The sequence below is a fragment of the Streptomyces sp. NBC_01224 genome, assembly GCF_036002945.1.
Taxonomy (GTDB): Bacteria; Actinomycetota; Actinomycetes; order Streptomycetales; family Streptomycetaceae; genus Streptomyces.
Genome location: NZ_CP108529.1, coordinates 5,937,523 through 6,052,452, shown reverse-complemented (window position 1 = coordinate 6,052,452; position 114,930 = coordinate 5,937,523). Strand labels below are relative to the sequence as shown.

The 114,930-nt window shown below is 70.3% G+C and carries 94 protein-coding genes, 1 tRNA gene and 6 pseudogenes (1 of these 101 only partly in view); 52 read left to right on the top strand and 49 right to left on the bottom strand.

The features are described from left to right. Positions 1–223: 223 nt before the first annotated feature. Positions 224–628 (top strand): ATP-binding protein, encoded by a 405-nt coding sequence (locus tag OG609_RS27195; RefSeq protein ID WP_327275224.1) that lies wholly within the window; start codon positions 224–226, stop codon positions 626–628. Then, positions 625–981, top strand: a complete 357-nt coding sequence (locus OG609_RS27190; protein WP_327275223.1) for a hypothetical protein — start codon at positions 625–627, stop codon at positions 979–981. Before OG609_RS27195 ends, OG609_RS27190 begins: the two co-directional genes overlap by 4 nt. On the opposite strand, the gene OG609_RS27185 is transcribed toward OG609_RS27190, so the two are convergent. Beyond that, on the bottom strand, positions 926–1,837 hold the full coding sequence (locus OG609_RS27185) for a hypothetical protein (RefSeq protein ID WP_327275222.1): 912 nt from the start codon (positions 1,835–1,837) through the stop codon (positions 926–928). The genes OG609_RS27190 and OG609_RS27185 overlap by 56 nt on opposite strands. Positions 1,838–1,981: 144 nt before the next feature. Further along, complete coding sequence (locus OG609_RS27180; RefSeq protein WP_327275221.1) at positions 1,982–2,959, bottom strand: winged helix-turn-helix domain-containing protein; 978 nt, start codon at positions 2,957–2,959, stop codon at positions 1,982–1,984. A 74-nt stretch (positions 2,960–3,033) separates the two neighbouring features. On the opposite strand from OG609_RS27180, the gene OG609_RS27175 reads away from it, so the two are divergent. Together OG609_RS27175 and OG609_RS27170 are read left to right on the top strand one after the other, a co-directional pair. Next, on the top strand, positions 3,034–4,269 hold the full coding sequence (locus OG609_RS27175) for an MFS transporter (protein WP_327275220.1): 1,236 nt from the start codon (positions 3,034–3,036) through the stop codon (positions 4,267–4,269). Between the two features lie 177 nt (positions 4,270–4,446). Further along, positions 4,447–5,373, top strand: a complete 927-nt coding sequence (locus tag OG609_RS27170) for an NADP-dependent oxidoreductase (protein WP_327275219.1) — start codon at positions 4,447–4,449, stop codon at positions 5,371–5,373. Positions 5,374–5,431: 58 nt separating this feature from the next. On the opposite strand, the gene OG609_RS27165 is transcribed toward OG609_RS27170, so the two are convergent. Then, positions 5,432–5,896, bottom strand: a complete 465-nt coding sequence (locus OG609_RS27165) for a GNAT family N-acetyltransferase (protein ID WP_327275218.1) — start codon at positions 5,894–5,896, stop codon at positions 5,432–5,434. Positions 5,897–5,972: 76 nt separating this feature from the next. Here OG609_RS27165 and OG609_RS27160 point away from each other — a divergent pair, with 76 nt between their 5' ends. Beyond that, complete coding sequence (locus tag OG609_RS27160; protein WP_327275217.1) at positions 5,973–6,506, top strand: DUF4240 domain-containing protein; 534 nt, start codon at positions 5,973–5,975, stop codon at positions 6,504–6,506. A gap of 54 nt (positions 6,507–6,560) precedes the next feature. Here OG609_RS27160 and OG609_RS27155 read toward each other — a convergent pair whose 3' ends face one another. Beyond that, the gene (locus tag OG609_RS27155) at positions 6,561–7,211 is read right to left on the bottom strand and encodes a mycothiol-dependent nitroreductase Rv2466c family protein (protein WP_327275216.1); all 651 of its coding nucleotides are present in this window, start codon (positions 7,209–7,211) and stop codon (positions 6,561–6,563) included. Between the two features lie 131 nt (positions 7,212–7,342). Between OG609_RS27155 and pepN (OG609_RS27150) the strand changes: the two genes are divergently transcribed. From pepN (OG609_RS27150) to OG609_RS27135, 4 genes are all read left to right on the top strand, one after another. Continuing rightward, the gene (gene pepN, locus OG609_RS27150; protein WP_327275215.1) at positions 7,343–9,949 is read left to right on the top strand and encodes an aminopeptidase N; all 2,607 of its coding nucleotides are present in this window, start codon (positions 7,343–7,345) and stop codon (positions 9,947–9,949) included. A 347-nt stretch (positions 9,950–10,296) separates the two neighbouring features. Next, a complete protein-coding gene (locus tag OG609_RS27145) occupies positions 10,297–11,367 on the top strand; it encodes a hypothetical protein (protein ID WP_327275214.1) in 1,071 nt (356 codons plus the stop codon). A gap of 179 nt (positions 11,368–11,546) precedes the next feature. Beyond that, entirely contained in the window at positions 11,547–14,846 is a 3,300-nt protein-coding gene (locus tag OG609_RS27140; protein ID WP_327275213.1) for a S8 family serine peptidase, read from the top strand. A 209-nt stretch (positions 14,847–15,055) separates the two neighbouring features. Further along, positions 15,056–16,084 (top strand): aspartate-semialdehyde dehydrogenase, encoded by a 1,029-nt coding sequence (locus tag OG609_RS27135; RefSeq protein WP_327275212.1) that lies wholly within the window; start codon positions 15,056–15,058, stop codon positions 16,082–16,084. Between the two features lie 66 nt (positions 16,085–16,150). Here the strand turns inward: OG609_RS27135 and OG609_RS27130 are convergent, their stop codons facing one another. Together OG609_RS27130 and OG609_RS27125 are read right to left on the bottom strand one after the other, a co-directional pair. Next, positions 16,151–16,498 (bottom strand): type II toxin-antitoxin system PemK/MazF family toxin, encoded by a 348-nt coding sequence (locus OG609_RS27130; protein ID WP_114244521.1) that lies wholly within the window; start codon positions 16,496–16,498, stop codon positions 16,151–16,153. Then, complete coding sequence (locus tag OG609_RS27125; RefSeq protein ID WP_266361474.1) at positions 16,491–16,715, bottom strand: ribbon-helix-helix domain-containing protein; 225 nt, start codon at positions 16,713–16,715, stop codon at positions 16,491–16,493. Before OG609_RS27125 ends, OG609_RS27130 begins: the two co-directional genes overlap by 8 nt. A gap of 99 nt (positions 16,716–16,814) precedes the next feature. On the opposite strand from OG609_RS27125, the gene pepN (OG609_RS27120) reads away from it, so the two are divergent. Beyond that, complete coding sequence (pepN, locus tag OG609_RS27120; RefSeq protein WP_327275211.1) at positions 16,815–19,391, top strand: aminopeptidase N; 2,577 nt, start codon at positions 16,815–16,817, stop codon at positions 19,389–19,391. Positions 19,392–19,655: 264 nt separating this feature from the next. Here the strand turns inward: pepN (OG609_RS27120) and alc are convergent, their stop codons facing one another. The 5 genes from alc to OG609_RS27095 form a co-directional block, all read right to left on the bottom strand. Continuing rightward, complete coding sequence (alc, locus tag OG609_RS27115; RefSeq protein WP_327275210.1) at positions 19,656–20,795, bottom strand: allantoicase; 1,140 nt, start codon at positions 20,793–20,795, stop codon at positions 19,656–19,658. A 55-nt stretch (positions 20,796–20,850) separates the two neighbouring features. Further along, the gene (locus OG609_RS27110; RefSeq protein WP_327275209.1) at positions 20,851–21,774 is read right to left on the bottom strand and encodes a LysR family transcriptional regulator; all 924 of its coding nucleotides are present in this window, start codon (positions 21,772–21,774) and stop codon (positions 20,851–20,853) included. Positions 21,775–21,877: 103 nt separating this feature from the next. Beyond that, a complete protein-coding gene (locus tag OG609_RS27105; RefSeq protein ID WP_327275208.1) occupies positions 21,878–22,108 on the bottom strand; it encodes a hypothetical protein in 231 nt (76 codons plus the stop codon). Between the two features lie 56 nt (positions 22,109–22,164). Beyond that, entirely contained in the window at positions 22,165–24,435 is a 2,271-nt protein-coding gene (gene malQ / locus OG609_RS27100; RefSeq protein WP_327275207.1) for a 4-alpha-glucanotransferase, read from the bottom strand. Continuing rightward, positions 24,436–24,708, bottom strand: a complete 273-nt coding sequence (locus tag OG609_RS27095) for a hypothetical protein (RefSeq protein WP_327275206.1) — start codon at positions 24,706–24,708, stop codon at positions 24,436–24,438. It lies immediately after the preceding gene. Between the two features lie 311 nt (positions 24,709–25,019). On the opposite strand from OG609_RS27095, the gene OG609_RS27090 reads away from it, so the two are divergent. Further along, complete coding sequence (locus OG609_RS27090) at positions 25,020–28,058, top strand: beta-N-acetylglucosaminidase domain-containing protein (protein WP_327275205.1); 3,039 nt, start codon at positions 25,020–25,022, stop codon at positions 28,056–28,058. Between the two features lie 74 nt (positions 28,059–28,132). Here the strand turns inward: OG609_RS27090 and OG609_RS27085 are convergent, their stop codons facing one another. Continuing rightward, positions 28,133–28,669 (bottom strand): HNH endonuclease, encoded by a 537-nt coding sequence (locus tag OG609_RS27085; RefSeq protein WP_018552807.1) that lies wholly within the window; start codon positions 28,667–28,669, stop codon positions 28,133–28,135. 329 nt (positions 28,670–28,998) lie between these two features. Here OG609_RS27085 and OG609_RS27080 point away from each other — a divergent pair, with 329 nt between their 5' ends. From OG609_RS27080 to OG609_RS27035, 10 genes are all read left to right on the top strand, one after another. Next, positions 28,999–30,066, top strand: coding sequence for a mechanosensitive ion channel family protein (locus OG609_RS27080; RefSeq protein ID WP_327275204.1), 1,068 nt, complete (start codon positions 28,999–29,001; stop codon positions 30,064–30,066). A 274-nt stretch (positions 30,067–30,340) separates the two neighbouring features. Continuing rightward, entirely contained in the window at positions 30,341–31,564 is a 1,224-nt protein-coding gene (locus OG609_RS27075) for an ROK family transcriptional regulator (protein ID WP_327275203.1), read from the top strand. Positions 31,565–31,630: 66 nt separating this feature from the next. Continuing rightward, entirely contained in the window at positions 31,631–32,968 is a 1,338-nt protein-coding gene (locus OG609_RS27070; RefSeq protein ID WP_327275202.1) for an ABC transporter substrate-binding protein, read from the top strand. A gap of 79 nt (positions 32,969–33,047) precedes the next feature. Next, entirely contained in the window at positions 33,048–33,929 is an 882-nt protein-coding gene (locus OG609_RS27065; protein ID WP_327278201.1) for a carbohydrate ABC transporter permease, read from the top strand. A 1-nt stretch (position 33,930) separates the two neighbouring features. Then, on the top strand, positions 33,931–34,833 hold the full coding sequence (locus tag OG609_RS27060) for a carbohydrate ABC transporter permease (RefSeq protein ID WP_327275201.1): 903 nt from the start codon (positions 33,931–33,933) through the stop codon (positions 34,831–34,833). A 2-nt stretch (positions 34,834–34,835) separates the two neighbouring features. After that, positions 34,836–36,101 carry a 6-phospho-beta-glucosidase gene (locus OG609_RS27055; protein ID WP_327275200.1) on the top strand — a complete coding sequence of 422 codons (1,266 nt, stop codon included), beginning with the start codon at positions 34,836–34,838 and terminating at the stop codon, positions 36,099–36,101. Next, positions 36,092–37,066 carry an N-acetylglucosamine kinase gene (locus OG609_RS27050; RefSeq protein ID WP_327275199.1) on the top strand — a complete coding sequence of 325 codons (975 nt, stop codon included), beginning with the start codon at positions 36,092–36,094 and terminating at the stop codon, positions 37,064–37,066. Before OG609_RS27055 ends, OG609_RS27050 begins: the two co-directional genes overlap by 10 nt. A 315-nt stretch (positions 37,067–37,381) precedes the next feature. After that, the gene (locus OG609_RS27045; RefSeq protein ID WP_442818010.1) at positions 37,382–38,773 is read left to right on the top strand and encodes a hypothetical protein; all 1,392 of its coding nucleotides are present in this window, start codon (positions 37,382–37,384) and stop codon (positions 38,771–38,773) included. A gap of 242 nt (positions 38,774–39,015) precedes the next feature. Then, entirely contained in the window at positions 39,016–39,990 is a 975-nt protein-coding gene (locus tag OG609_RS27040; protein ID WP_327275198.1) for a glutamate ABC transporter substrate-binding protein, read from the top strand. A 104-nt stretch (positions 39,991–40,094) separates the two neighbouring features. Continuing rightward, positions 40,095–41,420 (top strand): hypothetical protein, encoded by a 1,326-nt coding sequence (locus OG609_RS27035; protein WP_327275197.1) that lies wholly within the window; start codon positions 40,095–40,097, stop codon positions 41,418–41,420. A 99-nt stretch (positions 41,421–41,519) separates the two neighbouring features. Here the strand turns inward: OG609_RS27035 and OG609_RS46285 are convergent, their stop codons facing one another. Beyond that, positions 41,520–41,813, bottom strand: a complete 294-nt coding sequence (locus OG609_RS46285) for a hypothetical protein (protein WP_442818009.1) — start codon at positions 41,811–41,813, stop codon at positions 41,520–41,522. Between OG609_RS46285 and OG609_RS27030 the strand changes: the two genes are divergently transcribed. From OG609_RS27030 to OG609_RS27015, 4 genes are all read left to right on the top strand, one after another. Further along, a complete protein-coding gene (locus OG609_RS27030) occupies positions 41,785–44,268 on the top strand; it encodes a tetratricopeptide repeat protein (RefSeq protein WP_442818008.1) in 2,484 nt (827 codons plus the stop codon). The two genes, OG609_RS46285 and OG609_RS27030, sit on opposite strands and share 29 nt — an antisense overlap. Beyond that, positions 44,265–45,557: a protein phosphatase 2C domain-containing protein gene (locus OG609_RS27025; RefSeq protein WP_327275195.1), complete on the top strand. Its 1,293-nt coding sequence runs from the start codon at positions 44,265–44,267 to the stop codon at positions 45,555–45,557. The genes OG609_RS27030 and OG609_RS27025 overlap by 4 nt, the downstream gene beginning before the upstream one ends. Before the next feature lie 152 nt (positions 45,558–45,709). Further along, positions 45,710–47,068, top strand: coding sequence for a vWA domain-containing protein (locus OG609_RS27020; RefSeq protein WP_327275194.1), 1,359 nt, complete (start codon positions 45,710–45,712; stop codon positions 47,066–47,068). Between the two features lie 111 nt (positions 47,069–47,179). Further along, positions 47,180–48,370: an FHA domain-containing protein gene (locus OG609_RS27015; RefSeq protein WP_327275193.1), complete on the top strand. Its 1,191-nt coding sequence runs from the start codon at positions 47,180–47,182 to the stop codon at positions 48,368–48,370. A 7-nt stretch (positions 48,371–48,377) separates the two neighbouring features. Here OG609_RS27015 and OG609_RS27010 read toward each other — a convergent pair whose 3' ends face one another. Then, positions 48,378–49,361, bottom strand: coding sequence for a methyltransferase domain-containing protein (locus tag OG609_RS27010; protein ID WP_327275192.1), 984 nt, complete (start codon positions 49,359–49,361; stop codon positions 48,378–48,380). 132 nt (positions 49,362–49,493) lie between these two features. Between OG609_RS27010 and OG609_RS27005 the strand changes: the two genes are divergently transcribed. The 6 genes from OG609_RS27005 (at position 49,494) to OG609_RS26980 (ending at position 60,021) form a co-directional block, all read left to right on the top strand. Then, positions 49,494–49,898 carry a globin gene (locus tag OG609_RS27005; RefSeq protein ID WP_327275191.1) on the top strand — a complete coding sequence of 135 codons (405 nt, stop codon included), beginning with the start codon at positions 49,494–49,496 and terminating at the stop codon, positions 49,896–49,898. A 171-nt stretch (positions 49,899–50,069) separates the two neighbouring features. Then, entirely contained in the window at positions 50,070–53,396 is a 3,327-nt protein-coding gene (locus tag OG609_RS27000; protein ID WP_327275190.1) for an ABC transporter permease, read from the top strand. A 1-nt stretch (position 53,397) separates the two neighbouring features. Further along, positions 53,398–56,205, top strand: a complete 2,808-nt coding sequence (locus OG609_RS26995; protein ID WP_327275189.1) for an FtsX-like permease family protein — start codon at positions 53,398–53,400, stop codon at positions 56,203–56,205. Beyond that, positions 56,202–57,164: an ATP-binding cassette domain-containing protein gene (locus tag OG609_RS26990; protein WP_327275188.1), complete on the top strand. Its 963-nt coding sequence runs from the start codon at positions 56,202–56,204 to the stop codon at positions 57,162–57,164. Before OG609_RS26995 ends, OG609_RS26990 begins: the two co-directional genes overlap by 4 nt. Before the next feature lie 113 nt (positions 57,165–57,277). After that, positions 57,278–58,828: an alpha/beta hydrolase gene (locus tag OG609_RS26985; protein WP_327275187.1), complete on the top strand. Its 1,551-nt coding sequence runs from the start codon at positions 57,278–57,280 to the stop codon at positions 58,826–58,828. Continuing rightward, the gene (locus OG609_RS26980; RefSeq protein WP_327275186.1) at positions 58,825–60,021 is read left to right on the top strand and encodes a serine hydrolase domain-containing protein; all 1,197 of its coding nucleotides are present in this window, start codon (positions 58,825–58,827) and stop codon (positions 60,019–60,021) included. The genes OG609_RS26985 and OG609_RS26980 overlap by 4 nt, the downstream gene beginning before the upstream one ends. A gap of 88 nt (positions 60,022–60,109) precedes the next feature. Here the strand turns inward: OG609_RS26980 and OG609_RS26975 are convergent, their stop codons facing one another. The 4 genes from OG609_RS26975 to OG609_RS26960 form a co-directional block, all read right to left on the bottom strand. Next, complete coding sequence (locus OG609_RS26975; RefSeq protein ID WP_327275185.1) at positions 60,110–60,799, bottom strand: hypothetical protein; 690 nt, start codon at positions 60,797–60,799, stop codon at positions 60,110–60,112. Beyond that, entirely contained in the window at positions 60,796–61,218 is a 423-nt protein-coding gene (locus tag OG609_RS26970; protein WP_266361441.1) for an acyl-CoA thioesterase, read from the bottom strand. Before OG609_RS26970 ends, OG609_RS26975 begins: the two co-directional genes overlap by 4 nt. Positions 61,219–61,223: 5 nt before the next feature. Next, positions 61,224–62,888: an energy-dependent translational throttle protein EttA gene (gene ettA / locus OG609_RS26965; protein WP_327275184.1), complete on the bottom strand. Its 1,665-nt coding sequence runs from the start codon at positions 62,886–62,888 to the stop codon at positions 61,224–61,226. Between the two features lie 244 nt (positions 62,889–63,132). After that, on the bottom strand, positions 63,133–63,888 hold the full coding sequence (locus OG609_RS26960) for a GntR family transcriptional regulator (protein WP_327275183.1): 756 nt from the start codon (positions 63,886–63,888) through the stop codon (positions 63,133–63,135). Between the two features lie 82 nt (positions 63,889–63,970). Here OG609_RS26960 and OG609_RS26955 point away from each other — a divergent pair, with 82 nt between their 5' ends. Together OG609_RS26955 and OG609_RS26950 are read left to right on the top strand one after the other, a co-directional pair. Then, positions 63,971–64,249, top strand: a complete 279-nt coding sequence (locus OG609_RS26955; protein ID WP_327275182.1) for a hypothetical protein — start codon at positions 63,971–63,973, stop codon at positions 64,247–64,249. Positions 64,250–64,575: 326 nt separating this feature from the next. Further along, positions 64,576–65,130: a GntR family transcriptional regulator gene (locus tag OG609_RS26950; protein ID WP_442818083.1), complete on the top strand. Its 555-nt coding sequence runs from the start codon at positions 64,576–64,578 to the stop codon at positions 65,128–65,130. 443 nt (positions 65,131–65,573) lie between these two features. On the opposite strand, the gene OG609_RS26945 is transcribed toward OG609_RS26950, so the two are convergent. Together OG609_RS26945 and OG609_RS26940 are read right to left on the bottom strand one after the other, a co-directional pair. Then, positions 65,574–65,933, bottom strand: a complete 360-nt coding sequence (locus OG609_RS26945; protein ID WP_327275181.1) for an Imm32 family immunity protein — start codon at positions 65,931–65,933, stop codon at positions 65,574–65,576. Positions 65,934–66,169: 236 nt separating this feature from the next. Further along, positions 66,170–68,554 carry a hypothetical protein gene (locus OG609_RS26940; RefSeq protein ID WP_327275180.1) on the bottom strand — a complete coding sequence of 795 codons (2,385 nt, stop codon included), beginning with the start codon at positions 68,552–68,554 and terminating at the stop codon, positions 66,170–66,172. 436 nt (positions 68,555–68,990) lie between these two features. Here OG609_RS26940 and OG609_RS26935 point away from each other — a divergent pair, with 436 nt between their 5' ends. Next, complete coding sequence (locus tag OG609_RS26935; protein ID WP_327275179.1) at positions 68,991–69,191, top strand: hypothetical protein; 201 nt, start codon at positions 68,991–68,993, stop codon at positions 69,189–69,191. 446 nt (positions 69,192–69,637) lie between these two features. On the opposite strand, the pseudogene OG609_RS26930 reads toward OG609_RS26935, so the two are convergent. Next, a pseudogene (locus OG609_RS26930) lies at positions 69,638–69,838 on the bottom strand (IS982 family transposase); the annotation flags it as partial. 70 nt (positions 69,839–69,908) lie between these two features. Between OG609_RS26930 and OG609_RS26925 the strand changes: the two are divergent. Further along, positions 69,909–70,298 carry a hypothetical protein gene (locus OG609_RS26925; protein WP_327275178.1) on the top strand — a complete coding sequence of 130 codons (390 nt, stop codon included), beginning with the start codon at positions 69,909–69,911 and terminating at the stop codon, positions 70,296–70,298. A gap of 202 nt (positions 70,299–70,500) precedes the next feature. After that, positions 70,501–71,625: pseudogene (locus tag OG609_RS26920) on the top strand (IS630 family transposase). 153 nt (positions 71,626–71,778) lie between these two features. Here OG609_RS26920 and OG609_RS26915 read toward each other — a convergent pair. The 5 genes and pseudogenes from OG609_RS26915 to OG609_RS26895 all read right to left on the bottom strand — a co-directional run bounded on the left by OG609_RS26915 (position 71,779) and on the right by OG609_RS26895 (position 78,854). Then, positions 71,779–72,156, bottom strand: coding sequence for a nuclear transport factor 2 family protein (locus OG609_RS26915; protein WP_327275177.1), 378 nt, complete (start codon positions 72,154–72,156; stop codon positions 71,779–71,781). Between the two features lie 625 nt (positions 72,157–72,781). Continuing rightward, positions 72,782–74,224: a Cys-Gln thioester bond-forming surface protein gene (locus OG609_RS26910; protein WP_327275176.1), complete on the bottom strand. Its 1,443-nt coding sequence runs from the start codon at positions 74,222–74,224 to the stop codon at positions 72,782–72,784. A 546-nt stretch (positions 74,225–74,770) separates the two neighbouring features. Next, positions 74,771–75,142, bottom strand: a pseudogene (locus OG609_RS46280) (single-stranded DNA-binding protein); the annotation flags it as partial. Between the two features lie 101 nt (positions 75,143–75,243). Beyond that, positions 75,244–77,220 (bottom strand): GTPase, encoded by a 1,977-nt coding sequence (locus OG609_RS26900; RefSeq protein ID WP_327275174.1) that lies wholly within the window; start codon positions 77,218–77,220, stop codon positions 75,244–75,246. Then, the gene (locus OG609_RS26895; protein ID WP_327278199.1) at positions 77,217–78,854 is read right to left on the bottom strand and encodes an ATP-binding protein; all 1,638 of its coding nucleotides are present in this window, start codon (positions 78,852–78,854) and stop codon (positions 77,217–77,219) included. The genes OG609_RS26900 and OG609_RS26895 overlap by 4 nt, the downstream gene beginning before the upstream one ends. A gap of 324 nt (positions 78,855–79,178) precedes the next feature. On the opposite strand from OG609_RS26895, the gene OG609_RS26890 reads away from it, so the two are divergent. After that, positions 79,179–79,251, top strand: a tRNA-Arg gene (locus OG609_RS26890). A gap of 297 nt (positions 79,252–79,548) precedes the next feature. Here the strand turns inward: OG609_RS26890 and OG609_RS26885 are convergent. Further along, on the bottom strand, positions 79,549–80,481 hold the full coding sequence (locus OG609_RS26885; protein WP_327278198.1) for an ion transporter: 933 nt from the start codon (positions 80,479–80,481) through the stop codon (positions 79,549–79,551). Positions 80,482–80,649: 168 nt separating this feature from the next. Here OG609_RS26885 and OG609_RS26880 point away from each other — a divergent pair, with 168 nt between their 5' ends. Beyond that, positions 80,650–80,874, top strand: a complete 225-nt coding sequence (locus OG609_RS26880; RefSeq protein WP_327275173.1) for a twin-arginine translocase TatA/TatE family subunit — start codon at positions 80,650–80,652, stop codon at positions 80,872–80,874. A gap of 125 nt (positions 80,875–80,999) precedes the next feature. Then, a complete protein-coding gene (locus OG609_RS26875) occupies positions 81,000–81,176 on the top strand; it encodes a hypothetical protein (RefSeq protein WP_327275172.1) in 177 nt (58 codons plus the stop codon). A 149-nt stretch (positions 81,177–81,325) separates the two neighbouring features. Here OG609_RS26875 and tatA read toward each other — a convergent pair whose 3' ends face one another. Further along, positions 81,326–81,607, bottom strand: a complete 282-nt coding sequence (gene tatA / locus OG609_RS26870; RefSeq protein ID WP_327275171.1) for a Sec-independent protein translocase subunit TatA — start codon at positions 81,605–81,607, stop codon at positions 81,326–81,328. A gap of 120 nt (positions 81,608–81,727) precedes the next feature. Here tatA and OG609_RS26865 point away from each other — a divergent pair, with 120 nt between their 5' ends. Then, complete coding sequence (locus OG609_RS26865; RefSeq protein ID WP_327275170.1) at positions 81,728–81,973, top strand: hypothetical protein; 246 nt, start codon at positions 81,728–81,730, stop codon at positions 81,971–81,973. Positions 81,974–82,044: 71 nt separating this feature from the next. On the opposite strand, the gene mgtA is transcribed toward OG609_RS26865, so the two are convergent. The 3 genes and pseudogenes from mgtA to OG609_RS26850 form a co-directional block, all read right to left on the bottom strand. Next, positions 82,045–84,642: a magnesium-translocating P-type ATPase gene (gene mgtA / locus OG609_RS26860; RefSeq protein ID WP_327275169.1), complete on the bottom strand. Its 2,598-nt coding sequence runs from the start codon at positions 84,640–84,642 to the stop codon at positions 82,045–82,047. A gap of 31 nt (positions 84,643–84,673) precedes the next feature. Further along, complete coding sequence (locus OG609_RS26855; protein ID WP_327275168.1) at positions 84,674–85,036, bottom strand: ArsR/SmtB family transcription factor; 363 nt, start codon at positions 85,034–85,036, stop codon at positions 84,674–84,676. Between the two features lie 700 nt (positions 85,037–85,736). Further along, a pseudogene (locus OG609_RS26850) lies at positions 85,737–86,297 on the bottom strand (TerD family protein); the annotation flags it as partial. A 251-nt stretch (positions 86,298–86,548) separates the two neighbouring features. Between OG609_RS26850 and OG609_RS26845 the strand changes: the two are divergent. Next, positions 86,549–86,815 carry a GlsB/YeaQ/YmgE family stress response membrane protein gene (locus OG609_RS26845; RefSeq protein ID WP_327275167.1) on the top strand — a complete coding sequence of 89 codons (267 nt, stop codon included), beginning with the start codon at positions 86,549–86,551 and terminating at the stop codon, positions 86,813–86,815. 33 nt (positions 86,816–86,848) lie between these two features. Here the strand turns inward: OG609_RS26845 and OG609_RS26840 are convergent. After that, positions 86,849–87,073 (bottom strand): annotated as a pseudogene (locus OG609_RS26840) (TerD family protein); the annotation flags it as partial. 215 nt (positions 87,074–87,288) lie between these two features. Continuing rightward, positions 87,289–87,864 carry a TerD family protein gene (locus OG609_RS26835; protein WP_327275166.1) on the bottom strand — a complete coding sequence of 192 codons (576 nt, stop codon included), beginning with the start codon at positions 87,862–87,864 and terminating at the stop codon, positions 87,289–87,291. A 502-nt stretch (positions 87,865–88,366) separates the two neighbouring features. On the opposite strand from OG609_RS26835, the gene OG609_RS26830 reads away from it, so the two are divergent. Then, the gene (locus tag OG609_RS26830; protein ID WP_327275165.1) at positions 88,367–88,756 is read left to right on the top strand and encodes a BlaI/MecI/CopY family transcriptional regulator; all 390 of its coding nucleotides are present in this window, start codon (positions 88,367–88,369) and stop codon (positions 88,754–88,756) included. Positions 88,757–88,762: 6 nt separating this feature from the next. Next, positions 88,763–89,695, top strand: coding sequence for a M56 family metallopeptidase (locus tag OG609_RS26825; RefSeq protein WP_327275164.1), 933 nt, complete (start codon positions 88,763–88,765; stop codon positions 89,693–89,695). Between the two features lie 102 nt (positions 89,696–89,797). Here the strand turns inward: OG609_RS26825 and OG609_RS26820 are convergent, their stop codons facing one another. The 3 genes from OG609_RS26820 to OG609_RS26810 all read right to left on the bottom strand — a co-directional run bounded on the left by OG609_RS26820 (position 89,798) and on the right by OG609_RS26810 (position 92,093). Continuing rightward, positions 89,798–90,457, bottom strand: a complete 660-nt coding sequence (locus OG609_RS26820) for a response regulator transcription factor (RefSeq protein WP_327275163.1) — start codon at positions 90,455–90,457, stop codon at positions 89,798–89,800. Next, complete coding sequence (locus OG609_RS26815) at positions 90,430–91,719, bottom strand: sensor histidine kinase (RefSeq protein ID WP_327275162.1); 1,290 nt, start codon at positions 91,717–91,719, stop codon at positions 90,430–90,432. The genes OG609_RS26820 and OG609_RS26815 overlap by 28 nt, the downstream gene beginning before the upstream one ends. Before the next feature lie 71 nt (positions 91,720–91,790). After that, positions 91,791–92,093, bottom strand: coding sequence for an FG-GAP repeat protein (locus tag OG609_RS26810; protein ID WP_327275161.1), 303 nt, complete (start codon positions 92,091–92,093; stop codon positions 91,791–91,793). 35 nt (positions 92,094–92,128) lie between these two features. On the opposite strand from OG609_RS26810, the gene OG609_RS26805 reads away from it, so the two are divergent. Continuing rightward, positions 92,129–92,899, top strand: a complete 771-nt coding sequence (locus tag OG609_RS26805) for a nucleotidyltransferase domain-containing protein (RefSeq protein ID WP_327275160.1) — start codon at positions 92,129–92,131, stop codon at positions 92,897–92,899. A 71-nt stretch (positions 92,900–92,970) separates the two neighbouring features. Further along, positions 92,971–93,285: pseudogene (locus OG609_RS26800) on the top strand (ATP-binding cassette domain-containing protein); the annotation flags it as partial. Positions 93,286–93,409: 124 nt separating this feature from the next. Here OG609_RS26800 and OG609_RS26795 read toward each other — a convergent pair. The 4 genes from OG609_RS26795 to OG609_RS26780 all read right to left on the bottom strand — a co-directional run bounded on the left by OG609_RS26795 (position 93,410) and on the right by OG609_RS26780 (position 99,196). Beyond that, the gene (locus tag OG609_RS26795) at positions 93,410–93,859 is read right to left on the bottom strand and encodes an anthrone oxygenase family protein (RefSeq protein ID WP_327275159.1); all 450 of its coding nucleotides are present in this window, start codon (positions 93,857–93,859) and stop codon (positions 93,410–93,412) included. 76 nt (positions 93,860–93,935) lie between these two features. Then, positions 93,936–95,531 carry a vWA domain-containing protein gene (locus tag OG609_RS26790; RefSeq protein WP_327275158.1) on the bottom strand — a complete coding sequence of 532 codons (1,596 nt, stop codon included), beginning with the start codon at positions 95,529–95,531 and terminating at the stop codon, positions 93,936–93,938. 132 nt (positions 95,532–95,663) lie between these two features. Then, positions 95,664–96,539: an ABC transporter permease gene (locus OG609_RS26785; RefSeq protein WP_327275157.1), complete on the bottom strand. Its 876-nt coding sequence runs from the start codon at positions 96,537–96,539 to the stop codon at positions 95,664–95,666. Beyond that, positions 96,536–99,196: an alpha/beta fold hydrolase gene (locus OG609_RS26780; RefSeq protein ID WP_327275156.1), complete on the bottom strand. Its 2,661-nt coding sequence runs from the start codon at positions 99,194–99,196 to the stop codon at positions 96,536–96,538. The genes OG609_RS26785 and OG609_RS26780 overlap by 4 nt, the downstream gene beginning before the upstream one ends. 189 nt (positions 99,197–99,385) lie before the next feature. Here OG609_RS26780 and OG609_RS26775 point away from each other — a divergent pair, with 189 nt between their 5' ends. Continuing rightward, entirely contained in the window at positions 99,386–99,958 is a 573-nt protein-coding gene (locus OG609_RS26775) for a hypothetical protein (RefSeq protein WP_327275155.1), read from the top strand. A 5-nt stretch (positions 99,959–99,963) separates the two neighbouring features. Here OG609_RS26775 and OG609_RS26770 read toward each other — a convergent pair whose 3' ends face one another. Then, a complete protein-coding gene (locus OG609_RS26770) occupies positions 99,964–100,686 on the bottom strand; it encodes a DUF981 domain-containing protein (protein WP_327275154.1) in 723 nt (240 codons plus the stop codon). A 63-nt stretch (positions 100,687–100,749) separates the two neighbouring features. Then, positions 100,750–101,355, bottom strand: a complete 606-nt coding sequence (locus OG609_RS26765; protein ID WP_327275153.1) for a DUF4291 domain-containing protein — start codon at positions 101,353–101,355, stop codon at positions 100,750–100,752. A gap of 230 nt (positions 101,356–101,585) precedes the next feature. On the opposite strand from OG609_RS26765, the gene OG609_RS26760 reads away from it, so the two are divergent. The 3 genes from OG609_RS26760 to OG609_RS26750 all read left to right on the top strand — a co-directional run bounded on the left by OG609_RS26760 (position 101,586) and on the right by OG609_RS26750 (position 103,821). Further along, positions 101,586–102,314 carry a VC0807 family protein gene (locus OG609_RS26760; protein WP_327275152.1) on the top strand — a complete coding sequence of 243 codons (729 nt, stop codon included), beginning with the start codon at positions 101,586–101,588 and terminating at the stop codon, positions 102,312–102,314. A 155-nt stretch (positions 102,315–102,469) separates the two neighbouring features. Then, positions 102,470–103,402 (top strand): helix-turn-helix domain-containing protein, encoded by a 933-nt coding sequence (locus OG609_RS26755; protein WP_327275151.1) that lies wholly within the window; start codon positions 102,470–102,472, stop codon positions 103,400–103,402. Beyond that, positions 103,399–103,821 (top strand): hypothetical protein, encoded by a 423-nt coding sequence (locus OG609_RS26750; RefSeq protein ID WP_327275150.1) that lies wholly within the window; start codon positions 103,399–103,401, stop codon positions 103,819–103,821. Before OG609_RS26755 ends, OG609_RS26750 begins: the two co-directional genes overlap by 4 nt. A 275-nt stretch (positions 103,822–104,096) precedes the next feature. Here OG609_RS26750 and mmsA read toward each other — a convergent pair whose 3' ends face one another. The 5 genes from mmsA to iolC are packed head-to-tail and all read right to left on the bottom strand — an operon-like array spanning position 104,097 to position 110,306. Further along, on the bottom strand, positions 104,097–105,596 hold the full coding sequence (mmsA, locus tag OG609_RS26745) for a CoA-acylating methylmalonate-semialdehyde dehydrogenase (protein ID WP_327275149.1): 1,500 nt from the start codon (positions 105,594–105,596) through the stop codon (positions 104,097–104,099). 12 nt (positions 105,597–105,608) lie between these two features. Beyond that, entirely contained in the window at positions 105,609–107,498 is a 1,890-nt protein-coding gene (iolD, locus tag OG609_RS26740; protein ID WP_327275148.1) for a 3D-(3,5/4)-trihydroxycyclohexane-1,2-dione acylhydrolase (decyclizing), read from the bottom strand. After that, positions 107,495–108,376 carry a 5-deoxy-glucuronate isomerase gene (iolB, locus tag OG609_RS26735; RefSeq protein ID WP_327275147.1) on the bottom strand — a complete coding sequence of 294 codons (882 nt, stop codon included), beginning with the start codon at positions 108,374–108,376 and terminating at the stop codon, positions 107,495–107,497. The genes iolD and iolB overlap by 4 nt, the downstream gene beginning before the upstream one ends. Then, positions 108,373–109,308: a Cgl0159 family (beta/alpha)8-fold protein gene (locus OG609_RS26730; protein WP_327275146.1), complete on the bottom strand. Its 936-nt coding sequence runs from the start codon at positions 109,306–109,308 to the stop codon at positions 108,373–108,375. The genes iolB and OG609_RS26730 overlap by 4 nt, the downstream gene beginning before the upstream one ends. Beyond that, positions 109,305–110,306 carry a 5-dehydro-2-deoxygluconokinase gene (gene iolC / locus OG609_RS26725; RefSeq protein WP_327275145.1) on the bottom strand — a complete coding sequence of 334 codons (1,002 nt, stop codon included), beginning with the start codon at positions 110,304–110,306 and terminating at the stop codon, positions 109,305–109,307. Before iolC ends, OG609_RS26730 begins: the two co-directional genes overlap by 4 nt. A 132-nt stretch (positions 110,307–110,438) precedes the next feature. Here iolC and OG609_RS26720 point away from each other — a divergent pair, with 132 nt between their 5' ends. From OG609_RS26720 to OG609_RS26710, 3 genes are all read left to right on the top strand, one after another. Further along, positions 110,439–111,365, top strand: a complete 927-nt coding sequence (locus OG609_RS26720) for a sugar phosphate isomerase/epimerase family protein (RefSeq protein ID WP_327275144.1) — start codon at positions 110,439–110,441, stop codon at positions 111,363–111,365. 139 nt (positions 111,366–111,504) lie between these two features. Beyond that, on the top strand, positions 111,505–111,918 hold the full coding sequence (locus OG609_RS26715) for a peptidoglycan-binding domain-containing protein (RefSeq protein WP_327275143.1): 414 nt from the start codon (positions 111,505–111,507) through the stop codon (positions 111,916–111,918). Between the two features lie 243 nt (positions 111,919–112,161). Beyond that, positions 112,162–112,359 carry a helix-turn-helix transcriptional regulator gene (locus OG609_RS26710; RefSeq protein ID WP_093898674.1) on the top strand — a complete coding sequence of 66 codons (198 nt, stop codon included), beginning with the start codon at positions 112,162–112,164 and terminating at the stop codon, positions 112,357–112,359. A 51-nt stretch (positions 112,360–112,410) separates the two neighbouring features. Here OG609_RS26710 and OG609_RS26705 read toward each other — a convergent pair whose 3' ends face one another. After that, on the bottom strand, positions 112,411–113,484 hold the full coding sequence (locus OG609_RS26705) for a zinc-dependent alcohol dehydrogenase family protein (protein WP_327275142.1): 1,074 nt from the start codon (positions 113,482–113,484) through the stop codon (positions 112,411–112,413). A 112-nt stretch (positions 113,485–113,596) separates the two neighbouring features. Further along, positions 113,597–114,930 carry the 3' portion of an MMPL family transporter gene (locus OG609_RS26700; protein WP_327275141.1) on the bottom strand. Its footprint extends 916 nt past the window's final position, so the window shows 1,334 of its 2,250 coding nt (coding positions 917–2,250); its start codon lies off the right edge, out of view; it ends in the stop codon at positions 113,597–113,599.

The window sequence follows — 114,930 nt, the reverse complement described above, 5'->3', positions numbered from 1 at the left end:
ACCTGCAGGCATGTCCCCTCCTCTTACTCCATGTGACCAGTCTGCACGTCAACGGACGCTACACGCCAGGCGCTTGAGACCCTCAGCAATATGCAAATTCTCGATGTAGTTCGATTGCATAAAACAGAAGTCTCGCTCTAGCGTGGAGCGCGTCACAGCAAGTGTCCTTCTGGGCGCACTGAGTGACTGTCAATCCTGCCTGCCCACCGACCTTGGGGGACCCATGTCCGGGCGCACGCGCATCAAGAGATTCCGGGCCCGCAGGGACTCCGTCCCCGCCGCCCGACGCCACGTCGGATACGTCCTGAGCGAGTGGAGACTCGGCGGGCTCATCGACGACACCGCCCTTCTCGCAAGCGAGTTGAGCACCAACGTCATCAACCACGCCAAAGGGACCGGCGACTACTTCGAGCTGGGCTTACGCCGTCGCAACGGCACGCTCATCCTGGAGGTGTCCGACTCGTACCAGTGGCGGATGCCCGAACTCCGCAACCCCACGCTCGACGACCTCTCCGGCCGGGGCCTGGTCATCGTGGACGCGATCGCTGCGAAGTGGGGCGTACGGCCGCGCGACCCCGGCAAGACCGTCTGGGTGCATCTGGCCATCGGTCAAGCGAAGTTGACATGAGACAGCTCCTCAAGACCGTCTGGCGCTGCGAGGTCACCGTCGACGGGCTACTCGTACGGGCCGAGCACGCCGTCACCCCCACGCAGGCGCTGATCAGCTTGCGGGTCTCCGTACGGACCCTGCTCTCCGGGTTCGACGCGGAGAACCGCGACCGCACCTTCCGCTGGCTCGACCACGGCCAGTGGGAGGCCGTCATACGGCTCAAAGCCGGCGAGCCGTACGCCTACACGGCACGGGCGGGTGCCAGCGTGATCAACTGGTCCGCGCGCCCCGTGCGGGCCTTGCCCGCAGCCACGGTCACCGTGATTCCGTGTCGAGGGAATCCGCGATGTGGGACAGGACGGACCAGGTGATCGCCTTCCGGCACCGGCTCAGGCCCTTGGTTTCGATGTACAGGGTGTTGTCCCCGCCGACCCGGTAGTTCTCCCGGCGACCGTCCGCCTTGAGCTTGATGCCCTCCATGCGGCGCCGCAGGTGGGGAATGGTGATGGCGACCTGGTCGTCGTCCACGGTCAGCCGGGTGACCTCGTCCCACGGGATCTCGTCGGCGGCGCCGTTGACGTGCAGGTAGGTATCGCCGATCTCGAAGGGGTCGTACCGGACCTTGCCTCCCTCGGCGGCCAGTTCGTGCACGTCGTGCCGCACACGCGCCTCGACGACGCGGTCGATGATTTCGCCGAACATCGGCGTCAGGTTGCCCGGGGAGCGCAGGAACGTGCGCAGGAGGCCCGCGCCGACGTCGGTCAGGAAGTAGTTGCCGGACAGTTCACGGGCTCCCTGGCCGGTCGCCGTCCACAGGCGCGCGACGATCTTGTCCGAGATCGGCCGGGAGGATCCGCCGAGGTACGTGACCTCGTGGGAGAGGACGACGTCGTGGAAATCCTCCCAGCGGTGCGCCCACCGCACCTTGCGCCGGCCCCGGTAGACGATTCCGTCCTCGTGCAGGATCAGCCACGAGGCGAGGGAGTGGGTCAGCTCGTACACGCCCCAGACGAACAACAGGAGGCAGATGACGTCGAATATGAGGTGCCCGGTGCCCGGCATGGAGTCGGGTATGCCGCCGAACAGCAGGAAGGCGACGGGTGGGACGACGGTCAGGCCGAGCTTGCCCATCGTCGGGCGTTCCCGGTAGCGGGCGAGGACCGGACCCAGTTCGGCCGGATCCACCGTCCGCCGCTGTTCGCCGCTCCTCTTGTCCTGATCTGCCATGATCCCTCTCCATGACCTGATTCGACATCACATCACCTTGAAAGCAAGCGAGTTCAGCTCCCAACTGTCGCCTGCCGTGTCCCGGCTCCCATACTCCTCCCGCAGCCTAAGCCCGCCCCCAGCGGCCAAAACGCCCGCACCCCCTCAGTCGTGGCGCCGCGCCTCCACCAGCACGTCACCCACGTCCGTGCGGAAGTACAGCACCGACCGACCGGCCCTGCGGCGGTCCGCCAGGCCCGCGTCCAGAAGGACCTTGAGGTGGCGGCCCACCGAGCCCAGCCCCTGGCCGGTCAGGGCCACCAGCTGGGTGGTGCTCTTCGGGCTGGAGAGGAGAACGAGGACGGCTGCCCGAGCGGGGCCGAGCAGGCGGCCCAGGCTGTCGGGCACCTGCGCCCGCCCCGCATCGGCCAGGGCGCCCGAGCAGGGGTAGACGACCGCGTACCGCTCGGCGTCGTCGTCCCAGGACACCCAGCCCGTGCGTTGGGTGACCGGGACGAACAGCAGCCGCGCACCCGCCAGTTGCTTAGGCGGATAGTCGTGCGCGTTGATCTGGAGCCGGCTCCCGCCGAGCCACCGCATTCCCGGGCGCAGGCCGCTCAGGGCGGCGGCCCAGCCGCCCTGGCTCAGCTGTCCGGTCCGCGCGACGACGTCCGCCTCGATGATCCGGCGGCGGCGCGGCCAGTCCGGCAGCACGGTGTGCCGCCAGACCCAGTGCAGGACATCGGCGGTGCGTTGCGCCAGGTCGTCGCGGTCCAGGAGCTCCGGGAGCGGACGGCCGCCGAGCGACACCGCCAGGTCCGCTCGGGCGCGCTCGGGCGTGGTCGCCCGGACGGGGGCCAGCTCCTCCTCGAAGGACGGGGCGCCCTCACCCGTCGGCGTGGGCGTGATGAAGTCCGCGTTCCAGCTGCCGCCGAGGGCCGCCGGTACGAGACGGGCGGCGACCGGGTCGGCGGCCTGGCGTGCGCGGTAGGCCGGCAGATGGGCGTCGAGCCAGGCCCGTTCGCCGGGGTGCTCGGGCCGGCCCCTCTCCAGGGAGTTCAGGGCGGAGATGGTCTCGGCGAGCGGTGAGACGACGAACCGGCTCCCGGCCAGCGTGTCCGTGTTGATCTGCCACAGGCCCACGACGTCATGCCTCCACGTTTCGCCTCCTCGCGAAAGAGTAACGGTCGCCGTGGACGGCCACTGAGACTCCCCGCATGCGCACCTACCGGGAACTCTTCCGAACGCCGCAGTTCAGACCGCTCTTCGCAACCAGTGCCGTGCAGGTCGCCGGGTCGACGATGAGCGGGCTGGCCCTCGGCACCCTCGTCTACGCCGCGACCGAATCGCCGCTGCTCGCCGCCCTGTCCATGTTCGGCTCCTCCCTCGCCCAGGTGATCGGCGCGACCGTGCTGATGTCGGCGGCGGACCGGCTGCCGCCACGTGCCGCGATGACCGGCATGGCGCTCGCCTTCGGGCTGGCCACCGCCGTCCTCGCCGTCCCCGGGCTTCCGCTGCCGGTGGTGTTCGCGATCATCCTGATGGAGGGTGTGGTCGCCGCGGTGGGCGGCGGCGTGCGGTACGGCCTGCTCAATGAGGTGCTGCCCAAGGACGGCTATCTGCTGGGGCGTTCCGTACTGAACATGTGCGTCGGCCTGATGCAGATCGGCGGTTTCGCGCTCGGCGGGCTGCTGGTGACTGTGCTGTCCGCGCGCGGCACGCTGCTCGTCGCCGCCGCCCTGTATCTGATGGGTGCGGCCGTGGCCCGGTTCGGGCTGGCCCGCCGTCCGCCGCGCGCCGCCGGGCGGCCGTCGGTCGCGCAGACGTGGCGGACCAATGCCGTTCTGTGGTCCTCGGGCCCGCGCCGCCGGGTCTACCTCGCGCTCTGGGTGCCGAACGGGCTGATCGTCGGCTGCGAGTCGCTGTTCGTCCCGTACGCCCCCGAACACGCGGGGCTCCTCTTCGCCTTCGCCGCGCTGGGGATGCTCGTCGGGGACACGGTGGTGGGCCGGTTCGTCGCACAGCGTTGGCGGGGGCGGCTGGCCATGCCGATGCAGCTGGTCCTGGCCGCCCCGTATCTGCTCTTCGCCGCGCGACCGGCGCTGCCCATGGCGTTCGCTCTGACCGCGCTCGCCTCGGTCGGGTTCTCGGCGAGTCTGCTGTTCCAGGAGCGGCTGATGGCCCTGACCCCGGAGGAGATGACCGGTCAGGCTCTCGGACTGCACTCCTCCGGCACGCTCACCATGCAGGGCGTCGCGGCCGCGCTCGCGGGCACCATCGCCCAGCGGACCTCGCCGGGGACGGCGATGACCGTGATGGCGACGGCCTCACTCGCGGTCACCCTGGCCCTGGCCGCGGCCGGACGCCGGGCTGCGGGAGCGGTGAATGGTGTGGAGCCCCACGGGCCTTCGGAACCGGTGGACGTCACGGGTTCTGCTGGTCGACGAGCGTGACCGGCTCCTGCTGCTGTGCGGCAGGGACCCGAGGCGGGACCGCGCCCAGTGGTGGTCGTCGTCCGGGGTGAACTCGGGTGCCCCGTCGGGCCATCGCTCGGTAGTTTTGGCTGCGTCCTGGCGGAGCATCCGCGCTCCTGACCGGTCTCGGTAAAACCCAATTGGGCAAAGGAAAACATGTTAAAGACGTATCGCGCTGTGCAGTTCACGGAGTACGGCGGACCCGAGGTATTGCACGTTGTGGACCGCGAGGTGCCGCGCCCAGGTCCTGGGGAGGTGCTGGTCGAGGTCCGGGCTGCCGGGGTGAATCCGCTGGACTGGCAGCTGCGCAGCGGGGCCGTCGCGGCCATGATGCCGGTGAAGTTCCCCGCGGTGCCCGGGGGCGACGTAGCCGGTGTCGTCGCGGACGTCGGCAAGGACGTGGCCGACTTCGCTGCGGGTGACGAGGTCTTCGGTTCGATCGGCTTCGGCAGCTACGCCGAGTTCGTACTGGCCCCCGCGGCGCAGATTGCGCGAAAGCCCGGAAACGTGCCCTGGGAGATCGCGGCCGGACTGCCGGTGGCCGCCAACACGGCATACCAGGCACTCTGCGACCTCGATGTGAAGGCCGGGGAGACTCTGGTCGTGGACGGGGCCGCCGGCGGTGTCGGGTCCGTGGCCGTGCAGATCGCCAGGCATCTCGGCGCGGCTGTGATCGGTACGGCAAGCGAGCGCAACCACGCGTACCTGCGTTCGCTCGGCGCCGAGCCCGTGACCTACGGCGAGGGGCTCGCCGAGCAGGTCCGCACCATCGCGCCGAACGGCGCGGACGCGGCATTCGACGCCGCAGGAAAGGGCTCGTTGCCGGCACTCGTCGACGTGACGGGCGGGCCGGAACGCGTGGTCACCATCGCCGACCACCGGGCGGAGGAACACGGCGTGCGCTTTGTGTTCGCCGGCGCCGGTGCGATCCGTGAGCGTCTTGAGCAGGCAGCCGCGCTGGTCGTGAACGGCGAACTCACCCTGTCGGTGGCACGGACGTACTCGCTGTCCCAGGCAGCCGACGCTCACCGGGAGAGCGAAGGCGGCCACGTACGCGGCAAATTGATCATCGTGCCGGACTGACGTAGGTACGCCTGCCCCGGCAGCGCCTGATGGCCCTGTCCTGGCCACCGGCAGGGGGTCACCGCGACGTGAGGGTGAATTCCAGCAGCGGCAGTTCACGGCCCAAGATCGAGCCCGACGGGATCGCCCCGATCCGTACCGCGCCCATCGCCAGGTAGAACGGCTCCGCGTTCGGGTCGGCGTCGATGGTGAAGCGTGCGAAGCCGAGGCGGCGGGCCTCCGTCACGGTGTGCTCGAAGAGGAGCCGGCCGATACCCCGGCCCAGGGCGTCCGGGGCGACGAACATCATGCCGAGGGCGCCCTCGGGCGGGGCGCCGTCCAGGGTGGTGAAGCCCAGGACGCGGCCGTCCTCCTCGGCGACCGTGGTGCGGCGACGGTCGATGTCCGCCGGGTGCATGGTGAGTTCGTCGCGGCAGGCGGCGAGGAACGCCTCGTCGTAGCCCCAGTGGGCCTTCGATGCCAGGGCCAGCTCGGTCAGTGCCGCGGCCTCGGACCGCCGTGCCGGTCGTACGTTCGTGTCCACCCGAATCCCTTCCCTCAGCCCCCTCGGCAGCTCGCCGCACCCGAGACTGTCAGACCTCTCCGGCATGCTGCACCGCATGGACACCACGGACTTCTGGAATCTGATCGACGACGCCCGCGCACAGGTCACCGGCCCGGAGGATGCGGAGGCCGTCGTCGAGCGGGCCTCCGCGCTGCTCGCCGCCCGGCCCCGGGAGGAGATCGTCGCCGCGCAGCAGCTTCTCTGGGACCTGATGGCCGCTTCCTACCGGGCTCCGCTCTGGGCGGCGGCGTACACGATCAACGGGGGCTGTTCCGACGACGGCTTCGACTACTTCCGGGGCTGGCTGATAGCGCAGGGGCGCGAGGTGTTCGAGCAGGTCGTCGCCGATCCGGACACGCTGGCCGAACTGCCGGTGATCAGGGCCGCGGCGCCCGAGGGAGAGGAGATGGAGTGCGAGCGGACGCTCGGGATCGCCTGGGACGCGCATCGGGCTGCGACGGGTGAGGACATGCCCGACGACTCGTTCACGATCGACTATCCCGGCCTGGACCCGGAGTGGGACTTCGACTTCGACGACGCGGAGCGGGTGGCGCTGCGGCTGCCGAAGCTGGACGCGTTGTACGCGTAGGTGAGGGGTGCGGGGTCCGGACGGCGGCCGGACCCCGCACCGCATCGTGTGCGATCAGTCGAAAATGGGGCCCTGGGTCCGGGTCCGCTTGATCTCGTAGAAGCCGGGGATCGACGCCACCAGCAGCGTGCCGTCCCACAGCTTCGCCGCCTCCTCGCCCTTCGGGGCGGGGGTGACGACCGGGCCGAAGAAGGCGATCTGCTCGCCGTCCGAGCCCGGGACGGCGATGACCGGGGTGCCGACGTCCTGGCCGACCTTGTCGATGCCCTCCTTGTGGGAGGCGCGCAGCTCGGCGTCGTACGCGTCCGAGTCCGCGAAGTCCGCCAGCTCGGCCGGCAGGCCGACGTCCTGGAGCGCACCCACGATCGCCTCGCGGGTGGGACCCTCGCCCTGGTTGTGGAAGCGGGTGCCGAGCGCGGTGTAGAGCGGGCCGACGATCTCGTCGCCGTGCTTCTGCTGGGCGGCGATGACGACGCGTACCGGGCCCCAGGCCTTGTTCTCCAGGAGGTCGCGGTACTCCTCCGGCAGCTCGTCGAGCTTGTCCTCGTTGAGAACGGCAAGGCTCATCACATGCCAGCGGACCTCGACGTCACGGACCTTCTCCACCTCCAGCATCCAGCGGGAGGTCATCCAGGCCCAGGGGCAGAGGGGATCGAACCAGAAATCGGCAGGGGTCTTGCCGGTCGCCGTGCTGTTGTCAGACATATCTCTCCTCTTAAGGGCATTCGCACCTGTGCGCGAGAACGCCTCAGGGCGCACCGGCCATTCCCGCATGCCCGGCCGAGTGGCGACATGGGAGGATCAAACTATTCGAACGTGACACAAAGGAGTGTGCCGTGCCCGGTGAGAACCTGTCCCGCGACGAGGCCCGCGTGCGGGCCGAGCTGCTGAGCGTCGACGGTTACGAGGTCGCTCTCGATCTGCGTTCCGCCGTCGGTGGGCCCGAAGGGGACGGCGACGGGGCCTCCTCCGGTCCGCGGACCTTCCGCTCGGTGACCACGATCCGGTTCCGCACCGCACGGGCGGGGGCGTCGACCTTCGCGGATCTGGTGGCGCCGAGCGTGAACACGGTGACGCTGAACGGGCAGCCGCTCGACCCCGCCGTCGTCTTCGACGGGACGCGGGTGGCGCTGGAGGAGCTGCCGGAGGGCGACAACGTCCTGGTGGTCGACGCGCAGTGCGCGTACAGCCGGACAGGCGAGGGGATGCACCGGTTCGTCGACCCGGAGGACGGCGAGGTCTACCTCTACACGCAGTACGAGCCGGCCGACTCGCGGCGGGTCTTCGCGAACTTCGAGCAGCCCGACCTGAAGGCCCCCTTCCGCTTCGAGGTGACGGCGCCCGAGGGCTGGACGGTCTGGAGCAACGGCGCCGAGGAGTCGCGGGACGGCGAGGTGCGGCGGTTCGCCGAGACGAAGCCGATCTCGACGTACATCACGGCGATCGTGGCCGGTCCGTACCACTACGTCACCGACTCCTACACCCGCACGTTCGACGACGGTACGGAGCTGGAGATCCCGCTCGGCGCGCTGTGCCGCAAGGGCCTCGCCCGGCACTTCGACGCGGACGACGTCTTCCTCGTCACCAAGCAGGGCCTGGACTTCTTCCACGACAACTTCGACTACCCGTACCCGTTCGGGAAGTACGACCAGGCGTTCGTGCCCGAGTACAACCTCGGCGCGATGGAGAACCCGGGCTGTGTCACGTTCCGCGAGGAGTACATCTTCCGCGGCAAGGTGACGCAGGCGTCGTACGAGAGCCGGGCCAACGTCATCCTGCACGAGATGGCGCACATGTGGTTCGGCGACCTCGTCACCATGCAGTGGTGGGACGACCTGTGGCTGAAGGAGTCGTTCGCCGACTTCATGGGCGTCTTCGCCATGGTCGAGTCGACCCGCTTCAAGGACGGCTGGATCACCTTCGCCAACAACCGCAAGTCCTGGGCGTACCGCGCCGACCAGTTGCCGTCCACGCACCCGATCACGGCCGACATCCGTGACCTGGAGGACGCCAAGCTCAACTTCGACGGCATCACCTACGCCAAGGGCGCCTCCGTGCTGAAGCAGCTGGTGGCGTACGTGGGGCGGGACGCGTTCCTGGAGGGCGCCCGGCGCTACTTCAAGAAGCACGCCTACGGCAATACTCAGCTGGGCGATCTGCTGTCCGTCCTGGCCGAGACGTCCGGGCGGGACATGACCACCTGGTCCCGGTCGTGGCTGCAGACCGCGGGCGTCAACTCGCTGACCCCGGTGGCGACGTACGACTCGGCGGATCGGATCACGGAGCTGGCGGTTCTCCAGGAGGCGGCCGCTTCCCACCCGGAGCTGCGGCCGCACCGGGTCGCGGTCGGCCTGTACCGGCGGGCCGCCGACGGCAACCTGGTGCGGTACGCGCGCGCCGAGGTGGATGTGGCGGGACCGCGCACGGTGGTCGGGGAGCTGGCGGGAGCCGAGCGGCCCGAGCTGATCCTGGTCAACGACGACGACCTCACGTACTGCAAGGTCCGCTTCGACGAGGTGTCCCTGGCCACGCTGCGGGCGCACCTCGGTGACATGACCGATCCCCTGGCGCGGGCGCTGTGCTGGTCCGCGCTGTGGAACCTGACCCGGGACGGGCTGATGCCGGCCCGTGACTTCATCTCCCTCGTACTGTCCTTCTCCGGCCGGGAGTCCGACATCGGCGTCCTGCAGATGCTGCACGCCTGGACCCGGACCGCGCTGGTCCACTACGTCGCCCCCGGGTGGCGCGAGGAGGGCGGCCGGGCGCTGGCCGAGGGTGCGCTGCGGGAGCTGCGGATCGCCGAGCCGGGCAGCGAGCACCAGCTGGCCTGGGCGCGGTTCTTCGCGTCGGTCGCCGACTCGGACACGGACTTCCAGCTGCTGTCCGGGCTGCTCGACGGTTCGGCCCGGATCGACGGGCTGGACGTCGACCAGGAACTGCGGTGGGCGTTGCTGTCCCCGCTGGCCGCGCACGGAGGGGCCGACGAGTCGGTGATCGACGCCGAACTGGCCCGCGACGACACGGCGTCCGGGAAGAGGCACCAGGTGCGGTGCCTGGCCTCGCGGCCCTCGGCTGCGGTGAAGGCACAGGCCTGGGCGGGAGTCGTGGAGTCGGAGGCGCTGTCCAACGCGTTGGTGGAGGCGACGATCACGGGGTTCGAGCAGTCGTCGCAGCGGGAGTTGCTGGCGCCGTACGCGGAGAAGTACTTCGAGGCGATCGAGCGGGTGTGGGCCGAGCGGTCGATCCAGATCGGCGTGATCGTGGTCAAGGGTCTGTTCCCGGCGCTCCAGGACGATCCGTCGACGCTCGCGGCGACGGACGCGTGGCTGACCGCGCACGAGGACGCGGCGCCGGCGCTGCGGAGGCTGGTGCTGGAGGCCCGGGACGATCTGGCTCGGGCGTTGCGGGCGCAGGAGTGTGACGCGGCGGTGGCCGGGGTCTGACGGGTGCGCCTTGGCCGGGCGCTCCGGCTTTGTCCTCAAACGCCGGACGGGCTTGCTTCTCTGGCCCGTCCGGGGTGGGGGGCTCGTCGGGGCACCCGGCAACCCGGCAACGGTTCCGTCCTCAAGCGCCGGACAGGCTTGAAGGGGCCGCCGGCGCCGCCGTCGACAACCTGACGGTCGCGGTGCCGATCGCACCGCCCGTACTGGAGGCGGGCGTGCGATCCCCGGCGGCGGGCCAGGCCTTTTCGGTTGTCGAACATGCGCACTTCAGGGCGACGTTGTCCTGAATTGTCGACGGGCGTGTAACAGGGGTTAGCGGCAGGGCCGTGTGCGGGATACCCCGGAGCATGACCCAGAACTCCCCGCTCTCCCCCTGTCACCTCCCCGTCGCCGGTGACGCCCGTCAACGCGTGCTGTCCGCAGCACAGTTGAGGGCGCACGGCGTGTCCGCCGCGGAGGTCGCCGCACGGTGCAGGACCGGTGGGCCGTGGCAGCAGCCGCTGCCCGGCGTGTACGTCCTGCACCCGGGACCGCCCACCGGCGAGGAACGGCTGCGTTCCGCCCTGCTGTACGCGGGTCGGCCACCGGCCTCCGGCCGCCGGGGCGTACCCGCGCAGCCCGGGCCGGACACGGAGCCCGAGTACGGCGAGGCCATGGTCACGGGGCTTGCCGCGCTCGCCCTGTACGGCTTCGCGGCCGCGCCGCCGCCCGCGTCGTCGGACCGGATCGATGTACTGGTGCCGCGCATCCGGCGACTGCGCTCGGTCCGGTACGTACATCTGGTGCGGGCCTCCGAGCCGCCCCGCCCCGAGCAGGTGCACGGCTTGCCCGTGGCCCCGGTGGAGTGGGCGCTTGCCGACGCGGTCGCCGGGCTCGGGGACGCCCCGGCCGTACGACGTCTGCTCACCGAGGCGGTCCGCGGCGGGCACTGCGAGCCGGCCGCTGTCGTACGCGAGTTGAGCCGGGCCGGACTGCTGGACCGCCCCCATGTGGTGAACGCCGTCGACTCGTTGCTCGCCGAGGGCCGGGCACTGGCGGAGGGCCGACTGTACGACATGGTGCGGATGTACGGCCTGCCGGAGCCGCTCTGGAACGTGGACCTGCGGCTGCCCGGCGGCCCGCATCTGGGCGGAGTGGACGCCTACTGGCTCGAGGAGGCGGTCGCCGTGGTGCTCGACACCAGGGCGCCACGGCACAGCAGGCTCGACGACGACCGGCGCCAGGAGGATCACGACGCGCAGTGGTCCGCGTACGCCGCCAAGCGGGAACACCTGGAGCGGCTCGGCGTCACCGTCGTCCACCTCTCGCCGAAGAAGCTCCGCGAGGCGCGGGAGCAGCAGGCGGTCGTGGTGCGTACGGCGCTGATGGCGGCGGCCGACCGTGAACCGGCCGCGTATGTGATGATCCTGCCTCGTTGAGGACGGGCCACAGCGGCCACTTATTCACCGTTTCGCCCCTGATGGCGCATCAGCACCACTGGCGGAAGCCCGCCATGTCCACATCTCGCCCCCTGCAACTCTCCACAAACCCCTGTCATTTACGAAAGGGTGAGCGGTCATCCGGTACCGAATTCCGGACTCTCTCTTTCACTTCAGGGATGCTGATGACCACCGAGTCCCCCAGTTCCATACCCGGGGCGAGACGCGCGGCCCGAGTCGCGGCTGCCGCCGGCCTGGTGGCCGCGCTGGCCGCCACCGGCGCCGCCCCGGTCTTCGCCGCCGACGACCCCGCCCCCGTCAAGTCCGCCGCCAAGAGCGCCACGGCCGACAAGCTCGGCACGGCCGACGCCGATATTCTGGCCAAGGCCAAGGCCAAGGGCGAGAAGAACATCACAATGATGGTCGCCACCGCTCCCGGTGCGACCGAGCAGGTCACCAAGCAACTGGATGCCGTCAAGGGGTCCGTGCTGGGACGTGCGTACGACAAGCTCGGCTACGTAAGGGCCACCGTGCCCACCGCGTCCGCCGAGGCGACCATCAAGGCGGCCTCCAAGCTGTCGTCCGTCCACGGCATCGATCTCAAGCAGGAGATCAAGCTGGACGACCCGACGCCCACGGCCGACCGGGTCGCCGGAGCGACGACGAAGTCCACGGGCACCTACCCGGCGCCCGGCAAGAAGACGCCGGCGAAGAACCCGTACAACCCGTCCTTCGAGACGGGCGCGGTCGACTTCGTCAAGCAGCACCCGAAGGCCGACGGCCGGGGCGTGACCATCGGCATCCTGGACTCGGGTGTGGACCTCGGTCACCCGGCGCTCCAGAAGACCACCACCGGCGAGCGCAAGATCGTCGACTGGGTGACGGCCACCGACCCGGTCAGCGACGGCGACGGCACCTGGCTGCGGATGACGGCCTCGGTGACCGGCCCGACCTTCACCATCGGGGGCCGCACCTACTCGGCGCCGGCCGGCTCGTACAAGATCCAGCTCTTCTCCGAGGCCGCCACCAAGGGCGGCGACATGGCCGGAGACCTGAACCGCGACGGTGACACCACCGACGTCTGGGCCGTGCTCTACGACCCGGTCACCGGCACCACCCGCGTCGACCTGAACAACGACGCCGATTTCACGAACGACGCCGTCATGAAGCCGTACAAGGACGGCCACCAGGTCGGCTACTTCGGCACGGACAACCCGGCGACCGATGTCGTCGAGCGCATCCCGTTCGTCGTCGAGACCCGCAAGAACGTCGTGTACAACGCAGCCGGCGACAAGGCCGACTACGTCAACATCGGTGTCATCGAGTCCGAGCACGGCACCCACGTCGCGGGCATCACCTCCGCGAACGGCCTGTTCGGCGGCGAGATGAACGGTGCCGCGCCCGGCGCGAAGATCGTCTCCTCGCGTGCCTGCACCTGGTCGGGCGGCTGCACCAACATCGCGCTCACCGAGGGCATGATCGACCTCGTCGTGAACCGCGGTGTCGATGTCGTCAACATGTCGATCGGTGGCCTGCCGCCACTCAACGACGGCAACAACGCCCGCGCGGAGCTCTACAAGCGGCTCATCGACATCTACGGCGTCCAGCTGGTCATCTCGGCCGGCAACGACGGCCCGGGTGTGAACACCATCGGTGACCCCGGTCTCGCCGACCACGTCATCTCCGTCGGTGCGTCCATCTCCAAGGAGACGTGGGCCGCCAACTACGGCTCGAACGTCACCAAGAAGTACGACATGCTGCCCTTCTCCTCGCGCGGTCCGCGTGAGGACGGCGGCTTCGCGCCGATCCTGACGGCCCCGGGTGCGTCCATCAACACCACCCAGACCTGGCTGCCCGGCGGCCCGGTCAAGGAGGCGGGCTACAGCCTGCCGGCGGGCTACTCCATGCTGCAGGGCACCTCGATGGCCTCGCCGCAGGCCGCCGGTGCGACCGCGCTGCTGCTGTCGGCCGCGAAGCAGAAGCACATCGAGCTGCCGCCGGCCGATCTGCGTACGGCGCTGACCAGCACCGCCACCCACATCAAGGGTGTGCCGGCGCACGCCCAGGGCTCCGGTCTGATCGACATCGTCGGTGCCTGGAAGCAGATCGAGAAGCAGGGCGCCCCGGCGCACGAGTACTCGGTGAAGGCCCCGGTCGACACCGCGATCGACTTCGCGCTGAAGACCCCCGGCTTCGGTACCGGCCTGTACGACCGCGAGGGCGGCCTGAAGGCCGGCCAGAAGAAGTCGTACGACGTCACGATCACCCGCACCACGGGTCCGGACAAGGCCGTCAAGCACCAGCTGTCGTGGAAGAACAACGACGGCACGTTCAAGCTGACCGGTCCGGGCACGGTCTCCCTGCCGCTGGGCAAGCCCGTCACCGTCAAGGTCGAGGCGAAGCCGGGCAGCGCGGGAGTGCACAGCGCGATCCTGCAGGTGGACGACAGCAAGACCGTCGGCGTGGACCAGCAGATCCTGACCACGGTGGTCGTCTCCACGCCGCTCGTGAAGCCCGCCTACGCGTTCAAGGCGTCCGGCTCGGTGCAGCGCAACAGCACCACGTCGTACTTCCTGACCGTTCCGGAGGGCGCCAAGACCCTTGAGGTCTCGATGAGCGCGCTGCGCTCGGGCAGCCAGACCCGCTTCATCTCGATCCACCCGTACGGCGTGCAGATGGAGAACAGCTCCACGATCTTCTGCTACCCGAACTACGAGAACCCGACCAACACCTGCCGCCCCGACGTGCGCTCCTACAAGGACCCGCAGCCGGGCGTCTGGGAGATCGAGGTCGAGGCACGGCGCACGTCGCCGCTGCTGGACAACCCGTACAAGCTGGACGTCTCGCTGCTCGGCGCGACCTTCGACCCGGCGGTGCAGACCATCGCCGAGGCGAAGATCGGCACGCCCGCCCCGGTGAGCTGGAAGGCCACCAACAACGCGGGCGACCTGGAGGGCACCCTCAAGGGCGGCTCGCTGGGCTCGGCCAAGGTCGCCAAGCCGTCGATCAAGACGGGCGACGAGCAGGAGTTCGAGGTCACCATCGGTGAGGGCGTCGAGAAGCTGGACGTCGCCATCGGCGGTACGTCGGACGCCAACGCCGACCTCGACCTGTACGTCTACCGGGGCAACACCCAGGTCGGCAAGTCCACCACGGCCGGCTCCGAGGAGTCGGTCAGCCTGGTGAAGCCGGCCGCCGGTACGTACACCGTCGTGATCGACGGCTACAGCGTTCCGGCCGGGACCACCACGTACGACTACCGCGATGTGTACTACGCGCCGTCGCTCGGCACGATCAAGGTCGACGAGTCGAAGGCCGTGAACCTGGCCAACGGCGCCTCCGCCCAGATCGGTGCCGAAGTCTCGGTCGCCGGGGCGGCCCCCGAGGGCCGGCAGTTCTTCGGCGAGGTCCACCTGGTGAACAGCCACGGGACCGCGGCGGGCACCGGCAGCGTCGTGATCGAGAAGGTCACGCCGTAGCGGAGCCCGTGATCTGCGCGGTGACCGCGGTCACCGTGTGATCCGTACGACGTGGGGCGGGTGCTCAGAGGAGCTCCCGCCCCACTGCTCTGCCCGCCCGGCCGGGCGGAGGGTGTCCGCAGCGCGGACAATGGATTGGACAAGGAAGCCGTTCACATACGCATCATGGAGCGGCAACCGTGCCAGTTCGTACGTTTGAAGGAGTCCCTGTGAAGGTCGGAATCGTCGGCGCCACCGGTCAGGTCGGCACAGTCATGCGCAGGATCCTGGCCGAGCGGAAGTTCCCGGCCGACGAGCTGCGGCTGTTCGCCTCCGCGCGCTCCGCGGGCTCCACCATCGAGTGGGAGGGCCGGGAGATCACCGTCGAGGACGCCTCGACGGCCGATTACTCCGGGCTGGACATCGTGCTGTTCTCGGCCGGTGGCGCGACGTCGAAGGCGCTCGCCGAGAAGGTCGCCTCGCAGGGCGCCGTCGTGATCGACAACTCCTCCGCCTGGCGCAAGGACCCCGAGGTCCCGCTGGTCGTCTCCGAGGTCAACGCGCACGCGATCGCGAACCGGCCCAAGGGCATCATCGCCAACCCGAACTGCACCACGATGGCCGCCATGCCCGTGCTGCGCCCGTTGCACGACGAGGCCGGCCTCCAGACGCTGACCGTCGCCACCTACCAGGCGGTGTCCGGCTCCGGCATGGCCGGTGTCGCCGAGCTGCACGGCCAGGCGTCCAAGGTCGTCGCCGACGCCGACAAGCTCACCCACGACGGCGGGGCCGTCGACTTCCCCGAGCCGGGTGTCTACAAGCGTCCGATCGCCTTCAACGTGCTGCCGCTGGCCGGGTCGATCGTCGACGACGGCTCCTTCGAGACCGACGAGGAGCAGAAGCTCCGCAACGAGTCCCGCAAGATCCTGGAGATCCCGGAGCTGAAGGTGTCCGGCACCTGCGTCCGGGTGCCGGTCTTCTCCGGCCACTCGCTCCAGGTCAACGCACGTTTCGCCCGTCCGATCAGCGTCGAGCGCGCATACGAGCTGCTGAAGGACGCCCCGGGAGTCGAGATCTCCGAGATCCCCACCCCGCTGCAGGCGGCCGGCAAGGACGCCTCGTTCGTCGGCCGGATCCGGGTCGACGAGACCGTGGACAACGGCCTCGCGCTCTTCGTCTCCAACGACAACCTGCGCAAGGGCGCGGCGCTGAACGCGGTACAGATCGCGGAGCTGGTGGCGGCGGAGCTGAACGGCTGACGCCTCGCGCGCGAAAGGGCGGCCACCGGTGCTCGGTGGCCGCCCTTTCGTATGCGCTCGTGTCCGTCAGAGGGCGAGATGCCGTCGCAGGGCGGCGTCGATCTCGGCCATGCGCCGGCGGGGGACGGTACCGATCCGCTTCAGGACACGGTCCGGGGCGACCGCCCGGACCTGCTCGCACTGGACCTTCGAGTCCTTCGGCAGACGGCTCTCGTCGGCCCTGAGAAGGACCTGGAACGTGAGAACACGTGCGGTGTTCGACGTCAGAGGCACCACGGTGATCACGCCTCTGCCGTTGAGCTCGACCGACTGGTTGGCGGCGTTGTTGGAGACGATCACGGCAGGCCTGACCTTGTTGGCCTCGCTGCCCCTGGCCGGCTCCAGATCGACCAGGTGGATGTCGCCTCTACGCATCGGCGATTCCGTCTCCGACGGTACGGTCCCAGAGCGCGGCGTCCTCGCTCGCGTCCCACTCCTCGAACGCCTCCGTGTACTCCGCCTCCAGACCGGCGGCACGCAGCAGCTCGATGGCGGCATGGATCACCGCGGACCGGGAATCCGCATCGGTCTTCATGGCGTACTCGTCGACGAAGGCGACATCCTCCTGCGGCAGGCTCACACTGATCTTCATACCATCGATGCTACCCCGGTGGCACACCTATAGCCACTCCACTCGGGCATGCGACGTGGAAGGATGACCGGAAACGTCACATACCAAGGAGATGACCGCGTGCCTGGCACCAATCTGACCCGCGAAGAGGCACAGGAGCGGGCGCGCCTGCTGACCGTGGACGCGTACGAGATCGATCTCGACCTCTCCGGAGCGCAGGAGGGCGGCACCTACCGGTCCGTGACCACCGTGCGCTTCGACTCCGCCGAAGCCGGTGCGGAGACCTTCATCGACCTGGTCGCCCCGGCCGTGCACGAGGTCGAGCTGAACGGCAAGGCGCTGGATGTCGCGGCCGTGTTCCGCGACTCGCGCATCAAGCTCCCGCACCTGGTCGCGGGCTCCAACGAGCTGAAGGTCGTCGCCGACTGCTCGTACACCAACACGGGTGAGGGCCTGCACCGCTTCGTCGACCCGGTCGACCAGCAGGCGTACCTCTACACCCAGTTCGAGGTGCCCGACGCGCGCCGCGTCTTCGCGAGCTTCGAGCAGCCCGACCTCAAGGCGACGTTCCGGTTCACGGTGAAGGCGCCGCACGGCTGGACGGTCGTCTCGAACTCGCCGACGCCCGAGCCGCAGGACGACGTCTGGTCCTTCGAGCCGACGCCGCGCATCTCGACGTACATCACGGCCCTGATCGTCGGCCCGTACCACTCGGTGCACAGCAGCTACGAGAGGGACGGCCAGTCCGTACCGCTCGGCATCTACTGCCGTCCCTCGCTGGCCGAGTTCCTCGACGCGGACGCGATCTTCGACGTGACGCGGCAGGGCTTCGACTGGTTCCAGGAGAAGTTCGACTACGACTACCCGTTCGCCAAGTACGACCAGCTGTTCGTCCCGGAGTTCAACGCCGGTGCGATGGAGAACGCGGGCGCGGTCACCATCCGCGACCAGTACGTGTTCCGTTCGAAGGTGACGGACGCGGCGTACGAGCGGCGTGCGGAGACCATCCTGCACGAGCTGGCGCACATGTGGTTCGGCGACCTCGTCACCATGGAGTGGTGGAACGACCTGTGGCTGAACGAGTCGTTCGCCACGTACACCTCGGTCGCCTGCCAGGCGTACGCGCAGGGCTCGAAGTGGCCGCACTCCTGGACCACGTTCGCCAACTCCGAGAAGACCTGGGCCTACCGCCAGGACCAGCTGCCGTCCACGCACCCGATCATGGCGGACATCCGTGACCTGGACGATGTGCTGGTCAACTTCGACGGGATCACGTACGCCAAGGGCGCCTCGGTCCTGAAGCAGTTGGTGGCGTACGTCGGCATGGACGAGTTCTTCAAGGGCGTCCAGGCGTACTTCAAGGCACACGCGTTCGGCAACACCCGGCTGTCCGACCTGCTGGGCGCGCTGGAGGAGACCTCCGGCCGGGACCTGAAGACCTGGTCGAAGGCATGGCTGGAGACGGCGGGCATCAACATCCTGCGCCCTGAGGTCGCCACGGACGAGAACGGCCACGTCACGTCCTTCACGGTCCTCCAGGAGGCCCCGGCCCTCCCCGCCGGCGCGAAGGGCGAGCCGACGCTGCGGCCGCACCGCATCGCGATCGGCTGCTACGACCACGACGACTCCGGCAAGCTGGTCCGTACGAACCGGATCGAGCTGGACGTCGACGGCGCGCGCACGACCGTGCCGTTCCCGGCCGACACCGCCCGCCCCGCCGTGATCCTGCTGAACGACGACGACCTCTCGTACGCGAAGGTCCGTCTCGACGAGGAGTCGCTGCGCGTCGTCACCGAACACCTCGGCGACTTCACCGAGTCCCTCCCCCGCGCCCTGTGCTGGGCCTCCGCCTGGGACATGACCCGCGACGGCGAGCTGGCGACCCGGGACTACCTCTCCCTGGTGCTCTCCAGCATCGGCAAGGAGTCGGACATCGGTGTCGTCCAATCGCTGCACCGTCAGGTGAAGCTGGCGCTGGACCTGTACGCGGCGCCGGAGTGGCGTGAGGCCGGGCTGACGCAGTGGACCGAGGCCACGCTGGCGCACCTGCGCGCGGCGGAGCCGGGCAGCGACCACCAGCTGGCCTGGGCCCGCGCCTTCGCGGCGACGGCCCGCACCCCGCAGCAGACGGACCTGCTGCAGTCGCTGCTCGACGGCAAGGAGACGGTCGAGGGCCTGGCCGTCGACACGGAGCTGCGCTGGGCGTTCGTCGAGCGGCTCGCCGCCACCGGCCTGCTCGAAGAGGACGAGATCGCCGCCGAGTACGAGCGCGACAAGACGGCGGCGGGCGAGCGCCACGCGGCGACCGCCCGCGCGGCCCGCCCCACCGAGGAGGCGAAGGCGGAGGCGTGGGCCTCGGTCGTCGAGTCCGACAAGCTGCCGAACTCCCTCCAGGAGGCGGTCATCGCCGGCTTCGTCCAGACCGACCAGCGCGAACTGCTGGCCCCGTACACGGAGAAGTTCTTCGCAGCGGTCAAGGGCGTCTGGGAGTCGCGCAGCCACGAGATGGCGCAGCAGGTCGCCGTCGGCCTCTACCCGGCCGTCCAGGTCTCGCAGGCCACGCTGGACACCACGGACGCCTGGCTGTCCTCGGCGGAGCCGAACGCGGCCCTGCGCCGTCTGATGTCCGAGTCGCGTTCGGGTGTGGAGCGCGCGCTGAAGGCCCAGGCCGCGGACGCGGCGGCGGCCACGGCGTAACGGCTGAACGGTTAAGCAGTGAGGGGCGCCTCCCGCGATTGCGGGGGCGCCCCTTCCTCTCTCCCACCCGGCTGTCGGATCACAGCCGGAACGTCTTGCCGCCCGAGTCGACCACGGCCTGGATTTCCGCGCCCACAGTCGCGCAGGCATTGGACCGGGGGGCCGTTGGCCCTGGAGACCGCCCGTCGGGCGGGCGCCGTCGCGCAGCCGTCCGACGGGCGGGAGCAAAGGTGGTTACGGGAGGAAGGAGTCACGGGATGGGGATCATGCGCCCGACTCCTCGTAGCGCCGGGCCAGTTCGGCCGCACCCGACTCCGTCAGGCTGCCGTGCAGGCGCATGCGGGCGACTCCGCCGTCCGGGAAGGCGTCGAGACGGACGTGGGTGACGATCGCCAGGTCGCGGAGGGGGAAGCGGTGGAGGGCATCGGGCTGGAGCCTGGTGCGGGGGATGATCTCGAACCATTCGCCCGTCTCACCGTTGCGGCCCTGGAGGGCGATCCAGCCGGCCGCATTGCCCTTGAGGTAGGCCGTGTCGATCTCGACCGCGCGGACCGCGCCCTGGGCGGGGAGGCGGAAACGGACCCAGTCGTTCGTGTCGCGGACGCGGCGGCGGCGGTTCTCCCAGCCGTCGTCCATCCTGCGGGAGGTGCCGGGCAGGATGATCTGGGTCGGCGAGGAGTAGAAGCGGTCGGAGGCGTCCTCGTAACTGCCGCCGTTCAGCACCGAGATCAGGTCGAACGTGCCGAGCGTCGCGAGCCAGGACGGGTCGGGGAGGACCTCGCCGTGGACGCGGAGGCGGGCGATGCCGCCGTCGGGGTGCTGACGGAGGCGTACGTGGGTGCAGCGGCGGCCGCCGGTGATCTCGAAGCCGTTGGCGGCGTGGCCGCGTACGGGGGTCGGCGGGACGATCTCCTCCCACTTCACGTCGTCGGCGAGGAGTTCGGCGGGGCCGGGTGAGCCCTCGACCGCCGTTGCCTGGATCGAGACGCGCTGCGGGTAGTTGCCGCGGAAGTGGGCCGTGTCGACGACGATGCCGCGAATGATGCCTGGGGCGCCGAGGCGGATCAGGGCCCAGTCGTGCTCCTCGGGGGCCGGGAACGGATGGGCCGCGTCCGCGCCGCGTCGGCGGCGGGTCTCCCAGCCGTCCATGATCTTGCCCTTGTGGCCGAAGTGCTCGGGGTCGAAGACCGCGCGCTCCCGGACCAGGAGGTTCTCGCGCTGGGCGAAGAACTCGTCGTTGGCGGCGATCACGCCCGCGCCGAGGCGGCGGTCAGCGAGGTCGACGAGTTCGGTGAAGGGGAGGTCGGTGGTGCGGTAGTCGGCGTACGGGTCGCCACCGCCGTACGGAGCCGCATCGTTGGCGTGGGGATCCTCGTGCCGGTTCTCATTCTGTTCGAAGGTCATGCGCCTACTGTCGCGGCGGACAACCAATTAGGTCCATCGAAAGTTTTTGCATCATCTATTCAGATGAAGTGAACGATGAGGCCGCTTCGGTGAGCGCCGCGAGGACCCTGGCCACCGCCGGACCCGTTTCGGCCCCCTGTCGTACCGCTGCCACCACATGGCGTCGCGGCTGGTCCGCTTCCAGTGCGCGCATCACCACGCCACCCCGGCTGTGCCGTTCCGCCGACGCCATGCGCGGGATCAGGGCAACCCCCATGCCCGCCTCGACCATGGCCAGGATCGCCGTCCAGCCGGAGGCGCTGTGCGCCTGCTCGGGCACGAATCCGGCGGCCTCGCACGCGGCCGTCGTGATCTGCGACCAGGGGCCGGAGCCGCCGAAGATCCAGGGGTCGCCGGAGAGATCCGCCAGACGGAGGGCGGGCGCCGCGGCGAGGCGGTGGTCCGCGGGCAGGGCCACGTCCAGCAGGTCCGCCAGCAGGGGCAGCACCACGAACCGGGGGTCGCGGGCCGTCGGGGCGTGCGCGGCCAGGGACAGGGCGAGGTCCACGTCACCGGCGGCCAGGAGTTCGTACGCCTGCGCGGCCTCCGCCTCCCGCACCCGTACGTCCGGTCCCGGGCGCTCTTCGGCACGCAACCGCTGGATCGCCGGTACGACGAGGGCGGGCACCGCCGTGGAGAACGCCGCGATCCGTACCTCGCCGGCCTCGCCGCGCAGATAGCCGGCCAGTTCGGCGTCGGCGCGCTCCAGTTGGGCGAAGACGGCCTCGGCATGGCGCAGCACGAGGTGCGCCGCGTCGGTGAGGCGGACCCGTCGGCCCTGGGCCTCCAGGAGCGGTACGCCGAGCTGTCCGGACAGGTTGGACAGCTGCTGCGAGACCGCGGACGGAGTCATCAGCAGGGCCTGTGCGGTCGCGGTGACCGTGCCCCGGTCGCGCAGGGTACGGAGGATGCGGAGCTTCTTGACGTCCCACTCGATCATGGCCGCAACCTACCCGGGGTCCGGACCGGGCATCCGGGTCCGGACATGCGTGTGCGCCGCACGGTACGGGGTACCTGCGGCGCACTCGGGAAGAGCGTGGGTGCTAGGCCTGCTTCTTGGACTTGTCGAAGATCATGACCAGGCCCGCGATGACCACGAACAGGGCGATGGGGGCCACGACGTACAGACCGATGGTCTCCATCACGCTCAGGCCCGGACCGGGGTCGTCACCGTCGTCGCGGGTGAGCGCGAGCGCGGGGGACGACATGAGCAGCATCATCAGCGTCGTTCCGGCCGCGACGGCGCCGGCGCGCATAGCGTTCTTCTTGTCCACGGTGCAAACGTAGCGAACGCCCGGGACGGGCGCGCGCCCGGGGGTGCCGTACGGGGTCACGGGCGGGATTCCGGGTGGATTTCCGGGTAAAGATCCGGGTGGAGATCCGGGTGGGTTCCCGGGCGGTCCTCACGAGGTTCGAAGACCTCCATCAGCCGGTGCAGGCGAGGTGCGGCGGCCAGCCCCTCCAGGGTGACCGGGTGGCCCTCCCCGTCGGCGACGGGCAGTCGCCAGTTGGGGTACTGGTCCCAGGTGCCGGGAAGATTCTGCGGGCGGCGGTCGCCCAGTGTGTCGGGCAGCCAGACTCCGACCATGCGGGCGGGGGTGCGCAGCAGGAAGCGGTGTACGGCGCGGACGGCGCCCTCCTCGTCGCCCTCCCCCTCGGGGAGCAGGCCGAGCCGGGCGAGATGTCCCAGCCACTCGGCGGTGTCGGTCGCGTCCGCGGTCAGCTCCTCGGCGAGGCTGCGGGTGAGCAGGCCGAGGCGGTGGCGCAGCGTCACATGGTCGCCGGTCAGCCGGGCGGCGGTGGACGGCAGATCGTGCGTGGTGACGGTGGCCAGGCAGCCCTCGCGCCACTCCTCGGGGGCCAGCGGGCGGCCGGTGCCCGCCCAGTCCCGTTCGAACCAGAGCACGGAAGTGCCGAGCACGCCGCGCCGGGCCAGTGCCTCGCGTACGCCCGGCTCGACGGTGCCGAGGTCCTCCCCCATGACGGCCGCGCCGGCCCGGTGCGCCTCCAGGACGAGGACGGCGAGCATCGCCTCGGCGTCGTGGCTGACGTAGGTGCCCTCGGTGGGCGGGCGCCCCTCGGGCACCCACCAGAGCCGGAACAGGCCCATGACGTGGTCGATGCGCAGGGCTCCCGCGTGGGCGAGGAGTCCGCGCAGCAGTCCTCGGTACGGGGCGTAGCCGGACGCGGCGAGGACATCGGGGCGCCAGGGCGGCAGGCCCCAGTCCTGGCCGCGGGCGTTGAAGGCGTCCGGGGGCGCGCCGACGGACATGCCGTGCGCGAAGGCGTCCTGCTGGGCCCAGGCATCGGCACCGCCGGGGTGCACACCGACGGCGAGGTCGTGGACGATGCCGACGGCCATTTCGGCGTCCAGGGCGGCGCGCTGGGCCACGGCGAGCTGGCTGTCGGTCAGCCAGGCGAGCCGGCAGTGGAAATCGACCCGGTCCAGCAGTGCGCGGCGGGCGCGGGCGGTCTCCTTGGAACGGGGGTCGCGGAGCGCGGCCGGCCAGGTGTGCCAGTCGGAGCCGTGCACCTCGGCGAGGGCGCACCACAGGGCGTGGTCCTCCAGGGCCTGCCCCTGCTCGGCCAGGAAGTCGCAGTACGCGGCGCGGCGGCCCGGGGTGAGGGGCACCTTCGTCACGAGTTCGAGAGCCTGGCGCTTGAGTTCCCAGACGGCGTCCCGGTCGATCAGGGCGCCCTTGTTCAGCACGGTGTCGCTGAGCGTCGCCGCGTCCTGACGCAGATCGTCGAGGGTGCCCCGGTCCGGCACGTGCCCGTACTCGGGGATGGACTCGATGTGCAGATGGACGGGGTCGGGGAAGCGCCGTGACGACGGGCGGTACGGGGACGGGTCGGTGGGGTTGCCGAGCACGGCGGCGTGGAGCGGATTCACCTGGACGAATCCGGCGCCGAGGGTCCGCCCGGACCAGGCGGCGAGGTCGGCGAGGTCCCCGAGGTCGCCCATGCCCCAGGAGCGGGCGGAGAGCAGGGAGTAGAGCTGGACGAGGAAGCCGTGGCTGCGTGCGGGCGGCTGCGGCACCCGGGGCGGGGCGACGACGAGCGTGCCGGTCGCGCTCCGGCCGCCCGGGGCGCGTACGGCCAACCGGTGCACCCCGAGCGGCGGTTCGACCCACCAGGCGGGGGTCGGGGGCACGCCCGTCGAGGTGTCACCTCCCGCACCTTCAGCCGCGCCCGTTCCACTCTCCCCGCCCGCACCCGTGCCCGCGTCGGCGGCGCCCCGTCCCGAAACGGCCGGATCCGACCGGTCGGCCGGAATGTGCATCCGCAGGGGCGGGGGCGATCCGCCGTCCCCCCCTCGATCGAGTCCGATGTCCAGCGAAGTGCCGGGTGGCAGGGCGGTCAGGGCCGGTGGCAGTGGCTCCCCGCTCCACACCACCAGCGTCGGCGGCAGCAGCCGGGACCGGGCCGAGGACTCGGCGGCGGCGAGCGATTCCCGTACCGCTTCGGGCGTGGCGGCGTCCACGCCGAGCGCGGCGAGCACGGCGATGACGGTGTCGTCGGCAACGGACACCGTGACATCGGCGGACGGGGAGTAGGAGGTGGCGACGCCGTGCAGTGCGGCGAGCCGGGACAAGCCCATTCAGACTCCTGGGAACTCCATGCCCCACGCGCCGCCGGAGGCGGCCGGCTCGCTGGTCAGCGGGGCGTTGACGGCAAGCGGGGCTTCGCTGGTCAGTGGCGTGGCGTCGGCGAGCGGCGGCTCGCTGATGAGGGGTATCGCGTCGGCGAGCGGCGGCTCGCTCGTCAGCGGACCGGGGCCGGGCCCGGCGGCCGGGACCGCACCGGGCAGCGGGACGGGACCGGGTGCCTGTTTGGAGAGGGCGGAGAGCAGAAGCTGCGCGGCAGCGGGCATGGTGGCCTCCCGGCCGTGGGGGAACAGGACACAGCGGACCTACCCAGCGGGCTCGACCGCAGACGTAGGCGTTACCACAACGACTTCAACGTGCTCTGGGTCACATTCCGTTCCCCGGGGGCCGGTTCTCCGTAAGTTGTCCGCTGTTTTCGGCCATTCGACGTCATCCTTGGCGTCGCCTGTCGACAGCCGACCACCCCTCACCCCACCCGCCACATCGGGCATTTACGGCACAACAGCCACCCGCATTGACACCCTCGCGCGCGGGTGGTGGGCTCGGAGCCCACCGGTGGGAGCGAGGGAGAAGAGCGATGCGGCTCAGGCGCAGAAAGCAGGCAACGGCCATCGCGGTCGCCGTGCTCGGCGGGCTGCTCTCCACCGGGACGCCGGCTGCCGTCGCGGCCCCTTCGGCACCCGGCTCCCCCGCTGCCACCACCTCGGACCGCACGGACGACGGCACGCTGCCTGCCGTATGGCCGCGGCCCCAGTCCATCAAGGCGTCCGGACCCTCCGTACCGCTCTTTGCCGAGGTCACCCTCGTGGTCGGCGCGCACGCGGATCCGTACGCCGTCGACGCACTCCGGCAGATCCTGCGGGACACGGGCGTGCGGACCGTCCACGAGGCGTTGCCGGGCCGCGGACCCGTCATCCGGCTCGGCGGCAACGGCGCCCAGGACGCCCTGCGCACGCTGCACGCCCCCGACCGCGGCGATCTGCCGTCCGGTGGCTACCGGATCGCGGTGGGCCGGGTCGCGGGCCGGGACACCGTCGCCATGGACGGCGTCGGCGAGGACGGCCTCTTCCACGGCGTACAGACACTGCGTCAGCTGATCCGGGACAGGAGCGTCGCCGGGGTCACCGTCAGGGACTGGCCGGGCACCGCCGTGCGCGGGACGACCGAGGGCTTCTACGGGCAGCCGTGGACCCGTGCGGAGCGGCTGGCGCAGATCGGCTTCATGGGGCATACGAAGCAGAACAGGTACCTGTACGCGGCAGGTGACGACCCGTACCGGCAGGCCCGTTGGCGCGACCCGTACCCCGCCGACCGGCGCGCCGACTTCCGGGCACTGGCCGAGCGGGCCCGCGCCGAGCATGTGACGCTCGGCTGGGCCGTCGCCCCCGGCCAGGCCATGTGCATGTCGTCGGACAACGATGTGAAGGCGCTGACGAAGAAGCTCGACGCGTTGTGGGCGCTGGGCGTGCGGGTCTTCCAGCTGCAGTTCCAGGACGTCAGCTACAGCGAGTGGCACTGCGACAGCGACGCCGACACCTTCGGCAGCGGGCCCGAGGCGGCGGCCAGGGCGCAGGCGCGGGTGGCGAGCAAGGTGGCGCAGCATCTCGCGGACCGCTATCCGAACGCGGAGCCGCTGTCGGTCATGCCGACGGAGTTCTACCAGGACGGGTCGACCGACTACCGCAGGGCGCTCGCCGAGGAGCTGGACGACCGGGTCCAGATCGCCTGGACCGGCGTCGGGGTCGTACCGAGGACCATCACGGGCGGGGAACTGGCCGGCGCCCGCGCCACGTTCCGGCATCCGCTGGTCACGATGGACAACTACCCGGTCAACGACTACGCGCAGGACCGCATCTTCCTCGGCCCGTACACCGGCCGGGACCCGGCGGTGGCGATGGGTTCCGCGGCGCTGCTCGCCAATGCCATGGAGCAGCCGTCCGCGTCCCGCATCCCGCTGTTCACCGCCGCCGACTTCGCCTGGAACCCGAAGGGATACCGGCCGCAGGAGTCCTGGCAGGCGGCGATCGACGATCTGGCGGGCGGCGACGCCCGTACCAGGGACGCGTTGCGCGCGCTGGCCGGGAACAGTGCGACGTCGGTGCTGGGCGGAGACGAATCGGCGTATCTGCAGCCGCTGCTGGCCGCGTTCTGGCAGTCCCGTACGACGACCGACGCCACGGCGCAGGCCGATGCGGCGCGCAGGCTGCGGGCGGCGTTCACCGTGATGAGGGAGGCCCCACAGCGACTGAAGGGGCCGGCCGACGGGCGCCTGGACGGCGAAGTACGGCCGTGGACGGAGCAGTTGTCCCGGTACGGCCGGGCGGGCGAGCTGGCCGTCGATCTGCTGCAGGCCCAGTCGCGCGGTGACGGCGCTGCCGCGTGGCAGGCTTCGCTGGCGCTGGAGCCGGTGCACAAGGCCGCGAAGGCGAGCGGTGCGACGGTCGGCAAGGGTGTCCTCGGCCCGTTCCTGGACCGGGTGCGCCGGGAGGCCGACGCCTGGACGGGCGCGGACCGCGACGCCGGTACGGTGACCGAGGCCCCGGGCAGCCATACGGTCCGGCTGGACCGGTCCCGCCCGGTGGAGACCGTGACGGTGATGACGGTACCCGGCAGCGGCGCGGTGGCCGGTGCGACCCTGGAGGCCCATGTGCCCGGCGAGGGCTGGCGCAGCCTCGGCCCGGTGTCGGCCACCGGCTGGACCCAGACGCCGGCCAGAGGGCTGCGGGCCGACGCGATCCGGATCAGCTGGCCCACCGGCGGTCCGTCGACACCGCCGGTCATCACGGGCACGATGCCGCCGATCGGCCCGGGAAGCCGGATGGGAAGCAGCATCGGAACCGACGCCTTGGGGAGTGCGCGGGGCCGGGCTCCGCAGGTGCGCGCGCTCGTGCCGTGGTTCGGCGACGAGCCCGCCGCCCGGCTCGATCTCCTGCGCGGCGAGACGGACGCCGAGATCGGCGGCGGGCCGCAGCGGGTCGAGGCGCGGCTGGCCGCCCGGCGCCCTGCCGAGGTGCGGGGCGCGCTCACCGCGAAGGCGCCCGAGGGCATCGAGGTGCGCGTCCCGAAGCAGACGAGGGTGCCGCGCGGTTCCCGTACCGACGTCCCCGTCGAGATCACCGTCCCGGCGGGCACCCCGGCCGGCGAGTACGAGGTGCCGATCGGCTTCGGCGAGGAGCGCAGCACGCTGACGGTCCGGGCGTACCCGCGCACCGCGGGCACCGACCTGGTGCGTACCGCCGCCGTCTCCTCGTCCGGCGACGAGACCCCGGACTTCCCTGCGACGGCCGCCTCCGACGGCGATCCGGAGACCCGCTGGTCCTCGCCGGCCGAGGACGGTGCCTGGTGGCAGGCGGAACTGCCGCAGCCGGCCCGGGTCGGCCAGGTGGTGCTGCACTGGCAGGACGCGTACGCCTCCCGCTACCGCATCCAGGTCTCCGCGGACGGCCGCAGCTGGCGCACGGCGGCGACCGTACGGGACGGCAAGGGCGGGCGCGAGTCGGTCCGGATGGACGCGAAGGACACCCGCTTCATCAGGGTGCAGGGCGATGCCCGGGCCACCGGGTTCGGCTACTCGCTCTGGTCGGTTCGGGCGTACGCCGTCGCCGCAACGGAGTAATGCCCCGGTGGTGCGCGACTGTCGTCCCCGAAGGCCCCCGTCCGGCCCCGGGGAACGACAAAGGCCCGGATCTCTCAGGCTGAGATGCCGTCGATCCGGGCCATCGCGTCGTCCGCGCCGAACGGTTGCAAGTACGGCAGCCAGCGCGGGTCGCGGTGTCCCGTGCCGATGATGCGCCAGGCGAGACCCGTCGGGGGGGCGGGCTGCTGGTGCAGCCGCCAGCCGAGCTCCGGCAGGTGCCGGTCCGCCTTGACGTGGTTGCAGCGGCGGCAGGCCGCCACCACGTTGTCCCAGGCATGCTGTCCGCCGCGGCTGCGCGGAATGACATGGTCGACGCTGGTCGCGGCGGCGCCGCAGTACATGCAGCGGCCCCCGTCCCTGGCGAACAGCGCCCTGCGGGTCAGCGGTACGGGCCCCCGGTAGGGAACCCGTACGAACCGCTTCAGGCGGACGACGCTGGGGGCCGGGACGGCCCGGGTGGCACTGTGCATGAAGGCGCCGGACTCCTCAAGACAGATGGCCTTGTTTTCGAGCACGAGGACGAGCGCGCGGCGGAGCGGTACGACGCCGAGCGGCTCGTACGACGCGTTGAGAACCAGGACATGCGGCACGGTGGATGCCTCCTTGTACGCCGGCGGCGCGTGGCTCGCGCCGGGACGATCCGATCTCAGTCTCTACTCACGCCTGGTCAAAGCGCCACCACGTGCGGGTAACGGGCCGGGAGGATTTTTCGCCGCTCCCCGCTTCCCGCACCTTCGCCGCCCGCCGGAACAGGCGCTTCTGGACCTCTGCCGCAGCGGCCGCGCCCCGATGTGCGATCGGCCACACGCCACCTGCGCGCCCCGTGTGAGACGTGCTCTCCCCCCGATCGTGGCAACGGAACACTCCCGATACCCCGTTAGTGTGGTTGGTCCGCCGTCGTCCATCTGGAGGTTCCACCGTGTTCCCGTCCGCCCTGTTGGCCGCAGCTCCGTCGCCCGGGCCCGGTGGCTCGCTGGACGAGGCCGCCGAGCAGGCCGGCAACGCCGCGGGCTGGGTGGAGGAGAACTGGTCCATCTGGCTGAGCACCGGTCTGCGCATCGTGCTCATCGCCGCGATCGCGATCGTGTTGCGCATCGCGATCCGTCGTGCTCTCACCAAGCTCATAGACCGGATGAACCGCAGCGCCCAGGCGGTGGAGGGCACCGCGCTGGGCGGGCTGCTGGTCAATGCGGAACGCCGCCGTCAGCGCTCCGAGGCGATCGGTTCCGTACTCCGGTCGGTCGCGTCGTTCCTGATCCTCGGCACGGCCGCCCTGATGATCCTGGGCGCGTTCCAGATCAATCTGGCTCCGCTGCTGGCCTCCGCCGGTGTGGCCGGTGTGGCGCTCGGTTTCGGTGCGCGCAACCTGGTCACCGACTTCCTCTCCGGTGTCTTCATGATCCTGGAGGACCAGTACGGCGTCGGCGACACCGTCGATGCGGGCGTCGCCTCCGGCGAAGTCATCGAGGTCGGCCTGCGGGTCACCAAGCTGCGCGGCGACAACGGTGAGATCTGGTACGTCCGCAACGGCGAGGTGAAGCGGATCGGCAACCTCAGCCAGGGCTGGTCCACGGCCGGCGTCGATGTGACCGTGCGCCCCACGGAGGACCTCGACAAGGTCCGTACGGTGATCACCGAGGCCGCCACGGCGATGGCCAAGGAGGACCCGTGGAACGAGCGGCTGTGGGGCCCCGTGGAGATCCTGGGCCTGGACGCCGTGCTCCTGGACTCGATGACGGTCCGGGTGACCGCGAAGACGATGCCGGGCAAGGCGCTGAGCGTGGAGCGCGAGCTGCGCTGGCGGATCAAGCAGTCCTTCGACGAGGCCGGAATCCGCATGGTCGGCGGCGTCCCGGCCCAGGGGGACGAGCCCTCGTCGGCCGACCCGACGGCCGCCATGGCCGCTCCCTCGGCGTACGCGTCGGCCACCTCGCCGCAGTCCCTGGCCACGACACCGATCACGCCGCCGCCGAACATGTCGAAGTAGGCCTCGGCCGAAGCAGGACCCGGCCGTACGAGTGAGGGGCGCCCCGCAGGCTCTGCGGGGCGCCCCTCACTCGTGAGCAAGTCGGTGTGGCCTCAACTCGGTTCTTCAATAGCCTGGTTGGGAATGCACAACCAAGGACCCACACGTTCCGGAAGCGCCCCAGGTAACGCTTTGGTTGCCACCGCGGTGCTGCCCATTGACGGCCCGGTGACGTGCGCATACCGTCCTCTCACCGAATAGGAAAGTTTCCTAACAGAGGGCAGGTGCAGTGCTCATGGCCGGAACCACACCGGGTACCCCCCGCGTTCTGCGGGCCATGAACGACCGGGCCGCCCTCGATCTGCTGCTGGAGCACGGGCCTCTCTCCCGGACCAGGATCGGGAAGCTGACGGGGCTCTCCAAGCCCACCGCGTCGCAGCTGCTGGCGCGACTGGAGGCCGCCGGGCTGGTCGTCGCCACCGGGACCGTGGCGGGGCGGCCGGGGCCCAATGCCCAGCTGTACGCGGTGAACGCGGGGGCCGCCCATGTCGCGGGGCTGGATGTGAACGCCCGCCGGATCGTCGCCGCCGTCGCCGATGTGACCGGTGAGACGGTCGGCGAGTTCGAACTGCGTACCCCGGGGCGGCGCGCCGCCTCCGTGGTGCGGCAGGTGACGGATGCGCTGGACGGGGCGGTCAAGGACGCGGGGCTCACCCGCTCCGATGTGCACCGGGTCGTCATCGGCACCCCGGGCGCCTTCGATCCCGGCACCGGGCGGCTGCGGTACGCCTCGCACCTGCCCGGCTGGCACTCCCCCACCCTGCTGGGCGAGCTGGCCGCGTTTCTGCCGATGCCGGTCGAGTACGAGAACGACGTGAACCTGGTCGCGGTGGCCGAACAACGGCTCGGTGCGGCGCGCGGACACGACGACTTCGTGCTGCTGTGGAACGAGGAGGGGCTCGGTGCCGCCCTCGTCATCAACGGACGGCTGCACCGCGGCTTCACCGGTGGTGCCGGTGAGGTCGGCTTCCTGCCGGTGCCCGGCGTCCCGCTGGTCCGCCAGGTCACCAAGGTGAACGCCGGCGGCTTCCAGGAGCTGTCGGGCGCGCAGGTGCTGTCCAGGCTGGCCCGGGAGCTCGGCATCGACGACGAGCTCAGCCGCGGCTCCGGCACCCACCACGAGGTCGCGGCCCGGCTGGTCGCGCGGGCCGCCGAGGCCGCGGAGGCGGGCGAGGACGGCCCGTACCCACGGCTCCTCGATCTGTTCGCCACCGGACTCGCGACCGGCCTGGCCTCCATGGTCGCCGTACTGGACCCCGAACTCGTCGTGCTCTCCGGCGAGTTGATCGCAGCCGGCGGGGAACCGCTGCGCGGCCGGGTGGAGTCCGAGCTCGTCGAGCTGGCGGCCTCCCGGCCCCGGCTGATCGCCGGTGAAGTGACCCACCGCCCCGTGCTGCGCGGCGCGCTGGAGAGCGCACTCGCCACCACCCGTGACGAAGTCTTCGACACGTCGCGCTGACCCCTTTCCCGCCTCTTCCTTCGCACCTCACCCCTCCGTCCCCATCCTTCATCGGGAGTCACCGCCATGTCCGGAAACCGCCGGAAGACGACCGCCGCGCTCGCCGCGACCGCCGCGATATCGCTGTTCGCCTCTGCCTGTACTGGCCAGAGCAACTCGGGTGCCAGTGATGACGCGTCCAAGGAGACGACCATCAACTTCTGGCACGGCTGGAGCGCCCCGAACGAGGTCAAGGGAATTCAGGCCACGGTCGACGCCTTCGAGAAGGCGCACCCCAATATCCATGTGAAGGTCGTCGGCAACATGACCGACGACAAGATCAACCAGGCGCTGCGGGCGGGCGGCTCGAAGGCCCCGGACGTCGTCTCGTCGTTCACCACGAACAATGTCGGAAAGTTCTGTTCGTCGAAGGCGTTCGTCGATCTGAACCCCTTCCTGAAGAAGGACGGGATCGACGCGGACAAGACCTTCCCCAAGGCAATGAACGAGTACACGCAGTTCGACGGTGTGCGCTGCACCGTGCCGCTGCTCGGTGACGCGTACGGCCTCTACTACAACAAGGACGCGTTCAAGGCCGCCGGTATCACCAGTCCGCCGGAGACCTGGTCGGAATTGGCCGAGGACGCCAAGAAGCTGACGAAGACCAAGGGCGACTCGTACGAGCAGCTCGGCTTCATGCCGAACTACCACGGCTACGAGACGACGACCGAGCACTACCTCGGTGGCTGGAACCCGAAGTACTTCGACAAGGACGGCAAGTCGAACATCGCCAAGGACCCGGCGTTCGCCTCCATGCTCACCACCCAGAAGAAGCTGGTCGACGACCTGGGCGGCTACGAGAAACTGGAGAAGTACCGTACGGCGTTCGGTGACGAGTGGGGCGCCAAACACCCGTTCCACACCGGCCAGGTCGCCATGCAGCTGGACGGCGAGTGGCGGCTCGGGATGGCCGAGGAGACCAAGCCGGAGTTCGAGATCGGGGTGGCCCCGATGCCCGTCGCCGACGACGAGGCCGACACCTACGGCAAGGGCTATCTGACCGGCACCATCGCCGGTATCGCCGCCACCTCGCAGAAGCAGAACGCGGCGTGGGAGCTGGTGAAATTCATGACGACCGACACCGACGCAGTGGTCGAATTCGCCAATGCCATCCACAACGTCCCGTCCACCCTGGATGCACTGAAGTCGCCGAAGCTGAAGTACGACCCGCGGTTCAAGACGTTCCTGGACATCGCCGCGAACCCCGAAAGCACCACCACCCCGCCCTCGGTGAACGGCGGCGCGTACCTGGTGTCCCTGCAGAACCTCGGATTCGACATCGAGAAGGGCAAGCAGACGGGCATCAAGGCCGGTCTGGAGAAGACCGCCGAGGAAATCGACGCGGCGATCGCACAGGCGAAGTAGAACCGCGATGAGCACACGTACGGGCACGTACACACTGCGCTCGAAGCGCCGCCGGTCGGCGCTGCGGACGGCGGTCTTCATGTCGCCGTGGCTGATCGGGTTCTGCGTCTTCTTCGCCTACCCGCTGATCTCCACGCTCTATTTCTCCTTCACCAGTTACGACGGTTTCGCGGCCCCGGAATTCAGCGGGCTGAAGAACTGGTCGTTCGTCTTCAACGACTACCCGCTGTTCTGGCCCGCGCTGCGCAACACTCTCTGGCTGGTCGTGGTCATGGTGACCTGCCGGGTGGTGTTCGGCCTCGGTGTCGGGCTGCTGATCACCAAGATCAAGACGGGTACCGGAGTCTTCCGCACCCTGTTCTACCTGCCGTATCTGGCCCCGCCGGTCGCCGCGACCCTCGGCTTCGTCTTCCTGCTCAACCCGGGTACGGGGCCGGTCAATTCGATCCTCGGCGATCTGGGACTGCCCACGCCGGGCTGGTTCACCGACGCCACCTGGTCCAAGCCGGCGCTGACCGCGCTCGCGGTATGGGGGGTGGGCGACCTGATGGTGATCTTCATGGCCGCGCTGCTCGACGTACCGAAGGAGCAGTACGAGGCGGCGGAACTGGACGGGGCTACCGCTTTCCAGCGGTTCCGCTTCGTCACCCTGCCGAACATCTCGCCGATCGTGATGTTCGCCGTGGTCACCGGGATCATCCAGACGATGCAGTACTACACCCAGCCGCTCGTGGCGGGGAAGGTCGCCTCGGGCGTGATGGGCGGCTCCGGGCAGCAGTTCGAACCGGGCTATCCCGACAAGTCGACACTGACGCTTCCGCAGCTCGTCTACAACCTCGGCTTCCAGCGCTTCGACTACGGCTCCGCCTGCGTGGTCGCGCTCGTTCTCTTCGTACTCGCGATGGCGTTCACCGCACTGCTGATGCGGCGCCGCAGCGGGCTGATCCAGGCAGGTGAGTGACGTGGCGCAAGCTCTCGACACCCTCAAGGCAGCCGACCGGGCGACCGACCCGGTCACCCCGGCCGAACGCACGGCACGCCGCAAAGCGCTGCTGAACTGGATCGCCGTGCACTCGCTCGGGGTCGCCGCCGCACTCTTCTTCGTACTGCCGTTCGTCTTCCTCCTGCTCACCTCGCTGATGAGCGACCAGCAGGCGCTGACCCGCGATCTGTGGCCGCACCCCTTCGAGTGGAGCAACTACAAGAAGGTGTTCGACACGCCGGGCTTTCTGACCTGGTGGAAGAACACCCTGCTGTACGCGGGGCTCGGCACCGTCCTCACGGTCGTGTCATCGCTGCCCGTGGCGTACGCGCTCGCCAAGTTCCGCTTCCGCGGGCGGCATCTCTCGCTGATGCTCGTCATCTCGATGATGATGCTGCCGCCGCAGGTCGTCGTCATCCCGATGTATCTGTTCTGGGCGAAGCAGCTGGACATGTCCGGCACCCTCTGGCCGCTGATCATCCCGATGGCCTTCGGTGACGCGTTCTCCATCTTCCTGCTGAGGCAGTTCCTGCTGACCATCCCGAACGAGTACCTCGACGCGGCCAAGGTCGACGGCTGCGGTGAGCTGCGCACCCTGCTGAAGGTCGTCGTACCGATGGCCAGGCCGGGCATCGCCGCCGTCGCCCTCTTCCAGTTCTTCTACGCCTGGAACGACTACTTCGGCCCGCAGATCTACGCCTCCGAGAACCCGGCCGCCTGGACGCTCAGTTACGGCCTGGAATCCTTCAAGGGAGCACACCACACCGACTGGAACCTGACCATGGCCGCGACCGTACTGGTCATGGCCCCCGTGATCCTCGTCTTCTTCTTCGCTCAAAAGGCTTTTGTCGAGGGCGTCACACTGACCGGAGTAAAGGGCTGACTATGAAGCTCGCAGTAGTTGGTGGCGGGTCCACCTACACACCTGAACTGATCGACGGATTCGCCCGGCTGCGGGACACGCTGCCCATCGAGGAGCTCGTGCTCGTCGACCCGGCGGCCGACCGCCTCGAACTCGTCGGCGGCCTCGCCCGGCGGATCTTCGCCAAGCAGGGCCACCCGGGGAGGATCGTCACCACCCCGGACCTCGACGCGGGCGTCGCCGACGCCGACGCGGTCCTGCTCCAGCTGCGCGTCGGCGGCCAGGCCGCCCGCAACCAGGACGAGACCTGGCCGCTGGAGTGCGGCTGCATCGGCCAGGAGACCACCGGGGCCGGCGGCCTCGCCAAGGCGCTGCGCACCGTCCCCGTCGTCCTGGACATCGCCGAGCGGGTCCGCCGTACCAACCCGAACGCCTGGATCATCGACTTCACCAACCCGGTCGGCATCGTGACCCGGGCACTGCTCCAGGCCGGGCACAAGGCCGTCGGCCTGTGCAACGTGGCGATCGGCTTCCAGCGCAAGTTCGCCAGGCTCCTCGATGTCACGCCCGGTGAGGTGCACCTCGACCATGTCGGGCTCAACCACCTGACCTGGGAGCTCGGGGTCCGCCTCGGCGGCCCGGACGGCGAGAACGTCCTGCCGAAGCTGCTCGCAGAACACGGCGACGCGATCGCGGACGATCTGCGCATGCCCCGGGCGATCGTCGACCGGCTCGGCGTCGTCCCCTCCTACTACCTGCGTTACTTCTACGCGCACGACGAGGTCGTACGGGAGCTCGGCACCAAGCCGTCCCGGGCGGCCGAGGTCGCCGCGATGGAGAAGGAACTCCTCGCCATGTACGGCGACCCGGCGCTGGACGAGAAGCCCGCGCTGCTCGCCAAGCGCGGTGGCGCCTTCTACTCGGAGGCGGCCGTGGACCTGGCGTCCTCGCTGCTCGGCTCGGGCGGCACCCCTGTACAGGTGGTCAACACGTACAACAAGGGGACGCTGCCGTTCCTGCCGGACGACGCGGTGATCGAGGTGCAGGCGAGGGTCGACGGGACGGGTGCCACCCCGCTCGCCGTACCGGAGCTGGACCCGCTCTACGCCGGTCTGATCGCCCATGTGACGGCGTACGAGGACCTCGCCCTGGAGGCCGCGCTTCGCGGGGGTCGCGACCGGGTGTTCAAGGCGCTGCTCGCGCATCCGTTGATCGGCCAGTTCGAGTACGCCGAGGCGCTCACCGACAAGCTGATCGCGCACAACCGGGAGCACCTGCCGTGGGCGTGAACGCTTCGGTCCTCGCGATCGATGCGGGGAACAGCAAGACCGATGTGGCACTGATCGGTGAGGACGGAACGGTGCTGTCGGCTGCCCGCGGCGGTGGCTTCCAGCCGCCGGTCGTGGGGATCGAGACGGCCGTGGACGTTCTCGGTGCGGCCGTCGGCCGGGCGCTGGAGCTGTCCGGCGAACCGGTGGACTCCGTCGCACATGTGTCGGCCTGTCTCGCCAACGCCGATCTTCCGGTGGAGGAGGAGCAGTTGGCGACGGCGCTGCGCGCCCGTGGCTGGGGATCCACGGTCGAGGTGCGCAACGACACCTTCGCGATTCTGCGTGCGGGGGTGGACGAGCCGCGGGGTGTGGCCGTCGTCTGCGGTGCGGGGATCAACTGTGTCGGCATGGTGCCGGACGGGCGGACCGCGCGCTTCCCCGCCATAGGCCGGATATCCGGTGACTGGGGCGGCGGTTCGGGGCTGGCCGAGGAGGCGATGTGGTTCGCCTCGCGGGCGGAGGACGGTCGCGGTGAGCCGACCGAGCTGGCCCGTGCGCTGCCCGGACACTTCGGGCTCGACTCGATGTACGCGCTGATCGAGGCGCTGCATCTGGGCCGGGTCGAGTTCGAGCGCAGGCACGAGCTGGCTCCGGTGCTCTTCGCGACCGCGGCGGCCGGGGACCCGGTGGCGGGTGCGCTGGTGGACCGGCTGGCGCAGGAGGTCGTCGCGATGGCGTCGGTCGCGCTGTTCCGGCTCGGTCTCCTGGACGAGGAGGCGCCGGTGGTGCTGGGCGGCGGGGTGCTGGCGGCCCGTCACCCGCAGCTGGACGACAGGATCGCCGAACTCCTCGCGGTACGTGCCCCGAAAGCGGTGGTCCGGGTGGTGACGGAGCCTCCGGTCCTGGGGGCCGCGCTGCTCGGCCTGGATCACACGGGGGCGGCCGCCGGGGTGCACGAGAGGCTGCGTGCGCAGTACAGCTGAGACGGTATTCCGCCTCAAGGGGCGTCCTGCGGCGTTTCGCGTCGCAGGACGCCCCTTGCGCACGGGAACCGTTCAGTTGTCCCGGACGTGTTCATGAGTGGGGAGATCGGTCCGCTTCGGGGATTGGTCCGCCGATCGGCTTGATCGGCGGCTCAGGCCTTGATCGAATGCGTGTGACTGCCATCCGTGGACCGGTGCAGGATCCAGGCGTTCCTGGTGTGGATGTCGGTCCCTGCGGCCATACTTCTGGCCGGGTACCAGTCCTCCGATCGGCCGGGGGGCCGGGCCACCGTCAGTGACCGAGGGGGAGGTCGAGTGACATACCCGCCGAATGTGCGCACGGCGCCGGAACACGCGCGGGCTCAGCCGCCCGTGCCCGCGACCGTACCCGCTCCGCCGCAGCGCGGTGCCTGGTCCGCGACGGCGGACCGGCTGCGGGCCGCGGCGACGACCGAACCGGGCAGGCTTCAGATCATCGGGGCCGTGCTGGCCCTGCTCGTCGTGGCGTTCGGGGCCGTGACGGCGTTCGAGATCGCCGACCGGGCGGCCGCGGCCGACGACGTGGTGAGCCGCAGCCAGCCGCTGAGCGCCGACGCGGCGGACATCTACCGCTCGCTGGCCGATGCCGACACCGCGGCTGCGAGCGGCTTCCTGGCCGGGGCGCAGGAGCCGCGCGATGTCCACGACCGGTACGACAAGGACATCAAGGAGGCGTCCCGGCTGCTGGTGAAGGCTGCGGCCAACACGGACGCGTCGACGAGCTCCGGGCACGAGATCACCACGCTCAACGAGGAACTCCCCCGCTACGCGGGTCTGATCGAGCGGGCCCGTGCCAACAACCGGCAGGGCCTGCCGCTGGGCGGCGCCTACCTCCGGTACGCGAACCAGAAAATGACCAACGTACTGCTGCCGGCCGCCGAGCGGCTGTACACGGCGGAGACCGGGCGGCTCGACCGGGACAACGACTCGGCCAGGGCCTTGCCGTTCCTCTCGCTCGGGCTCGGTGTCGTGGCACTGGCCGCACTGTTCTGGGCGCAGCGGCGCAACTACCGCAGGACGAACCGGGTCTTCAACCACGGGCTGCTCGTCGCGACCGCCGCGTCCACCGTGGTGCTGCTGTGGCTGGCCGTGGGGCACACGGTGGCGCGGTCCGAACTGCTGGACGCCGATGTGCACGGGCAACAGTCCCTCGATGTCCTCAATCATGCGCGGATCGACTCGCTGAAGGCGCGCGCCAATGAGAACCTCACTCTTGTCGCCCGCGGCGCGGTACTCACTCCGGACGGCAAGAACGACAAGTACGAGTCCGACTACAACACGGGCATGAAGGCCCTCGGTGCAGAGCTGGGGAAAGCCAGGAAGCTCGCCGACGACTCCCAGGGGAGCGGGCCGGTGGCGAACGCCATCAACGGTGTCTCCGAGTGGCAGGGCCGCCACCGGACCGCCCGCACGACCGACGACAGCGGCGACTACGAGGGCGCGCTGAAGCAGATCATCGGGCCGAGGAACTCGACGGGTGAGTCCTTCAACCGGGTGGACGAGGCACTGAAGCAGGCGCTCGCCCATGAGCAGGGCGAGTTCACCCGGGCTGCGAAGGACGGGCGCGGGGCGCTGGGCGGGCTGCCGATCGGGGCCGCCGCGCTCGCCGCGCTGGGTGCCCTCGCCGCGATCGTCGGGGTCAACCGCAGGCTCTCGGAGTACCGGTGAGAGGGGGAGCGATGACCAGGAAGCGCACGGGCGCGAGGGCCCGTGCCGAGTTTCCCGCCGGATCAGGGAGCGGGGTCCGGGGCCTTCGAATCCAAGGCGGAGGAAGGAGTCGACGCGGAGCGTCGGCGACTGACGACAACGCCGGAGGCGGAGGCTCCAGACCCCGTGAGCCCGGCGGGAAGCCCGGCACGGGCCCTGGGTCCACCCTCGGCAGGCTGCGCGGCTGGGGCGGGGTGACGGGCATGGCCGTGGCCTGCGCGGTGACGGCCTCGCTCACCCTGCTGCCGCTCTCCCACGGCGGCGCCGGCGCCTTCGGCGGTGACACCTCGGGGCCGGGTACGGCGCAGGCGGTGCAGGCCCGGGCCGGCGACTGCACGGACCCGGAGGCGAGCCTGCTTCCGTCGAGCGCCGACGGTCCGAGCATCGCGAAGATCAGGGCGCGCGGAAAGCTGATCGCGGGCGTCGACCAGAACAGCTTCCGCTGGGGATACCGCAATCCGGAGAACCGCGAGCTCGAAGGCTTCGACATCGATCTGGTGCGGGCCATCGCCAAGGACATCCTGGGCGACCCCGACGCGGTGATCTTCCGGGCCATCCCCACCAACCAGAGGATCGCCGCCCTGGAGAACGACAAGGTCGATGTCGTCGTCCGAACGATGACGATCAACTGCACCCGGCTGGAACAGGTCTCGTTCTCCACGGCCTACTTCCAGACCGGGCAGCAGGTCCTCGCGCCGAAGGAGTCGCTGATCACCGGGTTCGACAAGTCCCTGGCCGGCAAGCGGATCTGCACCGCCGAGGGCTCCACCGCGTACGAGGCCCTGCAGAAGCAGTCGTTCGGCTCGGTCTTCAAGGACCCGCACGACGGCACCGACGCGGACGAGGACCAGCTCACCGTCCCCAACCAGCTGGACTGCCTGGTGCGGCTGCAACTGGGCGAGGTCGACGCGATCGTCACGGACAACGCGCTGGCGGCCGGCCAGGCCGCCCAGGACCCTGCGGTCGAGCTCAAGGGCGACAAGCCGTTCACCACCGAGTACTACGGCGTGGCGACGAAGCGCGGTGCGAACGACCTGGTGGCCCGGGTCAACCAGGTGCTGGTCGACTACCGCAGAGGTGGTGCGAACAGCCCCTGGATGCGGTCGTACCGGAATTGGCTGGAGGACGGCCTGCCGGGGATAACGGCGCCGCCGGCCCCCAAGTACCGGAGCAACTGACGCCGGGCCCGCCAGGTGGGCGCTACGGCGCGGACCCGGCCGGAGAGACAGTGGCACTGATCCTGCCGGGACCCGTCCCGGCAGGAAGAGCGGAGAGGTGATCGATGGGCGTCGCGGGCCCCTTCCCCGGCTACGCGGGGAGGTCCCCCGGCCCGGTCATGGACCGGGACGAGGCGGACCGTGCGCTGGCCCGGCTCGGCGCGGAGCACGAGGCGATCGAGACCTCGCTCCTCGCCCTGCAGGACCACGCGGGCCGCCGGCTCCTGGAGGGCGCCGATCTGACCGGTGTCACCAAGGAACGCTGGGCCTCCACCGAGCAGTGGATCACACTGCTGTGGGGGTATTTCGACGCCTACGCGGGGGCGCTGGCCGAGGCCCGCGCGGTGCGGGCCCGCCGACGCCACCCCAACCGGGACGACCTGGTGGCCCTCACCGAACTGCTGCGCGGCCAGGGTGTCACCGTGGCACATGCGGCCGGCCGCCCCGATCCGTCGATCACGGGCCCGGCCAAGCTCTCCGAGCGGTTCACGCTGGAGGAGCTGGTCGCCCGGATGAACGACCTGTACGCCCGCTCGCTGGACATGGTCGTCGCCTCCGACTCCGTGTGGTCCGCACTGCCCGCCCGGATAGATCTCCTCGCCGCCGAGCTGCACCGCACCCGCTCGCTGGCGCACTCCGTCGGCGTACGGCCAGGAGAGCACCCGGCGGGCGACGACCTGGAGGCGATCACCCATGAACTGACCACGCTGCGGGTCCAGGTGATCTCCGACCCGCTCGCGTTCTGGCTGTCGGGACCCGGAAGTTCGGCGCCCGGCGGCGGACGCCCCGACACCACGCGCTACGACCGGGCGGCCCGCGCCCTGGACGACGTACGCCGCGAGATCGAGGCGGTGCTCGCAGTCCGGCAGGACGCCGAGCAGCGTCTGGTCCACCTTCGTGATGTCCTCTCCCGCGCGGACCGCACCCTGACCGAGGCCCGGTCTGCCCGCGGCGAGGTGCTGGCGAAGATCGCCGCCTCCGAGGTGCCCGCGGTCAGCGGCCCGGCGACCGCGCTCCAGGAGCGGCTGGCCGCCGCTTCGGAGTACCGCAGGCATGCCCAGTGGCACCGTCTCTCCCCGCTCCTGGAGACGCTGGAGCGGGAGGCCGAGGAGGAATTGCTGCGGGCCCGGGAGTCGCTGACCGCGGTCACGGCCCCGCTGGCCGTACGGGCGGAGCTGCGCGGCAGGCTCGACGCGTACAAGGCGAAGGTCGCCCGGCACGGGATGGCCGAGGACCCGCTGCTGATCGAGCGGTACGACGCGGCACGCCGGATGCTCTGGAGCGCACCGTGCGATCTGCGGGTCGCCGCACAGGCGGTGCTGCGCTATCAGGAGGCGGCGGCCGAACTACTGTCCCAGCCCCGGACCTCGGGACCGGAGGACCGGCGATGAGTACAGGCGTGTGCAAGGTGGAAGGGCCGCCGCGGCGGCGGGGCGAACAGGGGGACGGACCATGAGTACGCAGTGCCAGCGCCCCGCGTGCGAGGGCAATTACGAGGACGTGGGCGGCGGTGAGCTGTACTGCGACACCTGCGGTCTGGCTCCGGTCGTGTCGCCGACGGGCATGGTGAGTTCGCCGCCGACCGGGATCACGGGCGGCGGTGGCGTGAGCAGCAGGGGGAGTCGGGGCAGCAACAGCAGTTCGCGGGCCTCGTCCCGGGCGTCCTCGCGTTCCTCGTCCCGCTCGTCGACCTCGCGGCGTTCCGTTTCGGGGCGGCTCTCGCGCTCGCTGTCCGGTGGCGCCACGTCCCGTTCGGTGTCGGTCCGTTCCTCCGGTTCGTCCACGGGCGCGTCGTCCGGCCGGGGGAGGCTGGGCGCGGGCCTGGTGCAGGTGCCGGACGTGCCGCGCCCCGACCCGCGCTCCGCGGTGATGGAGAACCCGGAGGTGCCGGAGCGCAAGCGCTTCTGTTCGCGTTCGGACTGCGGGGCCCCGGTGGGCCGGGCGCGCGGCGAACGGGCGGGCCGCACGGAGGGGTTCTGCACCAAGTGCGGCCATCCGTACTCCTTCGTGCCCAAGCTCCACGAAGGCGACATCGTGCACGGCCAGTACGAGGTCGCGGGCTGTCTGGCGCACGGCGGACTCGGCTGGGTCTATCTCGCGGTCGACCGTGCGGTGTCCGACCGCTGGGTGGTCCTCAAGGGCCTGCTCGACACGGGTGACCAGGACGCCATGGCGGCCGCCATCTCGGAGCGCCGCTTCCTCGCCGAGATCGAGCACTCCAACATCGTCCGGATCTACAACTTCGTCGAGCATCTCGACCAGCGCACCGGCTCGCTCGACGGCTACATCGTGATGGAGTACGTCGGCGGCAAGGCGCTCAAGGAGATCGCGAACGAGCGCCGTACCCCGGCCGGGAAGCGCGATCCGCTGCCGGTCGAGCAGGCGTGCGCGTACGGCATCGAGGCGCTGGAGGCGCTCGGCCATCTGCACAGCCGCAACCTGCTGTACTGCGACTTCAAGGTCGACAACGCGATCCAGACCGAGAATCAGCTGAAGCTGATCGACATGGGCGCGGTCCGCAGAATGGACGACGACGAGTCGGCCATCTACGGCACGGTGGGGTATCAGGCGCCGGAGGTAGCGGAGGTCGGCCCTTCGGTCGCCTCCGATCTGTACACGGTCGCACGGACGCTCGCGGTGCTCACCTTCGACTTCCAGGGCTACACCAACGTCTTCGTGGACTCGCTGCCGGACCCGGACAACATCGAGGTGTTCCGGACCTATGAGTCGTTCTACCGGCTGTTGGTGCGGGCCACCGACCCGGATCCGGCGCGGCGGTTCGCCTCTGCCGCGGAGATGGCGGAGCAGTTGACGGGTGTGCTGCGCGAGGTGGTGTCGCTGCAGACGGGGCGACCGCGGCCTGCGCTGTCGACGCTGTTCGGTACGGAAGTACGGGTCACGGACACGCAGTTGTTCGCCGAGCTGACGGACGATGTGTCGCGGCTGGGGGCACGGGCTGTCGCTCCGGCGTCCTCGGGGCGCTTCGGGCGGCGGCGGAACGGGTCGGCGGCCGGTGCGACCCCGGGCGCTGCCGCCGTGCCGCCCGCGGGGCCGGGGCCGGGCGCGCCGCCCGCGGGTTTTCCGCCCGTACCCGGGTACGCCGCGGCGGGTGCCGGTCCGCTGACCGCGCCGCCCACCCACGTACAGGCGGGCAACGGGGCTGGCCAGAGCGGTGCGGCCTTCTCGTACGCGCAGACCCGGGCCGCGATTCCGGCCCCCCGTGTCCCGGCCGCCGATCCCGGTGCGCCATCGGGGCCGTACGTCCCGAGCGGCCCCCGGCCGGCCGGGTTCGACGCACGGGCCACCTCGCTCGCGCTGCCCGTGCCCCGGGTCGACGCGAGCGACCCCAACGCGGGCTTCCTCGCCGGACTGATGGCCACCGCCCCCGCCGAACTGATTGCCGCATTGAACGCCGTACCCGCGGCCTCGCTGGAGACCCGGCTGCGTGAGCTGCGTGCCCGTCTGGAGATGCACGAACCCGGCGCCGCGGGGCAGACCCTGGCAGCGCTGGAGGGCCAGCACTCGGACGACTGGCGGGTCGTCTGGTACCGCGGCATCACCTCGCTGGTGACCGGTGACAACGAGAACGCGGCGCTCTCCTTCGACGCGGTGTACGACGCGTTCCCCGGCGAGCCGGCGCCCAAGCTGGCGCTGGGGATCTGCGCGGAGGTCCTGGGCCAGCTGGACAACGCCGCCGAGTACTACCGCCTGGTGTGGACGACCGACCCGAGCTTCGTCAGCGCCGCGTTCGGCCTGGCCCGGGTGCAGATCGCCGCCGGGGACCGGGGCGGCGCCGTGACGACGCTGGAGTCCGTGCCGGAGGCGTCGATCCACTACACGGCGGCCAGGGTCGCCGCGGTGCGGGCGCGGCTGCGTGAACGGTCCCCGGACGAACCGCTGATCGCCGATCTGACGGCCGCCGCCGACCAGGTCTCGGGGCTGGCCGGTTTCGGTCTGGACGCGGTGCGTCGCGAGCAGTTGTCGACAGAAGTGCTGGGGATGGCGCTCGACTGGGTACTCTCCGGTAGTCCAACGGCTCAGTCCTCGGCTCCGCAGCCGCACGCGCCTGCCGGGCCGCCCGGGCCGAGAACCCTGCTCGGCAGTGAGTTGGACGAGCGCGGCCTGCGTTTCGGGCTGGAGCGTTCGTACCGGATGCTCGCCCGGCTTGCAGAGCCCGGCGACGAGAGGATCGAACTGGTGGAGCGGGCCAACCGTTTCCGCCCCCGGACGTGGGTGTGAAAATGTCGCAGAAGCCCCAGGAGACGGCCTTGTCGAAGTGCCCCGGCTGCGAGGAGCCGCTGGAGCCGGGGGACCTGTTCTGCGGTGCGTGCGGGTACGACCTGTCGGCCGTGCCCGAACCGCCGCAGGACCACCCGACGATCGCCATGGCCGTGCCGGCGGAGAACGGCGCGGCGACCACCGCCCGCACTCCGGCGGCCCGCCCGGCAGCGGTCCGGTTCGACGAGCCGGGTGGATCGGGTGACTTCGAGCTGGCCGCACCCGGGGCCGCGCCCGCATCCACGCCGTCCGCCGAGTCGTCTGCGCCCGACCCCCGTACGCCTACCGCGGAGCCGCTCTCCACGCCACCGGCCGGCACCAAACTGTGTGTGGCCTGTCGCGCCGGCCGTGTCGACAACGACGGCTACTGCGAGAACTGCGGTCACGCCCAGCCACGCGAGCGCGACCACATGGAGCAGGAGCTCGGTTCGGTGGCCGCCGTCAGCGACCGGGGCCTGCGCCACCACCGCAACGAGGACTCGTTCGCGGTGTCGACCACCGCCCTGCCCGACGGTTCACCGGCCGTCGTCGCGATCGTCTGTGACGGCGTCTCATCGGCGAGCCGCCCCGACGAGGCGTCGGCGGCCGCCGCGAGCGCCGCCAACGAAGCGCTTCTGGAGTCGCTGCCGCGCGGCACCCATCCGCAACAGGCGATGCACGAGGCGATCGTCGCAGCCTCGGAGTCGGTCAACTCCCTGGCCGAGGAGCCCGGCCGGGCCAGGGAGCACGACCCGCACCGCCACCAGAACGCCCCGGCGTGCACCCTGGTCGGCGCGGTGATGGCGGGCGGTCTGCTGGTCGTCGGCTGGGTCGGCGACAGCCGCGTCTACTGGGTGCCGGACGACCGCACCAACCCGCCCGCCCGGCTGACCGAGGACGACTCCTGGGCCGCGCAGATGGTGGCGGCCGGCCTGATGAACGAGGCCGAGGCGTACGCGGACGAGCGCGCCCACGCCATCACGGGGTGGCTCGGCGCCGACGCGTACGAACTGGAGCCGCACACCGCGTCCTTCAAACCGGACCGGTCCGGTCTCGTGGTGGTGTGCACGGACGGCCTGTGGAACTACGCGGAGTCGGCGGCCGAGATGGCCGCGGCGGTGCCGGCCGATGCCCAGCTGCGGCCGTTGCACGGCGCCCAGGTGCTGGTGGGTCATGCACTCGACGGTGGGGGCCACGACAACGTAACAGTGGCTCTGCTGCCGTTCGCGGTACCGCCTCAGGGGGCAGGATCGGCCTGCGGCACCACATGAGCCCTGTTCCGTAACGCTTAATTCCGTTTCCGTCCGCCCACTCCATCCCTGGCGCCCTCGCCCGCGTTCACCCGCGCTCGCCCACTTTCACCCGCATTTCTGCCCTCACAGCTGTCTTCATCTGACACCTGGAGCCTCAAGGAGCCGATCAGATGGCCAACTTCTCCAAGTCGAACGTGCCGCAGTTCTCCGTCGAGGTGTACCAGAACGAATATCTTCCGGAGGGCGGTCGCGAGGTCAACGCGATCGTCACGGTCACCTCGACCGGAGGCGGTACCACCGGCGGCGTCCCGCTGTCCGGTGCGGCCGCAACGCCCACGCACGTACCGGGGCAGGCACCGAAAGCCGCCGTGGTGATCATGGTCGACTGCTCCGGTTCGATGGACTATCCGCCGACGAAGATGCGCAACGCCCGCGATGCGACGGCCGCGGCCATCGACACCCTGCGCGACGGCACCTCGTTCGCCGTGGTCGGCGGTACGCACGTCGCCAAGGAGGTCTACCCGGGCAACGGGAGGCTCGCCGTCGCCGATGCGCGGACCAAGGCCCAGGCGAAGGAGGCCCTGCGTGCGCTCAGCGCCGGTGGCGGTACGGCGATCGGCACCTGGCTGCGGCTGACGGACCGGCTGCTCGGCGCCGCCGATGTGGACATCCGGCACGGCATCCTCCTCACCGACGGCCGCAACGAGCACGAGGCGCCGGAGGATCTGCGGGCCGCGCTCGAATCCTGCGTGGGCCGCTTCACCTGTGACGCCCGTGGGGTCGGCACCGACTGGGAGGTGAAAGAGGTCACAGCCATAGCCTCCGCGCTGCTCGGCACGGCCGACATCGTCGCCGACCCGGCGGGGCTGGCCGCGGACTTCACGCAGATGATGGAGAACGCGATGGGCAAGGAGGTCGCGGATGTCGCGCTGCGGCTCTGGACGCCCGTCGGGGTCGAGATCAAGTTTGTGAAGCAGGTCGCACCGACGGTCGTCGATCTGACCGACCGCCGCACCGAGGCGGGCCCCCGCGCCGGGGACTATCCCACGGGTTCCTGGGGAGACGAGTCCCGCGACTACCACGTGTGCGTACAGGTGCCGGAGGCGGGCATCGGGCAGGAGATGCTGGCGTCCAGGGTCTCGCTGATCCTCCCCGACCCGTCGGGCGGGGCCCCGCAGACCCTTTCGCAGGGCCTGGTACGGGCGGTGTGGACACAGGACATGGTGGCGTCCACCTCGATCAACCCGCAGGTCGCGCACTACACGGGCCAGGCGGAACTGGCACAAGTCATCCAGCAGGGGCTCGATGCCCGCAAGTCGGGAGACTTCGACGGCGCGACGGCGAAACTGGGCCGTGCGGTGCAGCTCGCATCGGCGTCCGGGAACGAGGACACTGCGAAATTGCTTTCGAAGGTGGTGGACGTCGTCGATGCCTCGACCGGTACTGTGCGACTGAAGGCGAAGGTCGCGGAAGCCGACTCGATGACACTCGAAACACGCTCGACCAAGACCGTTCGCGTCAAGAAATAACCACACAGCCGCACAGTCGAGCCGCCCGGCCGGAGCGATCCGCCGGGTGGCGAAGAGCAAGAAAAAAATGACGGCCCCCAGGGCCGGACGAGGAGAGGGGGAAGCGCCGACATGCCGACCTGCCCGAACGGACACCAGTCGGGTTCCGATGACTGGTGCGAGGTCTGCGGCCATCGCATGGCCGGCGCGGGCGCGCCTGCGGGTGCAGCCCCCCCGCCGCCTCCCCCGCCGCCCGCTCCCGGTTACGGTCACCCGCAGGGCCCTGATGCGACCCAGCAGGCCGAACTCTGCCCGCAGTGCCGCACACCGCGTGAGGCCATGGCGCCGTTCTGCGAGGAGTGCCGCTGGAACTTCCTCACGAACACCGCGACGTCGTACACGCCGCTGGCGCCGCCCCACAGCCTTCCCGGCCCTCCGCCCGGTCTCAACCTGCCGCCCGGCTTCCAGGCACAGCAGCCGCCGGGCCCTCAGCAGCAGCGTGATCCGTTCGAGTATCAGGGCTCACGGCCCTCGCAGGTGAACCGCCCGGCCGAACCGCTCTCCCCCGACCAGGGAAGCCGGTCCGGGCCCCCGGGTCCGCAGTCGCCGCAGCCGCCGCAGCCGTTCCAGCAGCAGGGACCGCCGCCTCCGCCGCCCTTCCAGCAGACCGCGCCGCCCCCGCCGTTCCAGCAGACCCCGCCGCCGTCGTTCCAGCAGCAGTCGGCGCCGCCCGCGTTCGAGCGGCCCGGTCCTCCCGCCCCGCAGGCCCCCCAGCCGCCGGCCCCGCCGCAGGGGCCGCAGTCCGGCGATGACGACGACTGGATGCTGTCGCCGCCGTCCCGGACGCAGGCTCCGCAGCCGCCGGCCCCGGCGCAACAGCAGCCGCCGTTCCCGGGGCGGAACCAGAACCAGCCGCCCGCGACCTGGACCGCGGTCATCGCCCCGGACCGTGAGTACTTCCTGGCGATGATGCAGCGCAGCGGTCCCGAGGCGACCGGGCTCAACCTGCCCGCGTACTCCCCGGAACAGCAGCTTGCGCTGACCGGCAACCAGATCACCATCGGTCGCCGCAGGCACAGCACCGGCGAGTCCCCCGACATCGATCTGTCCGTGCCGCCGGAGGACCCGGGCGTCTCGCACCAGCACGCGGTGCTGGTGCAGCAGCCCGACGGCAGCTGGGCCGTGGTCGACCAGAACTCCACCAACGGCACCACGCTCAACGGCGCCGAGGACCCGATCCAGCCCTATGTCCCCGTCCCGCTCCAGGACGGCGACCAGGTGCACGTCGGGGCGTGGACGACGATCACGATCCGCCGGGGCTGACCCGCGCCTACCCGCCGGGCAGTGGCCAGGCGTACGGCCCCTCGGGGTCGTCCAGCCAGGCCCACTGCCGCCCGTCCCGGACCGTGATGCCGAACCTCTCCCGTTCGGGGCGCCGCTCGCGCTGCCAGAGAGCGAGGGCCTCGCGCGGGTCGAGGGTGGCCTCGGTGAGTGTCAGCAGGAACCGGAAGAGTTCGTTCTCGCTGACGCGCCTCGGCAGTGCGCCGGTGTGCGGACGCCGCGCGGGCCGCGGCGGTGTACCGCGCAGCGGTACGAAGTACGCGGGCGTGTGCAGGAACCGGCCCTCGGCATACTTCCCGTGCGTCCCTTCCCGTACCCCCAGCGCGATCAGTCCGGTGGCGAACGGCGCCAGTATCCGTGCGCCGGGCGTGCACTGTTCCAGCCAGGCCTGCGGTATGCACGGCAGGGTGCAGGTCGCGATGATCCGGTCGTACGGGCCGCGCGGGGGCCAGCCCCGTGCCCCGTCCCCGGTGATCACCGCCGGGCGGTATCCGGCCGCCGCCAGATGCCGACGGGCCGACTCGGTGATCTCCGGTTCGAGGTCGACGGTGGTCACGGCGTCGTCACCGAGTCGATGTGCGAGCAGCGCCGCGTTGTAGCCGCTGCCCGCGCCGATCTCCAGGACCCGCTGCCCTTCCCGTACGTCCAGCTCTTCGAGCATCCGGGCCATCAGCGACGGCTGGCTGCTCGAAGAGATCAGCTCACCGTCCCGTATGCGGGTGGCCAGTGCCCCGTCCGCATACGCCCCGTGCAGCCACTGGGCCCGCCTGACCGGGTCGGGGTCCTCGCACCACAGGCGGTCGAATCCACCGCCCACGAAGTAGTACGGCACGAACAGATGCCGCGGCACCTCCTCGAACGCGGCCAGCCATTGCGGGTCACCCAGCGCCCCACCGGCCACGATCCCGCGCACCATGGCCCACCGCTCCTCGGCGGCGGCCGCGGCGAACGGGTCCGGGTGTGCATCGTCCATACCTCCACCTTCCTGCGCCGGGGGCCCCGGGGCCAGGAACCGGGCCGGGGCAGGTCGGGGCCGGCGGACGGCGGTCCGAGGGCAGGACCTAGGACCCCGGTCCTCGGCCGGTGCGTCTGCGACCATGGACGGGTGACTGACATTCCGCACGACACGCTGCAGGAGCAGACCTTCTACGAGCAGGTCGGCGGCGAGGAGACCTTCCGGCGCCTGGTGCACCGCTTCTACCAGGGGATCGCCGAGGACCCGCTGCTCCGGCCGATGTACCCGGAGGAGGATCTGGGTCCGGCCGAGGAGCGGTTCAGGCTGTTCCTGATGCAGTACTGGGGCGGTCCCCGTACCTATGGTGAGCAGCGCGGACATCCGCGGCTGCGGATGCGGCACGTTCCGTTCCGGGTGGACCGGGCGGCGCACGATGCGTGGCTGAGCCATATGCGGGTCGCCCTCGACGAGCTCGGACTGGCGCCGGAACACGAGCGGCAGCTGTGGGACTACCTCACCTATGCCGCCGCCTCGATGGTGAACACCGAGGGCTGAGAACACGCCCCTGCCCCCGCACCGGGTACGGAATGCGTTCCTCCGTCACCGATTAACGGTCACGATCCCATCAAGGTGCACACACAAGCGGTTTCCAATTGCACGTGATTCCTGAAAGCATCCCTACATCGCCGGGGGGCGTGTGTGCGGTGAGGGTCCAGGGGGGCACGTGTGACGGGGTTTGTCTTTCTCCGGGTGAGGGCCTATCGGCTCCTGCTCGCCGCCGCTGTCCTCGCGATCCTGCTCACCGCCTCGGTACTGGCCGCGCTCACCGCGTTCTCCGGCTCCATCGGCGACGCGGCGCTGCGCCACGCCCTCACGCATCGGTCGGCGTCCGCCGCCTCCCTCGTCGTGTCCGCGCAGGTGATGCCCGCGCAGCGGGACGCGGCCGACGCGACCGCGCGGAGGACCGCCCGCGACACCTTCGACGGCCTGCCCGTGACCGTCCGGACGCTGGAGACGTCGGGTTCGTACGCGCTGCCGGGCGGTCCACAGGCTTCAGGCGTCCGGGGCGGCGACCCGGACCTCACCCACTTCGCCGCGCTCGACCGCAGCCGCGTCCGGCTGACCGCGGGCCACATGCCCGCGGCCGGGAGCGGAAGGGCCGGCGATCCCGTCCAGGTCGCCTTGCCGCACACCGCCGCCGGGGTCCTGAAGCTGCGGCCCGGTTCGCGGCTCACCCTCACCGACCGGCTGGACGACAAGCCGGTGCGCGTCCTGATCACCGGCGTGTACGAGGCGTCCGACCAGGCCGACCCGTACTGGCAGTTGGACGAACTCAGCGGGCGCGGCATCCGCAAGGTCGCCTTCACGACGTACGGTCCGCTGCTCACCGATCCCGCCGTGCTCGGTTCCGGACGGATGAGCTCCGGCACGATGTCCTGGCTGGCAACCGCAGATTTCCGCACCGTCACCACGGGCCGGACAGCGGCGCTGCACAGCGCCGCCACGGCCGCTCCGAAGAAGCTGCAGGCCGCCCCCGGATTCAGGAGCGGGGCCACCGTGCGGACCTCGCTCCCCCAGGTGCTGGAGCAGATCGACCGGGCGCTGCTGGTCTCCCGCTCGACGCTGATGATCGTGGCCGTCCAGTTGGTGATGCTCGCCGGTTACGCGCTGCTGCTGGTGGCCCGGCTGCTGAGCAGTGAGCGCGACGGGGAGACCCGGCTGCTGCGGGCGCGCGGCGGATCGCGCGGACGCGTCACCGCGCTCGCCGCCATCGAGGCGCTGTTGCTCGCGCTGCCCGCGGCACTCCTCGCCCCGCTGCTCGCCGGGCCGCTGACCCGGCTGCTCGCGGACCGCGGCGCGCTGTCCCGGATCGGGCTGCGCCTCGACGGGGGCGCGACCGCCACCGTGTGGCTGGTCTCCGCCGTCGCCGCGCTGACGTGTGCGCTGGCCGTCGTGGCGCCCGCGCTGGCGGCCGGTGCCGGGGAACGTCGTTCCCGCCGCGCCGTCGCGCTGCCCGCGCCGCTCCGGGCGGGTGCCGACCTCGGTCTGCTGGTGATCGCGGCGGTGGCGTACTGGCAGCTCGACCGTCAGACCACGGGCTCCGGCGGCGGCGTGCTGAGCGGTGACCGGCAGGGCGGTCTCGGCGTCGATCCGCTGCTCGTCGCGGCTCCCGCCCTGCTGCTGCTCGCGGGCACCGTACTGACGCTGCGTCTGCTGCCGCCCGCGGCCCGGCTCGCGGAGCGCCGTGCGGCGGGCGGCCGGGGGCTGATCACGGCGCTGGCCGGCTGGCAGTTCAGCCGGCGCCCGCTGCGCAATGCCGGACCGGTGCTGCTGCTGGTCCTGTCAGTCGCCATGGGCATGCTGGCGATCGGGCAGCGCGCCTCCTGGGACCGTTCGCAGGGCGACCAGGCGGACTTCAGGGCCGGTGCGTCGGTGCGCGTGGTGGGCAGTGTCGAGGACGATCCGGCGAAGGCGGGCGCGTACGCGCGGCTGCCGGGCGTACGGGAGGCGGCACCCGCGTTCCGTACGACCGTGGACCTCTCCGGTCAACGCACCGCCGAGATCCTCGCCCTGGACACCGCGCACGCCGACGAGCGGATGCTGATGCGCGGCGACCTCGGCGACGGGCCGCCGGAGCGGCTGTTCGACTCGCTCGCCCCGCCGAGGACCGCGCGGGCCGGGCTGCTGTTGCCGCAGCGCAGCGAACAGGTCCGGTTCGACGTGCGGATCACGGTGGCCGGGGCGCCCGGACGGCGGTCGCCGTCCGGCACCGCGCCGCTCGTCACCGTGCTGCTGGAGGATCGTTACGGCTTCCCGTACCGGGTACCGGCCGGGACCGTACCCGTCGACGGGACGACGCATCCGTTCGCGTTCGCGGTGGCGGCCGCGGGTGATCTCGCGGTGACCGGGTTCGAGCTGGACGGCAACCGGCCGGCCGGCCGGAGCGAGTCCCACCGGGTCGACATCGGCGCCCTCAGGACCGTGACGGCCGACGGCACCGAGCAGGCGGTCCCGGTGCCCGACGGGTTCGCCTGGGACGCCACGCAGAACGCCGCCGGATCCGATGAGGAGCAGCCCGGCAAGGAGCAGCCCGGCGATCCGGTGTACGCGACGGTCTCCGAGAAGAGCCTGCTGGCCTTCGGGTACGACACCGGCTCGGCCCCGGACGCGTGGGAGTCGCCCGCCTTCTCCGTACGGGCCACCGCGCCCCGTCCGAAGGCGCCGACGCCGAACGCCATCGTCACCGACGCGTATCTGAAGGCCGCCGGAGCGAGGAAGGGGCAGAGCGTCGACATCACGCTGGCCGGCGAGACGGTCCGGGTGAAGATCGCGGATGTGGTGCGCAGGCTGCCGACCACCGGCCCCGGCACCGGCTCCGATGCCCCCGTCACCGGCTCCGACCGGGCCCGGGACGGCGGCGCGCTGCTGCTCGACCTCAGGGCCGTCGGCCAGGTCCTCGCACACCGTCCGGGCACCGTGCTCACCCCCGTCGAGTGGTGGCTGAGCACCGCCCCCGGACAGGCCGGAAAGGTCGCCGCCGCGCTGCGGGCACAGCCCTACACCGATCCGGCCCAGGTCGAGGTGCGCGACGAGATCGCGCGGGAGCTGGTCAGCGATCCGCTGGGCGCCGGGTCGCAGTCCGCGCTGCCCGCGGTGGCGGTCGTCGCCGCGGCCCTGGCCGCGGTCGGCTTCGCGGTGAGCGCTGCCGGCGCGCAGCGCGAACGTTCCGCCGAGTTCGCCGTCCTGCGGGCGCTGGGGACGCCGCGCCGACGGCTGACCCGGATGATCGCCGCCGAGCAGGGCGTGCTGATCGCGATCGCGCTGCTGGTCGGGGCCGCGCTCGGGGCCGTACTGAACCGCGCCGTCGTACCGCTCATCGTGCTGACCGGGCAGGCCACCGCGCCGGTGCCCCCGGTGCTGGTGCAGTTGCCGGCCGGGCAGGTAGCCGCGTTGCTGGCGGGTGTCGCCGCGTTGCCGCTGCTGATCGTCGTGTTTCTCGCCCTGCGCGGTGCCGACCCCGCGACCTCGCTGCGCCACCAGGGGGACAACTGACATGAGTGCGCGTTCCGTTCGAGACCGTCGCGCCCCCGCCGCCTGTGCGCCCTGGGTCCGTACCCGGCTGCGTACCGCTCCCGGCACGGCTTGGGCGCTCGGGCTGCTGGTGCTGCTGACGGCGTTCCTCGCCGCCGCTTTCCCGCGTGCCGTCGACCGTTACGAGAACGAGGGGCTGCGCCACGACATCGCCGCCGCGGACCCCGGGCTCAGTGTGCTGGAGCTCAGCACACCGCAGCCCGATCTGCAGGTGCCCCAGCCCCTGCGTGAGAAAGCGGTGAGTGCGGCGTCGCTGGCGTCCGTCCATCGCGCGGTGCTGTCCCGGCTGCCCGACGTGGTGCGGCCCGACACCGCCCAGTCCGCGTACGGCTTCCACACCGGAAAACCGATCTCCGCGCGAGAGGGCTGGCTGCCCCGGCCGTCCCTCATCGACCCCGAGCTGACCTACTCGACCCTGTCGGACCTCCCTGACCACGCCACCCTGCACGCCGGGACCTGGCCCGCCGTCCACGGCACGGTCACGGCGGGCACGCCGGAGGTGGAGGGCGCGGTCACCGAGGTGACGGCGAAAGCCCTGCGGATCACGGTCGGCTCGACCATCTCCGTACCGACCCAAAGCGGAACACCGCTGACCGTGCGCATTACCGGCATCGTCACCCCGGAGCGTCCTGCGGCCGCCTACTGGTCGGTCCAGCCACTGCTCCGGACCCCGTCCCTGGTGGCCAAACCGACGCGTGACATCCCGCGTTACTACTGGATCGCGGCCGTCCTGCTGCCACCGGACGCCGCGCCCGCGCTGCTCGCCACCGCCAGTCAGCCGGAGGCGTTCTGGCGGATCCCACCGGATGCCTCCCCCCTCACCGTCACCGACGTGGCGGCCCTGCGCTCGTCGATCGCCTCGCTGGAGGGCGGTCCGGGACTGGTGAGCATGCGTGCGGTGGCCGGCGCGAACACCGCGCTCACGACCGACCTGGACGCGATCCTCACCAGGTACGACTCCCTGCGTCAGGCGATCGGCCCGGTCGTCATGGTCGCCGCCGTGGGCATCGGAGCCGTCGCCGCCGTCGTCCTGCTGATGACCATCGGGCTGATGGGCGGCCGGCGCCGCAGCGAACTGGCCCTGCTGCGCTCACGCGGCGGATCCTTGCGCGGCATCGGCGGCCGGCTGTTCGCCGAGACGGTGGTGACCACGGTACCCGCGGCGGCGCTGGGTCTGCTGATCGCCGTAGTGACCATCGGGGACGCCCGGCTGTGGCCCTCGGTCACCGGCGCGGTCGCCGTCGCCGTACTGGTCTGCGTCGCCCTGCCACTGTGTACGGCACTGCCGCACCGCAGGCCGCGGCTGCACGGAGCCCGCGACGACCTGATGGACGCCCGCCCGTCGCGATGGCGCACGGTCGCCGAACTCACCCTGCTGGTGCTGGCCGTCGGCGCGGTCGTCGCCCTGCGCCGGCGCGGTACGGGCTCCGGCGGCGGCGATCTGCTGGTCAGCGCCGCCCCCGTACTCGTCGGTCTGATCGCCGCCCTGGTCCTCGTACGGCTTCTTCCGCTGCCGCTGCGTCTCGCCTCGCGCTCCGTCGCCCGTCGGCGCGGCGCGGTCGGGTTCCTGTCACTGGCCCGCGCCGGGCGCACCTCGGCAGGCGGCACGCTCCCGCTGCTCGCACTGCTGATCGCGCTGACCACCGCGGCGTTCGGCGGCTCGGTGCTCGCGGGCATCGCGGACGCACGGGACGACGCGGCGGGACGCGCGATCGGCGCGGATGCCCGGATCAGCGGCCCGGGCAACTCCGTGCCGCTGCCGGACCGCCTGATCCGGGAGGTACGGAAGGCGGGCGGCGTGCGGGACGTGGCGCGCGTGCAGATCGAGTACGACGTGGTGCTGCCGGCCGACGGGACCGGGGACCAGTTCACGAAGGACGCCACCCTGGTGGGCGTCGACCCGGCGACGTATGCCCGGCTGGCCCGCGCGACCGGCCTCGGGGCTTTCCCCGCCGACCGGTTGAGGACCTCCGCGGCAGCGAAGAAGTCCGCACCGACGAAGGACCCGGTGCTGCCCGTCATCGCCTCGCCGTCCGTCGCCGAGCGGCTCGGCGACCGGGCGCGCGACCTCTCCGCGGCGGCCGGGAACTTCACGGTGCGGGTGGCGGGTACCGTCACGCGCACTCCCGCCGTCTCCGACAGCGACTTCCTGATCGTCGACGCCGCGTCGCTCACCCGCCGGCAGACCACCACCCTGCTGGTCACCGGCGGCTCCCCGGACGCGAAGGCACTGCGCACGGCGGCGCACCACGCGGGCAAGGACGTCTCCGTGCGACTGCGCTCCGAGACACGCGAGGCGTTCGTCGACAGCTCCCTGCAGCGGGGCGCCGAGAAGATCTACGCGGCGGCGATCGCGGCCGGCGCGGGCTACGCCCTGCTCGCCGTGCTGCTGTCGCTGCTGCAGACCGCGCCGGAACGCACCGCCCTGCTGGCCCGGCTGCGGACCATGGGGCTCACCTCCCGGCAGGGCAGACGGCTCCTCGGCCTCGAAGCGATGCCGCAGGCGCTGCTGGCCGCCGTCGGCGGGCTGCTCGTCGGATGGGCGACGACCGCCCTGCTGGCGCCGGGCGTCGACCTGGTGAGCCTGGCTCTCTCCGCCGGGCCGGAATCCGGCGGAGACGACACCATTGCGCTGCGGGCCGACCCGTGGTCGCTGACGCTTCCGGCGCTCGGCGTGGTCGTCCTCACCGCCGCGGTGGCCGCCGTCCAGGCCTGGTGGGCCGGCCGCCGCGGATCGATCACCGAACTCAGGGCAGGAGACCCCCGATGACGTCGCCGTCGACCGACACCACGCTGGCCGAGCTCGAACAGCGGGCCACCGCACGCCGCGACCGGCCCTCCTACGGGCACGACGCGCTGATCGCCTGCGACCGACTGGTCCGTATCTTTTCCGCGGACGGGGTGGAGGTGCAGGCCCTCCAGGGCCTCGATCTGCTGGTCACCGAGGGCGAGTTGATGGCCCTGGTCGGTGCGTCCGGCAGCGGCAAGTCGACCCTGATGAACATCCTGGCGGGCCTCGATGTGCCCACGGCCGGGTCGGCGAAGGTCGCGGGGTGCGATCTGCTGTCGATGGGGCCGAAGGAACGGCTCCGCTACCGCCGGGACATCGTCGGGTTCGTCTGGCAGCAGACGGCCCGGAATCTGCTCCCGTACCTCACCGCCGCACAGAACATCACCCTGCCGATGCAGCTGCGTGGCCGGGGCCGGGGCCGTGAACGGGCCGAGCGCGCCGAGTCGTTGCTGCGGATGCTGGGGCTGGAGGAGTGCCGCGACCGACGCCCGCAGCAGCTCTCCGGCGGCCAGCAGCAGCGCGTGGCGATCGCCGTCGCGCTCGCCAACAATCCGTCGGTGCTGCTCGCCGACGAACCGACCGGCGAACTCGACTCGGCCTCCGGCGAGCGGGTCTTCGCCGCGTTCCGCCGCGCCAACGAGGAGCTCGGCACCACGATCGTGATCGTCACGCACGACCAGGCGGTGGCGAGCGAGGTCCGCCGTACGGTCGCCATTCGTGACGGCCGTACATCCTCCGAGGTGCTGCGACGCACCGAGGTCGACGCGGCGACGGGCCTGGAGTCCCAGGTGGCGCGGGAGTACGCGATGCTCGACCGCGCGGGGCGCCTGCAGCTGCCCGCCGACTACACGGAGGCGCTCGGGATGGAGCATCGCGTGATGCTGGAGCTGGAGCAGGACCACATCGGGGTCTGGCCGGACGACCAGCCGCACCCGTAACGGGTGTTGGTGGTGCTGGCCCCAGGTCGCTTCGGCCAGGTGGCCCGATGTTCCCGGGCCGGGCACGCCCCTAGCGTCGTGCGGGAGTCATCCACCTGATCCCGAGGAGCACGATGCGCGTCGCCTCACTGGCCACCGCCGGCCTGGGCCTGACCTGTTTACTCGCGGGCACGGTGCCCGCGTCGGCCGCCTCCGCCACCCCCGCCGCCCCCGCCCACCAGCGGCTCGTCTGGGGCCCCTGCTCGCCGCAGCAGCAGGAGCTGAACGAGGCGGGCGCGCAGTGCGCGAAGGTGACCGTTCCCCTCGACTACTCCGATCCCGGCGGCCCGACGATCCGGATCGCGGTCTCCCGTATCAAGGCCGCCACCGGGCACGGGAAGCGGCGGGGCGTCCTGCTGTCGAATCCGGGCGGTCCGGGCGGCACCGGACTCGCCAACACCCTTTACCTGCGACCCGCGTTGAAGGATGTGGCGGACCGCTACGACCTGATCGGCTTCGATCCCCGTTTCCTCGGCGAGTCCACCCCCATCACCTGCGACCCCGCCGCCCCGACGCCCGCGCCCGGCCCGACCACGACCCGCCGCGAGGACTTCGAGCGGTCGGTACGGTCCGCCCGCGACACCGCACGCCGCTGCCTGGAGCACGGGGACAACGCCCGGCTCCTCCCGCACGCCACGTCCCAAAACGTCGCCCGCGACATGGACGCGATCCGCGCGGCGCTGGGCGAGCGCAGGCTGTCGTACTACGGCGTCTCGTACGGTGCCGATCTCGGGGCCGTCTACACCCAGATGTTCCCCCGCCGCGCCGACCGCATCGTCATCGACTCCTCGACCGACCCGACGGCCACCCAGTACGAACTCTTCCAGCGGGCGGGCAAGCCGCTCGAAGAGGCACTGGACGCCTGGGCCGGATGGACCGCACGGCACGACGGCACCTACCGGCTCGGCAAGACGCCCCTCCAAGTACGGTCGAGTGTCCAGCAGTTGCTCGACGGGGCCGAGCGGCGCCCGGTCACCGTCTCCGGGATCCGGCTCGACGCGCCGTTGCTGCGGCTGGTGCTGAGGCAGCTCATCCAGCACGAGGAGTACGACCCGGCGCTCGCCGGTACGGTGCGCGACCTGACCGATGCCGCCGCGGGCAGGCCGGTCGAGCCCGGCCCGGAGCTCGCCGCCATGCTGGAGCTGCTCGCGTCGCCCGAGCTGGCGGACAGCATGCTGGGCGGGGCCCTCTTCATGTGCGGCGACAACGGCTGGCCGGCCGGTGGCTGGCCGAAGCATCCGGAGACGTACTGGAAGAACATGGAGCGCAGTCGCGCCACCCAGCCCGTTTTCGGCCCGATCGTCAACAGCATGATGGCCCCGTGCGCGTTCTGGACGAGCACATCCCGTGAGCCCGCCACGGTGATCGGCAACGACGTACCCGTACTGATGCTCCAGGCCCGGCGCGACAACAACGTCCCCTACGAAGGGGCATTGGCTCTGCACCACCGGCTGACCGGTTCACGGCTGGTGACTGCGGACATCCGCTCGCACGGGGTGTACGGGCGCGGACTCGACGGCCTCACCCCCGTCCCCTGCGCCGACAGAGCCGTCAACGACTATCTGCGTGACGGCACGCTGCCCGGCGCCGACCTGACCTGCCCCCGCACCGGGGAGGACCGGTGATCAGCAGACGCACGGGCCTGGCGGCCACGGCAGCGGCCCTGCTCGCCGGAGCGTCCGGACCCGCGGCGACGGCCGCCGCACCCCACCGCGCCCCCGGGCTCCGCAGCCGTCTCCAGAGCGATGTGGACGCGATCCGGGCCACCGGCGCCACCGGCGTACTGGCCGAGGTGCAGAGCGCCCACGGCCGGACGACTGCTCGCGCCGGATCCGCCGACCTGCGGGCCCCGCGCCACCCGGTTCCCTGGAACGCCTACTACCGGCTCGGCAGCGACACCAAGACCTTCACGGCCACGCTCGCCCTCCAACTGGCCGGCGAGGGGCGGCTCAGGCTCACGGACACCGTCGAGCGGTGGCTGCCCGGCGCCGTGCGGGGCAACGGCAACGACGGCCGCAGGATCACGGTCGCCGATCTGCTGCGCCAGACCAGCGGCCTGAACGACTATCTCGCCGTCTCACCGGACTCGGCCGATGCGTTCACCCCGGACGGCTACCGCCAGTCGCGGTTTCGCACCACGGCCCCCGAGGACCAGCTGAAGGCGGCCCTGAGCCGGCCGCCCCTGTGGGTGCCGAACGCCGGACACCCCACCCGGGAACGGCGCTGGGGCTACTCCAACACCAACTACGTGGTGGCGGGCCTGATCATCGCGCAGGTGACCGGCAACTCCTGGGCGCAGGAGATCCACGACCGGATCATCGAACCCCTGGGCCTGCGCCACACGTTCACGCCGGGGACCTCGCCGTACGTCCCCCACCCCACGGCCACCTCGTACACCTGGTTCCCCGGCTGCGCCCGGCCGACCGACACGACACTGGCGTCCGGCGGCGGGGCGGACGGCTCCGTCATCAGCACCACCCATGACCACGGTGTCTTCCTGCGCGCCCTGATGAGCGGCCGGCTGCTGAGCCCGGCCCAGCTGGCCGCGATGAAGGAGACGGTCGTGGCCGAGGACTGGAGTGCGGCGCCGGGGGTCCGTTACGGACTGGGCATCGCCTGGCGCCCGGTGGCCGGGAGCCCCGGCGGGATCTGGTTCCACGGCGGAACCCATCTGGGGATCGTCTCCGAGAGCGGGGTGACGCCGGACGGTGCGCGGGCCGCGACCAGCGCCACGTTCACCTTGCGGATGGGCGACCCGGCACAGGACGCCCAGGACATGGCCGCGCTCCGGCTGGTGGACAGGGCCTTGACCGGTTAGGTCCTGTCAGTCCGTCCGGACGGGTCCGCCGGCCTGTCCGGACGGGTCCGCCGGCCTGTCCGGGCGGGCCCTGTCGTCGGGCCGTCGCTCAGCCCGCGCCCACCGTCACCGCGAGCGTGCCGAGCCCGCTGCCCGGGCCACGCAGGGCAATCGAGCCGAACGGGGTGCGCAGCCGCAGCCAGGCCCCTGCCGCAAGCAGGGCGACCGGGAAGTCCGGCGCCGGGCGGAGGAAGCCGAGGGACTGGGCGGCGTGCACGGCCCGCAGCGGAAGTTCGGTACCGGCGACCGTGCGCGACCAGATCTCGCGGCCGATCAGGTCCCGCTCCGCCCGGGTGCGGCGGTCCTCGGGCAGGGCCTCGTCGCGGGAGCGGAACTCCGCCACCGCGGCGGTGACTGCCGTGCGCAGGGAGACCGGGTCGGGCAGGCCCGGCAGTTCGTGCCAGCCGCCGCGGGGCGGGAGAACACCCGTCCACGGCGGCCCGGTGACGGGTGCGGGCAGGGCGCCCGAACCGGCTGCAGTGCCCTCGACGTCGAGGGATTCGAGGAGTTCACCGGCGGACACCGTGACGTCGAAGTCGTGCGATCCGGCCAGCCGCGCCGCCCGGATCGCCAGGACCTCGAACGACGGCGGCCTGCCGAACACGGCCAGCGCACTGCCGCCGGCCTGCATCCGCACCGCGGCTGCCCGGTCGTAGCGGAGCAGCCGACCGAGGAAGGCCGCGAGATCCGCGGCCTCCCTCGTGTCGGCGAACTCCAGCGACCGCACGGGCACCGTCATGCTGCGGCAGGCTCCTCGGCCAGGTACTGCTGGAGGAAGAGCTTCTCCTCGGCGGAGATCCGCCGGGGCCGCTCCTCGGCCAGGTTGTACGGCACGACGACGGTCGAGGCCCGTACGTAGACCTGGTCCGGGTCCTTGATCTCGTACGCGATCGTCAGCGACGCGGCGCCGATCTTCGTGACCCACGACTCGACGGTCACCGGCTCGTGCCGGTGGACCAGCGGCCGTACGTAGTCGATCTCGTGCCGGGCCACGACGGACCCGCCCGAGAAGGACGGCGAACCGTCCCCCGGCGCCAGCCGGAACATGAAGTCGATGCGCGCCTCCTCCAGATAGCGGAGGAAGACCACGTTGTTCACGTGGCCGAAGGCATCCATGTCCGACCAGCGCAGCGGGCAGTTGTAGATGTGACGTGCCAAGACGATCAGCCTCGCGTGAGCTTCTTGTACGTGGCACGGTGCGGGCGGGCCGCGTCCGCGCCGAGGCGGTCGACCTTGTTCTTCTCGTACGACTCGAAGTTGCCCTCGAACCAGTACCACTTGGAGTCGCCCTCGTACGCCAGGATGTGCGTGGCGACGCGGTCCAGGAACCAACGGTCGTGGGAGATCACCACAGCGGCACCCGGGAACTCCAGCAGGGCGTTCTCCAGCGAGGACAGGGTCTCGACGTCGAGGTCGTTGGTGGGCTCGTCGAGGAGCAGCAGGTTGCCGCCCTCCTTGAGCGTCAGCGCCAGGTTCAGGCGGTTGCGCTCACCACCGGAGAGAACACCGGCCGGCTTCTGCTGGTCCGGGCCCTTGAAGCCGAACGCGGAGACATAGGCCCGCGAGGGCATCTCGACCTGGCCGACGTTGATGTAGTCCAGCTCGTCCGAGACGACGGCCCAGAGGGTCTTCTTCGGGTCGATGTTGGCGCGGGACTGGTCGACGTAGGAGATCTTGACCGTGTCACCGATCTTGACGGAGCCGGTGTCCGGGGTCTCCAGGCCCTGGATCATCTTGAACAGCGTGGTCTTGCCCGCGCCGTTCGGACCGATGACGCCGACGATGCCGTTGCGCGGCAGCGTGAACGACAGGTCGTCGATGAGGACCTTGTCACCGAAGGCCTTCGAGAGGTTCTCGACCTCGACGACGATGGAACCGAGCCGCGGGCCCGGCGGAATCTGGATCTCCTCGAAGTCCAGCTTCCGCATCTTGTCCGCCTCGGCCGCCATCTCCTCGTAACGGGCGAGACGCGCCTTGGACTTGGTCTGCCGGCCCTTGGCGTTGGAGCGGACCCACTCCAGCTCTTCCTTGAGCCGCTTGGCGCGCTTCTCGTCCTTGCGGCCCTCGACCTTGAGGCGGGTGGCCTTCTTGTCGAGGTACGTGGAGTAGTTGCCCTCGTACGGCAGGGCGCGGCCGCGGTCGAGCTCGAGGATCCACTCGGCGACGTTGTTCAGGAAGTAGCGGTCGTGGGTGACTGCGACCACGGCGCCCGCGTACTTCGAGAGGTGCTGCTCCAGCCAGTTCACCGACTCGGCGTCGAGGTGGTTGGTGGGCTCGTCGAGGAGCAGCAGGTCGGGGGCCTCGATCAGCAGCTTGCAGAGCGCGACGCGGCGCTTCTCGCCACCGGAGAGGTTGACGACCGGCCAGTCGCCGGGCGGGCAGCCCAGCGCGTCCATGGCCTGCTCCAGCTGGGCGTCCAGGTCCCACGCATTGGCGTGGTCCAGGTCCTCCTGGAGCTTGCCCATCTCGTCCATGAGCGCGTCGGAGTAGTCGGTCGCCATGAGCTCGGCGACCTCGTTGAAGCGCTTGAGCTTGCCCATGATCTCGGCGGCGCCGTCCTGGACGTTCTCCAGGACCGTCTTCGCCTCGTCGAGGTGGGGCTCCTGCATGAGGATGCCGACGCTGAAACCGGGCGACAGGAACGCGTCACCGTTGGACGGCTGCTCCAGGCCCGCCATGATCTTCAGCACCGTGGACTTACCGGCGCCGTTGGGGCCCACGACACCGATCTTCGCGCCGGGCAGGAAGTTCAGGGTGACGTCATCGAGGATCACCTTGTCGCCGTGCGCTTTGCGCGTCTTGCGCATGGTGTAGATGTACTCAGCCAAGAGAAACCGTCCGGCTATCGATGTGTGGGCAGATACACCCCATCTTGCCTGACGTCCATCCCGGGATGGAAACCCGTCTCATCAGGGACCCGTGACCTGCCCCTTCACCATCCACGCTGGTAGCTCCCCTGTCACTGGCTGTTGCCCTCGATCAGTGCTGAGCGCCCTCGCACGGCCCAGGGACGGCCCAGGAACGATCACTCGGCGTACGTCGTCCCGTCGCCGAGCCCAACCCTCACCTCGGCTATCGCCCGGTGGGGATCTCGTAAACGATCTCGCACAGGGCGGCGGGCACGACGATATCCGCGGTCTCCACGGGTCGGCCTTGGTCGCTGTAGTACGTCCGCCTGATGTGGGTGACAAGAGCGGCCTTCTGGATACCGAGAAGCGATGCTTCCTCGGCAGTCGCCTGCCGCGGCTCCGGCTGCTCGACAGCGTGGCTGACCGTGATGCCGATCGCAGCCATACGGTTCACGACGCCCGCCCCGGCATGGGGCCCTCCCTCGGGGAGAACTACGAGCGTGCCGGCAGTGAGGTCGTACGGCTCCCAGCTCGTCGACAACTGCACCGGCTTGCCGTCGGCCAAGAACTCGTACACGGAGCGGACGCACAGATCGCCTTCGGCGACACCGAGCCGCGCCGCGATCTCCGCCGGTGCCGGGATCTTGGCCTCGGTCCGACTCTCCCAGTCCCCGCGCTTGCCCACAGCCTGCATGTCCGCACGGAACGGGGAGTCGTCACGCTGCTCGCGCGCCGACGAACGGACCACCCGGACGCGCCGCCGAGGTTCGGCGACGTACGTGCCGGAACCCGCACGGCCTTCCAGGACTCCCTGTGAGATCAGCAGCTCCTGCGCCCGACGGACCACGTTCTCGCCGACGCCGCACTCCTGGCCGATCTGAGCACGTGAGGGCAGCCGGTCCCCCGGCGTCCACTCATGCTCCGCGATCCGTTGTCGAAGAACGTCCGCGATGCGGAGATAAGGCGGCTGCTCAGGCATATGGAAAATCTAGTCTAGTCCACTAGCTCTAATCTAGTTAACTAGCCTTACGTATCGTGATCACTCGGCGACGGAGATAGCTGTGCCCGCTTCCGAACTGAGCGCCAAGGACATCGCCGCCCGGTTGTCCGCCGCCGGACTGACCACACGCGCGATGCAGCACGCCCACCACACATCGATCGAAGCGGAGGTGCCGGACGACTTCCCCGCCGACTCATGGCGGGAGGTCCTGGACGCAGTGGCGAAGGCCGATCGATTCGGCCTCTTCGCGAGCAATGTGGACGGCCGCGTCTTATGGGCCGCCGTACGCAAAGCGGCCCCCGCGACGGGCGATGTCCGGGGACCTGGCCATCAGCGATAGGAGCCGCCATGCCGTCTCACGCACCAGTGAGCGGCACTTCCCGAGGGGCCGTCACCGCCGCCCCTTAACAGCTTTCTGCTCGGGGGTCGCTCCCCTCGACCTCACCGACTCCCCCACGCTGCGCACGGGGCAGCTTCGGGACGGAATGGACGTCCTCGCCGACGAGGAGAACCAGCTCGTCCGCCGGTACGTGCTGGCCATCTGCGAAGGTGCGAGGCAGCGCTCAACGTCCGTAGCTCACACGCCCTTCGCGCGAACCTGGCTCGCACCGATGGAGGCGAACTGATGCCTTCTCATAAGCGACCAGGCGTGACGAAGGCGAATGCATCGCCGACGACCTCCGGACGCAGATCTCAACCGGCCGCATCAAGGCCGGCGAACGCCTCCCTTCCGAGGCGCGACTCGCCTCCCGCTATGCGGTCAGCACGCCGACGCTGCGGAGCGCCCTCGCAGTACTCCAGGACGAAGGGCTCGTTGAGAAGATTCACGGCAAGGGGAACTTCGTCCGCCACCCCCTCCGCAGAATCACGTACGTCGGCGGTGGCCGCACTCCCCTCGCTCAGACCGCGACCGATCCGGCTCTACGCATGACCGTCCGCACCACTCACCTCCCGGCGCGAGGGCATCTGGCCGCTCTGCTGAGGGTGTCGACAAGCAGCCCACTGACCGAATTCCTCTGCCTCAGCCACGAGGGGAAGTGCTGCGAGGCGGCAGTGGTCAGGCTGACCGAGCTCCTTCCCCCGCTGGCGGTGAACGAGACTACGGATGACACTGCGCCGACGGGCCGGTCCGAGCACGCCCTCCCGCACGCCTACCGCTTCCTGCGGATCTTGCTCTTCTTCGCCTTGGCTTCCTTCTCCTTGCGTTGCGCAACGCCGTAGGCAGACCAGGAGCCCTGGTGCTTCGCGCAACGAGAGGTGCCGACCACTGCAAGGTTCCGGCACGCTGTGCCAGCTTTGGTGCGAGCGCCGCACCTGGACTGAGATGCCATTCCATACCCCCGACGAAGAGGCCAGGTAACTCCAGACCCCAGGCAGGCTTCCACGTAGCGCTTGAGCAGGGTAGGCGCATGCGAGAGGCATGGGAGCACGTTCAGGATCGCCACCGAAACAGACCAGTCGAAGCTTCAGCCGGCAGCGGATCAGGTTGAGCGTGGGAACTCGGTCCCGGTAGCCCTGCAGTGACTCACCCCCGGCGACGCTTCGGTGACCCACACATGACCCACAGTCCGTTGAGAGGCCATGCTCTTAGAAGGCGCTTGGATGCTCGAGGCCACCAGGGTGCGTGACCAGCACGCTTACGTTGAATGTGCCGCTGATCCGGCTTACTTCGACACGCATTCGCCAGGCCGCCGCAACGAGGCATGTGTGGCAGCCACTGGTGGCTTGCCTCCATCCTCTTCGTCACATCGTTCCAGAACCAACCCGCCGGACCCGTCCGCCAGACCGTTGCCGTCCTCCAGGTGTAGATGGCTCCCGTCGGGAACGCCGTCCTTCGCGAGAGTGAGCAGATGGCCGGCCAGCGTTCTGAGGCCTGCGGCATTCGCCTCGATGACGACCTCACGACCGAGGTTCCGTACCTCGATCCGCGCGTCCTCCTCCCAGGTGAAGACCTGCGCGACACCATCGGTCACGGTCGTGACTTGGGTGCTCCCGGCTGAGGCGCTGCTGGATTCGTAAGTCATGCAGACCAACATCCCGCTTCGCGCACACGGCTCCGGAGGGCCCTTGATTCCCAGGCATCGTTGCTGGTGACGACCGCGGAGGGACGCGGACAGCTGTAGTCCGTCCACAAGTAGTCCACGCGCGCTGGACCACCACCTAGACCGAGCCAGCCGGTCCCTATTCGATTCGGCGGACTAGCAGCCCGATGAGGGTCAACTGTCGTACAGAGGTGATCCGTAGGCGCCAAGGCTGCCTTCTACCATGGAGGGGTTGGCGTGCCGTCCGGATCCAGCCCGTACGGCCAACGACCACTTCGAGAGAACTGCCGGGCATCGCCGAAATCAGCGGTTTGACGGAGCAAAGCCTCGGCGCCCTCTACGTCTCCGTCCCTCTCTAGCCTCCGCGCCAGCTTGACCATGGCATTCGTGTGACCGTTCTCAGCCGCATCGCTGAGCAAGGTTCTGGCGCCCTCCATGTCCCCGTTCTTCTCCCGCATTTGCATAAGGATGACCAAGGCGTTCGAGTGACCAGCGTCGGCCGCCCTTTGGTAGAAGGTCTCGGCGCCTTCCCGATCACCATCCTCTTCCCGCATTTGCATGAGGATGACCAAGGCGCTTGTGTGGCCGGCGTCGGCTGCACGCTGGAAGAGGGTTTCGGCGGTTTGCCGGTCTCCGTACTTCTCCTGCATGCGTGCTAGGTCGATAAGGGCGCTTGTGTGGCCGGCGTCCGCTGCTTGGTGGAGCAGGGTTTCGGCGGCTTGCCGGTCTCCGTACTTCTCCTGCATGCGTGCTAGGTCGATAAGGGCGCTTGTGTGGCCGGCGTCCGCTGCTTGGTGGAGCAGGGTTTCGGCGGCTTGGAGATTTCCGGCCGCTTCCCGCATGCGTGCTAGGTCGATAAGGGCGCTTGTGTGGCCGGCGTCCGCTGCTTGGTGGAGCAGGGTTTCGGCGGCTTGGAGATTTCCGGCCGCTTCCCGCATGCGTGCTAGGTCGATCAAGACGCTGGTGTGGCTGGCGTCCGTAGCATGTTGAATCAGTGCCCGAGCGCCTTCCCGGTTCCTATCTCGCTGCTTCGCCAGACTCACTGGAGACTTGATGCGGCCTTCGTTCGTACCTTGTCGAATCGGTGTCTGGGCGCCTTCCCGGTTCCTATCTCGCTGCTTCGCCAGACCCACTGGAGACTTGACGCGGCCTGCGTCCGTTGCTTGGCGGAGCAGGGTTTCGGCAGCTTTCTGGTCCCCGGCCGCCTCGCGCACACGTATCAGGATCATCAGAGCGTTGGCGCTGCCGTTATCGGCGGCTCGTTGGTAGAAACTTTCGGCGCTCGTCCAGTCCCCAGCCGCCTCATGCATCTGCCCCAGACTGAACAGTGCGGTGATGTGGCCAGCGTCCGCGGCCCGGCGGAGCAGGGTTTCGGCGCCTTCTCGATTCCCGTCCCTCTCCCGTATGTGCGCTAGGTCGATCAGGGCATTGGGGTGGCCAGCGTTCGCGGCCCGGTGGAGGAGGGCATCTGCCCATTCGAGACGGTGCCGATTGTGGGCAGCTGAGGCGAGGTTTCTGAGGTCACTGGGGTGGGTGAGATGCTCGTGGGCTGCGGCCCAAAACGACAAAGGTGGACACAAATGCTTGCGGCTGGTCCGGCCGTGTTGTTCGAGATAGTCAGCGAGTTGGAACAACGGCCCGGTGTTCGCTGCGCGTTCGGTGGACGAGGTCGCCTTGCCGGGCGGGCGTCGCTTGGGTCGGAGCATCGTGCGACGTAGCGGTGCTTGTTTGCCGTGGACGGGGCGGGCAAGGTCCGCGTAGGCCGCTTCCGCCCAGTCATCGGTGAGTTCGTCGTAGTCCTTGCTGCTGAGGTAGTCGGCGGCAGCCTCGGTGAGGAAGGCTTGTGGAAGGCGGATGCCCAAGCCGAGTCGACGGGCGTCCATCGCGGCCTCCAGCAAGGCTCTCGCAGCAGGTGAGGCGTGCTCGTATCGGTGCAAGAGTGCAGGAGCCCCAGCAAGGTCCTGTGTCACCCTCCCATCTACGCGAGTCCGGGTGAGCGTATCGGCCAGCAGCAGGTCGCCTTGATTAGCGAGAGCAGCTGCCGTGCGCAGCGCATTCTGGTCGAAGGCGTCAGGGATGGTGACGGTGCGCCCGGCAAGTAGCTCCCGCACCCGGCTGTGCTGATCTGTCTCGCCCGGAGCGGGCAGCGCCGTGTAGCGGTCTGCATACTCGGGCCACAGGGTGCCCAGGATGAGGGTTGGCTGACGGTCAGGATGCGTAAGGAGGCTGTGCAATGCGGCAGCGACTTGCTCACCGGCTCGAGGGTCGCCGAGGTAGTGGTGGGCCTCGTTTAACCACACCACTGTGTGGGGCCGCACGCGTTCCAGGTCGGATAGCGCAGCCTCAACACGCGTGGGGTCAAAGGGATGCCATAGCAGCCATTCATTGGGAGCAAGCGGTTGGACGGCTTCCCAGCACGCCCTGGTCTTGCCTGTCGAGGACGTTCCGACCAGGATCACCATCCGGCTGCGGCCTTCACCAACCTCGCGCACTGTGTCTGCCAGTACTCGGTCATGAGCGCGCATGACGTAGCGGGGCAGCACTCGTGGTCGGGCACCGGAGTCCCGCTTGCCCGAGGTAAAGCCGGCCGGGTGGATCTCCAAGTCATGCGGATCCCAGTCGCCTATCCGCCGGCCGGGAACCTGGGCAGGGCCTGCCAGAGAACAGGCTTCCCCAGCTGCGGTGCGCTGCAGCCTGAGCAGTTCGTTGTCCTTAAGGCGCAGGACACGGGCCAGGGCAACGACCGTCTCGGCTGACGGAGCAGGAGCCCCAGTCCTTAAGGCCTCATGGATGGTAGTCCGGCTCAGCCTGGCCTGGGCCGCGAGTTGTGTCTTAGCCAGCCGGGAGCGGGCCAGGCCGTTGTTCAGCCTGGTACGCAACTCGGTTAGCGCTGCCTCGCGCTCCGCTTCCTCGCCAGCCACTTGTCCGCCCCGCCCTCACCTGTTCGCTGGTGTTCATCTTCGTCCAGACGCACCCCGACGCACACCTATTCCGCGACCTTGAACACGTCAACACACCCTCATCTGCAAGGAACTTGTCGTGACCAATCTTGCTGTCGTCCTGCTGAGTGCCACGTTGGTAGCCATCCTGGCGCTGCTTGCAGCTGCTGTCGCGGGCAAGCTTGCTCGCCTGGACGGTGCCAGCTACCCCAGTGCGTGCATGCGGGCTGCCTCCACCTTCCTCGCCGTCATGATGCTTGCGGCAGCCCTCACCAGTGCACTTGCCGAGGTAGTCGCCTGAAACCGTCGAACCGGCGAATAGCTGCCCTGTGCTGGAAGGATCCGATAGAACGCAGGTCTGGAGTGGGTGGCCGCCATTACCCTGAACGCCTCGGGCACCGCACGACCTCCGCGCAGAAGGTCGGCAGTTAGGGGTCGACCTCCCGCTCGTGGCGGGAACACCGCCTCAGCCTCAGGCATTGAAGCTCCTCTGGCCTGCGATGTGGCGTTCTGGCTTCCGGCGCTCCCCGTACCGTCTGGCACACTTCTGGTACGGACCTGGGGCAGATTGCCCGAGTCAAGCTCCGCCGCGCGAGTACCAGAGCACTTGTTTGGAAGACCAGATACACGCCACCCGGCTGACGAGCGTCAGCAGCAGGTGGCTGAAGCTCAGTGGCGCCGCGAGCAGCAGACAGTTGAGCTGAACCGTCGACGCGACGGCTACATGCAGGTCAACGCGTCCTTCCGACGGGCATGGCGGAGCCATTTGGCCTCGGAGGTGTAGCCGAGTATGGCCTGCATCGTGGCGAGGGTGACCAGTTCGGCATCGCTCAGGCGGGGCGTAATGCCGACCGGCGGGCGCCACGGCGCCAGCCCAGGATGCTCCTTCAGGATGTCGTCGGTCGTCGCATAGAGTGCTGTCGCGAGGGTGTCCACGTCGTTCGTCACAAAACGATCTTGGACACCCTCGTTCTCGTCTCCGCAGGCACCCCTTGGACCACACCACCAGGAGGAACCAGTGTCATACCCGCAACTGCTCACCCCCGAGGAGAGGCTCGCCGACGCGAAGAAGCTGTTGAGCCTCCCGCGTATCGTCGTGATCTGCGGCTCCACCCGCTTCATGACCGAGATGAACGAGGCCGATCTGCGGGAGACCAAAGCCGGAAAGATTGTCGTCAAACCGGGCTGTGACATGAAGTCGCCGCACGAACTTTGGTCCGACCCTGTCGAGGCCGAGGCGCTGAAGGTTCGGCTCGACGATCTGCACCGGGCGAAGATCCGGCTCGCTGATGAGGTGCTCGTAGTCGGCGACTACATCGGAGACAGCACCCGAGCCGAAATCGCCTACGCCCGGTCGCTGGGCAAGCCCGTGCGGTTCACGCACCCCGAAGTCGACCCTGACGCCTGACCGCCCGCTGCCACCTCGACAACCAGGGCCGGCAGCCTGCCGCCTGACCGTCTCGCGGTGGCTTCGGCCGCCGCCCACCCCACACCCTCCGCAGGCATCCCTTGGAATTGATCACCTAGTGCTGTGACCGCATAGGTTCGCCGGGTTGGTCGTCGTGGCGGTTGGATGTGCGGTGACGTCCGATCCGACCGCTGGAGGCGCGGTGGCCGAGCCTGTCCGTGTGCGCAGACTGACCGACCAGGAAGGGCAGCGGCTGCAGCAGATCGTGCGCCGGGGCAGCACCAACTCGGTGCGCTACCGGCGCGCGATGATGCTGCTGGCCTCGGCTGGCGGGAATCGGGTGCCGGTGATCGCCCAGCTGGTGGCGGCCGACGAGGACACCGTGCGCGATGTGATCCACCGGTTCAACGAGATCGGTCGGCCTGGCCTGCCTGGACCCTCGGTGGGCAGGAGGCCGTCCCCGCCTGCTCAGCGATGACGACGAGGACTTCGTCGTCCAGACGGCCACCACCCGCCCCACCAAGCTCGGCCACCCTTTCACTCGCTGGTCGCTACGCAAACTCGTCGCCTACCTGCGCACAGTCCACGGCCGAGTGATCCGTATCGGCCGCGAGGCGTTACACGGCCTGCTCGCCCGCCGTGGAGTCACCTTCCAGCGCACCAAGACCTGGAAGGAATCCACCGACCCCGACCGCGAGGCGAAGCTGGACCGGATCGAGCACGTCCTGGACCGTTTCCCCGACCGGGTCTTCGCGTTCGACGAGTTCGGCCCACTCGGGATCCGGCCCACCGCAGGCTCGGGCTGGGCCGAACGGAAACACTCCGACCGGGTGCCGGCCACCTACCACCGCACCCATGAAGTCCGGTACTTCCACGGCTGCTACTCGGTCGGCGACGACATGTTGTGGGGCGTCAACCGCCGCAAGAAAGGTACCGCGAACACGCTGGCCGCGCTCAAGTCGATCCGCGCCGCCCGGCCCGACGGCGCCCCCATCTACGTGATCCTGGACAACCTGTCCGCCCACAAAGGCACCGACATCCGCCGCTGGGCTACAAAGCACAAGGTCGAGCTGTGCTTCACCCCGACCTACGCCTCTTGGGCCAACCCCATCGAGGCCCACTTCGGACCGCTGAGGCAGTTCACCATCGCCAACTCCAACCACCCCAACCACACCGTGCAGACAGAGCCCTGCACGCCTATCTACGCTGGCGCAACGCCAACGCCCGCCACCGCGACGTCCTGGCCGCCGAACGCAAGGAACGCGCCCGCATCCGAAGCGAGAAGGGCATCCGTTGGGGCGGACGCCCCCTCAACACCGCAGCCTGACCAACCGCGAACTTACACAGCCACAGCGCATCATCGGTCCGCTCGTGGCCAAGCGCGGACGACCGAAGCGTTGTGAAGATGATCTCGGCTGGGCAGACCCGGAGCCCCGAACGGGGCCGGTTCAGGAGAAGGACGGCGCCAGAGGAGAATGACTCAGGAGGCGGACGGCTCGATCTCCCCCGCGAAGACGATGACCTGGTCGATGAGGCTCCGCCGCAGATGGACGACGTCCGTTCCCGCCAGGCGGGGGCCTCCATCCGGCGTCGTGAAGACCCACTGGTACCGGGCCCACTCGTCCGGCATGTCCACCGCCGAACAGCGCACCATCGTGCCGGTCCCCGCGGGGTGGCGCCGGATGTCCAGCACGAACCGCTCGACCGCCTCGATCCCCTCACTGCGGCCCAACGGTCCCCAGAAGACCACGTCCGAGGTTAGGGCCTGGGAGAGCAGCGCAGTCACATAGCTGTCCTCCGAGGCGTTGAACGCGGAGATGAACGTGTCAATCGCGGACCGCGCGGTCTCTTCCTGCATGCACCAGTAATACCACTCGCCTCGCGGACCGCGCTCGTCCCGTGAGCCGTCTCCCGACCACAGTGAACCATCCCGGTCACAGCACTAGATGAGATGACGGCGGCGCTGTCTGAGGTCTACCGGCGGACCATGTGCTTGGAAGAAGGGAATCCGGATCCGGATGGGGCATTCGATGACATAAGGGCGGACTTCGTTCATCTTTGGGAGCGATGGGAGAGGATGCGCGGCGTGATGCGCACCGATCTCGGCGTCGGGAACGTCACCGGCGAGCAACCGGCAATCGGCCCCCTGACAACTACCCCCTCTCCCGGCTGACGGCCCGCAGACGGCCCGCAGACGGCCCGCAGACGGCCCGCAGACGGCCCAGGCTGCCTGAGACGGCCCCTCATCGGCGGAAGACCTTCTGGTCAGGGGCTGTTCTGCGCCCTCGGCCGGAGAGAAACACCCCATCTTGCCTGACGTCCATCCCGGGACGGAAACCAGTCCGCTCCCCGGTACACCCCGACCCGCCTCCCGGCACGCACCGCCCCCGTCTTCCGGCATGCGACGGCCCCGGTACGCGTCCGCGTACCGGGGCCACCATCAGGCAGGCGTGACAGATTGCCTGCTGTTCGTCACTCCGTGATTACTGGGCGGAGGACTGCGTCTTGCGCTTGCGGAGGAAGAAGACCGCGCCGCCGCCGACGACGACGAGGGCGATCGCGACGCCCCCGATGATCGGAGTGGCGCTGGAGCCACCGGTCTCGGCGAGGTCGCCGGTGGACCCGGCCGAGCTGCCGCCGGCCGTGGCCGGGGCGGCCTTGTCCTGGGTCTGGGTGTCGAGGCCGCCGGTGCTGCTGCCGCTGGTCTTGCAGTCCAGGACGCCCTTGAACGTCTTCGAGAAGCCACCGGGTCCGGTGATCGTGAAGTCGTACGCCTGGTCCTCGGCGACCGGGAGGGTCACCGTCTCGGACTTGCCCGCCTCGATGGTGTGCTTCACCCCGGCCAGCTCGAACGTGAACGCCTCGTCGCCCGTGTTGCTCGCGGTGACGTCCACGCCGCCCTTGGCGCAGTTCTTCTTCGCCGAGACCGCCGGGATCGCACCCTGCTTGGCCCAGGTCGCGGTGGCGGTCGCGGAGACCGTGGACTCGCTGGAGCCGGCCAGGATCATGGTCTGGCTCTTGGTGACCCCGGCGAAGGCCCGGCCGACCGGCACCGACGTGGTGGCCTGGACGGTCAGCGAGGCGGAACCGTCGGCGGTGCCCGCCGGTACGTCGAAGTAGAGCTCAGCCCCGTTGGCCGCCGCGGTCACGGGCTTGCCGCTCTTGTCGGTGACCTTGACACCGCTGGCGGCGTCGGCGGGCGGGGTCACGGAGACCTGGCTCGCATTGGTACGGACGGTGACCGGCCCGAGCCGCTCACCGGACTTGCCGGAGACCGCGGCCGAGTCCAGGGCGAGGGACGCCTTGGGCTCAGCCTGGTCGACGGCGTTGTGCTCCAGCCAGTCGGCAAGCTTCTCGGCCTGGCCGTCGGTTGCGTCGACATCGGCGTTGTCCGAGTAGCGCCAGATGGCGACCTGGGTGCCCGCCGCCGCGGTCTTCTCGGTGAGCGGTCCGGTGCCGGCCTGCTTGGCGAGCGCCGCGAGGTCGTCGACCTGCGGGTAGGAGTGCTCCAGGATCCAGCGGATCTTGCCCGCGTTCTTGTTGCTGCCGAGCGAGGTCTGGTTCCAGGGGGTCTCCAGGTACTTCGCCTGGTCCTGGGTGGGGTTGTGAATGTCGATGCAGTACGTCTTGAGCTTGCCGCCGCCGTCGACGGTCATCTCGAAGACCCCGGCGGGGAGCTCCCGATTCCGGCCGTCCGCGTGGAGCACGGCGCGGTCGTAGGTCTTCAACCCGTCCAGAACCGCTGCCGCGCCACCTTGATGCTGCGGCGCCTCGTCGGCGACCGCGCTGCCGGCACCGACGAGGGTGCCTGCCATGACCAGACCGGATGCCACCACCGTAGCGGCCAGCCGGGCTATGCCCCGCCGCCGTGGAGAACTGGTCGTCTCCGTGGAAGACGAAACGGTCGCTGAATGAGCAGAAAACACAGAATTCCCCTCCGGGCGAGACCCTCCGCGCCTGATGCGCGTGTGGGGATTGTCCCGCCAGTCGACTCAAGTGCCCCGTGAGTACGGGGGAATCCTAAGGAGGAAGAGATGAACATTCCCCCCTCATACCGTCGTACAACCATTCCGAATCGGAATCGTTATCGCCGGTATCGCGCGCGGCGCCTCGACGCCCCCCGATCCGACTTTCCGTCAGATCCGCCCCTCGAGCCCGTCCCGTCACGACACCGACGCAAGTTCCTGACCGCGTTTCTGACGCACCGTCGGCCTCTGTACCCGCTGCCGCCCGACCCGTTGTGACTGTTCGGACTGCTCAGCCTGCTCGGGCTGCTCACTCTGCTCGCCTCCCCCCTCCCGCTCGTCCCCCTCGACCCGTGACGCTTCGCGCGAACCACCCGGCCGCGCCTCGCTCACCTCCCGTGCTTCCCGTGCCTCCCGCGCCGGGCCGCCCGACCAGTCCGGCTCGTCCGAGCGCACCGGCCCGTCGCCCTGGTCCACCGCCCTGTCCACGCTTCCCCCACGCGTCATCAACCCCGGATCGCCCCTCATCACCCGCCGGAACGCAGCCGTCCCCCGGGTCAGGTCGTGCCCCACCGCCACCGCCTCGATGTCCACGAACGTCCGCCGCCGGCCCTCCCGTTCCTCCTCGCGCACCTTCAACCTGCCGTGCACGACGAGCGGTTCTCCGACGGAGACGGAACCGGACAGATTCGATGCCAGAGTCCGCCAGGCCCACACGGTGTAGAAGCTGGTGTGCCCGTCCGTCCAGAGCTGTTTCTCGCGGTCCCAGCGGCGTGGCGTCACCGCGAACCGGAATCGCGCCATTCCGCCGGTCGCGGTCTCCCGGAACTCCACGCCCGTCGCCGCGTTTCCCACCAGTGTCACCAAGGTGTCATTCATGACTCCGCCTCCCCTTCGGCCCTTAGGCTCCAGCGACCGCACCCGCACGGCCACTGGTCCCAGGTTGAAGGGAAGGCGGAAATCCTGCTGATGCCTGTGGACTACCGAACAGTTGTGGAAAACTCCGTCACCGTCACGTACCGCTCCCGCACCTCGCGGTACCGCACGAGTTCCGCCGCCACCGGATCGAGCACCCGTGCCCGCCCACAGGCAGCCGCCGCCTCGCGCAACTGCCGCTCGGCCTCCTGCCCGTACCGTCGGGCGGGCCCCCGTGCCGCGGCCGCACACGACCACTCCACGAGCGGACCGCCAGTGATCCCGGCCAGCATCACCAGGGCGGGCGTGAGGAATCCCGGTTCCAGTACGCCGACGATCTGGCCCACCAGCCAGAGACCGCCGAAGATCTGCAGCACCGTCATCGATGCCTGTGCCAGCACGGCGGCGGGCCACCACCTGGGTCGCGGCGGCTTCCCGCCCACGCGACCGCTGTGCGCCACGCCGGAGGCCCCGGCCACCCCGGTCGCCACGACCGTCGAACCGCCCGGACCGACCGAACCCTGCGCACCACCTGCCGCGCCACCCGAGAAACAGCTCACCACCCGCCCCCGCCCGTCCGCGCTGCCGGCCCTTTCCGCCAGCTCGTCGAGCGCCTCCGGCAGCCCGTCCGCACCGTTCACCGCGGCCTCGCGGACCGCCTGTGCCCAGGGGCCGGGCAGCCCGCCGGCGGCCTCGTCCGCCACCGTCCGCACGGCCTGTTCGACGCGTTGCCGGGCGGTGAGGTGCTCCTCGGGGGGTGCGGGCTGCGCCGGGCACTCCAGGCTTCCCGGCCGCCGGGTGGACTCGTACCAGCGCCACAGCCGCAGCCACGGCGTGCCGCACGCCCGGCCGGCGTTCCTTCGCCACTCGCGCTCGGCCGCCTGTCCCGCCGCGGCCGCTCCGACGGCCTCCGCGAGCCGGTCGGCGAACTCCTCGCGGGCCCCTTCGCCGAGACCGGGCCGCCCCTCGGCGACGTACACCGGACGGAGCCTGGCCGCGGCGGCGTCCACATCCGCGGACAGCCGGCGCGCCGCTGCCGTGCGCTCCTGAACGAACCGGCCGAGCACCTCGCGCAGTTCGCCCACGCCTTCGCCGGTGAGTGCGGACAGGGACATGACGGTCGCGCCCGGTTCGCCGTGTTCGCCGAGCGCCATGCCGTCCTCGTCGAGCAGCCGGCGCAGATCGTCGAGAACCTGGTCGGCGGCGTCGCCGGGCAGTCGGTCGATCTGGTTGAGGACGACGAACGTGATCTCGGCGTGCCCGGCGAGCGGCCGCAGGTAGCGCTCGTGCAGGGCCGCGTCCGCGTACTTCTCCGGGTCGACGACCCAGATCACCGCATCGACCAGCGCAAGCACCCGGTCGACCTGATCACGGTGCCCGGCCGCCGCCGAGTCGTGGTCGGGCAGGTCGACGAGGACGAGCCCCTGGAGTGCCTCATCGGCGTCCGTACCGCTCTGTTGCGGCCTGCGCCTGAGCCGTCCCGGAATGGCGAGCCGGTCCAGCAGCCCGGCGGCCCCGTCGGTCCAGGAGCAGGCGATGGGGGCGGAGGTGGTCGGCCTGCGCAGACCGGTGTCGGAGATCTGGGCACCCGCGAGGGAGTTGAACAGGGTCGATTTGCCGCTGCCGGTCGCTCCGGCGATGGCGACGACGGTGTGCCTGGAGGAGAGCCGCTGGCGGGCCGCCGCTTCGTCGAGCACGCGTCCCGCCTCGGCGAGGGTGGCCCGGTCGAGCCTGGCCCTGGACAGCCCGACGAGTTCACGCAGCGCGTCGAGCCGCGGCCGGAGAGGACCGCTCGACGGTACGTACGCCTCGACCTGGGGCAGCCGTACCTCGTCGTTCGGGGCGTTCCCGGTCCCGGCGTCTGCCCCCTTGGCGGCCGCGCGCCGGGCGATGAGCCCGTCGTTCCAGTCCCCGCCCGCCTCCGGCACGGCTGTGCCCAGGTCGTCGGGTGTCCGGCGCCGACTCCGGTGGTTCCGGTTCCGGTCCTCGTGAGAAGTGGGACTCTCGCCCCGGCCGGGCCCCTCGTCAATGACGGCAGTCATCGCTGCCACCTCTCCTTCTGCAGTACGGACAGCGCGGCAATCAGTTCGGCCTGCGGCTCCGGGGCCACATCGAGTGCGTCGAGCGGCGCGAGCCGCCGGTCGCGCTCGCCGTCCAGCACCCGGTCGAGGCAGTTGGTGAGCAGTGCGCCGCCCTTGTCACGCAGCCGCAGCGCACCCTGGGCCCCGATCCGTTCGGCGAGTTGTTCCCCGGCGCCGCGGGTACGGCGACCGCCGAGCAGCGCGGCGGCCAGGAGCGCCACCACTGTCTCGGCGTCGGGTGCGGCGTTGCGTTCGAGCCGGCGCACCTCTTCCTCGGCCAGTTCCTCCAGCATCCGCCACCACCGCCGTACGGCCATGGCAATCCGGCCCCGGATGTCCTCGGCGGGCCCCCATCCCCCGGCCTCCCTGCCGACATCCTCGAAGCCGAACACCCCGGCCGCGGGCTCGCGCTGCCAGGTCGTGCGGATCTGTTCGTCGGCTGCGGCCACCGCGCACTGCAGAAGTGCGGCAAGACTCTCCACCAGCGCTTCGAGGAGTTCCTCGGAGTTGCTGTACATCGGGTATCCACGCCACCGGGTCCGGGCGTCCCCGGCGAGCACGCCGCCGTTGCGCAGCCGCCGCCGGACTCGGGCGCCTTCTGTGCGGTACGCGTCCTCGACCACACCGGTCAGCCGCACGGCCGCCGCGTACTGTGCGGCAACGGCCCCGGCCAGCGCGGGCATCCGTACATCCAGCGAGTCGATGACCCCGGCCGCCGTGCGCCCGACCGCCTGCTGACGGGCCGCCGGGTCCTGGGCGCGGTGGCTGAGCCAGGCCCGCAACGGGGCGACCGCAGTGGTCGGCAGCAGGCCGCTGCCGCCGGCCGATTCGGGCAGCTCAGGAATGGTGAAGCGCGGCAACTCACCGAGGCCCGCCTTGGTGAGCAGCGCCCCGTACTGCCGGGACACCTCGGCGATCACCTGGTGCGGTACCCGGTCGAGGACGGTGACGAGCGAGGCGTCGTACTCCTTGGCGGTACGCAGCAGGTGCCACGGCACGGCGTCCGCGTACCGGGAGGCCGTGGTCACCATCACCCACACATCCGCGGCGCAGATCAGCTCGGCGGCCAGGACCCGGTTCCGTACCACAAGCGAGTCGATATCGGGCGCGTCGAGCAGCGCGAGCCCGCGCGGCAGCCCGGTGGCGGTCTCGACGCGCAGCGCGGTCCCGTCCTCCTCGCTCCCGTCGAGGTCGTCGCACCGACCAGGGTCCCCGTTCTCCTCCGGGGGCAGCCAGACCCTGGTGAGCTGCGGCAGTACGCGGACCCCCGCGAACCAGTGGTGATCATCCGGATGGCAGACGAGCACGGGCGTCCGCGTGGTCGGGCGCAGCACCCCGGCCTCGCTGACCAGCCGCCCCACCAGCGAATTGACGAGCGTCGATTTCCCCGCCCCGGTGGACCCGCCGATGACTGCGAGCAGGGGCGCTTCAGGATCTCTGAGCCGGGGAAGCAGATAGTCGTCGAGCTGGGCGAGCAGCTCGCTACGGGTCTGGCGGGCGCGCGCGGCCCCCGGCAGCGGAAGTGGAAGACGCACGGCAGCGACACGGTCGCGCAGGGCGGAAAGTGCGTCGATGAGCTGAGGCCGTACGTCCAAGGTCACCACATGCGAAGAATGCCCAATTTTGGCGCCTTTTTGAAGCGTATAGCCACCTCTGCGCGCCGGTTCTCCTGCTGGGACAGAGTCGGGACAGAGGGGACGAGTGGGGCGCAGGCATAACGAGTGCACAACACCCGGGCCGCGAGGCGTCAAAAGCGATGCGGGAATCCCACCCACCTGCGATTATCGGTTCGCTTCACCGAACCTCCACATCGTGCCACGCAGGTGAAGCAACCGGGTCTAGGCGATCGGAGCCCTATCCTTGTCCCGGCGGGTCGTCGACCGGCCCGGCCCCAGGGCTTCAGGCCGCCGAGGCCACCGGCCCCCGTAGCTCAGTGGATAGAGCAGGCGCCTTCTAAGCGCTTGGCCGCAGGTTCGAGTCCTGCCGGGGGCACTTTGCCCGCACAACCCCGAGGCCCTCTGACCAGGAGGGCCTTTTCGCTGATCAGAGGCACGTTAGCGAGCGCAGCGTAGTGGCGGCGTAAGCCTTGACGGAAGCGCTGGTGGGGCGGGCGGCAGTCCGGCTGGGGGCGGTTTCACACGGCTTCCGGCGGCTGTTCTTCCCGCAAACTTCCCGAAGTTTTGGGTGTGGTCTCTCTACGGCAGGGCCGGAGAAGGAAGCTGCTGGGTGCTCATGGCGGGGACGACATCGCCGCCCATGGACCGCAGGAGCGGCGGCTGCGGGGAGGGATCACGGGTGCTCGCCCGGGGTCGGGACCATGCGTCCGGCTTCCCGGGCCCGCGGCGTCGCGGCCTGGACAAGGTCACGTTCGAGTTCGTCCAGAGCGCGGCGGGCCGCCGTGATGCGTTCGAGCAGCGGTTGCGCGTCCTCGGGTGCCGACCGAGCGGGTGATCCCGGCAGCTGTGGCTCCTTCTCCAGCTCGCGGGCCTCGTCGAGAGAGGTGATGACGACGCCGATGAGGACATTGACGAGGACGAAGGAGGCGAGCAGGACGTAGGAGGCGTAGTAGAGCAGGCTCCAGCGCGAGATCTCCAGGCCGGCCTGGACCGCGTCGCCGATGCCGTCCAGGGTCATCAGGAGGAAAAGGGTGAGCACGGCGCGGCCGATGGAGCCGTAATGCTCGGGGTCGTGGCGGGAGAAGAAGACCCAGCCCACCATGGCATAGACATACAACAGCAGGGCGCCGACGAGCAGGAAGCTCAGGGCGCCGGGCAGGCTGCGGGCGATCGCGACCAGTACGACGCGCAGCTGCGGCAGGAAGCGGGCGGTGCGCAGGACGCGGGCCAGCCGCAGCAGCCTTAGTACGGTGGTGTTCTCCCGCACGACGGGCAGGAAGGCGCACAGGACCACGGCGAGATCGAAGAGGTTCCACGGGTCGCGGAAGAAGTCGCGGGGGCGGTCGGCGTGTGCGGCCAGGCGCAGGATTATCTCGGCGGTGAAAGCGGCAAGGCAGGTGTGCTCGGCGAGCCGCAGCCAGCGCTGTCCGTCGGCGACCAGGCCGGAGTATGTCTCCAGGCCCAGCAACGCCGCGTTGGCCACAATGACGCCGAAGACCGTGAGGGCGAACCATCGGGCCTCGGTGATGGTGCGGCAGAGGCCGGCCAGTTCCTGCCGAGTCGGCCGGACGGCGACCCCTGCCCCGTGGCCGTGGTGGTCCGACATCATGCTGTCTCCGCTCCTTCGCGCCGTGCGCCCTTTTTGGCCAACCGGGCTGGAAGGCGGGCTTGTTGAGCGATCACGCTCCAGGAGAGACTTCTACAGCACTGTAGATTGTGGCGGGTGCCCGGTACGCCGTATCGGCCCCGCCCGCCCCGGGAGAGAGCAGACCTGATGTTCGGCTTGAGCGAGCTGGCCGTGATCCTCGTCGTCGTCATCGTGGTCCTGGGGATCAAGAAGCTGCCCGAGCTGACGCGTTCGGCGGGCAAGGCGGCCCGGATCTTCAAGAGCGAGGCCAAGGCTCTCAAGGAGCAGGACTCCGGGACGCCGACGACTTCGGGAGGCAGTGTGGTGTCCGGCACCGTCGTCGACGGTGCCGAGCGATCTCCGCGTCCCTGAAGCCGGCCCCGCTCCGGGGCAGTGGGAGCGCAACGCGCCATCTGCTCCGGGAAGCCGCCGAGTTGATGCTCGTCCGGCATGGGGTTTTGGCGCCGATCGCCAAGCCCGTACCCGGCGTGGAGGGCATGGACGCACGCCTGCCAACAGTCCGGGGCCGCGCTCGGGAACGGAACCGGGAGAAGTCGTTGGCACCGTGGACGACGATCAACGGCCGGACGCAGCTGCTCAACGGCGTGACCGACGGTGTCCTGCTCGGTCAGCTCCGCTACGGGGCGGGCCAGTTCGCGGGCCACGGGCGATGAGTGCATCGCACGCGTGCACGGCCCCGATGACGAGGGCGCCGTGCGGACCAGCACGCGGTTGCGGTCGTACTTGGATGCCGTGGCGAAGAGTGAGCCGCTGCGCTACGGCTTCGACGGGGCCGGCCCCTGATGGGCGCGGCGCGCACGGCTCAGCGGGAAGTGTCACTCTCCGTGACGGGACGGCTCGACGCGGCATCTCCCGGTGCCGCCCGGATGATGCGCGGCGCTTCCTGCGCCGAGGTGTCATCGGCAGGGGCGGCGGAGGTCTCCGCGGCGCCGTCCTGCTTCATGGCTTTGGCCTCGCTCTTGAGGATGCGCATCGACTTGCCCAGGGACCGGGCGGCCTCCGGCAGTTTCTTCGAACCGAACAGCACGATGACCACGATCGCGACGATCAGCAAGTGCCAGGGTTCCAGTCCGTTGCGGAGCATCCCGCCCACCCCATTCCCTTCACCGGACAGAGGTGGGTGCCGAGTGCGCCGCACCATCTGCAATGCTTGCTACATTGCGCAACTGTACAACCTTGCGGTGGGGCCGGTCGTCCCCTCCGTATGAGGCAGACGGATGAGGGCGCGCACATGGCGACCGGCGGGTCGGACGCGCGCATCGGCGGCAACAGCGCGCTGGGCGCCGACAAGGGCCACATCGGCCGCTCCGACACCCCGGTCGATGCAGCCGCCGGCGCTATGCGGGACCGCGGCCTCTGCCCGCCTTCCGCTGAGCGAGCGGCATGCAGGCAGAAGCTGAACCTGCCGTTCCGACCAGCGCGGACACAGCGCAGGCCCCTGTACGGCTGACCGTCTTGTCTTCGGCGTGCTCGTCTTCGGGGCAGCGCGTTCATACGATGGCACCTCGCCGATGGAGCTGCTCACTGTCGTTCGTAGCGTGCCCTGGCCACCCTCAGTGCGGCTGCGTAGAGCGCGAGAACGACAGCAAGCAACGGGTAGTAGAGGCCCGGCAGCGGCGCCATGCCGAGCAGCGGGGCGAGCGGGGACAGGGGCAGAAGAAGTCCGGCAGCGGCGAGCACGGCCGCGGCCCGGCCGACCGGTCCCGACGTCCGGACTTCGGCACCGCGCCGGCCCAGGCGCAGGAGCAGCATCACCAGAGCCTGGGTGAGCAGGTTCTCGGTGAACCAGCCGGAGTGGAACACCGCCTCGTCGTCTCCCGTCCCTGGCCCGTGCAGGGCCAGCGCGAGCACACCGAAGGTCGCCAGGTCGGCGGTCGCGTTGAGGACGCCGAAGCCGGTGATGAAGCGCAGGAGGTCCCGCGGGCGCAGAACCGTGGGCCGCCGCAGCGCATTGCGTGCGGGACGGTCGTAGGCGTAGGCGAGCTGGGCGGCGTCGAAGCACAGGTTCTGCACCAGGACCTGTGTGGGGAGCATCGGCAGGAAGGGCAGGAGGAGTCCCGCGGCAAGCATCGCGATGACGTTGCCGAGGTTGGAGGAGAGCGTGGTGTGCAGGTACGTGGCGATGTTGCCGCTGGAGTACCGGCCTGCGGTGATGGCGTGGTCGATCGCGGTGAGGTCCTTGTCGGCCAGCACCACGTCCGCGCTTTCCCGGGTCACGTTCACGGCGTCGCGCGGACAGATGCCTACGTCGGCGGCGTGCAGTGCGGGCAGGTCGTTGACGCCGTCGCCGAGGAATCCAGTGGTGTGTCCGCCAGCGCGCAGGGCGGTGGTGATCCGGGCCTTGTGCTGTGGTGTGCAGCGGGCGAAGACGGTGGTACGGCGGGCGAGTTCGGTGAGTTCGGTATCGGCGAGAGTATCGATGTCGCCGGCGATCCGTACGTCTCCGGGGGCGAGGCCCAGGTCGCGGCAGACACGGGCCGCCGTACCGGGGTGGTCACCGGTGAGGACCTTGACGGTGACGCCTCGGTCGGCGAGTGCCTTGAGGGCGTCGGCCGCGGTCGGTACGAGCGCGTCCCGCAGGGTGACGAAACCCCGGAAGGTCAGGCCTCGTTCGTCGGCCGGGGTGTAGTCGCGGGTGCGGGCGTGGCGTTCGGCGGTGGCGACCGCCAGCACTCGCAGACCGCTGTCCGCCTGTTCGGCCGCGAGCGCGAGCAGGCGCTCGCGCTCGCGGTCCTCCAGCACGCAGCGTTCCAGTACGGATTCGACCGCGCCCTTGACCACCAGGATGTGGGTGCCGAGACGCCCGGGGGTGCGTACGACGGCGGTGGCCAGGCGGCGTACCGGGTCGAAGGGGATGGCCGCTGTGCCGTCGTACCGCTCCGCCGCGTCCACGCCGGCCGCCTCCAGGATCGCCTCGTCGAAGGCGTCCGGCGTGGGCAGGTCGGCGAGCTGAAGGGTCCACCAGGCGTTCACGGAGGCCCAGTGCAGTGCCTCGGGTGTGTCCTTGCCCTCGGCGTCGAGTGCGCGGTCCACGACCGGCCGGTCCAGGGTGAGCGTGCCGGTCTTGTCCAGGCACAGCACGTCGACGGCACCGAGGTCGTGCAGCGCGGGCAGCCGCTTCACGATCACCCCGTGCGAGCGGGCGAGGAGTGACGCGCCGCGGGCCAGGCAGGTGGTGACGATGACCGGCAGCATCTCCGGGGTCAGGCCGACCGCCACCGCAACGGCGAACGGCAGGGTCTCCAGGCCCCGGTCGCGCAGCGCCGCGTTGGCCATCAGCACCAGCGGCGGCGTGAGCAGCATGAACCGGATGAGGATCCAGGAGATGCCGTGCACGGACTGGTCGAAGGCGTTCGCCTCGCGGTGCCCACGCTCCTCGTACCTGTCGGCCAGACGCGTGCGCGGCCCGGTCGCCAGGACCACCGCGGTGCCGCTGCCTGCGGCGACGCTGCTGCCCTGGAAGCACAGCTGCGGCTGCTCGAAGATCCCGCCCGCGACCGGGGGCGGCGCGTCGACGGGGTACTTGGCGACCGGTGCCGACTCCCCGGTCAGCGCCGCCTGGTAGAGGCTCAGCCCGCCGGCCCGCAGGAGCCGTATGTCGGCCGGGACCAGGTCGCCCGGGCCGAGGCGGATCACGTCTCCCGGCACCAGTTGGTCGACCGGGATCTCCCGGGCCACGGACGGTGCGTCCTCGTCGGCGCGCCGCAGCACGGTCGCCGTGGTCGCGACCAACGCGCGCAGCGTCGTCATCGCCCCCTCCGCCCGGTGCTCGCCGGACGAGCGCAGCACGCAACTGACCACGACCAGCACCATGATCACGCCCGCGGTGCCCCAGGAGGCCACGAGCGCCGAGACCAGGGCGAGGCACAGCAGCACGGCGGTGAACGGATCCCGCAGACTGCGCAGAAAACGCCCGAGCCAGGAATCCGGCCGCCGGGTGGGCAGAGTGTTCTCGCCGAACCGGGTCAGACGCTCCTCGGCCTGTACTTCCATCAGCCCGCGCGGCCCGCTGTCCAGCCGCCGCAGCACCTCAAGCGTGGTCGGCGCCGTCCGTTCGCGTATGGCTTCGCCGCCGACGGTGCCGTTACCCGCCGCCGACGCGACTGCGGGCCCGGACATCTCCGGGCCCGTTCCCGCCGTCGCGGAGGTCTCAGGCACCGGTCTCGCGCACTCGGCCCGCCTGCGCCGATGCTCCCTCGGCACGTGCGGCCAGCTGGCCGACCATCAGCCGGACCACGGTCACGATGTCGGGGTCGTCGACGTAGTAGACCTGGCGTCGGCCATCGCGGCGGGAGCGTACGAGACCGGCGAGTCTCAGTTTTGTCAGGTGCTGGCTGACCGCGGGCAGGGCCCCACCCACCCGTTCCGCGAGGTGGGTGACATCGCTCTCACCCTGCGCCAGGGCCCACATGATGTGCAGCCGCGCCGACGACGCCAGCAACCCGAACGCAGCGGCTGCCTCGGCCAGCACCCCGGCGGGCGGATCCTCGGAGCCGCCAACGTCTGCCGCCACAGCCCTCTCCCGTCCCGTCGTGATCACCGCCCTGTGCCTCGGCCCAGTCTAGGTGTCCGGCACCCGGCGTCCGTGCCCGCCCAGATCACCACCCGGTGCTCGCGCATCCGCCCGGCTGTCCAACGAGGACGTCCGGGCGGGCAGCAGGATGAGCCGGTCAGTCCTCCTCGTAGTAGTTGTTCACGACCACTTCCGGCTCGTCGTCACTGAACGCCTCGTTGAGCAGCGCACCACCGACCAGACCGGCCGCACCGGCGCCGATGAGCGCACCCGTACCGAATCTGCGGCCACCGTTCTGGTCCTGGTGGTCTGCGTGCTGGGACGGATAGCCCTGCTGCGGGTACCCCTGCTGCTGCGGGTAGCCGGGCTGCGGATATCCCGGCTGGGGCGGGGTGTAGTACGGCGGAGGGGCGGTTTGCACCCGCTGGGCGCAGCCGCCGCACGCCTGGATCTGCCGGGGCACACCCCACTGAGGAGACCATGTCACTGGCGCCATGCCGGGACCGTGGCTGGGGTCGAAGAAGCAGGTCATGGGAGAACTCCCTGTCGGTTGTGGTGGTTGGGCGACCATCGGCGGCTGCGGCACGACGACGGTCGGTGTCCGTACCGAAGGCGCGGTCGGCGCATACGTACTGGTGCCTCTGCCGTCCGCGGCGTCCGGCGCCGGAGTGGTGGGCTTCCGGCCCGGCGTCTCACGCAGGACATCGACGCCGTAGTCGGCGGCGATGCCCGCGAGCCCGGAGGCATAGCCCTGCCCTACGGCGCGGAACTTCCACTCCGCACCGTGCCGGTACAGCTCGCCGAAAACCATCGCGGTCTCCGTCGACAGGCTCCCGGCCACCAGGTCGTAGCGCGCGAGCTCGGCGCCGCCCTCCTGATCGGCCACGCGAATGTGGGCGCCGCGCACCTGCCCGAAGTTCTGGCCGCGGGGCACACCCTCGTAGATGGACACCGGAAAGACGATCTTCACGACGTCGGCCGGAACCCTGGCGAGGTCGACATGGACCTGTTCGTCGTCCCCTCCCGTGCCGGCGTTTCCGCTTCCGGAATGACGGACCGAGCCGTCCGGGCTGCTCAGGTTGTTGAAGAAGACGAAGTGCTGGTCGGACAGGACCTTCCCGGCCTGGTCGCACAGCAGCGCACTGGCGTCCAGATCACAGCCGGCTCCCACCTGCCATCCCAGCCCCACCGTCACGGCAGTCAGGCCGGGGGCCCGACTGCTCAATGAGACGTTTCCACCCTTGGTCAGGGGCACACCCATGAACTTCCTCCGCAGTTGCTCCGGCGTTCCGCGCTCGTCCTGCTCAACGCGGCCCGGACCCCTTCAGTTCCATAGTTGCGCAATATTTAAAGTAAGTGTCTTCTGTACGGATCTCGCGCCCGGGGAACGCGCAACCACAGGCGCCCCGCCCCGCGTCCTCGGAGTAGCTGTAGTTTGCGCAACCGAGCAACACACAACGGCCGGTCGAGCGGGAGACGTTTCCGAACGCGGCCCGGCAAGGAGACGACGATATGGGCATTATCAGCTGGATCATCCTCGGGCTTCTCGCGGGAGCGATCGCCAAGATCCTGCTTCCCGGCCGCGATCCGGGCGGCTTCATCGGTACGACACTCATCGGTATCGCGGGCGCCTTCGTGGGCGGCTGGATCTCCGCCCGGTTCTTGGACCGCCCGGTGGAGAAGCAGTTCTTCGACCTGACCACCTGGGGTGCGGCAATCGGCGGCTCCCTTGTCCTGCTCATCGGATACCGCCTCCTGTTCGGCAACTCCCGGGACTGAGCGGCTACGGCTTCCCAGCCCCCGCCGGCCTGGCTACAGATGTGCGCTGATGGCGGGCAGCAGGTCTTCGAACGTCCGGCCGGCGGCGGGCTCGCCGATTGCCCGCACCTGCCAGAAGCCGCCGTTCCGGTCGAACTTGGCCGTGATCTGCGCCGTGTGGGCACCACCGCCACTGAGGGTGTAGCGGGCCAGTTCGGTGCCGTTGGCGTCGTCGACCAGTCGGCAGAAGGCGTTCTCGACCTCCGCGAACGCCTGGCCGCGGCGAGGGCCTGAAGGTGAGGTCGTCGAACAGCCCGGAGCGGAGGCCGAGCGCGAGGCGCAGTACCGCCTCGAAGTCCGCGCGGTCCTCCGACGCACCGGTCACGCCATCCCTGGCAGACCCGATGGACACCGCCCGGACATTCGTCCCTGCGTACGGACGGGTGAGGGCCAAGGACGCGTCCCCTCACCCTGATCGTCTGCGCGGAGCCCTGTCAGACATTGACGCCGAAGTCTGCGGCGATCCCGGCCAGACCCGACGCGTACCCCTGACCGACGGCACGGAACTTCCACTCGGCGCCGTTCCGGTACAGCTCGCCGAAGACCATCGCGGTCTCGGTCGAGGCATCCTCGGACAGGTCGTAGCGGGCGAGTTCGGCACCGCCGGCCTGGTTGACCACACGGATGAACGCGTTGCGTACCTGCCCGAAGCTCTGCCCGCGCGCCTCGGCGTCATGAATGGAGACCGGGAAGACGATCCTGGCGACGTCGGCGGGCACGCCGGTGAGGTTCACCTTGACGGACTCGTCGTCGCCCTCGCCTTCGCCGGTGAGGTTGTCGCCGGTGTGCTCCACCGAACCGTCCGGGCTGGTGAGGTTGTTGTAGAAGGCGAAGTGCTGGTCGGAGAGGACCTTGCCCGACTCGTTGAGCAGCAGCGCGGACGCGTCCAGGTCGAAGTCGGCACCGGCCGTGGTCCGCACATCCCAGCCCAGGCCGACCAGCACCGCGGTCAGGCCCGGCGCCTCCTTGCTCAGCGACACATTGCCGCCCTTGGCCAGGGAAACACCCATGACTCATCCCTCCACGCACGCGGTCGCCTCGGATCCGGGAGACGGACCCGAACTGAAATCTACAACACTGTAGAAGTTACCGAGGGGGCGGCGCGGACAGGCGCCGCCAATTTGCGCCACCCGCCGGCTTACCCGCACAAGGAGCCGAAAAGGAAGCACATATGACGGTATGTCATACACCGGGCCCTTGCTGAGCCGGAGGCCCCACTTGCCGACCGCCCTGTACGCCGGACGTCGACCGGTACCGGCCACCCGCGTGCGGGAGATGTTCGACGGCGACCTCACCCACACCACCGTGGCCACTCCCCGGTCGGCCCCCGGCGGCCGACCGGTCTCCGGCTCTTGCGGCACTCGACGAGCATGGAGCCGGACCGCAGTGGTTGACGAACCGCGGCCGCACGTGCCGTGATCGCTGGAACCGGGCTGTGGGCACGGGTCTATACGATGTGAGGTTCACGAATGCACCAGGGCGAAGCGGGATCAGGCAGGGGGGAGAGCGAGGGTGGCGGAATCTCCTCTGCGTGGTCAGCGCCGAGCACAGGGCGAGCTGGAGACGCAGGTCCTCGCGACGCTGCACACTGCTGAGGGGCCGGCCACCGCGGGCTGGGTGCAGGAGCACCTGGACGCCGACCTCGCGTACACGACCGTGATGACGGTCCTGGCCCGGCTGCTGGGCAAGAACGCAGTCACCCGCAGGCGGGAGGGCCGGTCGTTCGTGTGGTTGCCCGCCGCTGACGAGGCGGGGCTCGCCGCGTTCAAGATGCACAAGGTGCTGGACGGTGAGCGCGATCGGAGGGCTGTGCTGGCCAGTTTCATCACCGCACTGCCGGCCGATGACGGGCAACTGCTGCGCGAACTGCTGGACCAGGCGGACGACGGGTCGGAGGACTGACGTCTCGTGGGAATCTTCGTCTTCCTGCCGCTGGTGCTGCCGTTGACTGCGTGGCCGATCGCGCGTTTGGCCGAGAAACACCTGCATCCACGCACTGCCACCAGACTGCTGACCGGCGTGTCCGGTGTCATGGCCGTGTGCAGCACGCTGTGCCTGGCGCTGCTGATGGTGGTCGGCACCGCGCAACTGCCCGGAAACCCGCTGCCGGACGGCTGGTCGGATCCTGAGGTGCGCGAGAGCGTGCCCCGGCATGAGATCGCCGGAAAGGCAGCGATTCCCGCGCTGATCGCGGTCGTCATGAGCTGCGGCCGGGCCCTGTTCCGCCACCGCTGGGTACGGTGGCGCGCCCACAACGCGCTTTCGGGCCTGCCCCGCACAGGCGTGGCGGTGCTTCCCGACGACGAACCGTACGCCTACGCACTGCCCGGCGGGCCGCGCGATCGGATCGTGGTGTCCACCGGCATGCTTGCCTGCCTCACCTCACGGGAGCGCCGGGCCCTGTTCGCCCACGAGCGCAGCCATCTCGCCGCCCGGCATCACCGCCACCTCCTGACCGTTCAACTGGCGGCCTGCGCCAACCCGTTCCTGTGGCCCCTGCAAACGGCGGTGACTTACTCGGCCGAGCGGTGGGCGGACGAGGAGGCCGCCCAAGCCGTCGGCAGCCGCAAAACCGTCGCTCGCGCGATCGGCAAGGCCGCTCTCGTCTCGCGCAGCACCTTCCCGGCGACGCTCGCGGCCCTCGCCGCATCCGGCCCTCTTCCCCGCCGGGTCTCGGCCCTGCTCGGTCCACCGCCCGCGGCGCGCACCTGGCCGCCCGCCTTCACCATGGTCGGCCTGGCGCTGTGGGCTGCCACCACGGGCGCCGCCCTGTCCGCGATGTTCTCAGCGAATTCGGCGGTCACATTGGCCCTGCTCCTGCACGCGGCCACACCGCTCTAGTCGGCCCACAGGCCAAGCGGACCCGGGCTGCCGTGTCTTCCGGCGCGCTCCTCGGCGCGGTTGCCGCATCCTGCCACGGAACGTCGTGGCAAATCCGCCGGGTTACGCGCGCAGGAAGGTCAGTACGGCCAGCACCCTGCGGTGCGTCTCGTCGGCCGGTGGGAGGTCCAGCTTGGCGAGGATGTTGCCGATGTGCTTGCCCACCGCGGCCTCGGAGACCACCAGGTCGCGGGCGATCGCACCGTTCGACCTGCCCTGGGCCACCAGGGCGAGCACTTCGCGTTCCCTGGCGGTGAGGCGCTCCAGTGGATCGCGGCGGCGGCGCAGGAGTTGGCGTACGACCTCCGGGTCGACGACCGTGCCGCCGTCGGCGACCTCCTGCAGGGCGTCGGTGAACTCCTCGATCTGGCCGACCCGGTCCTTGAGCAGATAGCCGACGCCCGAGCCGTCCCCGGAGTCGAGGAGGTCCGCGGCGTACGTACGTTGCACGTACTGGCTCAGGACCAGTACCGGGAGGGCGGGCTGCTTCTCGCGGAGCCTGACCGCCGCGTGCAGGCCCTCGTCCTGGAAGCCGGGCGGCATCCGGACGTCGGTCACGACGATGTCCGGGCCGTGCTCGGCCACCGCCTCCGTGAGCGCCTCCGCGTCGCCGACGGCCGCGACCACCTCGTGGCCGAAGCGGGTGAGCAGGCCGATGAGGCCCTCGCGCAGCAGCACGCTGTCCTCGGCCAGAACTACGCGGAGCGATCGGTCCACTCGCAAGGAATCTCCACACGCAATCGGGTCGGGCCCCCGGCCGGACTGGACAGGGAAAGTCTGCCATCCAGTACGGACACCCGGTCGGCCAGGCCGGTCAGTCCGCTGCCGCCGGATGCGCTCGCACCGCCCCGTCCGTCGTCGTGGATCTCCAGGAACATCCGGCCTCCGGCGTGGCCGCCGCTGACTGCGACGCGGTGCGCGCCGCTGTGTCTGGCGACATTGGCCAGTGCCTCGCAGACCACGAAGTACGCGGCTGCCTCGACGGCTTCGGGGAATCTGCCGGGCAGTTCGAGGTCCAGGTCGACGGGGATCACGGAACGGTCGGCGGCGTCGGCGACCGCGGCCTGTAGGCCGTAGTCGGCGAGGACCTTGGGATGGATGCCGTGGATCAGCTCGCGCAGCTCCGCGAGTGCCTTGCCGGCCTCCTCGTGGGCCCTGGTCAGTTGGTCGGCCAGGGGGCCGGGCGGGGCGTCCAGACGGGCCAGCCCGAGCATCATGGTGAGCGCGACAATGCGCTGTTGGGCCCCGTCGTGCAGATCGCGTTCGATACGGCGGCGTTCCGCCTCGAAGGCGTCGACCAACCGGACCCGGGAACGGGCGAGTTCCATGACTCGGGCGTCCGGCTCGGCTGATCGGCATGTGAGCAGGAAGCGGGTCAGCTCCGACCTTGCTCCGGCCAACAGGCCCAGGAAGTAGCAGCCGAGCATCAGCAGTACAAGTCCGCCCGCCGCGGTCGCGAAGGCTTCGGGCCACGTCGTGACCGTCCACAGCTTCACGACCCGGGCCTCCGCGCCGTCCCCGTACACCTCCATCACCACGGGAGTGCTCACCACCGCCAGTGGGGCGATCGTGCAGACGCCCACCGCGAGGGCGTCGAGTGGCCACAGGACCACGGCCAGCAGCAGCACGTACCCGAGTTCCCGCCAGGTCGCCCGTTCCCGGAACCGGCACGTCATCCAGCTCCACAGCCCCGGTTCCTCCGGCCGGCGGTGCGGGTCGGGGGCCGGGGTGCGGTCCATGAGGCGGAGCCTGCGCCGCTCCAGGGCCGCGACCGGAATCCCGGCCAGAGCGAGGAGGGCGAGCAGCGGCAGTCCGATCAGTGCGAGGGAGAGCGCACCGCCCACGGCCACGCCGATCACGATCACCACCAGGACGACCGCGCCGGCCAGGGCACCGCTGATCAGGTAACCGGCCGACCTCCAGGGCCAGGACGTCAGCAGAAAGCGGGGGGTCGGCAGGGCCTGCCACACGGTGCGAGGGCGCATGGCTTCACCGTAGGAGACGGTCCCGGGGCGGTTACATCCGTGCTGCCCGAGTTCCGGGGGTAGGGCCGGCCCTACCCCCGGCCGTGATTGTGACGCGGGGCAGAGGGCCTGTCGCAGCGGTTGAACGACGAACCCAGCCCCGCGGCCGTCGCCACCGTGTCCGGCGTCCCGTGGCCGGACGTGCACGAACCCTTGGCCGTCACACCGGAGGCCACGGTCGGGAAGACCCACAGGGAGCCCGCGTGCGCGTTCTCGCCGGGGGCGCCGACGACCAGTTCGGTGCGGCCGTCGCGGTTGGCGTCGACCAGCTTGGCGGCGCCGCCGAACCCGTCGTTCGTCGATCCCGGCGGAGGCCTGATCCGATCGTCCGTCATCCCGGCGCACCGGCACCCGTGCCATAGTCGGTTCCATGAATGCCGACGAGGCGCAGCCCACCCGGCTCCTCCTGGACCGCTTCATCGCCGACGCCGGTCAGGCCGTTGCCCCGGAGGCGGTCTGGGCGCACGGGTCCCTGGCGTTGGGTGACTATCAGCCGGGGCGCAGCGACCTCGACCTCGTGGCCCTCGTGGAGTCGCCGGTCACCGAGGCACAGAGGCGACAACTCATCCTTTTGCACCGTGCGTTGATCGCGGATGCGCCGATGGCCGCGAAGCTGCACTGCTCCTATGTGGTGCGGTCGCAACTCCCGGACGTGGGCCGTGATCATGTGACCTGGGCCCAGGGCCGGTTGTTCGAGCGGCCGGTCACGCCGGTCAGCCGACGGGAGTTGAGTACGGGCGGATTGTCGCTGTTCGGCCCGGAGCCCGCCGGGCTCGTTGCGGAGGTGTCCGATCAGGAGTTGGCGGAGTTCATCCGGGGCGACCTCAAGGGCTACTGGTATCCGGCGAGCGCCAAGCCCACGCGCTGGCTCCGCGACATCTGGGTGGACCTCGGACTGCTGACCCTCGCACGGGCATCGGCCACCCTGCGGGACGGGCGGCTCATCACCAAGGGGCAGGCGCTGGAGGTGCTGGCCGAGCTGGGTGCTCCCGCCGAGGTCGTCGGCGACATCCACCGCCGCCGGTACGGAACCGACCCGCGCCGGGCCTCCCTGCCGTGGCGTATCAGGCGGGGACGCCTCGCACGCACCTTCGTCCGGGCAGGCATCGAGCGGACGTTGTCGCAGCGGTCAGGATCCTGACGATCGGCACCGGACGGGCATGAATCGTTCCGAGCTACCTTATTGAAACCTTTCACGGCGTGGAGCGCGCCATGAACGAAACCGCCCCGATCCTGGCACTGAAGGATGTGAGCAAGTCCTTCGGTGCCATACGTGCCCTGCAGGAAGTCCCCCAGCCCCTGTACCCCGGCGAGGTCCACGCACTCGCCGGAGAGAGCGGTGCGGGCAAATCCACCCTCATCAAGGCGCGGGCCGGGGTGCACCGCCCGGACAGCGGGCGGGCGTTGCTCGGCGGCAGGCCCGTCGTGTTCCACGGACCAGCCGGCGCCCGCGACGCCGGGATCGCCGTCATCCACCAGGAACCGACGCTCTTCCCCGACCTGTCGATCGCCGAGAACATCTTCATGACGGACTTCTTCAAGCAGCCGGAGGCGGCGGACGAGGCGATGGTCCCGCTGGCCGAGGTCTTCCACCTCGCGTGATGCGCGGGCGGGCCGGCCCCCTCAGGGTGGGAGGGACCGGCCCGTCGTCCTACCCGGCGGCCACGGCCAGCAGCGCGAACGCGGCGAGGGACAGGGCCGTCCGGATCCGGTGGAGGTTGTTCCAGCGGGACTCGAACGCCTCGCGGGCCGCGCTGTCACCGCCGCCCTCGGACGCCGCGAGTGCCTTGTTCAGCGGGATGTTCCCGATGATCGTGATCAGGTGGCTGCCGACCGCGCAGACCAGCGCCGCCACTGCGAGCGCCCGGTCCGCGTCGTCGTCGGCTCCCACGACCACGGCGACCGGGAAGGCGATCACACCGGCGAAGAGGACCAGGAAGGCCGGCCCGGGCACCTTCTCGTTGAAGCGGCGCATCGCTGCGGTGAACCGCTCGTCCGGCAGTGCCGCGATGCCGGGCATGATCGCGATCAGGAACGTCAGCAGGAAACCGGCGTAGAGGCCGGTCGTAATCACGGCGAGCGCCGGCAACAGGGAGGACATGGTGCACATCATGGCGTCGTCGGACGGGCCGCACAGCCTACTTTCGTATGCCGGTGCGGCCCGATCCCTTCCCCGGTCAGTCCATCTCGCCTTCCGGTGCGCCCCCGGACCCGTTGTCGTCCCCGCCGCCCTTGAGCCGGTCGGCCTGTCCGATCGCGGTCGCCAGCTTCCGTACCGAATCGTCCTCGGTCCCGGAAGCCAACTTGTCTGATCGTGAGGCGAGTTCACCGAGTCCGGGAGCGCCCGGCAGCCGGCCTCCGCGCAGCGTCTCGGCGAAGTAGGCGGCTACCGCCGTCACTTGGAGCCGCTTGCTGTCGCCGTCCCACAGCGGACGGTCGATCGCTGCCGTCTCGACCGCCCCCGTCTGCTCGTGCGGGGCCCGGGTTCCGGGGTCCAGCCAGCGCACGGTCGCGGTCGCCACATGTCCGGAGGCACCGTCCCGGAGGTGTACGGCGTAGAGCGCCGTCACCGTGTGGCCGGGGCCGACCTCGCCGCCGTCGACGCGGTCGTTGCGGAAGTCCTCGTCGGCGACCTTCCGGTCCTCGTAACCGATCAGCTTGAACTTCTCGACGGTCTCCGGGTCGAAGGCGACCTGGGCCTTGGCGTCGCGCGCAGTCAGTTCGAGGTGTGCGGGCAGCTGGTCGACGAAGACCTTCCGGGCCTGGGTCTCGTCGGCGATGTACGTGGTGTGGCCGTCGCCCTTGTTGGTGAGCTGTTCCATCAGCGCGTCGCCGTAGTCGCTGCCGACGCCGACGCCGAAGAGGGTGATGCCGTACTCGCGGCGGGCGGAGTCGATGCGTTCGAGGATGGCTGCGGCATCGGTCTCGCCGGTGTTGGCGAGGGCGTCGGAGAGCAGGACGACCCGGTTGTTGGCGCCCTTGACGCGGCCGTCGACGGCCTCGTCGTACCCGCGGCGGATGCCTGCTTCCACGTTGGTGGAGTCGGTGGGTTCCATGGAGTCGACCTTGTCGCGGATCCTGCCGCGGTGGTCCCGCAGCCGGGTCATCGGCAGCAGTGTCTTCGCCTCGTCGCTGAAGGTGACCAGGGAGATCGAGTCGTCGTCGCGGAGTTCGTCGGTGAGGATGCCCAGGGACTTCTTCACCAGGTCGAGGCGGCCGGGTTCGGCCATCGAGCCGGAGATGTCGACGACGAAGGTGAGCGCGACGGGCGGGCGTTCGTCACGGGCGGGGGCGGCCCGGGTGGCCAGGCCGACCCGTACCAGCGACCAGCCGTCGGCCCCGGCACGGGCGCCGTCGACGTTCACGGTGAAGCCGTCGCCGGCCGGGCGCCGGTAGCCCTGGCGGAAGCTGTTGACGAACTCCTCGGGCCGCACGGTGGCCGGCTCCGGCAGGTTGCCGTCGGCGAGGGTGCGGCGGGCATACCCGTACGAGGCGGTGTCGACGTCCAGGGCGAAGGTGGACAGGTAGTCGGGCGGCGCGGACTCCCGCAGCCCGTCCTGCTTCTTCGAGCCGTCCGTACCTTTCGCGCCGTCGCTGTCGGCCGCCCCGCCCGACGCAGCAGGTGCGGGAGCGGGGGCGCCCCGGCGGTCGTAGGAGGAGTGCTCCTTTCCGCCGGATGCCCCCGAGCAGCCGGTGAGCAGCACCCCGCCCGCCAGCACCACACCGAGTGCCCCTCGCCATGTCCGTACGTACTTCCCTGTCCGGCGTTCCATGCCCTGCCCCCAACGTCGTCGTGTCAGCACTTGTGAATGTGACGTGCGAGACGGTGCCGAGGAGCAGACGAAGACGTTGCGGATGAATCTCGATGCGGCAACGCAGGCCGGGGAATCGGCGGAAGGTCAAGCTCAGGACACGATGTCCTTACGACTGAACCCCCGGAAGGCGAAGGCGAACAGAATCAGGGCATAGGTCACCGAGATCGCCGCGCCCTTCGCCATGCCACCCCATTCCAGATCGGGCTGGAGCGCGTCCGCCCAGGCGAACTGCCAGTGCGCGGGCAGGAATTCGCGCCAGGACCCGAGTGCGGTGACGGCGTCCAGCACATTGCCGACGATGGTCAGCCCGACCGCCCCGCCGACCGCGCCCAGCGGGGCGTCGGTCTTCGTCGACAGCCAGAACGCCAGCCCGGCGGTGACCAGTTGGGAGACGAAGACGAACGCGACGACGAGCGCCAGCCGCGGCACGGTGTCCGAGGTCGCCAGCGCCCCGCCGGTGGGGAGTTCGAGCGGCCCCCAGCCGTACGCGGCGGCTCCCGCGGCCAGCGCGACGAGCGGCAGCAGCACCATCGCGGCCAGACTGAAGCCGAGCGCCACGACGAGCTTGCTCCACAGCAGCCTGGCCCGTGGCACGGGCGCCGCCAGCAGATAGCGCAGCGAGGACCAACTGGCCTCGGAGGCGACGGTGTCCCCGCAGAACAGCGCCACCGGGACGACGAGCAGGAACCCCGCGGACACGAACAGGCAGGTCGCGGCGAAGTTCGCGGCGGACGCGGTCGCGGTGTCCATCAGGGTCAGCCGGTCGCCGCCGCCCCGGGAGGACGGCGTGCCGCCGATCGCGAACGCGGTGATCAGGATGAACGGCAGCGCCGCCAGCACCCCGCCCATGAGCAGGGTGCGGCGCCTGCGCAGCTGACGTACCGCCTCGACGCGCAGCGGCAGAGTGTGCCGGGCACGGTAGCCGGGGGCCTCCGCGGCTTCTGTGACATCGACTGCGGCACTCATGCGGAGCCTCCGGAGATCAGGGTGAGGAACGCGTCCTCCAGGCGGCGATGCGGCCCGGCACCGGTCAACGGCATGTCCAGCCGCACCAGTTCGGCGATCAGCTCGGACGAGGTGGCGCCGTCGAGCCGTACGAGCAGTCCGCGGCCGTCGTCCGTACGGACGGCCGAGCCGATCCCCGGCAGTGCGGCGACCTTGCCCACAAGGGGTTCGGCCACGTCCTGCGCGCTGGTGACGAGCAGCATGTCGCCGGAGCCGGTGATCTCGGCGACCGGGCCCGCCTGGACGAGCCGGCCGCGGTCCATGACCACGAGGTGGGTGCAGGACTGTTCGACCTCGGAGAGGAGGTGGCTGGAGACGATGACGGTCCGGCCCCCGGCCGCGTACCGGATCATCACGTCGCGCATCTCGCGGATCTGGGGCGGGTCGAGTCCGTTGGTCGGTTCGTCGAGGATGAGCAGGTCCGGCATGCCGAGCATGGCCTGGGCGATGGCGAGCCGTTGCCGCATGCCTTGCGAGTACGTACGGACGGCGCGGGCCAGCGCGTCGCCGAGCCCGGCGATCTCCAGGGCCTCCTCGATGTACGCGTCCTCGGCGGGCCGCCCTGTGGCCTGCCAGTACAGCTCCAGGTTGGCGCGCCCGGACAGGTGCGGCAGGAAGCCGGCTCCTTCGACGAACGAGCCGACGCGGGACAGCACGGGCGCTCCCGGCCGGATGGCCTGCCCGAAGACGCGGATCTCGCCGTCGTCGGGCGTGATGAGCCCCATCAGCATGCGCAGGGTGGTGGTCTTGCCCGCGCCGTTGGGTCCGAGGAGGCCGAGCACCTGCCCCTTCTCGACCCGGAAGGACAGTTCCTTCACGGCATACCTGTCGGCGGACCTGGCGTACTTCTTCGACAGGCCGGTGATCTGGAGAGGCACCCCGGCGAGCGTCGGATCGGGTGCGGGGGTCGCGGTGCGGCGGCGGGCGGTGAGCAGCAGCAGGGCGGCGATCACGACAGCGGCGGCCGGGAGCCCCCAGGTCCACCAGGGCAGGGTGGCCGCTGCGGTCTTCAGGGCCGGGGCGGTGGGGACGTTCAGCGGGCCGGCGGCGGTCACCTTGTACGTCGTCGGCTCGGCCGGTGAGGCGTAGCCGAGGTCGGTGGCGGAGAGGACCAGGCGGAGCCGGTGTCCTGCGTCGAATTGGTGGTCGATGGCGGGGAGCGTCAGCTGCACGCCCTTGCCCTGCTGGGACTGCGGAATCCGGAAGGGTGCGACCAGCTCGGAGGGCAGCACCTGCCGCTTGCCGTCCGGCGACACGTCGTACACCTTCCCGAACAGCACGGCGTCGCCCCGTTCCGCATCGACGACGACCCGCACGGTCGGTGAGCCGGTGACGTGCAGGGACTTGTCCAGCGGGGCCGAGTCGAAGCGGGCGTACTGCCCGGGGAAGTCGATCGAGAGGCCGACGCCGAGGGACGACAGCTGGGAGAGACCGCCGCCGACGCCGGGAACGGCCGAGATGGCGGGCGGGTTGGCGCCGGCCGGGTTACGGAACGTCTGCGTCCGGCGCCCGAGGTCGATCGTTTCTCCTCCGCTGCTCAGCCCCGGATACGTATCGCTGCTCGCCCCACGCGTGAGGGCGGCCCCGTCGGTGGAGTCGATACCTCCGGTCCGGGTGACGCGGAAGCCGGGCCCGGTGTCGGCGCCCTTGTCGCCCTTCAGATACCGGTCGAACCATCCGCCGATCCGCTGCCGCACCCGGTCGGTCTCCAGGTCACCGCCGTCGTGCCCACCGGCGATCCAGTCGACGGCGACCGGCGCACCGTTGCCTCTTATCGCCTCGGCCATGGCGTCGGCCTGGCCGAGCGGGAAGAGGGAGTCGGACTGCCCCTGCACGATGAGCGCGGGCACCTTGATCCGGTCGGCGACGGCGCTCGGGGAACGCTCGGTCAGCAGCGCTCGCGCGGCGGCGTCCGGCTTCCCGCTGACGGCGACCCGTTCGTACATGTCGCAGAGCTGCTTCTCGAACTTCTGGCAGCCGCCACCGGTGGTGACGAAGATTCCGGCCCAGAGCTTCTTGAAGACCCCGTCGGGGAAGAGGGCGTCGGCCAGGTTCCAGTAGGTGATCTGCGGTGCGATGGCATCGACGCGCTTGTCGTACCCGGCGGCGAGGAGCGAGACGGCTCCGCCGTAGGAGGCCCCGGTGACCCCGACCCGGGGGTCGCCCTTGGCGTCGAGCTCCACCTCGGGCCGGTCCGCCAGCCAGTCGATCAGCCGGGACACGTCCTTGACCTCCCGGTCGGGGGCGTTGAGTGCGATCTCCCCGCCCGACTTCCCGAACCCGCGGGCGGACCAGGTCAGCACGGCGTACCCGGCACCGGCCAGTTGTTCGGCCTGCGCCCGTACATCGTTCTTGCTGCCGCCGAATCCGTGCCCGATCAGCACGGCGGGCCTGCGCTGCGTGCCCCCGGTGGTGAAGTAGGAGGTGTCGATGGACACGCCGTCCACGCGCATCATCCGGTCCTGGCGGTGCACGGCGGGCCCGCCGTCGTCGGCAGTGGCGGTCCAGGTGCCCGCACCGGCCAGCACGACGAACGCCGCGAGGCCCGCGGCCCACCGGCCGCGTTTGCGGGGCAGCAGTCCCCGCCACCGGGACGTACGCGCAATAGGGGTCTCCATGGTTCACGACCCTAAGCCGACAGTCGCGGTGCACGGGCAACCGCCAGGAGGAACTCTCCGGCCTTCTTGCGGCGTACGGCACACCCCGCCGTACTCCATGCGCGGTATGCCGCGCCGTTCGGGCGGGCGCGTTCGACACGGCCGCGCAATCGGATCGCGTGAGCTCTCGTGGGCTGGCACCCTGCCGACATGAATCACGCAGAGGTACTGCTCATCGGCGGGCGCGCGGGCGTAGGCAAGTCGACCGTGGCCTGGGAGGTTTCGGCGCAACTGCGGGCCGTCGAGGCGGCGCACGCGGTCGTGGAGGGCGATCTGATGGGCCAGGTCCATCCGGCGCCGGAGGGCGATCCGCACCGCGCGGGGATCACCGAGCGCAATCTGACGGCGGTCTGGTCCAACTTCGCGGAACTCGGCTACCGGCGTCTGATCTATACGAACACGGTGAGCGTGCTGCCGGAGTCGGCGGTGATGTTCGAGCGTGCGATGGGTGCGGATGTACGGATCGTCCGCATCCTGCTCACCGCCTCCGATGCCACGACGTACGGCCGGCTCTCGGGACGCGAGATCGGCTCGGAACTGGACCGTGAGGTGGCGAACAGCGTCCGCAAGGCCCGTCTCCTGGACGAGCATGCACCGGCGGACACGGTCCGGGTGGCGACGGACGGGCGGAAGGTGACGGACATCGCGCGCGAGGTGGTGGCCGCCACGGGGTGGGGGGACCCGGTGGACCCGGCCGTCCGACCGGGCCCACCGTGGTCCTGAGTGACTCACATGGTGTTGACGATGAGGCCGATGTGGGTGAAGTAGTTGAGCCCGCCGAAGAGCAGGAACGCCAGTCCGGCCAGACCCCAGACGACTCCGATGACTGGAGCCATCCAGCTCTTGGGCCGGTGCAGCGCGAACGGGAAGAGGAGCGCGCCGATGCCCACGAGGACGTACAGCCCGGACATGAAGCTCGCTTCCACCATCGGCCACTTCGCGAATTCTCCGGAGATGGGTTCCTCGGGCGGCGCGGCGAAGAGGGTGTATTTCCAGCCCGCGGCGGCGATCCCGAAGCAGGCGAGCCCGAGGCCGAACACGAAGACGGAGATGGGCGAGGCGACGCGGGCCGTGCGGACGATGCGGTCGGCGCTGTTGAGTTCGGCGCCGCGTTTCCAGAGGTAGAAGGACGCGGCCAGCAGAAAGACGCCGAAGGCGAGTGCCGGCTCGCCGAAGATGACGTTGTCGAACGGGAAGCCCTGTCCGGCGAGCGGCCAGGTCAGGGTCATATGGAGGCCGGTGGTGACGAGAGTGAAGCCGACGGCCCCGAACGCCAGCACCCAGCCGTCGGGGGTGATGATGCGCTCGGACGCGAGGAGCTGACGCCCCAGCGCCACCACGAGCAACAGCCCGGCACCGGCGGCCACCGCCATGATCGTGTTGTACGTCGGCATCCTGGCCCAGTCGATCTTCAGGCCGGATGCCGCCAGGGGGATGGCATGGTGGGTCATGCGCGGAGCGTAACGCCAGGTATATCCCTTATAGGGCATTAACTCTTTTGCCCGGGTCACGGGTCAGGCTGTCGCCCCCGCCGGGAGCCCGGCGCCGGCCGACGGGTACGGGGACTCCCGCGGCAGGAGTTCCGCCGCGTCGTCGAGCCGCCCGGCCCGCACCAGTTCGTGGATCTGCCGGGCGAGCGGGGTGACGTCACGGATCGACACCGTCCACTCGTCCGCGTATCGCCGCGCCGCTTCACCGCAGAGCCCGAGCTGGAGGGAACGGTACGGAAGCCGGTCCAGGCGGAGGTCGCGCTCGGGGTCCCACTGGACACGGGCCGGGCTCCGGCGCAGGTTGCGCTGCCAGGCGGCACGGTCGGGGTGAACTCCCCTTACGTAATGCGAGAGTTCGGAGTTCGCAAGGGCCCAGTCGAAGCCCTCACGGGTGATCTCGACGGCCAGGACGGTCTCCTGGCCCTCCTTCGTGGCCCAGCCGCAGCGGTACATCATCCACAGGAAGCTCGGCTTGATCCATGTCATGCGGTCGCGCTTCCAGACTTCCGGGAAGCGCCCGTCGCGCACGGCCGGAAGACCGATGAACGGGGCGTACGCCTGATAGACGGTGACGGTCGTATCCGTGTACTGGGCGCGGATCTCGTGCTGTGGCCTGGTCGGGACGGTCATGACCTCATCACAGCACCGGTTCGACCGGCGCGGCGAGCGAGTTTCGGGTACGTCGGAGCCCCCCGGCCTCCTTCGAGCGGTGAGCAGCCGCTGTCACCGGCAGAGGCTGACATTCGTCATACGGACCTCGGTACACGCGGCTCTGCCGGGCACCGGGCTCCGGCGGCCAGTCTGTACGTATCGAGAGCGGGGCCGCGAAGGCGCCCGTCGATACGGAAGAGGAACCCGCCATGACCAGCCCGGCCGCCACAGCCACCGCCCCTGTCGCAGATGCTCCGGTCGCCGCCGCCCCGTTCGCTCCGCGCAAGGCGCTGCTGGACAGCATGATGCCGCTGCTCGTGGATGTGGGGGTGCCGCTCGTCTCGTACTACGCGTTGAAGGCGGCGGGCATGGGTGCCTTCGCCGCGCTGGCCTGGAGCAGCGTGGTGCCGGCCGTGCGCACCGTGTGGGGTGTCGTCCAAAAGCGCCGGCTCAACGGGCTGGCGGGGCTGATGGTGACGGTCAACGTGGTCGGGCTGCTGACGAGTCTGGTGGTCGGTGACCCGCGGCTGATGCTCGCCAAGGACAGCGGGGTGAGCAGCATCATCGGGATCGTCATTCTGGTGACCGCGCTGAAGGGACAGCCGATGATGAGCGCGGGGGTGCGGCCGTGGCTGACCAAGGGCGATGCGGCCAAGGACACCGCCTGGCAGCGGCTCTTGGCGGAGTCGGCGGCGTTCCGGCGGGCGGAGATGCGCTTCTCGGCGGTGTGGGGTGCGGCGCTGCTGGGTGAGTGCGTGGTGCGGGCCGTGGGGGCGTACACCGTGCCGGTCGGGACGATGGTGTGGCTCGGCACAGTGATCATGGTCGCGACGATGGTGTCCGCGTTCCTGGTCTCGGGGCGGGTGGGCGCTGTTCCGATGCAACGGATGATCGCCGAGGCGGTCGGTGCCGAGAGGACCGCGGACGGTACGCGTTGACATGGTGAGGCCGGAGAAGGGGAGCTGCTTTCGCGGCTCCCCTTTTCCGGCTGGGGCGGACGGGCCCTGGCACGCCCCGCGAGCCGGTGCAGCCCCTTCGAGCATTACCTGGGAGGTAATTGAGGTGGCCCCGCGCCGGTCATTACCGTCCCCGTATGGGCATGCGTTCCACAGAAGACGACGGAGTCCTGGGGCTGCTCCTGCGTGACCTGCGGCGCCAGAAATCGCTCAGCAAGCAGGTACTTGCCGAGCGGGCCGGCTTTTCCCTCAGCCATCTGAGGAGAATCGAGGCCTGCGAACAGACGCCCGACGCCGAGACGGTTCTCCACATCACCCAGGCGCTCGGGCTGCCGCCCGCGCAACGACAGCAGCTCGTCGCCCGTGCGACCGCGGCGGGAAGGCTGCGCTGGTACGACAGCGTCCCCCCGTTGCCGGCCGACGCTCGCCCGGTTCTGGAGAAGGTACTGACCGGCCATGAGCCGTATCCGGCCATGGTCACCGACAGCTGCTGGAACATCGTGGCTCTCAATCACACGATGGAAATGCTGATGAGCGATGTCGCCGCCCATCTCCTCACGCCCGCCAATTTCCTCCGCATCATTCTGCACCCGGAGGGGCTGGCGCCACATCTGACCAATCTTCCGCAGGTGAGATACCACGTCATACGAATGCTCCGGCGATGGAGCGCAATCACCGGGGACGGCCGCCTGCGGGAATTGGAAGCGTCCATAGCGGGCCTTCCATCGGCGCAGGATGCCGAGTTGGCCAAATCCGAGGAAGCCGAATCAGCCGTATCCGGGGAGGCGGACCGCCTGCTTCTGCCCATCGAACTGTACCGGGAGGGGCACCTGTTGACCTTCTTCCACATCGTCACCTCGTTCGGCGAGCGCCCCGGCACCCTCTTCTCCGATCTTCCGTCCGGTCCGCTGAGCGGCATCGCGCTCGAATCGTTCCTGCCGGCGAATACCGAGACCCGGTTCCTCCTCGGTTCGCCCGCCCCGGTGTTCCCCGATGCCGGGAGCACCTCCGGGCCCACTCAACACACACCTCCAGGTCAGCAGCATGACAACGAAAGGAAGACCTCATGATGTCGTCCCAGAACGCTGGTACGGTCCCGGCGACGGGCGTCGCCCGTTCCGACAGCCTTCTCCGATTCGCCCTCCTGGCGGACGTGATCCTGACCGGTGCGAACGGCATCGGATACCTCGCACTCGCCACGGTCCTGGACTCGTTCCTCGGCGTGCGCCTCTCGGTGCAGTACCCGGTGGGCGTGTTCCTCACCGTGTACGCCCTGTGGGTGCTGGTCGTCTCCCGCCAGGAGAGCATCAATCGCGGCGCGGTCGCCGTCATCATCACCCTGAACGTGGCCTGGGCCGTGGCCGGCGTCGCGGCTGTCGCCGTGGACGCACTGACCGCGACGGGAATCGGCAACGGCTGGATCGTGTTCCAGGGCCTGGTCGTGGCGGCCATGGGTGCACTCCAGTACGTGGGCCTGCGGCGCATGTGAGGGCGCGCCGGGCCCCGAAGGGCGTTCGTCCACCGCACTCACTGCCATCGCCTCCGACAGTTCGAGCCTCCGCAAGAGCCCCCCGTACCGCGCTTCGTGGGTGCCTGCTCCATTCCGGTCGACAAGCACGAGAGCAGTCCAGCGCCGTCGGAACGGCGGTACGGGCATGTGTCCCCGGAGTCGGCAACGCGTCAGCGCGGGGGTGCTGCGGGCATGGCGACGGCCCGTACGGATACAGCTTCCGTACGGGCCGTCGGTGCAGAAGGGCAGTGGAGTCAGTGGTTGCGCGGGAAGCCCAGGTCCACGCCCGCCGGGGCGTCGGCCGGGTCCGGCCAGCGGGTGGTGACGACCTTGCCGCGGGTGTAGAAGTGCACGCCGTCGTTGCCGTAGATGTGGTGGTCGCCGAAGAGGGAGTCCTTCCAGCCACCGAAGGAGTGGTAGCCGACCGGCACCGGGATCGGCACGTTGACGCCGACCATGCCGGCCTCGATCTCCAGCTGGAAGCGGCGGGCAGCGCCGCCGTCACGGGTGAAGATCGCGGTGCCGTTGCCGAACGGCGAGGCGTTCATGAGGGCGACGCCCTCTTCGTACGTCTCGGTGCGCAGAACGCACAGGACCGGGCCGAAGATCTCGTCCTTGTACGCGTCCGAGTCGGTGGACACGTTGTCGAGGAGGGAGAGGCCGATCCAGTGGCCGTCCTCGAAGCCCTCGACGGTGAAACCGGTGCCGTCGAGGACGACGTCGGCGCCCTGGGCGGCCGCGCCCTTGACGTAGGAGGCGACCTTGTCGCGGTGGGCGGCGGTGATCAGCGGGCCCATCTCGGACGTCGGGTCGTTGCCGGGGCCGATCTTGATCTTCTCGGCGCGCTCCTTGATCTTGGCGACGAGCTCGTCGGCGATGGAGCCGACCGCGACGACCGCGGAGATCGCCATGCAGCGCTCACCGGCGGAGCCGTACGCGGCGGAGACGGCGGCATCTGCCGCGGCGTCGAGGTCCGCGTCCGGCAGCACCAGCATGTGGTTCTTCGCGCCGCCGAGTGCCTGGACGCGCTTGCCGTTGGCGGAGGCGGTGGCGTGGATGTAGCGGGCGATCGGGGTGGAGCCGACGAAGGAGACCGCGGCCACGTCGGGGTGGCTGAGCAGGCCGTCGACGGCGACCTTGTCGCCGTGCAGGACGTTCAGCACACCGTCCGGCAGACCGGCCTCGGCGGCCAACTCGGCCAGCAGGTTGGCGGCCGACGGGTCCTTCTCGCTGGGCTTCAGCACAAAGGTGTTTCCGCAGGCGATGGCGAGCGGGAACATCCACATCGGCACCATGGCCGGGAAGTTGAACGGGGTGATACCGGCGACGACACCGAGCGACTGACGGATGGAGGAGACGTCGACCCGGCTGGAGACCTGGGTGGACAGCTCGCCCTTGAGCTGGGTGGTGATGCCGCAGGCCAGCTCGACGATCTCCAGACCGCGGGCGACCTCGCCCAGCGCGTCCGAGTGCACCTTGCCGTGCTCGGCGGTGATCAGCGCGGCAATCTCGTCCCGGTGGGCGTCGAGCAGCGCGCGGTAGCGAAAGAGGACCGCGGTGCGGGCGGCCAGCGAGGACGTGCCCCAGGTGGCATAGGCGTCCTTGGCGGCGGCGACCGCGGCGTCGACCTCTTCGAGCGATGCGAGCGCGACCTGGGTGGTGACAGCGCCGGTGGCCGGGTCGGTGACCGGGCCGTAGTTGCCCGACGCACCCTCGACGGTCTTGCCACCGATCCAGTGGTTGACGGTCTTCATGACAGAACTCCTTCAAAGGTGGTGGCGTCGGTCGGCGACGTGACGGTCGTACTCTTCCCGGGCTTTCACGGCCGACGGCCGGGTGGCCGTTTCGGCTACGGGAACATCCCACCACGCCTGCGCCGGAGGGGGGCCCGACACTGTGTCTGCCGTTTCGGTCTCGACGTAGACACAAGTGGGACGGTCCGCGACGCGTGCCTCGGCAAGGGCTTCGCGCAGGTCACGCACGGTCTTGGCGCGCAGCACCCGCATCCCCAGCGAGCCGGCGTTGGCCGCGAGGTCGACGGGGAGCGGGGGGCCGGTGAAGGCGCCGTCCGCGGCACGGTGGCGGTAGGCCGTACCGAAACGCTCACCGCCGACCGTCTCGGACAGGCCGCCGATGGACGCGTAGCCGTGGTTCTGCAGGATGACCAGCTTCACGGGGAGTTCCTGCTGCACCGCGGTGACGATCTCGGTGGGATTCATCAGATATGTGCCGTCGCCGACGAGGGCCCAGACGGGGCGGCCGGGGGTGGCCAGCTGGACCCCGATCGCGGCCGGGATCTCGTAGCCCATGCAGGAGTAGCCGTATTCGACGTGGTACTGGTGCGGGGAGCGGGCCCGCCAGAGTTTGTGCAGGTCACCGGGGAGCGATCCGGCCGCGTTGATCAGGATGTCGTCCTCGGTGACGAGGGCGTCGAGCAGGCCGAGGACCTGGGCCTGGGTGGGGCGGGCATGCGGGTCCTCGGCGGTGAACGCGGCGGTGACGCGCTGCTCCCATTTCTCCTTGGCCTCGGTGTACTCGGTCTCGTAGGACGGGTCGACGCGGTGGTTGCGTGCGGCGAGCGCGGCGGTGAGGGCTTCGAGGGCGGTGCGGGCGTCGGCGACGAGGGGGAGCGCGCCGAGTTTGTGTGCGTCGAAGCCGGTGATGTTGAGGTTGAGGAAGCGGACCGACGGGTCGGAGAAGAGCGTGGCGGAGGCGGTGGTGAAATCGGAGTAGCGGGTGCCGATGCCGATCACCAGGTCGGCGGTGCGGGCCAGCTCGTCGGCGGTCGCGGTGCCGGTGTGGCCGATGCCGCCGACGTCGGCGGGGTGGTCGTGACGCAGGGAGCCCTTGCCGGCCTGGGTGGAGGCGACGGGGATACGGGTGGCGGCGGCGAACGCGGCGAGGGTCTCCTCCGCCGCGCTGTGATGGACGCCGCCGCCCGCCACGATCAGCGGCCGGCGGGCGCTGCGCACGGCCCGCACCGCCCGGTCGAGTTCGTACGGATCGGGGGCGGGGCGGCGTACGTACCAGATGCGCTCGGCGAAGAACTCCTCCGGCCAGTCGTACGCCTGCGCCTGCACGTCCTGCGGCAGCGCGAGCGTGACCGCGCCGGTCTCCGCCGGGTCGGCGAGGGTCCGCATGGCCTGGAGTGCGGCCGGGATCAGGGCCTCGGGGCGGGTGATCCGGTCGAAGTAGCGGGAGACGGGACGCAGACAGTCGTTGACCGAGATGTCGCCCGCGGACGGGACTTCGAGCTGCTGGAGCACGGGGTCGGCGGGCCGGCTCGCGAAGGTGTCCCCGGGCAGGAGGAGGACGGGGAGGTGGTTGATGGTGGCGAGGGCGGCGCCGGTCACGAGGTTCGTGGCGCCGGGGCCGATGGAGGTGGTGACGGCGTGCGCGGAGAGCCGGCCGGACTGGCGGGCGTAGCCGACGGCGGCGTGCACCATGGCCTGCTCGTTGCGGCCCTGGAGATAGGGCATCGCCCGGCCCGACTCGACGAGCGCCTGACCGACTCCGGCGACATTGCCGTGGCCGAAGATGCCCCAGGTGGCGCTGATCAGGCGCTGTCGCCGGCCGTCGCGCTCGGTGTACTGGCGGGACAGGAAGGACACCAGGGCCTGGGCGGTGGTGAGCCTGCGGGTGCGTGGTGCGCTCACGAGGTCGCCTCCGGTCCGTAGAGCGGGAGTCTGGGGTCCACCGGCTGCGACGGCCAGGTGTCACGGATCCAGCCGTGGTCGGGGTGGTCGCTGATCAGCCACTCCCGCTGCTCCCCCGGGCCCGCCATCACATTGAGGTAGTAGAGCGTGCGGCCGGGGGCGGCGATGGACGGACCGTGCCAGCCGTCGGGAATGAGGACCGCGTCACCGCTGCGGACCTCGGCGAGGACATCCGTACCGCCGTCCCTCGACGGCGACACACGGTGGTAGCCGAGGCCGTCGTCCTCCACCTCGAAGTAGTAGATCTCCTCCAGCACGGACTCGACGCCGGGGCGGTGCTCGTCGTGCTTGTGCGGTGGGTAGGACGACCAGTTGCCGCCCGGGGTGAGTACCTCGACGGCGATCAGCCGGTCGCACTCGAAGGTGTCGGCGGCGGCGAAGTTGTTGACCTGGCGGGAGCAGTTCCCGGAGCCGCGCAGCTCGACGGGTACCTCCGGCGCGGGGCCGTAGCGAGCGGGGAGTCGTCGCTCGCACTTCGCTCCTGCCAGGGCGAAGCGGCCTCCTGCGCCGGAGGCGATCTGTGCATGGGCGTCACGCGGTACGTACGCGAAGTCGGATACCCCGCTGAACACGCTTTCCCGGCCCAGCAGTTCAAAGATCTCACCTGAGGTGTGCACCGTACAGCCACCGGTCAACGGCAGAACGATCCATTCGCTCTCCCCGGTGACAAGCGTGTGAACTCCGCCCGGCCCCAGCTCCAGCACACGCAGGCTCGACCGGTCCCAGCCGGCGCGCTTCGGGTCGATGTCGAGGGCGTAGGGGCCGCTCGCCGCGCTCCCGGCGCCGAGGTGGTACCGCGGTTCGTTGTGCGTCGTCATACCCATTCCCTACTTGATACCCGGTCCCCGCCCGTTCCTCTCGGCTCCAGCAGCGATACGGCCGTGTCGACGGCCGCGGCCACCTCACCGTCGGCCGGGTAGAGCAGCGAACGCCCCACCACCAGGCCCTGGACGGTCGGCAGTTGCAGCGCCGTGCGCCACTTCTCGAACGCGCCGTCCAGGTCGTCACCCACCTCGCCGCCCAGCAGCACGGCGGGCAGCGTCGAAGCCTCCATCACCCGGGCCATGTCGTCGGGGTTCTCGGTGACGGGGACCTTGAGCCAGGTGTACGCGGATGTCCCGGCCAGCCCCGAGGCGATGGCGATCGAGGTGGTGACCGCCTCCGCGCCGAGGTCGTTGCGGACGTGGCCGTCCATGCGGCGGCAGAGGAACGGCTCGACGAAGACGGGCAGCCGGTGCGCGGCCATGGCGTCGATGGCACGGGCGGTGGCGTGCATGGTGTCGAGCGAGCCGGGGTCGTCGTAGTCGATACGGAGCAGCAGCTTGCCCGCGTCGAAGCGGAGCCGGGCGAGGTCCTCGGGGCGGTGGCCGGTGAAGCGGTCGTCGAGTTCGAAGGCGGCGCCCGCGAGTCCGCCGCGGTTCATCGAGCCGACGACCACCTTGTTCTCCAGTGCGCCGAGGAGCAGCAGGTCGTCGAGGATGTCGGCGGTGGCGAGGACGCCGTCGACACCGGGGCGGGAGAGGGCGAGGCAGAGCCGGTCCAGGAGCTCGAAGCGGTTGGCCATGGCCAGTTCGCGGTCGCCGACGGCCAGGGAGCCACGGGCCGGATGGTCCGCCGCGATGATCATCAGGCGGCCGCCGCTGCCGATGAGGGGGCGTCTGCGGCGTCGCGCGGCGGCTTCGGCGATGGCCTCGGGGTGGCGCATGCGCAGCTGGACGAGTTCGGAGACCGAGGAGGCCGGGGGCGTCATGGGGTGGCTCCGGTGGGGCGGGAGGTGACAGCACCTTCGGTCAGGGCAGCTTCGACTTCGTACGGGAACGGCATGGCGGACGAGCAGGCGAGCCGGGAGGCGACGATGGCACCGGCGGCGTTGGCGTACCGCATGATGTGTTCGGTCTCCCATCCTGCGAGCAGCCCGTGGCAGAGCGCCCCGCCGAAGGCGTCACCGGCGCCGAGGCCGTTGACGACCTCGACGGGCAGCGGCGGCACATCGGCCACCGTGCCGTCGCGGTGGACGGCGAGTACGCCCTTGGGGCCCTGTTTGACGACGGCCAGCTCGACCCCCGCGGCGATCAGGGCGCGGGCGGCCGCGTACGGTTCGCGCTCGCCGGTCGCGATCTCGCATTCGTCGAGGTTGCCGACGGCGACGGTGGAATGGGCGAGGGCCTCGCGGTAGCGGGCGGCGGGGTCGGACGCGATACCGGGCATTTCTTCTGTGGTGTCCCAGAACATCGGGCGCCAGTCGAGGTCGAAGACGGTGATGCCGGACCGGCCGCGGGCGCGCAGGGCGGCGAGGGTCGATGTGTGGCTCGGTTCGGCGCACAGCCCGGTGCCCGTCATCCAGAAGACCCGGGCGGACCGCACCGCGTCGAGGTCCAGCTCCGACTCGTGGATCTCCAGGTCGGGGGCCTTGGGCTGCCGGTAGAAGTAGAGCGGGAAGTCGTCGGGCGGGAAGATCTCGCAGAAGGTGACCGGCGTCGGATACGCGTCGACGGGCGTCACCCACCGGTCGTCCACCCCGAACTCCCGCAACTGGTGGTGGAGATACTCCCCGAAGGCATCCCGGCCCGTGCGGGTCACCACGGCGGTCCGCCGGCCGAGCCGGGTTGCCGCAACGGCGACATTGGTCGGTGAGCCGCCGAGGAACTTCCCGAATGTCTCGACCCGGGCCAGCGGCACACCGGTCTGCAGGGGGTAGAGATCCACACCGATCCGGCCCATGGTGATCACGTCGTACAGCTCAGGCATATGCATCCCTTCGACCGGCGACCGGGGCGGCTGCTCCCAGGTCTAGCCCTCCCCCGGAACCCTGTCAATGCTTTGTCCGGACATAAGGACGAATGATTGACACGCGTCTCCCGGGCCAGGAGGCTGGGCCGCATGACCTCCTCCGCATTGGCCCCGGCCCGTATCCGTATCGGTTCGGCACCCGACTCGTGGGGTGTGTGGTTCCCCGACGATCCGCGGCAAGTGCCCTGGCAGCGCTTCCTCGACGAGGTGTCCGCCGCGGGTTACGAGTGGATCGAGCTCGGCCCGTACGGCTACCTCCCGACCGACCCGGCCCGCCTCGTCGACGAGACCCGCCGCCGCGGGCTCACGGTCTCGGCCGGGACCGTTTTCACCGGATTGCACCACGGAACGGACGTCTGGGACCGGACCTGGGCGCATGTCGCCGACATCGCGGCACTCACCCGGGCGATGGGCGCCGGGCATCTCGTGGTCATCCCGTCGTTCTGGCGCGACGACAGGACGGGCGAGGTCCTGGAGGACCGCAGCCTCACCGCGGAGCAGTGGCGCAGCCTCACCACCCAGACGGAGCGGCTGGGCCGCGAGGTGCAGGACCGTTTCGGACTGCGCATCGTCGTCCATCCGCATGCCGACACCCACATCGACACCGAGGAGCACGTCAGCCGCTTCCTCGACGCCACCGATCCCGAACTGGTCTCGCTCTGCCTCGACACCGGCCACTACGCATACTGCGGCGGCGACAGCGTCAAGCTGATCGAGACCTACGGCGAACGGATCGGCTATCTGCATCTCAAGCAGGTCGACCCGGAGATCCTGGCCGAAGTCGTGGCGGACGAAGTGCCGTTCGGCCCCGCCGTGGCGCGCGGAGTGATGTGCGAACCGCCGGGCGGGATGCCCGCGCTGGAGCCCGTACTCGCAGCCGCCCGCAAGCTGGACGTCGATCTCTTCGCCATCGTCGAGCAGGACATGTACCCCTGCCCGCCCGACAAGCCCTTCCCCATCGCCCGCCGCACCCGGGACTTCCTCCGCTCCTGCGGCAGCCCGCACCGGGAACCCTGACACGCCGAACGGCCCCGGGAAGTGACGTAGTGGCGGTACGCGGTGTTGTCCTCGATGAGAGTCGGTGCGCGGCCCCCGCCGCGCCCCACCACCACCGCACACACCACCGCACACACCACCGCACCAGGAGCAACTCGCCATGATCCGGAAAATGTTGTCGTCCCGCAGGACGGCCGGGACCTCGGCCCTGGCCGTCGTCGCTCTGGCCGCCGCCCTCGCCGCTGCCCCGGGCGCCTCGGCCGACGAGCACAACCCGCCGCCACCGCCCGGCTCGAGCCCCGTCTGCGTCTTCTACGACGGCGACGGGCTCACCGTGTACGGCGACCAGGGCGATCGGGTCTCCCAGGTGCAGTGCATGCTGGCCAACCGCCACTATCTGCCGTGGTCGGCGCTCGACGGAACGTTCGGACCGCAGACCCTCCTCGCCGTACAGCGCTTCCAGGCGGACAATCCGCCGCTCGTGCCGGACGGCCTGGTCACCCCGGTCACCTGGTCGGCGCTCTGGCACGCGGGACCGACCCGCACGACCCCTCTCCCCTATCCGCCGGCGTAACCCGGCACGCCGGACCCCTCTCCCATAGCCCCTGGCGCCATGCACGCCTTCTGTAACAGAGATCACCTCCTCGTCACATATGTCTCCGTTACGCGGGTCTTCCGTCACAGGCGCTCGACAGCCCCTCCCCGGAACTCTCCCCCTCTCGTTGCACCGGACGCAGGCTGAACGATCGTCAGCGTTCGCGCCGCAGCTCCCCCGACGGCCTGCCCGGCTGCGCTGCGGCGCAGAGAGGTGTCATACATGACGGACAGAAGACTCTGGTCCTACAAGGACATTGCCGCGCACATCCGGGTACAGCCGGACACCGTCCGCTCCTACCGCAAACACGGCCTCCTCCCGTCACCCGACCATGTGGAGAGCGGCAAGCCCTACTGGTACGCGGACACCATCCGCGCCTGGGTCGCCTCAAGACCCGGCAACCGAGGACGCAGGGACTGACACCTCCGGCCCCGTACGGGAAACGACTCCCATCTGCCGCCGTACGGGGCCTCACTCCTTCGCCGGGGTGTACGTCCCACCGCTCGACGGCAGGATGATCGTCACCCCTGGCCCGGGCGCCGTACCCATCGCGGCGAGCGCCGCCGGGGCCGCGTCCAGGCCGATGGTGGAGGTCACCAGCAGATCGGGGCGCAGGGTGCCGGCCAGGATCATGTCCATCATCGGCGGGTACGCGTGCGCGGCCATGCCATGACTGCCGAGCATCTCCAGCTCCAGGCCGATCACCCGCGCCATGGGCACGACGGGGTCACCGGCGGCCGTGGGCAGCAGCCCGATCTGCACATGGCGGCCCTGTCGGCGCAGGCTCCGCACCGAGGCGGCGCAGGTCACCGGGGAGCCCAGCGCGTCGAGTGACAGATGGGCCCCGCCGCCCGTCAGTTCGCGTACCGCCTCGTCCGCCCCGCCCGGGTGCGTGGACGCGTCCACGCACTCCACCGCGCCGAACGCCCGCGCCAGTTCGAGAGCGCCCGCTGAGACGTCGACCGCGACGACCCTGGCCCCACAGGCCACCGCGATCATGACGGCCGAGAGCCCGACCCCTCCGCAACCGTGCACCGCGACCCACTCGCCCGGCGCCACCCGCCCCTGAGCCACGACCGCCCGGAACGCCGTGGCGAACCTGCACCCCAGACCGGCCGCCGTGGCGAAGGACAGGCCCTCGGGAACGGAGACCAGATTGACGTCGGCCTGCTCCAGCGCCACGTACTCGGCGAACGAGCCCCAGTGGGTGAAGCCGGGCTGGGTCTGCCGCTCGCAGACCTGCTGGGCTCCGGCCGCACAGGCGGGACAGCGGCCGCACGCACAGACGAAGGGCACGGTGACCCGGTCGCCGGGTCGCCAGTTGACGACACCGCTCCCCACCGCCTCGACCACACCGGCGAGTTCATGACCGGGCACATGGGGCAGGGTGATGTCGGGGTCGTGACCCATCCAGCCGTGCCAGTCACTGCGGCACAGCCCGGTGGCCGCGACGCGGACCACGACACCCTGGCCGGACGGGCTCGGGTCCGGCACTTCCCGCACCCTGGCGTCCTGCTTGAACTCCTCGAATACCACTGCTCGCATCGGCCCAGCCCTTCGTTCAGCCCCGTAGTCCGCTCCGCGCCGTTATCCGCTCCGCGCCGTTATCCGGTCCGCGCCGCGATGCGCTCCGCGCCCGTCGTCCGGGCGGCCGAATCTACGCTCCGCTGGTGATCTTGTCCCGCTCCGGAGCGTCCATCGATATCTCCTCGGCCGGCAGCGGCACGGACGTCCCTTCGCTCAGGCCGAACCTCCGGTGGAAGGCCCGGAGCCGAGCGGGTGCCCACCAGGTGGCCTTGCCCATCAGCTTCATCACGGAAGGAACCAGCAGGCTGCGCACCACCATGGCGTCCATCAGCACGGCCAGGGCGATGCCGAGGCCCAGCATCTTGGTGTTGGCCACCCGTGACGTACCGATGGCGACCATCACCACCGCCAGGATCACGGCTGCCGCGGTGATCAGCCCGCCGGTGTGCCGCAGCCCGAAGGTCACCGACCGCTCGTGGTCCCCGGTGCGGTCGTACTCCTCCTTGATCCGGGAGAGCAGGAAGACCCCGTAGTCCATGGAGAGTCCGAAGGCGACGCAGAACATCAGCACCGGCAGTGTCGTCTCTATGTCCCCGGTGCTGGTGAAGGAGAGCGGTCCGGACAGATGCCCGTCCTGGAAGACCCAGACGACCGCTCCGAACATCGCCGTGAGACTCAGCGCGTTGAGCACGACCGCCTGGAGGGGGATCAGCACGCTTCCGGTAAGCAGGAAGACCAGAAGCAGTGTCACCACGACGATGATGCCCACTGCCCAGGGCAGCCGGTCCGCGATGGCGTGCTTGGAGTCGACCAGGACGGCTGCCGTGCCCGTCACCGAGGTGTCGAAGGGGGCGGGCTCGGCCCGGAGGTCCTGCACGAGCCGCTGGGACCCCTCCCCCACGGACTCGCCGTCGGGCAGCACGCTGAAGTAGGCGAACCGCCCCGTCGTGACCGGCCCGTCGACCCGCAGCACACCGGGAAGGCCGGCGATCCTGCTGCGGTATTCGGTGTATTGGGCCGGCGTCGCCGCACCCTCCGCGAGTACTTCGAGGCCGCCGCCCGGGCTGCCGGGGAAGCCGTCCCGGATGTGCTGCTGGACGACATGCGACTCGGCGGTCGCGGGCAGCTGGCGATCGTCCGCCGTACCGAACTTCACCCCGAGGAAGGGCAGTCCGAGCAGGACGAGACCCACGGTGGTGAGGACGGCGAAGACCGGCGCCCGACGCATCACGAGGGCCGCGAACCGGCCCCACCCGCTGCCGGATTCGGCTGAGGCGGACGCGGACAGCTCGACACGCCCGCCCGTGCGCCCGTCCCCCCGTCGCAGCAGTCGGCGCAGATCCAGCGAGTTGACCCGTGGTCCGAGCAGCATCAGCGCGGCCGGGAGCAGGATCAGCGCGGCGGCAGCCGCCAGCAGCACCACGGCGATCCCCGCGTAGGCGAACGAGCGCAGGAAGTACTGCG

What these genes read in the sequence shown, in the direction of transcription:
- iolC (WP_327275145.1), bottom strand. Translation starts at nt 110,306, where the DNA reads ATGCCTGAGCTGTACGACGTGATCACCATGGGCCGGATCGGTGTGGAT.
- OG609_RS26755 (WP_327275151.1), top strand. Translation starts at nt 102,470, where the DNA reads ATGGGCATGCGTTCCACAGAAGACGACGGAGTCCTGGGGCTGCTCCTG.
- OG609_RS27125 (WP_266361474.1), bottom strand. Translation starts at nt 16,715, where the DNA reads ATGAAGATCAGTGTGAGCCTGCCGCAGGAGGATGTCGCCTTCGTCGAC.
- OG609_RS27090 (WP_327275205.1), top strand. Translation starts at nt 25,020, where the DNA reads ATGCGGCTCAGGCGCAGAAAGCAGGCAACGGCCATCGCGGTCGCCGTG.
- OG609_RS27195 (WP_327275224.1), top strand. Translation starts at nt 224, where the DNA reads ATGTCCGGGCGCACGCGCATCAAGAGATTCCGGGCCCGCAGGGACTCC.
- OG609_RS26710 (WP_093898674.1), top strand. Translation starts at nt 112,162, where the DNA reads ATGACGGACAGAAGACTCTGGTCCTACAAGGACATTGCCGCGCACATC.
- OG609_RS27110 (WP_327275209.1), bottom strand. Translation starts at nt 21,774, where the DNA reads ATGATCGAGTGGGACGTCAAGAAGCTCCGCATCCTCCGTACCCTGCGC.
- OG609_RS27190 (WP_327275223.1), top strand. Translation starts at nt 625, where the DNA reads ATGAGACAGCTCCTCAAGACCGTCTGGCGCTGCGAGGTCACCGTCGAC.
- OG609_RS27130 (WP_114244521.1), bottom strand. Translation starts at nt 16,498, where the DNA reads ATGCGTAGAGGCGACATCCACCTGGTCGATCTGGAGCCGGCCAGGGGC.
- OG609_RS27065 (WP_327278201.1), top strand. Translation starts at nt 33,048, where the DNA reads ATGTCGCCGTGGCTGATCGGGTTCTGCGTCTTCTTCGCCTACCCGCTG.
- OG609_RS26885 (WP_327278198.1), bottom strand. Translation starts at nt 80,481, where the DNA reads ATGTCGGACCACCACGGCCACGGGGCAGGGGTCGCCGTCCGGCCGACT.
- OG609_RS27015 (WP_327275193.1), top strand. Translation starts at nt 47,180, where the DNA reads ATGCCGACCTGCCCGAACGGACACCAGTCGGGTTCCGATGACTGGTGC.
- OG609_RS26765 (WP_327275153.1), bottom strand. Translation starts at nt 101,355, where the DNA reads ATGACCGTCCCGACCAGGCCACAGCACGAGATCCGCGCCCAGTACACG.
- OG609_RS26805 (WP_327275160.1), top strand. Translation starts at nt 92,129, where the DNA reads ATGAATGCCGACGAGGCGCAGCCCACCCGGCTCCTCCTGGACCGCTTC.
- iolB (WP_327275147.1), bottom strand. Translation starts at nt 108,376, where the DNA reads ATGACGACGCACAACGAACCGCGGTACCACCTCGGCGCCGGGAGCGCG.
- OG609_RS26975 (WP_327275185.1), bottom strand. Translation starts at nt 60,799, where the DNA reads ATGACGGTGCCCGTGCGGTCGCTGGAGTTCGCCGACACGAGGGAGGCC.
- OG609_RS27035 (WP_327275197.1), top strand. Translation starts at nt 40,095, where the DNA reads ATGGGCGTCGCGGGCCCCTTCCCCGGCTACGCGGGGAGGTCCCCCGGC.
- OG609_RS26770 (WP_327275154.1), bottom strand. Translation starts at nt 100,686, where the DNA reads ATGACCCACCATGCCATCCCCCTGGCGGCATCCGGCCTGAAGATCGAC.
- OG609_RS26985 (WP_327275187.1), top strand. Translation starts at nt 57,278, where the DNA reads ATGCGCGTCGCCTCACTGGCCACCGCCGGCCTGGGCCTGACCTGTTTA.
- OG609_RS27095 (WP_327275206.1), bottom strand. Translation starts at nt 24,708, where the DNA reads ATGCCCGCTGCCGCGCAGCTTCTGCTCTCCGCCCTCTCCAAACAGGCA.
- OG609_RS26945 (WP_327275181.1), bottom strand. Translation starts at nt 65,933, where the DNA reads ATGACTTACGAATCCAGCAGCGCCTCAGCCGGGAGCACCCAAGTCACG.
- OG609_RS26790 (WP_327275158.1), bottom strand. Translation starts at nt 95,531, where the DNA reads ATGGAACGCCGGACAGGGAAGTACGTACGGACATGGCGAGGGGCACTC.
- tatA (WP_327275171.1), bottom strand. Translation starts at nt 81,607, where the DNA reads ATGCTCCGCAACGGACTGGAACCCTGGCACTTGCTGATCGTCGCGATC.
- OG609_RS26795 (WP_327275159.1), bottom strand. Translation starts at nt 93,859, where the DNA reads ATGTCCTCCCTGTTGCCGGCGCTCGCCGTGATTACGACCGGCCTCTAC.
- OG609_RS26705 (WP_327275142.1), bottom strand. Translation starts at nt 113,484, where the DNA reads ATGCGAGCAGTGGTATTCGAGGAGTTCAAGCAGGACGCCAGGGTGCGG.
- OG609_RS26785 (WP_327275157.1), bottom strand. Translation starts at nt 96,539, where the DNA reads ATGAGTGCCGCAGTCGATGTCACAGAAGCCGCGGAGGCCCCCGGCTAC.
- OG609_RS27140 (WP_327275213.1), top strand. Translation starts at nt 11,547, where the DNA reads ATGCTGATGACCACCGAGTCCCCCAGTTCCATACCCGGGGCGAGACGC.
- OG609_RS26915 (WP_327275177.1), bottom strand. Translation starts at nt 72,156, where the DNA reads ATGCAGGAAGAGACCGCGCGGTCCGCGATTGACACGTTCATCTCCGCG.
- OG609_RS27020 (WP_327275194.1), top strand. Translation starts at nt 45,710, where the DNA reads ATGGCCAACTTCTCCAAGTCGAACGTGCCGCAGTTCTCCGTCGAGGTG.
- OG609_RS27040 (WP_327275198.1), top strand. Translation starts at nt 39,016, where the DNA reads ATGGCCGTGGCCTGCGCGGTGACGGCCTCGCTCACCCTGCTGCCGCTC.
- OG609_RS27075 (WP_327275203.1), top strand. Translation starts at nt 30,341, where the DNA reads ATGGCCGGAACCACACCGGGTACCCCCCGCGTTCTGCGGGCCATGAAC.
- OG609_RS26810 (WP_327275161.1), bottom strand. Translation starts at nt 92,093, where the DNA reads ATGACGGACGATCGGATCAGGCCTCCGCCGGGATCGACGAACGACGGG.
- OG609_RS26730 (WP_327275146.1), bottom strand. Translation starts at nt 109,308, where the DNA reads ATGACGCCCCCGGCCTCCTCGGTCTCCGAACTCGTCCAGCTGCGCATG.
- OG609_RS26720 (WP_327275144.1), top strand. Translation starts at nt 110,439, where the DNA reads ATGACCTCCTCCGCATTGGCCCCGGCCCGTATCCGTATCGGTTCGGCA.
- OG609_RS26875 (WP_327275172.1), top strand. Translation starts at nt 81,000, where the DNA reads ATGGACGCACGCCTGCCAACAGTCCGGGGCCGCGCTCGGGAACGGAAC.
- OG609_RS26880 (WP_327275173.1), top strand. Translation starts at nt 80,650, where the DNA reads ATGTTCGGCTTGAGCGAGCTGGCCGTGATCCTCGTCGTCGTCATCGTG.
- OG609_RS27175 (WP_327275220.1), top strand. Translation starts at nt 3,034, where the DNA reads ATGCGCACCTACCGGGAACTCTTCCGAACGCCGCAGTTCAGACCGCTC.
- OG609_RS26990 (WP_327275188.1), top strand. Translation starts at nt 56,202, where the DNA reads ATGACGTCGCCGTCGACCGACACCACGCTGGCCGAGCTCGAACAGCGG.
- alc (WP_327275210.1), bottom strand. Translation starts at nt 20,795, where the DNA reads ATGACCTTCGAACAGAATGAGAACCGGCACGAGGATCCCCACGCCAAC.
- OG609_RS26900 (WP_327275174.1), bottom strand. Translation starts at nt 77,220, where the DNA reads ATGACTGCCGTCATTGACGAGGGGCCCGGCCGGGGCGAGAGTCCCACT.
- OG609_RS26815 (WP_327275162.1), bottom strand. Translation starts at nt 91,719, where the DNA reads ATGCGCCCTCGCACCGTGTGGCAGGCCCTGCCGACCCCCCGCTTTCTG.
- mmsA (WP_327275149.1), bottom strand. Translation starts at nt 105,596, where the DNA reads ATGAAGACCGTCAACCACTGGATCGGTGGCAAGACCGTCGAGGGTGCG.
- OG609_RS26750 (WP_327275150.1), top strand. Translation starts at nt 103,399, where the DNA reads ATGATGTCGTCCCAGAACGCTGGTACGGTCCCGGCGACGGGCGTCGCC.
- OG609_RS26780 (WP_327275156.1), bottom strand. Translation starts at nt 99,196, where the DNA reads ATGGAGACCCCTATTGCGCGTACGTCCCGGTGGCGGGGACTGCTGCCC.
- OG609_RS27185 (WP_327275222.1), bottom strand. Translation starts at nt 1,837, where the DNA reads ATGGCAGATCAGGACAAGAGGAGCGGCGAACAGCGGCGGACGGTGGAT.
- OG609_RS27170 (WP_327275219.1), top strand. Translation starts at nt 4,447, where the DNA reads ATGTTAAAGACGTATCGCGCTGTGCAGTTCACGGAGTACGGCGGACCC.
- OG609_RS27070 (WP_327275202.1), top strand. Translation starts at nt 31,631, where the DNA reads ATGTCCGGAAACCGCCGGAAGACGACCGCCGCGCTCGCCGCGACCGCC.
- OG609_RS26775 (WP_327275155.1), top strand. Translation starts at nt 99,386, where the DNA reads ATGAATCACGCAGAGGTACTGCTCATCGGCGGGCGCGCGGGCGTAGGC.
- OG609_RS27055 (WP_327275200.1), top strand. Translation starts at nt 34,836, where the DNA reads ATGAAGCTCGCAGTAGTTGGTGGCGGGTCCACCTACACACCTGAACTG.
- OG609_RS26865 (WP_327275170.1), top strand. Translation starts at nt 81,728, where the DNA reads ATGAGGCAGACGGATGAGGGCGCGCACATGGCGACCGGCGGGTCGGAC.
- malQ (WP_327275207.1), bottom strand. Translation starts at nt 24,435, where the DNA reads ATGGGCTTGTCCCGGCTCGCCGCACTGCACGGCGTCGCCACCTCCTAC.
- OG609_RS27145 (WP_327275214.1), top strand. Translation starts at nt 10,297, where the DNA reads ATGACCCAGAACTCCCCGCTCTCCCCCTGTCACCTCCCCGTCGCCGGT.
- OG609_RS26760 (WP_327275152.1), top strand. Translation starts at nt 101,586, where the DNA reads ATGACCAGCCCGGCCGCCACAGCCACCGCCCCTGTCGCAGATGCTCCG.
- OG609_RS26995 (WP_327275189.1), top strand. Translation starts at nt 53,398, where the DNA reads ATGAGTGCGCGTTCCGTTCGAGACCGTCGCGCCCCCGCCGCCTGTGCG.
- OG609_RS27010 (WP_327275192.1), bottom strand. Translation starts at nt 49,361, where the DNA reads ATGGACGATGCACACCCGGACCCGTTCGCCGCGGCCGCCGCCGAGGAG.
- OG609_RS26715 (WP_327275143.1), top strand. Translation starts at nt 111,505, where the DNA reads ATGATCCGGAAAATGTTGTCGTCCCGCAGGACGGCCGGGACCTCGGCC.
- OG609_RS26835 (WP_327275166.1), bottom strand. Translation starts at nt 87,864, where the DNA reads ATGGGTGTTTCCCTGGCCAAGGGCGGCAATGTGTCGCTGAGCAAGGAG.
- OG609_RS26845 (WP_327275167.1), top strand. Translation starts at nt 86,549, where the DNA reads ATGGGCATTATCAGCTGGATCATCCTCGGGCTTCTCGCGGGAGCGATC.
- mgtA (WP_327275169.1), bottom strand. Translation starts at nt 84,642, where the DNA reads ATGTCCGGGCCCGCAGTCGCGTCGGCGGCGGGTAACGGCACCGTCGGC.
- OG609_RS27155 (WP_327275216.1), bottom strand. Translation starts at nt 7,211, where the DNA reads ATGTCTGACAACAGCACGGCGACCGGCAAGACCCCTGCCGATTTCTGG.
- OG609_RS26960 (WP_327275183.1), bottom strand. Translation starts at nt 63,888, where the DNA reads ATGCCTGAGCAGCCGCCTTATCTCCGCATCGCGGACGTTCTTCGACAA.
- OG609_RS27160 (WP_327275217.1), top strand. Translation starts at nt 5,973, where the DNA reads ATGGACACCACGGACTTCTGGAATCTGATCGACGACGCCCGCGCACAG.